The organism is Hyphomicrobiales bacterium, from assembly GCA_039989895.1.
Taxonomy (GTDB): domain Bacteria; phylum Pseudomonadota; class Alphaproteobacteria; order Rhizobiales; family JACESI01; genus JACESI01.
This window is the reverse complement of the sequence record JBDXGY010000005.1, coordinates 1-115,343: the sequence shown is the minus strand read 5'-3', so window position 1 is coordinate 115,343 and position 115,343 is coordinate 1. Positions and strand designations below refer to the sequence as shown.

General features: G+C 46.5%; 107 protein-coding genes, 2 tRNA genes and 1 pseudogene (1 of these 110 running past the window's edge). 68 read left to right on the top strand and 42 right to left on the bottom strand.

All coding sequences use genetic code 11. The features are described from left to right. Window positions 1-366, top strand: the final stretch of a protein-coding gene (locus ABJ081_05360) for an alcohol dehydrogenase catalytic domain-containing protein (GenBank protein ID MEP6356089.1). 636 nt of this gene lie to the left of the window's left edge; the window shows 366 of its 1,002 coding nt (coding positions 637-1,002); the start codon falls outside the window, past its left edge; its stop codon occupies window positions 364-366. Between the two features lie 36 nt (window positions 367-402). Here ABJ081_05360 and ABJ081_05355 read toward each other — a convergent pair whose 3' ends face one another. Continuing rightward, window positions 403-861, bottom strand: coding sequence for a DnaJ domain-containing protein (locus tag ABJ081_05355; protein ID MEP6356088.1), 459 nt, complete (start codon window positions 859-861; stop codon window positions 403-405). 268 nt (window positions 862-1,129) lie between these two features. Here ABJ081_05355 and ABJ081_05350 point away from each other — a divergent pair, with 268 nt between their 5' ends. From ABJ081_05350 to ABJ081_05340, 3 genes are read left to right on the top strand one after another with little or no spacing between them, the layout of a single operon-like run. After that, window positions 1,130-1,762 (top strand): DUF1285 domain-containing protein, encoded by a 633-nt coding sequence (locus ABJ081_05350; GenBank protein ID MEP6356087.1) that lies wholly within the window; start codon window positions 1,130-1,132, stop codon window positions 1,760-1,762. 5 nt (window positions 1,763-1,767) lie between these two features. Continuing rightward, entirely contained in the window at window positions 1,768-2,424 is a 657-nt protein-coding gene (locus ABJ081_05345) for a CoA pyrophosphatase (protein ID MEP6356086.1), read from the top strand. Between the two features lie 36 nt (window positions 2,425-2,460). After that, on the top strand, window positions 2,461-3,687 hold the full coding sequence (locus ABJ081_05340; protein ID MEP6356085.1) for a CCA tRNA nucleotidyltransferase: 1,227 nt from the start codon (window positions 2,461-2,463) through the stop codon (window positions 3,685-3,687). Here ABJ081_05340 and hemF read toward each other — a convergent pair whose 3' ends face one another. The 6 genes from hemF to ABJ081_05310 all read right to left on the bottom strand — a co-directional run bounded on the left by hemF (window position 3,688) and on the right by ABJ081_05310 (window position 9,155). Continuing rightward, window positions 3,688-4,584: an oxygen-dependent coproporphyrinogen oxidase gene (hemF, locus tag ABJ081_05335; GenBank protein MEP6356084.1), complete on the bottom strand. Its 897-nt coding sequence runs from the start codon at window positions 4,582-4,584 to the stop codon at window positions 3,688-3,690. Window positions 4,585-4,676: 92 nt separating this feature from the next. Beyond that, a complete protein-coding gene (gene pqqE / locus ABJ081_05330) occupies window positions 4,677-5,774 on the bottom strand; it encodes a pyrroloquinoline quinone biosynthesis protein PqqE (protein ID MEP6356083.1) in 1,098 nt (365 codons plus the stop codon). Further along, window positions 5,771-6,076 carry a pyrroloquinoline quinone biosynthesis peptide chaperone PqqD gene (gene pqqD / locus ABJ081_05325; GenBank protein ID MEP6356082.1) on the bottom strand — a complete coding sequence of 102 codons (306 nt, stop codon included), beginning with the start codon at window positions 6,074-6,076 and terminating at the stop codon, window positions 5,771-5,773. Before pqqD ends, pqqE begins: the two co-directional genes overlap by 4 nt. Before the next feature lie 4 nt (window positions 6,077-6,080). Beyond that, on the bottom strand, window positions 6,081-6,845 hold the full coding sequence (gene pqqC / locus ABJ081_05320; protein MEP6356081.1) for a pyrroloquinoline-quinone synthase PqqC: 765 nt from the start codon (window positions 6,843-6,845) through the stop codon (window positions 6,081-6,083). Next, window positions 6,842-7,780 carry a pyrroloquinoline quinone biosynthesis protein PqqB gene (pqqB, locus tag ABJ081_05315; protein MEP6356080.1) on the bottom strand — a complete coding sequence of 313 codons (939 nt, stop codon included), beginning with the start codon at window positions 7,778-7,780 and terminating at the stop codon, window positions 6,842-6,844. The genes pqqC and pqqB overlap by 4 nt, the downstream gene beginning before the upstream one ends. Window positions 7,781-8,156: 376 nt before the next feature. Continuing rightward, window positions 8,157-9,155, bottom strand: coding sequence for an HD domain-containing phosphohydrolase (locus ABJ081_05310; GenBank protein ID MEP6356079.1), 999 nt, complete (start codon window positions 9,153-9,155; stop codon window positions 8,157-8,159). Between the two features lie 181 nt (window positions 9,156-9,336). Between ABJ081_05310 and ABJ081_05305 the strand changes: the two genes are divergently transcribed. Then, entirely contained in the window at window positions 9,337-10,452 is a 1,116-nt protein-coding gene (locus tag ABJ081_05305) for a hybrid sensor histidine kinase/response regulator (protein MEP6356078.1), read from the top strand. A gap of 19 nt (window positions 10,453-10,471) precedes the next feature. Here ABJ081_05305 and ABJ081_05300 read toward each other — a convergent pair whose 3' ends face one another. Further along, window positions 10,472-11,479 carry a response regulator gene (locus ABJ081_05300; protein ID MEP6356077.1) on the bottom strand — a complete coding sequence of 336 codons (1,008 nt, stop codon included), beginning with the start codon at window positions 11,477-11,479 and terminating at the stop codon, window positions 10,472-10,474. 232 nt (window positions 11,480-11,711) lie between these two features. Here ABJ081_05300 and ABJ081_05295 point away from each other — a divergent pair, with 232 nt between their 5' ends. The 15 genes from ABJ081_05295 to ABJ081_05225 all read left to right on the top strand — a co-directional run bounded on the left by ABJ081_05295 (window position 11,712) and on the right by ABJ081_05225 (window position 27,145). After that, window positions 11,712-13,544, top strand: a complete 1,833-nt coding sequence (locus ABJ081_05295; protein ID MEP6356076.1) for a sugar phosphorylase — start codon at window positions 11,712-11,714, stop codon at window positions 13,542-13,544. 3 nt (window positions 13,545-13,547) lie between these two features. Continuing rightward, window positions 13,548-14,336 (top strand): HAD-IIB family hydrolase, encoded by a 789-nt coding sequence (locus ABJ081_05290; GenBank protein ID MEP6356075.1) that lies wholly within the window; start codon window positions 13,548-13,550, stop codon window positions 14,334-14,336. 24 nt (window positions 14,337-14,360) lie between these two features. Next, window positions 14,361-15,569, top strand: coding sequence for a glycosyl transferase (locus ABJ081_05285; GenBank protein MEP6356074.1), 1,209 nt, complete (start codon window positions 14,361-14,363; stop codon window positions 15,567-15,569). A gap of 155 nt (window positions 15,570-15,724) precedes the next feature. Next, a complete protein-coding gene (locus ABJ081_05280; protein MEP6356073.1) occupies window positions 15,725-16,579 on the top strand; it encodes a xanthine dehydrogenase family protein subunit M in 855 nt (284 codons plus the stop codon). Window positions 16,580-16,599: 20 nt separating this feature from the next. Continuing rightward, window positions 16,600-17,091, top strand: coding sequence for a (2Fe-2S)-binding protein (locus ABJ081_05275; protein MEP6356072.1), 492 nt, complete (start codon window positions 16,600-16,602; stop codon window positions 17,089-17,091). Then, window positions 17,088-19,508 (top strand): aerobic carbon-monoxide dehydrogenase large subunit, encoded by a 2,421-nt coding sequence (locus ABJ081_05270; protein MEP6356071.1) that lies wholly within the window; start codon window positions 17,088-17,090, stop codon window positions 19,506-19,508. The genes ABJ081_05275 and ABJ081_05270 overlap by 4 nt, the downstream gene beginning before the upstream one ends. A 55-nt stretch (window positions 19,509-19,563) precedes the next feature. Then, on the top strand, window positions 19,564-20,436 hold the full coding sequence (locus tag ABJ081_05265) for a MoxR family ATPase (protein ID MEP6356070.1): 873 nt from the start codon (window positions 19,564-19,566) through the stop codon (window positions 20,434-20,436). Beyond that, entirely contained in the window at window positions 20,436-21,623 is a 1,188-nt protein-coding gene (locus ABJ081_05260) for a VWA domain-containing protein (protein MEP6356069.1), read from the top strand. Before ABJ081_05265 ends, ABJ081_05260 begins: the two co-directional genes overlap by 1 nt. After that, entirely contained in the window at window positions 21,620-22,576 is a 957-nt protein-coding gene (locus tag ABJ081_05255) for an XdhC family protein (protein MEP6356068.1), read from the top strand. The genes ABJ081_05260 and ABJ081_05255 overlap by 4 nt, the downstream gene beginning before the upstream one ends. A gap of 28 nt (window positions 22,577-22,604) precedes the next feature. Further along, the gene (locus ABJ081_05250) at window positions 22,605-23,102 is read left to right on the top strand and encodes a carbon monoxide dehydrogenase subunit G (GenBank protein ID MEP6356067.1); all 498 of its coding nucleotides are present in this window, start codon (window positions 22,605-22,607) and stop codon (window positions 23,100-23,102) included. Between the two features lie 300 nt (window positions 23,103-23,402). Then, entirely contained in the window at window positions 23,403-24,131 is a 729-nt protein-coding gene (locus tag ABJ081_05245; protein ID MEP6356066.1) for a hypothetical protein, read from the top strand. 373 nt (window positions 24,132-24,504) lie between these two features. Further along, entirely contained in the window at window positions 24,505-25,797 is a 1,293-nt protein-coding gene (locus ABJ081_05240) for an integrase arm-type DNA-binding domain-containing protein (protein MEP6356065.1), read from the top strand. Continuing rightward, complete coding sequence (locus ABJ081_05235) at window positions 25,794-26,357, top strand: hypothetical protein (protein ID MEP6356064.1); 564 nt, start codon at window positions 25,794-25,796, stop codon at window positions 26,355-26,357. The genes ABJ081_05240 and ABJ081_05235 overlap by 4 nt, the downstream gene beginning before the upstream one ends. An 80-nt stretch (window positions 26,358-26,437) precedes the next feature. Further along, entirely contained in the window at window positions 26,438-26,644 is a 207-nt protein-coding gene (locus ABJ081_05230; GenBank protein MEP6356063.1) for a hypothetical protein, read from the top strand. A 6-nt stretch (window positions 26,645-26,650) separates the two neighbouring features. After that, the gene (locus tag ABJ081_05225; protein MEP6356062.1) at window positions 26,651-27,145 is read left to right on the top strand and encodes a hypothetical protein; all 495 of its coding nucleotides are present in this window, start codon (window positions 26,651-26,653) and stop codon (window positions 27,143-27,145) included. Between the two features lie 699 nt (window positions 27,146-27,844). Here ABJ081_05225 and ABJ081_05220 read toward each other — a convergent pair. Next, window positions 27,845-29,620, bottom strand: coding sequence for a hypothetical protein (locus tag ABJ081_05220; protein ID MEP6356061.1), 1,776 nt, complete (start codon window positions 29,618-29,620; stop codon window positions 27,845-27,847). A 343-nt stretch (window positions 29,621-29,963) separates the two neighbouring features. Then, window positions 29,964-30,695 carry a hypothetical protein gene (locus ABJ081_05215; GenBank protein ID MEP6356060.1) on the bottom strand — a complete coding sequence of 244 codons (732 nt, stop codon included), beginning with the start codon at window positions 30,693-30,695 and terminating at the stop codon, window positions 29,964-29,966. 99 nt (window positions 30,696-30,794) lie between these two features. Here ABJ081_05215 and ABJ081_05210 point away from each other — a divergent pair, with 99 nt between their 5' ends. After that, the gene (locus tag ABJ081_05210) at window positions 30,795-32,039 is read left to right on the top strand and encodes a CBASS cGAMP synthase (GenBank protein MEP6356059.1); all 1,245 of its coding nucleotides are present in this window, start codon (window positions 30,795-30,797) and stop codon (window positions 32,037-32,039) included. Window positions 32,040-32,065: 26 nt separating this feature from the next. On the opposite strand, the gene ABJ081_05205 is transcribed toward ABJ081_05210, so the two are convergent. Continuing rightward, on the bottom strand, window positions 32,066-32,263 hold the full coding sequence (locus ABJ081_05205) for a hypothetical protein (GenBank protein MEP6356058.1): 198 nt from the start codon (window positions 32,261-32,263) through the stop codon (window positions 32,066-32,068). Between the two features lie 473 nt (window positions 32,264-32,736). On the opposite strand from ABJ081_05205, the gene ABJ081_05200 reads away from it, so the two are divergent. Both ABJ081_05200 and ABJ081_05195 read left to right on the top strand, forming a co-directional pair. Then, window positions 32,737-33,840, top strand: coding sequence for a ThiF family adenylyltransferase (locus ABJ081_05200; GenBank protein MEP6356057.1), 1,104 nt, complete (start codon window positions 32,737-32,739; stop codon window positions 33,838-33,840). Then, the gene (locus ABJ081_05195; protein ID MEP6356056.1) at window positions 33,837-34,316 is read left to right on the top strand and encodes a Mov34/MPN/PAD-1 family protein; all 480 of its coding nucleotides are present in this window, start codon (window positions 33,837-33,839) and stop codon (window positions 34,314-34,316) included. Before ABJ081_05200 ends, ABJ081_05195 begins: the two co-directional genes overlap by 4 nt. 121 nt (window positions 34,317-34,437) lie before the next feature. Here ABJ081_05195 and ABJ081_05190 read toward each other — a convergent pair whose 3' ends face one another. Beyond that, window positions 34,438-34,578, bottom strand: a complete 141-nt coding sequence (locus ABJ081_05190) for a hypothetical protein (protein MEP6356055.1) — start codon at window positions 34,576-34,578, stop codon at window positions 34,438-34,440. Between the two features lie 399 nt (window positions 34,579-34,977). Between ABJ081_05190 and ABJ081_05185 the strand changes: the two genes are divergently transcribed. The 4 genes from ABJ081_05185 to ABJ081_05170 all read left to right on the top strand — a co-directional run bounded on the left by ABJ081_05185 (window position 34,978) and on the right by ABJ081_05170 (window position 39,534). Further along, complete coding sequence (locus tag ABJ081_05185) at window positions 34,978-35,724, top strand: hypothetical protein (protein ID MEP6356054.1); 747 nt, start codon at window positions 34,978-34,980, stop codon at window positions 35,722-35,724. Between the two features lie 82 nt (window positions 35,725-35,806). Further along, window positions 35,807-36,409, top strand: coding sequence for a hypothetical protein (locus ABJ081_05180; GenBank protein MEP6356053.1), 603 nt, complete (start codon window positions 35,807-35,809; stop codon window positions 36,407-36,409). A 67-nt stretch (window positions 36,410-36,476) separates the two neighbouring features. Then, window positions 36,477-38,258, top strand: a complete 1,782-nt coding sequence (locus tag ABJ081_05175; GenBank protein ID MEP6356052.1) for a peroxidase family protein — start codon at window positions 36,477-36,479, stop codon at window positions 38,256-38,258. Between the two features lie 1,015 nt (window positions 38,259-39,273). Further along, complete coding sequence (locus tag ABJ081_05170; protein ID MEP6356051.1) at window positions 39,274-39,534, top strand: hypothetical protein; 261 nt, start codon at window positions 39,274-39,276, stop codon at window positions 39,532-39,534. Window positions 39,535-39,676: 142 nt separating this feature from the next. Here ABJ081_05170 and ABJ081_05165 read toward each other — a convergent pair whose 3' ends face one another. Both ABJ081_05165 and ABJ081_05160 read right to left on the bottom strand, forming a co-directional pair. Then, a complete protein-coding gene (locus ABJ081_05165) occupies window positions 39,677-40,138 on the bottom strand; it encodes a hypothetical protein (GenBank protein MEP6356050.1) in 462 nt (153 codons plus the stop codon). Window positions 40,139-40,366: 228 nt separating this feature from the next. Beyond that, window positions 40,367-40,456 (bottom strand) — tRNA-Ser (locus tag ABJ081_05160). 311 nt (window positions 40,457-40,767) lie between these two features. Between ABJ081_05160 and ABJ081_05155 the strand changes: the two genes are divergently transcribed. Together ABJ081_05155 and msrA are read left to right on the top strand one after the other, a co-directional pair. After that, window positions 40,768-41,088, top strand: a complete 321-nt coding sequence (locus ABJ081_05155; GenBank protein ID MEP6356049.1) for a hypothetical protein — start codon at window positions 40,768-40,770, stop codon at window positions 41,086-41,088. Between the two features lie 129 nt (window positions 41,089-41,217). Next, the gene (msrA, locus tag ABJ081_05150; protein ID MEP6356048.1) at window positions 41,218-41,874 is read left to right on the top strand and encodes a peptide-methionine (S)-S-oxide reductase MsrA; all 657 of its coding nucleotides are present in this window, start codon (window positions 41,218-41,220) and stop codon (window positions 41,872-41,874) included. A 17-nt stretch (window positions 41,875-41,891) separates the two neighbouring features. Here msrA and mepA read toward each other — a convergent pair whose 3' ends face one another. After that, window positions 41,892-42,836, bottom strand: coding sequence for a penicillin-insensitive murein endopeptidase (gene mepA / locus ABJ081_05145; GenBank protein MEP6356047.1), 945 nt, complete (start codon window positions 42,834-42,836; stop codon window positions 41,892-41,894). A 174-nt stretch (window positions 42,837-43,010) separates the two neighbouring features. On the opposite strand from mepA, the gene ABJ081_05140 reads away from it, so the two are divergent. Further along, window positions 43,011-43,598, top strand: coding sequence for a DUF2799 domain-containing protein (locus ABJ081_05140; protein ID MEP6356046.1), 588 nt, complete (start codon window positions 43,011-43,013; stop codon window positions 43,596-43,598). Window positions 43,599-43,703: 105 nt separating this feature from the next. Then, window positions 43,704-44,174 carry a YtoQ family protein gene (locus ABJ081_05135; GenBank protein MEP6356045.1) on the top strand — a complete coding sequence of 157 codons (471 nt, stop codon included), beginning with the start codon at window positions 43,704-43,706 and terminating at the stop codon, window positions 44,172-44,174. A 21-nt stretch (window positions 44,175-44,195) separates the two neighbouring features. On the opposite strand, the gene ABJ081_05130 is transcribed toward ABJ081_05135, so the two are convergent. Continuing rightward, a complete protein-coding gene (locus ABJ081_05130) occupies window positions 44,196-44,885 on the bottom strand; it encodes a sugar transferase (GenBank protein ID MEP6356044.1) in 690 nt (229 codons plus the stop codon). Between the two features lie 385 nt (window positions 44,886-45,270). Then, window positions 45,271-47,439, bottom strand: coding sequence for a malate synthase G (locus ABJ081_05125; GenBank protein ID MEP6356043.1), 2,169 nt, complete (start codon window positions 47,437-47,439; stop codon window positions 45,271-45,273). A 224-nt stretch (window positions 47,440-47,663) separates the two neighbouring features. On the opposite strand from ABJ081_05125, the gene ABJ081_05120 reads away from it, so the two are divergent. Then, a complete protein-coding gene (locus ABJ081_05120; protein ID MEP6356042.1) occupies window positions 47,664-48,476 on the top strand; it encodes a tellurium resistance protein TerC in 813 nt (270 codons plus the stop codon). A gap of 85 nt (window positions 48,477-48,561) precedes the next feature. On the opposite strand, the gene ABJ081_05115 is transcribed toward ABJ081_05120, so the two are convergent. The 3 genes from ABJ081_05115 to ABJ081_05105 all read right to left on the bottom strand — a co-directional run bounded on the left by ABJ081_05115 (window position 48,562) and on the right by ABJ081_05105 (window position 50,720). Further along, the gene (locus tag ABJ081_05115; protein ID MEP6356041.1) at window positions 48,562-49,524 is read right to left on the bottom strand and encodes a diguanylate cyclase; all 963 of its coding nucleotides are present in this window, start codon (window positions 49,522-49,524) and stop codon (window positions 48,562-48,564) included. A gap of 273 nt (window positions 49,525-49,797) precedes the next feature. Next, window positions 49,798-50,343: a translation initiation factor IF-3 gene (infC, locus tag ABJ081_05110; GenBank protein MEP6356040.1), complete on the bottom strand. Its 546-nt coding sequence runs from the start codon at window positions 50,341-50,343 to the stop codon at window positions 49,798-49,800. Window positions 50,344-50,591: 248 nt separating this feature from the next. Beyond that, window positions 50,592-50,720, bottom strand: a complete 129-nt coding sequence (locus ABJ081_05105) for a hypothetical protein (GenBank protein MEP6356039.1) — start codon at window positions 50,718-50,720, stop codon at window positions 50,592-50,594. 27 nt (window positions 50,721-50,747) lie between these two features. On the opposite strand from ABJ081_05105, the gene ABJ081_05100 reads away from it, so the two are divergent. After that, window positions 50,748-51,533: an alpha/beta hydrolase gene (locus tag ABJ081_05100; protein MEP6356038.1), complete on the top strand. Its 786-nt coding sequence runs from the start codon at window positions 50,748-50,750 to the stop codon at window positions 51,531-51,533. Window positions 51,534-51,539: 6 nt separating this feature from the next. On the opposite strand, the gene ABJ081_05095 is transcribed toward ABJ081_05100, so the two are convergent. From ABJ081_05095 to ABJ081_05085, 3 genes are read right to left on the bottom strand one after another with little or no spacing between them, the layout of a single operon-like run. After that, entirely contained in the window at window positions 51,540-52,448 is a 909-nt protein-coding gene (locus ABJ081_05095; GenBank protein ID MEP6356037.1) for an SDR family oxidoreductase, read from the bottom strand. Next, window positions 52,445-53,671 (bottom strand): tRNA epoxyqueuosine(34) reductase QueG, encoded by a 1,227-nt coding sequence (queG, locus tag ABJ081_05090; protein MEP6356036.1) that lies wholly within the window; start codon window positions 53,669-53,671, stop codon window positions 52,445-52,447. Before queG ends, ABJ081_05095 begins: the two co-directional genes overlap by 4 nt. Next, window positions 53,569-54,255, bottom strand: a complete 687-nt coding sequence (locus ABJ081_05085; protein MEP6356035.1) for a glutathione S-transferase family protein — start codon at window positions 54,253-54,255, stop codon at window positions 53,569-53,571. Before ABJ081_05085 ends, queG begins: the two co-directional genes overlap by 103 nt. Before the next feature lie 151 nt (window positions 54,256-54,406). On the opposite strand from ABJ081_05085, the pseudogene ABJ081_05080 reads away from it, so the two are divergent. After that, window positions 54,407-55,210, top strand: a pseudogene (locus ABJ081_05080) (undecaprenyl-diphosphate phosphatase). Window positions 55,211-55,411: 201 nt separating this feature from the next. Here the strand turns inward: ABJ081_05080 and ABJ081_05075 are convergent. Then, window positions 55,412-56,386, bottom strand: a complete 975-nt coding sequence (locus tag ABJ081_05075; protein MEP6356034.1) for a complex I NDUFA9 subunit family protein — start codon at window positions 56,384-56,386, stop codon at window positions 55,412-55,414. A 234-nt stretch (window positions 56,387-56,620) separates the two neighbouring features. Here ABJ081_05075 and ABJ081_05070 point away from each other — a divergent pair. After that, a tRNA-Leu gene (locus tag ABJ081_05070) sits at window positions 56,621-56,708 on the top strand. 63 nt (window positions 56,709-56,771) lie between these two features. Here ABJ081_05070 and ABJ081_05065 read toward each other — a convergent pair. Both ABJ081_05065 and ABJ081_05060 read right to left on the bottom strand, forming a co-directional pair. Then, complete coding sequence (locus ABJ081_05065) at window positions 56,772-57,815, bottom strand: GNAT family N-acetyltransferase (GenBank protein ID MEP6356033.1); 1,044 nt, start codon at window positions 57,813-57,815, stop codon at window positions 56,772-56,774. Between the two features lie 603 nt (window positions 57,816-58,418). Further along, window positions 58,419-59,027 carry an antibiotic biosynthesis monooxygenase gene (locus ABJ081_05060; protein ID MEP6356032.1) on the bottom strand — a complete coding sequence of 203 codons (609 nt, stop codon included), beginning with the start codon at window positions 59,025-59,027 and terminating at the stop codon, window positions 58,419-58,421. Window positions 59,028-59,289: 262 nt separating this feature from the next. On the opposite strand from ABJ081_05060, the gene ABJ081_05055 reads away from it, so the two are divergent. The 15 genes from ABJ081_05055 to ABJ081_04985 all read left to right on the top strand — a co-directional run bounded on the left by ABJ081_05055 (window position 59,290) and on the right by ABJ081_04985 (window position 76,654). Further along, window positions 59,290-60,384 (top strand): TRAP transporter substrate-binding protein, encoded by a 1,095-nt coding sequence (locus ABJ081_05055; protein MEP6356031.1) that lies wholly within the window; start codon window positions 59,290-59,292, stop codon window positions 60,382-60,384. Window positions 60,385-60,508: 124 nt separating this feature from the next. Continuing rightward, window positions 60,509-61,492, top strand: coding sequence for a TRAP transporter small permease subunit (locus ABJ081_05050; protein ID MEP6356030.1), 984 nt, complete (start codon window positions 60,509-60,511; stop codon window positions 61,490-61,492). Window positions 61,493-61,529: 37 nt separating this feature from the next. Next, window positions 61,530-64,181 (top strand): TRAP transporter large permease subunit, encoded by a 2,652-nt coding sequence (locus ABJ081_05045; GenBank protein MEP6356029.1) that lies wholly within the window; start codon window positions 61,530-61,532, stop codon window positions 64,179-64,181. 217 nt (window positions 64,182-64,398) lie between these two features. Further along, window positions 64,399-65,718, top strand: a complete 1,320-nt coding sequence (gene phaZ, locus ABJ081_05040) for a polyhydroxyalkanoate depolymerase (protein ID MEP6356028.1) — start codon at window positions 64,399-64,401, stop codon at window positions 65,716-65,718. A gap of 269 nt (window positions 65,719-65,987) precedes the next feature. Further along, window positions 65,988-66,416 (top strand): DUF2852 domain-containing protein, encoded by a 429-nt coding sequence (locus ABJ081_05035; protein ID MEP6356027.1) that lies wholly within the window; start codon window positions 65,988-65,990, stop codon window positions 66,414-66,416. A gap of 140 nt (window positions 66,417-66,556) precedes the next feature. After that, window positions 66,557-67,312 carry a SprT family zinc-dependent metalloprotease gene (locus tag ABJ081_05030; GenBank protein MEP6356026.1) on the top strand — a complete coding sequence of 252 codons (756 nt, stop codon included), beginning with the start codon at window positions 66,557-66,559 and terminating at the stop codon, window positions 67,310-67,312. A 363-nt stretch (window positions 67,313-67,675) separates the two neighbouring features. Next, complete coding sequence (locus ABJ081_05025) at window positions 67,676-67,855, top strand: Flp family type IVb pilin (protein MEP6356025.1); 180 nt, start codon at window positions 67,676-67,678, stop codon at window positions 67,853-67,855. Window positions 67,856-67,991: 136 nt separating this feature from the next. Next, the gene (locus ABJ081_05020) at window positions 67,992-68,489 is read left to right on the top strand and encodes a prepilin peptidase (protein MEP6356024.1); all 498 of its coding nucleotides are present in this window, start codon (window positions 67,992-67,994) and stop codon (window positions 68,487-68,489) included. 136 nt (window positions 68,490-68,625) lie between these two features. After that, the gene (cpaB, locus tag ABJ081_05015; GenBank protein ID MEP6356023.1) at window positions 68,626-69,450 is read left to right on the top strand and encodes a Flp pilus assembly protein CpaB; all 825 of its coding nucleotides are present in this window, start codon (window positions 68,626-68,628) and stop codon (window positions 69,448-69,450) included. 70 nt (window positions 69,451-69,520) lie between these two features. Then, on the top strand, window positions 69,521-71,014 hold the full coding sequence (locus ABJ081_05010; protein ID MEP6356022.1) for a type II and III secretion system protein family protein: 1,494 nt from the start codon (window positions 69,521-69,523) through the stop codon (window positions 71,012-71,014). A 67-nt stretch (window positions 71,015-71,081) separates the two neighbouring features. Further along, entirely contained in the window at window positions 71,082-71,810 is a 729-nt protein-coding gene (locus ABJ081_05005) for a CpaD family pilus assembly protein (GenBank protein ID MEP6356021.1), read from the top strand. A gap of 9 nt (window positions 71,811-71,819) precedes the next feature. Continuing rightward, window positions 71,820-73,079 (top strand): AAA family ATPase, encoded by a 1,260-nt coding sequence (locus ABJ081_05000; GenBank protein ID MEP6356020.1) that lies wholly within the window; start codon window positions 71,820-71,822, stop codon window positions 73,077-73,079. Window positions 73,080-73,118: 39 nt separating this feature from the next. After that, on the top strand, window positions 73,119-74,567 hold the full coding sequence (locus ABJ081_04995) for a CpaF family protein (protein MEP6356019.1): 1,449 nt from the start codon (window positions 73,119-73,121) through the stop codon (window positions 74,565-74,567). A gap of 84 nt (window positions 74,568-74,651) precedes the next feature. Then, window positions 74,652-75,638 carry a type II secretion system F family protein gene (locus tag ABJ081_04990; GenBank protein ID MEP6356018.1) on the top strand — a complete coding sequence of 329 codons (987 nt, stop codon included), beginning with the start codon at window positions 74,652-74,654 and terminating at the stop codon, window positions 75,636-75,638. A 17-nt stretch (window positions 75,639-75,655) separates the two neighbouring features. After that, entirely contained in the window at window positions 75,656-76,654 is a 999-nt protein-coding gene (locus ABJ081_04985) for a type II secretion system F family protein (GenBank protein ID MEP6356017.1), read from the top strand. Between the two features lie 113 nt (window positions 76,655-76,767). On the opposite strand, the gene ABJ081_04980 is transcribed toward ABJ081_04985, so the two are convergent. Continuing rightward, the gene (locus tag ABJ081_04980) at window positions 76,768-77,577 is read right to left on the bottom strand and encodes a tetratricopeptide repeat protein (GenBank protein MEP6356016.1); all 810 of its coding nucleotides are present in this window, start codon (window positions 77,575-77,577) and stop codon (window positions 76,768-76,770) included. Between the two features lie 176 nt (window positions 77,578-77,753). Here ABJ081_04980 and ABJ081_04975 point away from each other — a divergent pair, with 176 nt between their 5' ends. The 3 genes from ABJ081_04975 to ABJ081_04965 all read left to right on the top strand — a co-directional run bounded on the left by ABJ081_04975 (window position 77,754) and on the right by ABJ081_04965 (window position 80,564). Further along, the gene (locus tag ABJ081_04975; GenBank protein ID MEP6356015.1) at window positions 77,754-79,154 is read left to right on the top strand and encodes a leucyl aminopeptidase family protein; all 1,401 of its coding nucleotides are present in this window, start codon (window positions 77,754-77,756) and stop codon (window positions 79,152-79,154) included. 114 nt (window positions 79,155-79,268) lie between these two features. After that, window positions 79,269-79,619, top strand: a complete 351-nt coding sequence (locus tag ABJ081_04970) for a MarR family transcriptional regulator (GenBank protein MEP6356014.1) — start codon at window positions 79,269-79,271, stop codon at window positions 79,617-79,619. Window positions 79,620-79,661: 42 nt separating this feature from the next. Continuing rightward, on the top strand, window positions 79,662-80,564 hold the full coding sequence (locus tag ABJ081_04965; GenBank protein MEP6356013.1) for an NlpC/P60 family protein: 903 nt from the start codon (window positions 79,662-79,664) through the stop codon (window positions 80,562-80,564). A gap of 80 nt (window positions 80,565-80,644) precedes the next feature. Here the strand turns inward: ABJ081_04965 and rpmE are convergent, their stop codons facing one another. Further along, complete coding sequence (gene rpmE / locus ABJ081_04960; protein ID MEP6356012.1) at window positions 80,645-80,869, bottom strand: 50S ribosomal protein L31; 225 nt, start codon at window positions 80,867-80,869, stop codon at window positions 80,645-80,647. Between the two features lie 191 nt (window positions 80,870-81,060). On the opposite strand from rpmE, the gene ABJ081_04955 reads away from it, so the two are divergent. Together ABJ081_04955 and pyrC are read left to right on the top strand one after the other, a co-directional pair. Beyond that, on the top strand, window positions 81,061-82,878 hold the full coding sequence (locus ABJ081_04955) for an ABC transporter transmembrane domain-containing protein (GenBank protein ID MEP6356011.1): 1,818 nt from the start codon (window positions 81,061-81,063) through the stop codon (window positions 82,876-82,878). A gap of 9 nt (window positions 82,879-82,887) precedes the next feature. Beyond that, window positions 82,888-83,928, top strand: a complete 1,041-nt coding sequence (pyrC, locus tag ABJ081_04950; protein ID MEP6356010.1) for a dihydroorotase — start codon at window positions 82,888-82,890, stop codon at window positions 83,926-83,928. Between the two features lie 16 nt (window positions 83,929-83,944). Here pyrC and ABJ081_04945 read toward each other — a convergent pair whose 3' ends face one another. From ABJ081_04945 to mutM, 10 genes are all read right to left on the bottom strand, one after another. Then, the gene (locus ABJ081_04945) at window positions 83,945-84,934 is read right to left on the bottom strand and encodes an MBL fold metallo-hydrolase (protein MEP6356009.1); all 990 of its coding nucleotides are present in this window, start codon (window positions 84,932-84,934) and stop codon (window positions 83,945-83,947) included. A gap of 105 nt (window positions 84,935-85,039) precedes the next feature. Beyond that, a complete protein-coding gene (gene glpQ, locus ABJ081_04940; protein MEP6356008.1) occupies window positions 85,040-86,056 on the bottom strand; it encodes a glycerophosphodiester phosphodiesterase in 1,017 nt (338 codons plus the stop codon). Window positions 86,057-86,121: 65 nt separating this feature from the next. Continuing rightward, window positions 86,122-88,545, bottom strand: a complete 2,424-nt coding sequence (gene gyrB, locus ABJ081_04935) for a DNA topoisomerase (ATP-hydrolyzing) subunit B (GenBank protein MEP6356007.1) — start codon at window positions 88,543-88,545, stop codon at window positions 86,122-86,124. A 199-nt stretch (window positions 88,546-88,744) separates the two neighbouring features. Further along, window positions 88,745-89,899 carry a DNA replication/repair protein RecF gene (gene recF, locus ABJ081_04930; GenBank protein MEP6356006.1) on the bottom strand — a complete coding sequence of 385 codons (1,155 nt, stop codon included), beginning with the start codon at window positions 89,897-89,899 and terminating at the stop codon, window positions 88,745-88,747. Window positions 89,900-89,917: 18 nt separating this feature from the next. Beyond that, on the bottom strand, window positions 89,918-91,036 hold the full coding sequence (gene dnaN / locus ABJ081_04925) for a DNA polymerase III subunit beta (GenBank protein ID MEP6356005.1): 1,119 nt from the start codon (window positions 91,034-91,036) through the stop codon (window positions 89,918-89,920). Between the two features lie 293 nt (window positions 91,037-91,329). Continuing rightward, window positions 91,330-92,934: a chromosomal replication initiator protein DnaA gene (gene dnaA, locus ABJ081_04920; GenBank protein ID MEP6356004.1), complete on the bottom strand. Its 1,605-nt coding sequence runs from the start codon at window positions 92,932-92,934 to the stop codon at window positions 91,330-91,332. 47 nt (window positions 92,935-92,981) lie between these two features. Further along, a complete protein-coding gene (locus ABJ081_04915) occupies window positions 92,982-93,413 on the bottom strand; it encodes a rhodanese-like domain-containing protein (protein MEP6356003.1) in 432 nt (143 codons plus the stop codon). 596 nt (window positions 93,414-94,009) lie between these two features. Then, entirely contained in the window at window positions 94,010-94,276 is a 267-nt protein-coding gene (gene rpsT, locus ABJ081_04910) for a 30S ribosomal protein S20 (protein ID MEP6356002.1), read from the bottom strand. Between the two features lie 177 nt (window positions 94,277-94,453). Next, the gene (locus tag ABJ081_04905; GenBank protein ID MEP6356001.1) at window positions 94,454-95,227 is read right to left on the bottom strand and encodes an enoyl-CoA hydratase; all 774 of its coding nucleotides are present in this window, start codon (window positions 95,225-95,227) and stop codon (window positions 94,454-94,456) included. Window positions 95,228-95,352: 125 nt separating this feature from the next. Beyond that, window positions 95,353-96,234, bottom strand: coding sequence for a bifunctional DNA-formamidopyrimidine glycosylase/DNA-(apurinic or apyrimidinic site) lyase (gene mutM, locus ABJ081_04900; protein ID MEP6356000.1), 882 nt, complete (start codon window positions 96,232-96,234; stop codon window positions 95,353-95,355). Window positions 96,235-96,333: 99 nt separating this feature from the next. Here mutM and ubiE point away from each other — a divergent pair, with 99 nt between their 5' ends. The 5 genes from ubiE to ABJ081_04875 are packed head-to-tail and all read left to right on the top strand — an operon-like array spanning window position 96,334 to window position 101,099. After that, entirely contained in the window at window positions 96,334-97,089 is a 756-nt protein-coding gene (gene ubiE / locus ABJ081_04895) for a bifunctional demethylmenaquinone methyltransferase/2-methoxy-6-polyprenyl-1,4-benzoquinol methylase UbiE (protein MEP6355999.1), read from the top strand. Between the two features lie 21 nt (window positions 97,090-97,110). Then, window positions 97,111-98,637, top strand: coding sequence for a 2-polyprenylphenol 6-hydroxylase (ubiB, locus tag ABJ081_04890; GenBank protein ID MEP6355998.1), 1,527 nt, complete (start codon window positions 97,111-97,113; stop codon window positions 98,635-98,637). Window positions 98,638-98,645: 8 nt separating this feature from the next. After that, window positions 98,646-99,869 carry a bifunctional phosphopantothenoylcysteine decarboxylase/phosphopantothenate--cysteine ligase CoaBC gene (gene coaBC / locus ABJ081_04885; protein MEP6355997.1) on the top strand — a complete coding sequence of 408 codons (1,224 nt, stop codon included), beginning with the start codon at window positions 98,646-98,648 and terminating at the stop codon, window positions 99,867-99,869. Window position 99,870: 1 nt separating this feature from the next. Beyond that, the gene (gene dut, locus ABJ081_04880; GenBank protein MEP6355996.1) at window positions 99,871-100,323 is read left to right on the top strand and encodes a dUTP diphosphatase; all 453 of its coding nucleotides are present in this window, start codon (window positions 99,871-99,873) and stop codon (window positions 100,321-100,323) included. After that, entirely contained in the window at window positions 100,320-101,099 is a 780-nt protein-coding gene (locus ABJ081_04875; protein ID MEP6355995.1) for a molybdopterin-synthase adenylyltransferase MoeB, read from the top strand. The genes dut and ABJ081_04875 overlap by 4 nt, the downstream gene beginning before the upstream one ends. Window positions 101,100-101,115: 16 nt before the next feature. Here the strand turns inward: ABJ081_04875 and ABJ081_04870 are convergent, their stop codons facing one another. Then, window positions 101,116-101,853 (bottom strand): SDR family oxidoreductase, encoded by a 738-nt coding sequence (locus ABJ081_04870; GenBank protein MEP6355994.1) that lies wholly within the window; start codon window positions 101,851-101,853, stop codon window positions 101,116-101,118. Next, window positions 101,846-102,886, bottom strand: a complete 1,041-nt coding sequence (locus ABJ081_04865; GenBank protein MEP6355993.1) for a D-glycerate dehydrogenase — start codon at window positions 102,884-102,886, stop codon at window positions 101,846-101,848. Before ABJ081_04865 ends, ABJ081_04870 begins: the two co-directional genes overlap by 8 nt. A 299-nt stretch (window positions 102,887-103,185) precedes the next feature. Between ABJ081_04865 and ABJ081_04860 the strand changes: the two genes are divergently transcribed. Further along, a complete protein-coding gene (locus tag ABJ081_04860) occupies window positions 103,186-103,602 on the top strand; it encodes an SH3 domain-containing protein (protein MEP6355992.1) in 417 nt (138 codons plus the stop codon). Between the two features lie 50 nt (window positions 103,603-103,652). Here the strand turns inward: ABJ081_04860 and irrA are convergent, their stop codons facing one another. Then, window positions 103,653-104,138 carry an iron response transcriptional regulator IrrA gene (gene irrA, locus ABJ081_04855; protein ID MEP6355991.1) on the bottom strand — a complete coding sequence of 162 codons (486 nt, stop codon included), beginning with the start codon at window positions 104,136-104,138 and terminating at the stop codon, window positions 103,653-103,655. A 288-nt stretch (window positions 104,139-104,426) separates the two neighbouring features. Here irrA and fabA point away from each other — a divergent pair, with 288 nt between their 5' ends. The 7 genes from fabA (at window position 104,427) to ABJ081_04820 (ending at window position 111,771) form a co-directional block, all read left to right on the top strand. Further along, window positions 104,427-104,942, top strand: a complete 516-nt coding sequence (gene fabA / locus ABJ081_04850; GenBank protein ID MEP6355990.1) for a 3-hydroxyacyl-[acyl-carrier-protein] dehydratase FabA — start codon at window positions 104,427-104,429, stop codon at window positions 104,940-104,942. Between the two features lie 37 nt (window positions 104,943-104,979). After that, window positions 104,980-106,203: a beta-ketoacyl-ACP synthase I gene (gene fabB / locus ABJ081_04845; GenBank protein MEP6355989.1), complete on the top strand. Its 1,224-nt coding sequence runs from the start codon at window positions 104,980-104,982 to the stop codon at window positions 106,201-106,203. A 13-nt stretch (window positions 106,204-106,216) separates the two neighbouring features. Next, a complete protein-coding gene (fabI, locus tag ABJ081_04840; GenBank protein MEP6355988.1) occupies window positions 106,217-107,014 on the top strand; it encodes an enoyl-ACP reductase FabI in 798 nt (265 codons plus the stop codon). A 181-nt stretch (window positions 107,015-107,195) separates the two neighbouring features. Beyond that, window positions 107,196-108,671 (top strand): PAS domain-containing methyl-accepting chemotaxis protein, encoded by a 1,476-nt coding sequence (locus tag ABJ081_04835; protein ID MEP6355987.1) that lies wholly within the window; start codon window positions 107,196-107,198, stop codon window positions 108,669-108,671. Between the two features lie 292 nt (window positions 108,672-108,963). Then, window positions 108,964-110,091, top strand: coding sequence for an aminotransferase class V-fold PLP-dependent enzyme (locus tag ABJ081_04830; protein ID MEP6355986.1), 1,128 nt, complete (start codon window positions 108,964-108,966; stop codon window positions 110,089-110,091). Window positions 110,092-110,137: 46 nt separating this feature from the next. Beyond that, window positions 110,138-111,073, top strand: a complete 936-nt coding sequence (locus ABJ081_04825) for a rhodanese-related sulfurtransferase (protein MEP6355985.1) — start codon at window positions 110,138-110,140, stop codon at window positions 111,071-111,073. 11 nt (window positions 111,074-111,084) lie between these two features. Further along, a complete protein-coding gene (locus ABJ081_04820) occupies window positions 111,085-111,771 on the top strand; it encodes a glutathione S-transferase (protein MEP6355984.1) in 687 nt (228 codons plus the stop codon). 52 nt (window positions 111,772-111,823) lie between these two features. Here ABJ081_04820 and ABJ081_04815 read toward each other — a convergent pair. Next, on the bottom strand, window positions 111,824-115,343 hold a 3,520-nt coding region (locus ABJ081_04815; protein MEP6355983.1), incomplete at its 5' end, for a cadherin domain-containing protein.

Genomic DNA, 115,343 nt, shown 5'->3' with positions numbered 1-115,343 from the left:
ATAGGGCCTGAGATGCTCAAACCTGATGAGACCTTTGATCTGATTGTTGATGGGGTTGGTTACAAAGCAACCCGCGAGACCGCATCAGCGCGCGCCACCCCGGGCGGTGTGATTGCTCATATCGGTTTGGGTGAGGCTTCCGGCGGTATTGATGTTCGACGGCTTACCCTGCATGAGATTACTTTTATTGGCACATACACTTATACAATGGCCGATTTTAAGGACACAGCAGAGGCAATCTTTGATGGTAGATTGGGTTCTTTAGATTGGCTAGATTTGCGCCCGCTTGATGCCGGAGCCACAGCTTTCGAGGACTTGAAAGCGGGTCGTGTGATGGCGCCAAAAATTATATTGAAGCCACATTAAAACTTGCTGAGTATCATTGCGCCCAACTGATTGTTGTTAAGCTGCTACGTGCTTTTTTGTACTGACGTCTTCAAAGGCGCTGATTACTTGGCGCAACATATTCGACATGTACTGTTCAACTTCTGGAGGCAATGTTTGACCAGCCAACGAGTCTGGGTGATAGGTCTTGACGAGTGCGTGATAGGCCGCTTTTGCTTCATCAAATGTACAATCCTGCGCGACACCTAATATCTTATATGCATCGGCGTCATTCGTATTTATTGGATTGGTAAGAACAGGCTTCTTCAGAGGCTTTTTCGGATTGATACTAACGATTTTACTCTTAGCAACGAATTGACGCTCACCGTTGTTCATCGCAATTTCAAGAAAAGCGGTGTCTTTGGATAAAATACCTTCTAGTGAGGTGCTTTGCCCCATAATTATATCGCCGATGATTATTTCTTCATCAAACATTCGGAGGGAAACCTTTGCCGTTTTCTCAGCATTACCGAACATCAATTACTCCAATCGCGCACTCTTATATCCAATACAGTATTGGCAATGATTAAATTTATCCGCCGCCTTAATGTAAGGGCGTGTGAGTTTAATATAGAGAAATTCTCGTTGCGCTGCTGCGAAATCTTAACTTTGGGTTAATGCTGGTTTGGGCCGTTTTAGTAGAAAGTAACCCGTGTGAGAACAAAAGTGCGCTGATCAAAGGCAGTCCTAGCGTCAAAAATAATCCATTGTTTGCGCATCGCAAAAGACAGGCTACATAGTAGGTATGACTGATGACACTAAACCAGTAGCCTCAATTGATGGCGGTGAGATTTCTGGCGGCTTAGAGGCTTTGCTTTCGCGTGCTAAATATGCGGGCTCTGGTATGCCACCCGTGGAGAAGTGGAACCCACCGTTCTGTGGTGATCTTGATATGCGTATCGCGCGCGATGGGCTTTGGTATTATATGGGGACACCAATTGGCCGCGAAGCACTGGTGCGTTTGTTTTCAACAGTGTTGCGCAAAGATGAAGACGGTAAGACCTATCTGGTAACGCCGGTAGAAAAAATCGGTATTCAAGTCGATGACGCGCCATTTGTCGCCGTTGAAATGACGGTGCATGAAGAAGCGGGCGTGCAGGCTTTGACCCTACGCACGAATGTTGGTGATGTGGTGGAAGTGGGTGACGGTCACCCTTTGCGCTTTGATGATGAAGATAAGACGGAAGGTGTGAAACCTTATGTGCATGTGCGCGGACGGCTCGATGCGCTGCTTGCGCGGCCACTACTCTATCAACTTGTTGATTTGGGCGAAACACGCACTGTTGACGGCGTTGATATGTTTGGCGTCACAAGTCGCAACATTTTCTTTGCTATCATGCGCCAAGACGAACTCGATCGCTTGAGTGAGGCGGATTAAGTCTAATGTTTTCCCATGATGATGATTTTATTGAGCGCACTAAGCGTCATTTACATCAAAGGCCGGAAGGCCTTCAAGATAAAGGCGACCTTATCCTCAATCCTGATGTACGAAATCATTATGACTCTTTCCGTGAGGCAGCGGTTTTGTTCTCCGTGATAGAACGCCCTGAAGGGCTGACAACCTTACTCAACATGCGTCCAAAACATTTGAAAAACCATGGCGGTCAGATCGGATTTCCTGGCGGTAAGGTTGAGGCCGTGGACGAGGGGCCCATCTCAACGGCCTCGCGTGAGGCGATGGAAGAAATTGGTTTGCCCGTTGAAAACATCACACCTTTGGGGTTTTTGGATGCCTATATCACAGGATCTGGCTTCCGCGTGGTACCCGTTATCGCCAAAGTAACGCCGCCTGCCTCTTTCACTCTGGATGCAAATGAGGTAGAGGCTGCTTTTGAAGTACCGTTTTCTTTTTTGATGAACCCTGAAAATCACGCTCATGATTTTATTCTTTGGAAAGGTAGTTCCCGGTTTTATTACGAGATGCCCTATAATGACGGTGAAACTGATTGGCGTATTTGGGGGGTAACAGCGGGGATTATTCGATTGCTTTATGAAACTCTCTATCCTGAATTTCCTGTTCAAAAACATTATGAAAGATAAGGCGACAAGCCTGAGTGAGATATTATGGACGAATTAATGGAACCCCATCTTGTGAACCGTTCTTGGCTTGATGAGCCAGCGCTCAAAACTTTACTTACGGTACTTAATGCTGAGGGCGAGGAAACACGCATAATTGGCGGTGCGGTGCGCGATGCACTGCTGGGTGAAGAGATTGGTGACATTGATTGTGCGACGACAGCAACGCCGGATAAAGTGACCAAAATGGCAGAAGCTTCTGGCTTTAAAGTTGTGCCAACAGGGATTGATCATGGCACAGTCACCGTGATTGTTGAGAGCAAGCCTTTTGAGGTGACAACGCTTCGAGAAGACATCAAAACAGACGGTCGCCATGCGATTGTAGAATTTGGCCGCGATTGGGTTAAAGATGCCGAGCGGCGTGATTTTACAATGAATGCCTTGTCGATTGACATAAATGGCGATGTGCATGATCCAATTGGTGGTTATGCCGATTTAGTGCACCGTGAAATACGATTCATTGGCGACGCGGAAATCCGCATTACTGAGGATTATCTCCGTGCTTTGCGCTTTTTTCGTTTCTTCGCATGGTATGGCGCAGGTCGACCAAACCGCGATGGAATGCGCGCCGTTGTGCGCACGAAAGCGGGGCTTGAAGGGCTTTCTGTTGAGCGAGTTTGGAGTGAGCTTAAAAAAATCTTGCGTGCCCGCGATCCTGAGCGTGCCATTTTATGGATGCGGACGACAGAAGTGCTGAATGTCATATTATCTGAAAACTGGGGTCTTGATCAGTTTCACTGGATGCTGGCCGCAGAACGCGACCAAGATTGGGAGATTGATCCCATGCGCCGCCTTCAGGCCATGCTGCGTCCGGCAGATGACGTAGTGCATGGTGTTGCAGATCGATTGAAACTATCCAATGCCGAACGGGCACAGCTTGTTGATTGGACACAAGAAAGCGCGCTCGCGAAAACCTATGTTGATTTAAGCGATTCAGAATTTTCTAAAGTGTTATATCGCGGCAAGCCATCGGCCATCGTGGATGCTTTAGCACACGAATATGCTAAGCGGCTTACCAAAGAAGAAGAGGGAGCAGAGCGCATCCTCGCCCTGATAGCAGTTGCAGGATCATGGACGAGGCCGCAATTACCCGTTGCGGGTGCTGACCTCAAGAAAAAGGGTATGGCCGCAGGACCAGAAATAGGCGCCAAGTTGGCTGAACTCGAAACTCTATGGATTGAGAGTGATTTTACGCTGACCAAGAAAGCGCTGCTTGATTTGCTTTAGCTATGGCCATTTCACTTCTGGTGGCAGCGAGGAGAGGATGGAGGCTACATTGCCGCCCGTCTTCAGGCCAAAAATAGTGCCCCGGTCATAAAGTAGATTATACTCAACATAGCGTCCGCGCCGGATAAGTTGTTCCTCGCGGTCGGCATCGCTCCAAGGCGTGTTCATGTTGCGGGTAACGAGCTTTGGATAGATATCAAGAAAACCGCGGCCAACATCCTGCGTCATGGCAAAATCTTTATCCCAGTCACCAGAATTGTGACGGTCATAAAAAATGCCGCCAACCCCGCGCGGTTCATCGCGATGGGGTAGATAAAAATATTCTTCACACCATTCTTTGATGCGCGGGTAAGAGATGATGTTTTGATGCGCTTCGACACTCTTTTCCATGGCGGCGTGAAAGTCTTTTGTGTCTGGGTCTTCTTGTGTGCGACGTCGATCTAAAACGGGAGTTAGATCAGCGCCTCCACCAAACCATTGTTTGGTCGTCACCACCATGCGGGTGTTCATGTGAACGGCTGGAATATTTGGATTCCACGGATGGGCGATCAACGAAATACCAGATGCCCAAAACCGCGGGTCTTCTGAAGCGCCTGGTATTTGGTCGCGAAATTCTGGAGAAAATTCGCCGTGGACACTCGAGCAATGAACGCCGACTTTTTCAAACAAGCGACCATGCATCATCGACATAACGCCGCCACCGCCCTTAGCGCCTGTGTGGTCTGTGCGCTCCCATGGCGTCCGCTCAAAGCGTCCTGCTGCAATGTCATCTTGGCCTAAATCGACACTGTCTTCCAGCGTTTCTAAGCTTGCGCAAATTTGATCGCGCAATGTTTGAAACCAAGTTTCGGCTTGTTTTTTTTTGTCTTCAATATCAATAGGTAAAGTGTCGGTCATCGCGCGCCATCAAAACAGAAGAAGGGGTCTTTTTTCATCACAATAGCTCTTTCATAAATCCAGTTGCGGCTCACTAACATAAAAGAAGTTGGTTATGATATGCGTCGATAGACAAATTCTGTGTTGATCTGTGTTGCATTGGTAACGGCCAGCTCTCCCATTTTATCGTGATGCGATGACAACATGCAAGCGGGGTCCGTGGCGCTTGCATCGCCCACCAGTGCCATTGCTTGACAGCGACAGCCGCCAAAATCAAGTTCTTTGCGCGGGCAAGATCGACAAGGCTCTTGCATCCAGTCTGTGCCCCGATAGGCGTTGAATGCAGACGATGTGGTCCATATTTTCTGCAAAGATTTATCCTTCACATTATCAAAGCTCAAGTTAGGAATCGTTTCTGCGGCATGACACGGCAAGACCTTGCCTTGTGGAGTGACAACCAATGCATCCGACCCCCAGCCACCCATGCAAGGTTTGGGATAATCGGCATAATAGTCGGGTGTCACGAAATCGATGGTTAAAATGCCACGTAAGGCTTTGCGGGCTTTTTCAACAATCTCAACTTGTCTTTCAATCTTGTCGCGCTCCGGCATCAGGGCTGGGCGGTTGAGATAAGCCCAGCCGTAATATTGCACATTGGCGATCTCTATACGCTCTGCGTCAAGGTCCAGCGCCAATTGAATAAAGTCTTCCACCTGATCGATATTATGGCGGTGGATCGGTGCGTTGATGGTGAGCGGCAATCCGAGCGCACGGGTATGTTTGGCGGTTTCAAGTTTTTGTTCAAAGCCACCTTTAAAGTTGCCAATCAACTCGGTGGTCTCAGCATTGGCCCCTTGAATGGACAGTTGCACATGTTCCAATCCAGCATCAGCGAGACTTGAAAGCCTGTCCTTACCAACCATGACGCCCGCCGTAATCAGATTGGTATAAACGCCGCGGTTTGAAAGCGTTTTGATGAGGCGCTCTAAGTCGCGGCGCAAGGTTGGTTCACCACCGGAAAGATGCATTTGCAAAACCCCAAGATCAGCGGCTTCCTCAAACACACGACACCAGTCTTGTTCTGAAAGTTCTAAATTGGCTTTAAGAAGTTTTGCTGGATTAGAACAATAGGGGCATTGTAAAGGACAGCGATGCGTAAGCTCAGCCAACATCCCGATGGGTAGCCCAATGGTGACATCTGGCTCGCTCATGATAGCACCTCGGTTATCAGCCGTTCATCTGCCCAAGTTTGTAAAAATTCCCGTATATCCGCACCAACCGCATCAACGGGCGCGGCATAATCGCTGGCAAGTTCGTCAATGATTGTTGCGACGTCTCGCACGCCATCCAGTTTTTTTAAAATTGCAACGCTGATGTCATCGGGCCAATAAACATGTTCAGGTGCGAGAACAGCATGGGCCTCGCGCAATTCATTATAGTGCATGTGAACATGGCCTCGCAACACAGGGCGCGTGGTATTTTGAATGAGTATACGGGTGCGCGTTGTCTGCATGACTCTATGCTTCTGCCGGCACAAAAGCCCCCGGCGGTATATGGCCGGGTGAAACATAGGCATGATAGAGAGCGTCCAACATGGCCCAGAGGATATCACATTTTGCGATAAGCGCATCAATAGCTTCACTTTGCGCTTCAGGTGTTGTGGCCCAATCTTTGACAAGCTCCAGTGTGAATTCTGCATCACGTGGCGCTTGTTTCAAGCGCGGTGTGAAATAGGCCAAAGTATTTTCGTTGATATAATCATAGCGTGCCAGCATGGCAGGTACCCGTTCGCCAATTGCGATGGGCGAGAAAAGCTCAGTCAACGACGAAGCGACCGCAATGAGCATTGAATTTTCTGATACAAGGTCGATGTAGTTCCCAGTCGCAAACCGCGTTGCAGGAAGAGCTTGAGAGCGAGAGATCACCAAATCCGCATCAAGATTGACGCCTTCTGCAAGCTTAATCCAGCGGTTAAGACCACCTTGATTGTCGCTTCCTTCTTCACCATCGTGGTCAATCATGCGTTTCCGCCATTCACGTCGAAAGAGTGGATCGTCTGAACGAGAGAGAATGATCGCGTCTTTTTTCGGAATAATATATTGATAACAATAGCGGTTCAGCGCCCAAGCCTGCATCTGACCAAGGGTAAGTTCGCCTGCATTCATCAATTTATGAAACGGATGAAGATTGTGATATCGTTCTGTTAGAACACCGCGAAGTGCTGCATCAAATTCATCACGGGTGAGGGGGCGTTCGAGTTTTGTATGACGCTGAAGGGTCATAGATATATCTCCATACCATCAAAAGAGATTTCCCAGCCCTGTTTCAACACTTCAATTTCGGCGTCGCTTCCCTCTTGAAGGATGGGGTTCGTGTTGTTGATGTGAACATAAACGCGCCGCGCAATATTGAGAGATGCCAGCTCAGCCATAGAACCTCCTGCGCCAGAGATATACATATGCCCCATGCGGCTACCAGTTTTTGCGCCGACGCCCGTCTCATGCATCTCAGTGTCAGTAAAAACGGTGCCGTCAAATAAAAGACAATTGCTGTCGGTGAGACGAGAGCGAAGCGGGGCATCAATGGCGGCGCAGCCAGGAATATAGAAAAAACTTGAGTCTTCCTTATTGGAATCAAACACCCGAAGGCCAATTGTGTCGCCTTCCTCCGTTCCAAAGTTTTTCTCCGCCGCTCCTTCATTTTCCATGAAGAGGGCGACTTTGCCCGGGACCGCAAATGTTTCAATGGAAATACCAATGGGACCATCTGGTCCCTCCAGACTAATGGTCTCATTAAGCGCTAATAACCTGCGTTCGACATAGTCGGGATTGAGAACCCGAAAGATTGGATTTGCATCCAAAACGTCCATGACCCGTTTGGTTGCATAAAGCACGAAAGGCTCGCGCTCGCGCAGGGTCAAGAGGCCTGCAATGTGATCAACGTCCGCATTGGTTAAAACCACACAGGCAATCGGTGTAGAACGTAAAGGTGCGTCTGGAGCAGGGGACAGGGCGGGATATGCTGCTATTTGTTCGCGAATATCAGGCGAGGCATTAAATAGCGCCCATTTTTTGGAATCATGCGTGACGGCAATGCTTGATTGTGTTCGTTTGAGGAATCCAGCCTGACCCGCACGAACAGCCTTGCTAAGCGGGGCGTTGCAATTCCACTGCGGAAATCCGCCACCTGCAGCAGAGCCGATTATACCAATACGCATAGAACAAACTCATTGTTTGAACGATCAAAAAAGAGCGGTCAGCCAAATGAAAAGCAAGGCAATACTTTGCGTATCACCTCACCTAATAAACTTAAAATTCAAAGTGTTATGATTATTTTTTAGTTTTGCAGGACCCGAGTTCTGCAGGCAAGTAACGAGAAATTTCGAAACCGGCATTGACACTATTCATAACTGGTTTTGTCCATGTTTTCATTGTCGTTCTCCTCCAAATATTGCACATCATAAAGCAGACATTCTTTGCTTATTTGTCCACTTAAAGTAGCAGATAAGACAGTGTAGTCAAAAAAATAATTAGTTCCAAGAAAATTATTCAACTGTCTGTCTGTGTGTCTGTAAGTTTAAGTGATTATTATAATCACCCCGTTGCCGCAGTTTCTTTCTCTGTATGAGACGAAAATGCCTCATCGTCATGCAGAACTTTCTCGATTGTTTTGAGAATTTTAGGATCATAGCGCTCTTCGTGTTTTTTTAAGCGTGCGAAGGCTATATCGAATGATGGATTGTCGGGAACGGTTAGATCGGACAAGGTAAGTAAAGCGTTTAATATACGCGATGTTATGGGCAAATCTTCCCCCCATCTGTTTTCATAGGGATACCCAGTGCCATCAAAGCCCTTGCGGCTATAATAAACGATCTCCGAGACGGCTTCCATTTTAGGAATATTTTGAATGAAACCGCGTGCAACTCCGGGTGCCTCGCGGATGAGCTTTTGTTCGTCTTCTTCAAGGGGCGCAAGAAACAGGTGCTTACGAATAAGATGATCTGGTATTGTGACATAACCTAGATAGCTGAACATGGCGGCAAGGTCCAATTCCCATGTTTTGTTGATTTCTAAATGATCAGCCACTTTTTCCGCCCATCGGCGTATGTCTGATGAACGATGAAATATATCGGGTTTTGCCAGTGCTAACATATCGGTTAACGCCTTGATGCAACCAGCCAATGTATGCTGGAGAAGGCGCTTTTCGGCCATCAGCAAATGATGGTGGTTCACGCCGTCATTGATGGCTGCGGCAAGTGTTTTTTGTTCACAAGGCTTGGTTAGAAAGCGAAAAATTTTACCAGTGTTAATGGCTGAAGCGGCCGTATCTTGATCGTTGTTACCAGTCAGCATGATGCGCACGACTGAGGGCCATTTTTTTTCAACCTCATTCAAAAAGTCGACACCCTTCATGTCAGGCATATTCTGGTCGCTGACCACAACCTCAAAGGGTTTGCTTGTTTTTAAAATTTTGAGGGCTTCTTGTGCGCCAAGGGCTACGGTTAAATCAAAATCTTTCCGCAGCGTACGCTTGATAGCATTCAACAAACGCTCATCATCATCGACTATAAGCACGCGTGCATTTTCACTCATCGTACTAATCCTGCCTCGTCAAAAATCAAAGAATAAATTCGGCGTTATTTTATATCTATTTATATTTAATTTTCATTACAGCCAAACAGTGCCGGAAAATCAATCAAGAGTATATCCCAATTTGAGGATATCCGATTTTTTTAAAAAGAATATTATTGAGAGAAATATGGAGGTAATATTTATGAATATGAAATTAGAAAAAACAGATATTTTACCAAATAATAAAAATAACGATAAAGTTTTAATTGTAGATGACGAGCTTCCTGTGGTGCTGGGGATTAAGCGTGCATTACGAGGTGGGCGTGACATTGATGTCGCCGTCGGCGCTAGTCAGGCTCTTCAATATATCCATCGGCATGGGCCTTATGCTGTTATTGTAAGTGATTTGAGAATGCCGGGTATCGACGGGATTGGTTTCTTAAGCGAGGTTAAGCGGTGTTGGCCGGATACTGTACGAATTTTACTAACCGGTGATGCAACATCTCAATCGACGATTGAAGCTATAAACAAAGCAGGCGTTTTTCGTTTTCTACAAAAACCATTTAAGATCGACAAGCTACGCGATGTTATCACACAAGCCATCGATGAATATGAATGTCGCATTAAACCAAAGAAATTCGATAAGGATATATGGACGCATTTTAACAATGATATGAAAGACCCTTTGCGTTGTTTGATGGAGTTCGCGGATTTTGTGAAGCAAGAAGCAACCGCGCCAGTTGAGCTGCATGCCTATGCAGATTATGTTTCTAAAAGTGGAGGCGAGTTTGTCGCAATGAGCGAGGCTGCAGCAACGCTGAGCGCAATAGAAACTGGTGAGCGTCGGCTGAGACGCAAGAAAATTTCTCTAAAATCAATGCTGCGTAATACAATTAAAACGCTTGAAGAAGGCTATGAGAAAGCCACGTTTATCGTGGACTATGATGGCGAAATTCCTGACCTGAGAATTGATCCGCATTTGTGTGATGTCGCCGTGCGCGCGCTTGTCGAAGACGCTATGCAATTCAACGAGGATGCAACAACAATCACACTAAGAGCGTCTTTCGAAGAGGATGATGATGAGTCGTTGGTTCTTGAGCTGGATGATAAAGGCCCGCAGTTTGATGTAGAGCAAAGCACTTACTTTACAACAAATGATGTTTTGTTGCGCACACCATTTTATCGCAACAGGGGCGTTGGTTTAAGGTTATCATTGGCAAGAAATATTGCCGAATTACATGGTGGAACATTGGAACTCTTCAACAGAGAGGAGAAAAATTATACAACGATACTCAAGTTGCCAAATTCGGCTTGGTAAGAGATCATGCTAATATCTATCAGGCAACATTCACATCGGATGGTTGCCTGATAAGCGGCGCAGGTGTTGTCAAAATGAGCTGGACCAGGTCAGGTTGACGGCAAACGCCTGTTTTTGAGAATATCCGTTTTAAATAAGTGCGTGCACTTGAAATTGTGATCCTGCTCGCTGCTGCGGCATCTTCAATGCTGCCGCCATTGGCAAGGGTATGGGCGATCAGCGCCTCGGATTTTGTCAGCTCAAAAAGAGACAGCAAGCATTCTGGCGACAACACAGTTGTACGTTCTGGGTCTGTTATCAGCAAAGCCACACGAGCGTTGCGACTTGGCAGAACCACGAGCATTAAATTTCTATAATGTGATTGTCTCGGTATGCTGAAAAATTGTGCTGGTGCATCTTGATTGCTGCTCGCATGAGATATGGCATCGGTTATCTTTTTTGATATGTCAGACTTGGCAGCGCGAACAATGCCTGCGGCATCAAGGAATAAACCGTCTTTCAATGCGAATATGTCAGTTGCGCTTTCATTCACATAGACGCTAGCGGCCTTGCTATCGACAATCGCAATTGCCGGTGAGAGCAAAGATAAAGCCGCCTCCTTCATATCAGCATCGTCGGCATTGTTTTCTATATCTTTGAGCTGAAATTCGTTCAGTGCATCTTCTATCATATAAATGAGTTCATCTGCGGGGCAGGGTTTTGTCAAAAATCTGAAAACCTGCGCATCATTGATAGCTCCAATTGCGGATGCCATGTCGCCATTTCCTGTTAGCAACATAAAGATTGCAGGCGAGGACATGACCTGCCGCATCTCGCCGATCATTTCGATCCCTGACATCTGAGGCATTCTCAAATCACTGACAATAACCTGCGGACAATCCGACTTTGTGAGTGCAATCGCCTCATCAATGTCAGATGTAAAAGTCATCTTCCATTGGTCGCTTTTGTATTGCAAAGCGCGCTTGAGCGAAGCCAAGATATTGGCTTCATCATCTACAAACAACACATGGTATCTCTCGCTCGTCATATCTTGGTACTACAAGATAAATGTAAAGATTCAATTGTAGGTCAGTTCGACTCTTAGTTTAGGTGGTCAAAAACCTCAAAATAGTGAGTTTGTTGATAGTTATCGTTTGGATAGTCAGTTCATTTTTGCGTGCACATTATTCAATGTTGCACTGCACGCATTTTGGCGCTAGCCTACAAGAAAACGTAACGACAATGACAGATAGACCGTTGCTTTTATTTAAGAAAATAGCATGGATATTTTTGTCATCAGCGGCAGGGATTTAAATAAATACTTCATGGAGCCAATAATTCAATCATCAAAAAGTTGGGAGTCAAAGCATAGGGATATATCTGCCCGCTTGCGCGAAAGTCTCGAATTGCTTGTAGGTTCGATCTACCCTGATCATGAAAAAGATGTGTTGGCCAAGGAAATGATCTCGGCATTTTGGCCGGCTCAAGAGGCGCCGCGCAGACGCGGAAGGGCGCCAGGAAGCACAATCTGGAATGAAAAGGACAGCTTTGTCATTACCTATGGCAACAGCTTTGTTGATGGTGAGCACAAGCCCCTAGACCTACTCCACGATTTTATGGAAAAGCGGCTTAAAGATGAAGTGAGCGGTATCCATATCCTTCCTTATTTTCCCTATACGTCAGATGATGGCTTCGCGATAACCGATTATCGGTCCGTCAACAGCACCCTTGGTGCATGGGAAGATATCAGCCGTATCGGAAAAGATTTCAGGCTGATGTCTGACCTTGTGATCAATCATTGTTCCAGCCAAAGCGAAATGTTCAACGCCTATCTGCAAGGCCACGAACCTTATGATAAGTTCTTCTTTGAAGCCTCTCCTGATGACGATATCTCTAAAGTTGTTCGTCCGCGCGCGCATTCTCTCTTACGTGAAGTGGAAACAGCAGGCGGAACAAAGCATATCTGGTGTACCTTCAGTCACGATCAGGTGGATTTTGATTTTCGCAACCCTGATGTTCTCATAGAATTTCTGCGCATTTTACGTTTCCACATTGATCGGGGTGTTCGTGTGCTACGGCTCGATGCGGTCGCTTTTTTATGGAAGCAAGCGGGCACTACTTCAATTCACCTTCAACAAACGCACGACATCATTCGTCTTATCCGTCTGCTCGCCGATTACAATGAACAAGCGCTCGTTCTGATTTCAGAAACCAATGTGCCTAATTTTGAAAATCTGAGTTACTTCGGCAATCGTAACGAGGCTCATGTTGTCTATAATTTTTCCTTGCCGCCGCTGCTCTTGCACGCCCTTTTAAATGGCACATCAAAGCATCTCAATGCTTGGCAAATGAGTATGCCGCCAGCGCAAATGGGCTGCACATATTTCAACTTCACCGCCTCCCATGACGGCATAGGCATGCGCCCAGCTGAAGGGCTCTTAAGCCCACAAAGTATTACCCAGATGATTGACACTGTTAAAGAGTTTGGCGGCTTGGTCAGCATGCGTGAGGGCAATGACGGCGTGATGCATCCCTACGAGATTAATGTGGCGCTTTATGATGCTCTTCAAGGAACAGTGGAAGGGCGGGATGAATGGAATATACAACGCTTTTTGTGTAGCCAGATCATTGCTATGGGTCTTGAAGGTATTCCAGCCTTTTATATTCATTCTCTGCTCGGCACACAAAACGATCATGATGGTGTTGAAAAAGCCGGGCATAGTCGTGCCATCAATCGCCGGCGCTGGCATTATCCAGAAATCACTGAGCTCTTAGACGATAATGATACGCACCACGCGCGCGTATTCTCTGCCATGAAACGGTTGATCGGGATCAGGATCTCACAACCAGCCTTCCATCCAAATGCAACCCAGTTCACACTTCAATTGGGTGAAGGTCTGTTTGGGTTCTGGCGCCAAAGCATGGATAGAACACAAAGCATATTTGCGATACATAATCTGACCAACAAACCAATTTCAATTTCAGGCCTTTCTCTAAACCTGATCGGCGGTGAAAGCTGGAGCGACCTTCTTTCTGGTGAGGGCATCATGGAGTTTGATGGTGACATCGAATTTGAACCCTACCAGTGCCGCTGGATAACTAATCGTGATTGATGCATGAACAATAAGTTGGACCGCCCATTTATTCTCTTCAGCGACCTTGATGGCACTTTGCTTGACCATCAAACCTATTCCCATGCACCAGCGCGTGAAGCACTTGATGCATTGCGCGCTAATCACATAGAGCTGATTTTGGCATCGAGTAAAACAGCAGCGGAAATTGCTCCTTTAAGGCGCGACATTGGTTTTGAGCACTGCGAGGCTATCGTTGAAAATGGGGCAGGGCTTCTTTTATCAGGCAGTTTAGAAAAAAGTTCGAATGAATACTATCAGCGTCTACTGGATGTATTGACGGAATTACCAGCAATTTATCGTGGGCATTTCACGGGGTTTTCTCAATGGGAGGCGGAAGAGATATCGCAGCTTACCGGTCTTACCCTCAATGCCGCTAAGCTTTCTAAAGCGCGACAATTTTCTGAGCCAGGATTATGGTCAGGTAGCGATGATGAATTGGAAGGGTTTCGTTCATTTTTGCAAAATGAAGGTATTATTGCACAACGGGGAGGGCGGTTTTTAACGCTCTCATTTGGGGGGCGTAAGGTCGATCAGATGCAGAAGATTATCGATCGACATCGTGCAAATGGGGTCGATCCATTTTGTGTGGCACTTGGTGATGCCCCCAATGACATTGCCATGCTGGAGGCGGCTGATCTTGGTATTATTATTCCAAATTCTTCGCATTCAGGAATTAATGAATTACCAGGTGAGGCGACGGGAAAAATAATCCGAGCGACTTTTGCTGGACCCGAAGGGTGGAATGATGCTGTACTTAATGTATTACGATAAGCGCATATATTAGAGGGGATTGAATTGGCAGATTTTCATCAAAATGGCAGCGTTGCAACACTGCATAATTTGACGCAGGTTTCATTGGTTGAATTGGAGCGCGAACTGCGCACCTTCTCTGCAACTCGGAAAATCACTCTCATTCTTCCTTCCTTGTTTTCCGAGCTTGAAAGGCCAGCTCTTTCCACGATCCTTGATGAACTTTCAGGGGCTGATTATATAAATCATATTATTATAGGTCTCGATCGCGCTGATGAAGAACAATACAAATATGCAAAGAACTACTTCTCACGCCTTCCTCAAAAACATGACGTTTTGTGGAATGATGGCCCACGCTTAAAGGCACTTCACAAGCAACTCGCTGATGCCGGTCTTGCCCCCAAAGAGCCGGGTAAGGGGCGCAATGTTTGGTATTGTATCGGTTATGCTTTGGCCTCGCAAAATTCTGATGTGGTGGCTTTGCATGATTGTGATATTTTGACCTATTCGCGCGAAATGCTGGCAAGGCTGGTCTATCCAGTTTCTAATCCGGCATTCCCCTACCAGTTTTGCAAGGGATATTATCCCCGTATAGCGGGCGGAAAATTAAATGGCCGAGCCTCTCGCCTCTTGGTTTCTCCGCTTTTGATGGCGATACAAAAAACATGCGGGCATCATGATTACATTGAATATTTGCAAGGCTTCCGTTACCCGCTAGCCGGTGAGTTCGCCATGCGAACAAGCATATTGCCAGACATCCGTATTCCTTCCGACTGGGGATTGGAAATAGGCGTTTTGTCAGAGGTGTGGCGCAATCTTTCACCACGTTCCGTTTGTCAGGTAGATGTTGCTGATGTTTATGACCACAAACACCAAGACCTTTCGAAGGCAGATGCCTCAACAGGTCTTTCGCGTATGTCGATTGATATTGCAAAAGCGTTGTTTAGAAAGCTAGCAAATAACGGATATGTTTTCTCACATGAAACCTTCCGTACCATCAAAGCGACCTATTATCGATGTGCATTGGATTTGATCGAGATGTACCACCATGATGCGCTCATGAACGGGCTTTACACAGACCGCCACCAAGAAGAAGAAGCGGTTGAGCTTTTCGCGGCAAATATTGTTGAGGCGGGTCATACCTTCTTGGAAAACCCAATGGAGACACCCTTCATTCCAAACTGGAGTCGCATACAATCTGCTTACCCTGATTTTTTACGAAATATGCATGAGGCTGTTCAGGCTGATAAGTGATATCCGAATTAATTGACGCATCATTAGCGTCCAGTATTCGCATTTCATGAAAGATGTTCGCATTTCGTGCAGCAAATACCGCATTTCGCAGATATGTGAATGCCAGATAGAAAATCCTCCTCTTAGATAGATTCATCAATTAGATGGAGGAACTAATGATACCAGCAGCATTTGAATACCACCGGCCAGATACTATCGATGATGCAATTCGAATTATCGGTGAGCACGGTGACGAAGCCAGAGTTCTTGCGGGCGGGCATAGTCTGATTCCGATGATGAAATTACGGATGACAGATCTTTCTCATCTTGTTGACTTGCAAGCGATCAGTGAGTTGAGAGGCATAAGCGTTGACAGCAACACCATAACAATTGGTGCGATGACAACGCAGCACGAACTCATAGCAAGTGAAAGTCTGGCAAAGGCCGCACCAATCGTTGCAGAAGCGGCACTTCAAATAGCTGATCCTCAGGTTCGATATGTAGGTACAATCGGCGGAAATGTTGCAAACGGCGATCCAAGTAATGACATGCCGGGTCTGATGCAATGTTTGAATGCTACTTATACGCTCGTTGGGCCGAACGGTTCGAGAACCGTCGCGGCGCGTGATTTTTACGAGGCAGCGTACTTTACAGCCCGTGAAGATGAAGAGGTTTTAACATCTATATCCTTCGCAGTGTCTTCTGGCGGATATGCCTATGAAAAACAAAAGCGCAAAATTGGTGATTATGCGACGGCCGCCGCTGGCGTGTTGATCACAAAAGAAGGTGCAACATGCGCTCATGCATCCATTGCCCTTACCAATCTTGCAGATACACCCATTTATTGTGAGGAAGCGGTATCAATCCTCAATGACTCAAATTTAAATGCGGATGATATCGAAGCTGCAACTGTTGCAGCAGTGAACGCCACTGATCCCGGTGAAGATAATCGTGGTCCAATTGAATTTAAAAAACATGCTGCAAAAATCGTCATTCGCCGTGCTATCGAGCGCGCGATTGAACGCGCTTAGATAGCGGCGGGAGGATAGTTATGGGAAAAATGCATATTAAAATGAAGGTCAATGGTGAAGATGTTGAAACGCTCGCCGAACCTCGCGAACTGCTTATTCATGTCTTGCGTGAAAGGCTAAACATCACAGGCCCTCACATTGGTTGCGAAACATCGCATTGCGGTGCGTGCACTGTTGATATGGGTGGGAAGTCAGTTAAATCTTGCACTGTGTTTGCGGCTCAAGCAAATGGTGCAGACATCACCACAATCGAAGGCCTGGGCAATCCAGATTCACTACATGTTTTGCAGGAAATGTTTAAAGAACATCACGGTCTGCAGTGTGGTTTTTGCACTCCAGGCATGATCACCAGAGCGCATAGGCTTTTGCAAGAAATTCCTGATCCAACGGAAGAAGAAATCAGGTTTGGAATGGCAGGAAATCTCTGCCGGTGTACGGGGTATCAGAATATCATCAAAGCGATTTTGGCAGCCGTCGCTGAATTAAATGCCGTTAAGGAGGCAGCACAATGAACGAGATGACACCTCCAAAAGAAGAACGCTCCGCCGCATTAAAAGGTCTCGGCTGCTCACGCAAACGGGTTGAAGATGCACGCTTTACGCAAGGCAAGGGTAATTATGTCGATGACATTAAGCTGCCAGGAATGCTCTTTGGCGACTTTGTGCGTTCACCCTATCCCCATGCCTATGTGAAAAGTATAAACACGGATGCTGCAATGGCTGTGCCCGGTGTGGTAGCCGTCCTAACAGCCGATGACCTTAGACCGCTTAACCTTCACTGGATGCCAACGCTTGCTGGCGACAAACAAATGGTGCTTGCAGACGGAAAAGTTCTTTTTCAAGGACAAGAAGTTGCCTTTGTTGTGGCAAATGATCGCTATGCGGCAGCTGATGCGGTTGAACTCGTTGAAGTTGAATATGAAGAATTGCCCGTACTGGTTGATCCCTTTAAAGCGGAGATTGAAGGCGCACCCATTTTACGTGAAGATATCGCGGATCAAAAAACAGGTGCCCATGGGCCGCGTCGCCATCCTAATCATATTTTCACTTGGGAAGCTGGTGAGAAAGAAGCAACTAAAAGTGTCATCGATAATGCTGAGGTTACGGCCGAAGAAACAATGTATTATCACCGTACGCACCCATGCCCACTTGAGACATGTGGCTCTGTGGCCAGCATGGATAAAGTGAATGGCAAACTGACTTTATATGGCACCTTTCAAGCACCTCATGTGGTGCGAACAGTTGCATCGCTCTTATCGGGCATCGCTGAAAGCAATATCAGGGTAATCTCGCCTGATATTGGGGGCGGTTTTGGAAATAAGGTGGGTGTTTATTCAGGCTATGTCTGCTCAATTGTTGCTTCTATTGTAACAGGTAAGCCAGTTAAATGGGTTGAAGATAGGATCGAAAATTTAACCTCAACGGCCTTTGCCAGAGACTATTGGATGAAAGGCAAGATAAGCGCGACCAAGGAAGGTAAAATCACAGGCCTTGATGTTCACGTGACGGCTGACCACGGTGCTTTTGATGCCTGTGCGGATCCCACGAAGTTTCCTGCCGGTTTCATGAGTATTTGTACTGGTTCATATGATATTCCAACCGCGTATCTGGCAGTGGATGGCATTTACACGAACAAAGCGCCAGGTGGCGTGTCTTATCGGTGTTCTTTTCGCGTGACAGAGGCGGTCTATCTCATTGAGCGCATGATTGAAATCTTGGCGATTGAGTTGGATATGGACGCTGCCGATTTGCGCCGGATCAATTTTATCAAGAAAGAACAGTTTCCTTATCAGTCCGCTTTGGGCTGGGAGTACGATTCAGGCGATTATCACACCGCATGGGATAAAGCCCTTGAAGCTGTGGATTATAAAGCACTTCGCGCAGAACAAGCCGAACGCGTCGCGTCATTCAAACGCGGGGAAACGCGCAAGCTGATGGGTGTCGGACTTTCTTTCTTCACGGAAATTGTTGGGGCAGGTCCAGTTAAGAACTGCGATATTTTAGGTATGGGCATGTTCGATTCTTGTGAGATTAGAATTCATCCAACAGGCTCAGCAATTGCAAGGCTTGGCACAATTTCTCAAGGTCAGGGACATGCAACAACTTTTGCGCAAATCCTTGCCAGTGAAATAGGCCTATCCGCAGATGATATTACCCTTGAAGAAGGGGATACAGACACAGCGCCTTATGGTCTTGGAACCTATGGTTCTCGTTCAACGCCGGTTGCCGGGGCTGCCGCTGCTATGGCTGGCCGCAAAATTCGGGCGAAGGCACAGATGATAGCCGCCTATATGCTGGAAGTTCATGATGGTGATCTTGAATGGGATGTTGATCGCTTTGTTGTCAAAGGGGCGCCTGAGCGCTTTAAAACAATGAAAGAGATTGCATATGCCTCTTACAACCAAGTCATTCCTGGTCTTGAGCCAGGTTTAGAAGCTGTAAGCTATTATGATCCGCCAAACATGACATATCCCTTTGGTGCTTATGTTTGTGTCATGGACATCGATGTGGACACGGGTGTTACAGATGTTCGACGCTTTTATGCGTTGGATGATTGCGGAACGCGCATCAATCCAATGATCATCGAAGGACAAGTTCATGGTGGCTTGACCGAGGCTCTAGCGGTCGCTCTGGGGCAGGAAATAGCTTATGATGAAATGGGTAACGTGAAGACTGGATCATTGATGGACTTTTTCTTGCCGACGGCATGGGAAACGCCAAATTACGAGACCGATCACACAGTAACACCTAGTCCTCACCACCCGATTGGAGCCAAAGGAGTAGGCGAAAGCCCGCATGTTGGCGGCGTGCCTTGTTTCTCGAACGCGGTTCAAGACGCCTTCCGTGCCTTTGGGCTTCGGCATACAAATATGCCGCATGATCATTGGCGCATTTGGCAAACAGCTAATAAATTAGGTTTGCATGATTAGAAAATAAGACGGCTTGTAAGATGTTCTTCGAGCCGTCAAATTTCAAAGTGATAATATGACCTGGACCCAATTAAAAACAGAGTTGGCTGACAATAGCTATGTGGCTTCAGACGCGCTGGCTATGGCACTTCACCTTGCCATGCAGCTCGGGCGTCCGCTCTTGCTTGAAGGTGCAGCGGGTGTTGGCAAAACCCAAATTGCCAAAACACTCGCTGACATAAAAGAAACAAACCTCATCAGACTCCAATGTTATGAGGGATTGGATTCTGCTTCAGCCATCTACGAATGGAATTATCAGCGACAATTACTCGCCATTCGTGCTGATGCTAGCAGTGATAGCCACGGTAATATCGAAGACCGTATTTTTTCTGAAAAATACCTCCTACGACGCCCCTTGCTAGAAGCAATTTCGCAAGACAAACCACCAGTCCTTCTTATCGATGAGGTGGACCGTGCCGATGAAGAGTTTGAAGCCTATCTGCTGGAGATTCTTTCAGATTTTCAAGTTTCAATACCGGAGCTTGGAACCATCAAGGCAACCTGTAGGCCCTTTGTGGTTTTGACCGCAAATGGCGCGCGGGATTTATCTGATGCTCTACGCCGGCGCTGTATTTATTCATTTGTTGAATGCCCAGATTTGAAGACAGAATTAGCCATTTTGGAGAAACGTAACCCAGAATTAAATACGCTGCTCGCACAGCAAATTGTGGGTTTTGTTCAAGCTATTAGGAAAGAGGAACTTGAGAAGAAGCCGGGCGTGGCTGAGATGCTTGATTGGGCCGCAGCCATTTCAGGCTTGGGTATTAATGATCTATCCGACGATCCAGTTACTCTGCAAGCAACCCTTGTCTGTTTGTTAAAAACACAATCCGATCAGGCCGCTATTCCAACGGAAATCACTCAGCGTCTCTTAGGGAAGGTCGCATAATGCCGATCACTCAGTTTCCTGAAAGTACACGCAATGTGTCGGAGCGAATGACCGGCTTTATGGAACATCTGCGCTATAACGGTATCAATGTTGGCGTTGCAGAAACAGAAGCCGCGCTTCTTTCTATGCGCCACATTAATCTCGCAAACATCAATGAGACTCGGCTCGCGCTCAAATCAGTCTGCGCAAATGATGCGGATCGTTTTGATAGATTTGACGAACTTTTCAAAGCTTACTGGATGAATAAGGGGCGTGATCGCAGGCGCGATCAACATACGATGAAGGCGGTTGAAAAAAAGAGCCGTCGGACCAACAAAAGCTTGTTTGAGCAAGCCAGCGATACGCGTTCGACTGGGGAACAAGATCTGCCCGACGATAACCGGGAAGGTGAGTCTGCTCAATCTGGTGAAGGCAAACTGATCGCATCCAAAATTGACAACATCAATAAAACTGACCTTCGAGAATTTATGAAGCCAGAAGATCTAAGTCGTGCCGAAAAGGTGGCAGAAGATCTTGCCAAAGCAATACGGTATCGCCGTTCGCGGCGTAGGCGGGCTGCACGGAAAGGGGCTCAACTCGACCTACGCAAAATCACGCGAAAAAGTGTGTCCACTGGCGGCGAACCTTTGCGTTTGCTGCGGCGTCACAAGCCCAACAAACCTCAAAATATTATTGCGCTTTTGGATGTGTCAGGCTCTATGACGGTTTATTCACGTATCTTTTTAGCGTTTTTGAAGGGGCTGATGAGTGCCGACCAAAACACAGATGCGTATTTATTTCATACTCAGCTTGTCCGTATTTCAGATGCTCTGCGTGATGGTGATACGTTCCGTGCTGTCAATCGTTTGTCTATGATGGCTCAAGGCTTTGGTGGGGGCACAAAAATAGGAACAAACTTGGGCCATTTTAACCGGCAATACGCGGCTCAGCAGGTCAATGGAAGATCAGTAGTGATCATTCTATCTGACGGCTACGATAACGATCCACCTGAAAAGATAGCCAATGAATTGGCTCGCCTGAAAAAGCGTGGATGCAAAGTTATTTGGCTAAACCCGCTAAAAGGCTGGAAGGATTACGAACCAGTCGCTAAAGGCATGGCCGCCGCGCTGCCACATCTCGATTTATTTGCAGCAGCGACAACACTCAATGACCTTGCTGCACTAGAACCAGAATTGGGGAGAATATGACGAAGGCAACAAACGCCCACACGGATATTCTAGATATGATTTCAGAACTCAAATTCAAAGGTGAACCTTTTGCAATGGCTACCGTTGTCAGGACTGTTTCGGTCACATCGGCCAAAGCAGGCGCCAAAGCGATTATTATGGATGATGGTTCAATTTCGGAAGGTTGGATCGGCGGCGGCTGTGCTCGTTCTGCGGTTTTAAAAGCCGCTCGCGAAGCGCTGAAAGACGGAAATCCTCGTCTTGTGTCAGTGCAACCGGAAGACCTTCTCACCGAGCAAGGGATTGCATCAGGTGAGACGAAGGACGGTGTGAAATTTGCGACTAATATGTGCCCAAGCCAAGGCACGATGGATATATTTGTGGAAGCCGTTCGCCCTAAGCCAGAATTGGTAATATATGGTTCCAGCCCCGTTGCAATTGCGCTAACAGTTTTGGCAAAGCCCTTGGGGTTCACGTGTACAGTTTGCGCAAAACAAAAGGATCACCACGCATTTCTAGATGTCGATAATCTCATCAGTGGTTTTGACCTTCCTCTTCGCGATGGATTGAGATTCATTGTTGTCTCTACACAAGGCAGTGGAGACGAGGCGGCATTGAAATCTGCTTTGGCTAATTCCGCTGACTATATTTCCTTCGTTGGTAGCCATAAAAAAGCCGCACGATTGCAGGAAAAGCTTGTTGCCGCTGGAATGGATGAGAGTGATTTCACTGAGCTAAAAGCGCCGGCTGGGCTCGATATTAAAGCGGTGACGCCGGAAGAGATCGCGCTCTCAATATTAGCTGAGATTATTTATAAAAAACGGTCTAAAACTGCGACGTCTTCAACTGAGTTAGAACGTGATGGGACGAAGCATTCTAAAACATCCGATACTGGGCAATTATCATCTGCCAAAAACAAAACATCTAAATCTACAAATCAACGACATCAGGAAGAGATTAATTCTTTTTGCTGATGCATGGACTTTATTGTTAGAGGAAAAAATGGAACTACAAGACGAAATTTTTATCAATGCTCCCCAAGATGTGGTTTATGCCGCGCTCAACGATCCTGAGATTTTGAAACAGTGTATCCCTGGTTGCGAAGAACTCATCAAAGTTTCTGACACAGAACTGACAGCAAAAGTTGTTCTTAAAGTTGGCCCTGTGAAAGCTAAATTTGGAGGAGAAGTAACCCTTGATACACAAGGCGCGCCGAATAAATTCTCTCTCGCCGGTCAAGGCAATGGGGGCGTTGCGGGCTATGCAAAAGGAGGTGCTGATGTCGAGCTTGTCGAGCAAGATGGTGGCACCATGCTAAACTATGTTGCAAAAGCGGAAATCGGTGGCAAGCTTGCACAACTTGGCAGCAGGCTGGTGGTGAGTACGGCAAAAAAATTATCAAAAAACTTCTTCGAAAACTTTGAAAAAGTTGTTTGTGGTGAGCCGGATTCTGACCCGGATGAGAAGAAAAGCTTATGGGGTAAATTGGTTGGCTCTTAGCAAAAGTATCACCACAGGCTTTAATCACTGAACCATTCTCATTGGCATGCTTTAAAATACGTAATTTACGTTGAATTTCGTGATGATTAAGGTTCTTGAATAGAAGCTATTCGGTGAAGAAGAGACCAACGTCTAAAATAGATATCACACACGAAAGGCAAAGATCTTTCTATGCAGACGAAATTGGTAACGGAAAACAGGATATCTTATTGAGAAGGCTGAAGTTCACGCCGCATTCAGCTTAAATGATCTATCGTCTGGGCACCCTAAAGTGGCTATCAAGAAATCAAGAGGTAAGACATGCGGCCTTACGACGAGAGCGGCGAAGTTGCAGAGTTTCATCGATTGAATGCTGAAGTACGGGGAAAATATAATATTAATGCATGCTTTGGCTTGGGTCGTTTCTACAAAGAGGGTCGAGGTGGCTTGCGAAGGGATGGCCTCAAAGCAAAAAGTTGGTTTACAAGATGTCTCTCAGTTTCTACCGACAAGCCATATAAATACATCCATGAGTTTTTAGAAAACAAAGAAATAACTTATTTAGGAACAGAGAGTGAAGCCAGGAAAATACTTCCTAAAAATTACAATGAGCATCAGGTTAGCGCTCTTGTAGAACTCTATTGGATCGACAAAAATACAAGAGATTTGGATGAAATTTTTGACATAGCTTTTAGAGCAAAAGGTGGTGATGCAGAAGCTCAATACGAGCTTGGCGACTTGTTCATGCATGCTAGCGATCAATATTTCATACCTGTCATAGTTAGACAGAGAGATGGTTGCGAATGGATGAAAAAAGCCGCTGAACAGGGATATAGCAAGGCGTATATGCCTCTTGCTCTTTATTACAGCGGTGCTGACCTACCAAGATATGCTCACGACAAGTTCCTGGATAAAGACGCTGCTTTATATTGGGCTGAGCGTGCTGCTAAATATTTTTCTCAAGCCGACGACAAATACAATAGAAAAGAAGCTGAGCGGATCATTGAAGAATGTTACAAATCCAATTTAAAGGTTCTAAAATTCTCTTAGATGAGAAAGGTCATTGTCGATTGCTTTTCTGCTTTATGAATAACGCTCGTTAAATCATTGTAATAATCTCGAGAAAAAAGTTGGAATGAATTGTCAAAATGACATGGTTTTCGGAGTTCACAGGAATCGACGTTGAAACACTGCAGAGTAAGGCTGAAAAGCCTTAGATAATAAAGGTTTCTGATACAGCAAAAAATATTGAAAAACTGGGTAATGGCGGACAGACAGGCCGCCAAGGATAACACTCTAATTGTCTCAATTTGTCGCTTTAGGTACTAAAATCATTGGGTTTTATGAATTTCATTTGCGCATGCTGTTGCATTGAGTTGCATCCGTGTTTATATTTTTTGGCGGGTTAGATAGAGGGTAATATATGCCACGCATCGCCAAAGAACTTTCTGCTCTTGAAGTTAAGCGGTTAACGCACACCGGTAAGAACGGCAATTCAATCTTTGCAGTTGGAGGAGTCGCAGGGTTGTTGCTGCAAGTTACTCCCAACGGTGGACGTTCTTGGATTGTTAGAACCCAAGTAGGCAATCATAGACGTGAGATTGGTTTGGGCGGTTATCCTGAGGTTACGTTAGCTCAAGCACGCGATAAAGCTCGTGAGATAAAAAACAAAATCCGCAATGGTATTGATCCAGTAGAGGAGCGTAAGGCGGCCAGAGCCTCATTAATTGCCACTCAGCGACGAGGGTTAGTGTTTTCGGATGCTATTGATCGGTATCTCAGTAGTAAGCTGGATGCTTTTAAAAATGGAAAACACCGTCAGCAATGGCGTAACACGCTGGAGACCTATGCGAAGCCCGAGTTGGGTTCAATGCTGGTGCAAGACATTACTGTTCAGGATGTGTTGCGTGTTCTAAAACCTATTTGGAGTGATAAAACTGAAACCGCTTCTCGTCTGAGAGGGCGGATAGAAGCTGTTTTGTCGTGGGCAACAGTGTCCGGTCATCGTAGCGGTGATAATCCAGCTCGTTGGTCGGGCAATCTCAAAGAGCTGTTGCCGGCTCCTGAAAAAATTAAAGTCTCTCGCAATCATCCAGCATTACAAATTGAAGATGCCTCACGCTGGCTTGCAGGCCTTAAAGAGCGTTCTGGCATGGGTTGTCGTGCGTTAGAGTTTTCAGCACTAACAGCAGTACGCTCTAAGGAGGTTCGTGGAGCCACCTGGGAAGAGATAAATCTGGAGAATGCTCTTTGGATTATCCCTGCTAGCCGCACCAAGATGAGTAAAGAGCATAGGGTACCACTTTCAAAAACTTGTATTGAGCTGTTAGAGGTGCTTCCAAGGTTTAGTGACAGCCCACTTGTGTTTACAGCTTCCAGAGGCGGCATGCTCTCTGACATGACGCTCAGCGCTACTATGAAACGCATTCACAAAGCAGATTTAGCCGAGGGTGGTTCCGGTTATGTCGATAGAGTGAGTAAACGACCAGCCGTACCGCATGGCTTGCGTTCCACATTTCGGGACTGGGTATCTGAAAAAACACAATTTCCCGGTGACATGGCAGAAATTGCCTTGGGGCACAAAGTTTCAAATGCCGTTGAGGCCGCTTATCGGCGAGGGGATATGATCAACAAACGCCGCTTTATGATGGATGCTTGGGCCGATCATTTAACCGGCGGAGAACTTATTACTGACAGTGTGGTTTACCTAAAATGAGGCCGCCTATTGGATATGAGGAGGCAGTTAAGAAAGTTTATGATCGAATTGAAGATCATAGAAATGCAAACCAAGGGTGGTTATGGGGCGATGCCACGAATGATGCATCTATTCTAAGGCGCATTTTGCGTGTGGAAGGGCGTCGGTATTTGGAACGCGACCGTGAAACATTGTTTGAGAGATCATTATCTGATCGCAATTATTACGACATGTTACGTTTTGCGATAGCCGAAAAAATCTATTGCTCTGTTGAGCTTGATGCTGAGGAAGCAGCTTGGACAGCAAAGGCTTTAGCTGGGGAGCATGACGTTCCACAATACAAGTCTCGTGCCTATACTGCCCACGAGGATGTAAGGAAGCTAGGTCTTCATCGCCTTGTTGTTGGATGTGTGCATGTTCTAAGGCAGAGGGGTTTAAAGCATAAACTTGCATGCGAGGCCGTCGCAGAGGCGTGCAGCAAACACAACCTCGACATCCGCTCTGCCACTACGGTTTCAGATATATGGAAGAAGAACATGCCAAAGTTTTATCGACGCAGGCCTAAGAATAAGGGGTCGTAAGCCCCTTGCTTGCTACCCAGCGACGTCCGTTCAGCTGCGCTATAGGTTGCATCCGATGACAATCAACCGGAGTGCATAGCATGGCTGAGACATATCTTTCTGACATTCAAGTAGCTTCTCGTTACGGCGTCCACCGATCCACACCGTGGCGCTGGGCAAAGTCTGAGCCAGGCTTCCCCGCACCAGTGACTCTATCGTCAGGTTGCACGAGATGGCCATTATCTGCCTTGCTGGCTTGGGAGATTTCTAAAGCCAATTCGTCGCCACAGCAAAATTGGACGACGTGATATGTCATGGGTAGGAACAAAAGTAACGAAGACCGCGAACCCCAATGGACTAAATGGATTTTGCACCATCGCGCACTTCCTGCATGGAAAGCTCTCTCTTTTGCGGCAAGAGAAATATATTTTCACCTGCAAGTCAGATGCTTTGCTGAAACCGCTCAAAAACACAGGAAGGTGACCAACAATAATGGACAGGTATTTCGTTCTCCGCGTGATTTGGCTTTAGATATGGGCTGCTCCCAAAAAACTGTCATGGCTGGATTAGCTGACTTGCAGGCCAAAGGATGGATCGTTGCGACTGAACTGGCAAGCCTTGGTGTCGATGGAAAGGGAAAGACGGCGAAGTACCGATTGACCATGATGCCTATGGGAAGCGGTGGCTCCTTCAAAGCGGCTACACAAGAACCCAAAGAATGGCGTGAAGGCCAAAACTACCCAGTTTTGGTTCATAAGCCATATATGCCTAAGCCGCGAAAAGGACGTGCAAAGAATTTCAAAAAATAAAATCCCGCACCCTATTCGGATGCGTGTGCATACCCGAATAGGGTGCAATAACCGCATGATAGAACATCAGGTGAACCCGAATAGGATGCGGTTTAAGCGGTGTTGTGGAATGTTCCTGCGTCCAAGTTGGGCGCATATTTAATAGCCATGCTATGGTGTTTAATTAGGATATCTAACCGATTAGCCTAGCTGGCCTTAAAGAAATTATAGCCAGTTCAAACTGTTTGCGAGAAATCCAAGTCCAAAAAACATCGTTGAGACTATGATATTTCGAACAAGCTGCAATTTTATATTGCTCTCACTTTTGTGAAAATCGTGATTTGAGAGCTCACGAAAATCTTCATTGGGCGCGTTTTGGCTCTCAAAAAAAATTGCTCGGACATAATCAAGTGCAAAGGCTGCAATTAGCCAAACCTTGCCCAATAAGTCAGCTCCGCTTGCGAACGCTAATGCCTTTGGTATGATAAATAAGAATAGTCTGGTCATTCCGTACTCCTAGTTGGAAAGCAGTTTTTTGACACAAGCAAGCGTGGTTACTTTGCTGAATGTATTTTAAAACGGGTAGAGCTAAAAGCAACATGCCTGAATAAATTGTCGTGTGAAAAGAACACCTAAAAGCCTTCTCAAAGATACTGTCGCTCGCAATATGAGACTTTTGCGTGCAGAAAAAGGTTGGTCATAATCAGTTGCAGCAAACAGTCAGCCGAACAAAAAGGCGGTAATACCCGTTGCAGCAGCAGCATTTGCAGCTGTTTGAATTGTATTTTTTCCAGCGGCAGGAATAGTGGTTTTTCCATCCAAAAGTTTAAGTGCTTCAAACCCAGCAGCGATCAGTCCAGCGTATTCACCAGATTCAAAAACTCTATCGGGTATGGTGTTGCCTGAAAGGTTTTCTGATGTGCTTGCTACATCACGAGTTAAATCTTCATTGGTGTGGTCACTAGCTTGCACGCCATCCATTTTATCCGCAACTTCATCTGTCACGATAATCTCTATATCACTATACCTATCCTGATGTTCAGCCACATAGCTTTTACTATTCGTAGCCTTAAGCTGGTATTCATATTGTATTTCATCAGTGTCTGTTGAACGAATAACAACATCAGACTCCTCATGGTTCGTGGAACCATGTACTTCGGCGTATGTGTCAGTATGACTAGCGTTATATTCTTCAACCCATCGAAGTTCGTGATAAATTCCCTTCACATTATTGGCGACACCTCTCAATCGCTCAGGTGTTAATCCGCTTAAATATTCAGAAATTTCAACTTCATCAGCGGCGTTTAATTCCGTTTTAGACCTGCGAATAGCGTCTAGCACTAAATCTTGCTCTAGAGAGCCGTCAAGAGCTGTTTGTGTAAGTAAACTATAGAATACACCCGCCACTAACCCAGCAGGGCTTAAAGGTGATTTAGCAGCATAAAATTGGAAGCCATCCAAAACAGCAGGCTTAAAATCTGTCAGTATGTGTTGGTTATATTTTAGTGAATTTATTCCATCTAAATTGGCGCTGATGCTGTCAGCATTTTCTTCAAGATGCTCATGTAGTTTTTGCAGTGAATCGCAAAATTGCAATGCTTCATCAGAATATAAGTGAAGAGGTCTTTCTTCGAGCTTGCTCTCAATGCTTGCGGCTAATAATCCGCAAGTTTCAACTATTCGTTTTTCTTCATCAGACAGGTCGTCGTAATTACGAGATTTTGATGAAAGTGCAAATTTGTAAGTTGCGAAACCTATGACCAACCCGAAACCTGATAGCACCAATGCACCTGCGGCCATTCCACCGCCGAAACCAAGCGCCGCAAGTGTTGAATTTGTTAGAGCTGCACCGTGCAGCGTTGCTATTGCGGTTCCAGTACCCGCCGTCCCAAAAGTGCTGACTAGTCCAAATAATGAAGTTGTACCTACTAGTCCTGCTAATTTGGCTGAAACAACTTTGCCAAATCCTTCCATCCATCCAGCAGCTTCTTTGTCGCTAACTTGAAGAATGCATGCCGTGATTTTGGTGAGTTGTTTCTTTGTATTCGTGAGAAGCTCAATTGTATCCTCGGGAGCGAAGTATGGCTTTATGAGTTCCCTGATATTCCCGTATGTTTCTTGAGATTTGTCTACAGCACGGTCAACTTTTTCTGTTACTCCAGATTTGGCCAAAAATTCTTTCGTTGGAGTAACCGTTGTTCCAATTAGCATATCACGGGCAGCCCCTAGCTTTTTACCAGCTCCTGCAGCCTCATCCACTCTTTGAATCGCTTCTTTTCCGGCCTCAATGGCACCTTTCGTCGTTCCTGCAACGGGTTTAAGGTGTTCTTTAATTCCACTTGATTCAACAAATTCGGAGGCTTGCGCTCCAAGCTTTTCCACGCCTTCCACAATCGTCTTTTTTGTCTTACTGGATTCCACATTCCTTTTTATCTTCCGAGTGAAATCTCTCGCCTTTCTTTGTCCTTTTCTGATACTATTCTCTTCACGAGACATATTATCCAAACCTCATAATTTCGGTTAAATTAGTGGGTGAGCGGCTAACGATTGCAACCTTAATTACACATACTGTTCTGGAAGCCGGTAGAAGTAAAGAAATTATACGGCCCCGAGTTTGTCAGAAATGTCACTACCTTAACTTGATGGTTGCTGGCGGGGCGACCTGAACCAATTGCTAATTGATGTGCCCTAGAACGGCAGACGCCTTGCAAGGTAAAACTGGACCACAAACCGACGTTATGAGAAAGGGGACTTTTGGGGAAAGCGGAAGTTCGCTGCGTAAGCACAAGACATATTTTCTGCCAAGAAAAGCGGACATTTGTAGTTCTGTTATAGCCAGCTACTTGGTGGATCTTCTCATTGTGATTAGCCCAGCGGCGTTCAAGCCGAGGTTCCAAGAGCGGTTTTGCCAGTACTGCCCCTTTAGTTCGGACGCATCCTCGTTCACATTGAGTACGGCAGATCCATAAAACTTGGGTTGGTCGGTTACCGCAAGGGGATGAGAATTGTCTTGCTTGTTAGTCTGCTCGTAAACCAATGCAACCGACTTATTCCCGTTCTCTGACTTGAAAAATTCCACGGAAATTGTTTCGGAACTTAGCAATGGAGTTTGTTCGTTGGGTAGGAAGACAAGGTCGGTCCGAAACCACGTCTGTTTGATTTTCACATTAAAGCGCGCTTCTAGGAGTTCGGGACGTTCGTCATCGAAGGGGGAAAATGTTATTTCTTCACTGGCGGCGGCGGTTTTCAGGCGTTCTACAATCGACCAATTGGACTGGATCGTAACAACCCACTCGCCGTTCAGGTCAGGAAAGTAGCGGTTTGCGAGCCATGGCCCCACCAAATGTAGTTTCCAAAGTAAACGCCAGCCAGGAAGGATGATGAACAGAGCTATGCTTCCCCAGATAATACCTGCGACAACTCTAGAGGTCAGCAGGTTGGCAGTTGTAGCTCCCAGCACAGGCACGTTTTCCATAAACCATGTCTCAATCCAACCAATGGCGAGAGGTGAGGCTAAGGCTAGATAGACCGCCAAGGTAATCCAGAACGAAAGCGAAACAAATTTTGCCATTTTACTCAACCTCTAGTATTGAAGACTCGGCTTTGCACACCCAAGTATATGGGGGTGTAGCGTCGCCGCCACAAGATTAAAACGAAAAGGGACCGATTAATGCCTATTAATGCACATAAAGCCTTTGTGTCCCGTCCTTCGGGTTACAAGTTTCTATTGGACCTCTCAGAGAAGCAGGAACAGACACTGCGGAACGCTCGTGATGACATTCGCATCGAACTCTCCGCTCAATTTGAGAAATTTGCGAAATCGTTGGGTGATCAAAATCTGTTCGAAGATCACTCCGCTGTATTAGAGCGGAGCTTCCAAAAACCGAAGTTTAGGATGCAAGGCAGCTTCTCGTACCACACATGCAACCAACCCGCGCATGTGCCGCCTCAGGAGATTGACTTGGACGATGGGATATTCATGCCCGTCTCCTATTTTCAAAAGGGTGAAGACAGGTCCCCTGTAATCCAAAGCGCCGCCTACTTTTTAATAATCGAACGCATTCTAGCGCCACTGTGCGACAAGAAAGGTTGGCAACTCGTAACGGACAAGGCTTCGTGCATCCGTGTCAAGATCGACGGCACCATGCACACCGATCTTGCACTGTATTCGGTGCCGGACGGGGACTTCCAGCGCATCTCAAAAGATGCACAAAACCGTGGCGCCGATTTCGCGACAGAACTCATGATGGAGGACACCGCCTATCGGATGCTGTCGCATGATGAGATCATGTTGGCACATCGAGATGATGGTTGGAGGAAGTCCGACCCGCGCAAACTCGAAGACTGGTTTCTTGGTGCAGTGAAAGAGTACGGCGGCCAAGTACGAACGGTCAGTCGTTTTCTCAAGGGGTGGAGAGATTTTCAATGGCCTGAAGGAAGACTGGCATCGATTGCTCTCATGGCAGCGGTGGTGTCGGTCTTTGGGAAGGCGTCGGCAGCAATTGCGAGTGACCGGGACGACCTAGCGTTGTTGCGCGTTGCAGAAGATTTGCCGGACTTCCTCTCCAATGACATTCCAAATCCTGTCGTAGAGGGTGAGCGTTTGGATCAAGGTTGGTCCGCTCAGGAGCGCGGTGATTTCGTTGCGAAGGCTAGAGTGCTTGCTGAGCGTCTAGCAGATGCGCTCACGCAAACGTCTGACCGAGCAGTAGCATATGAGGCCCTGCAAGAACAATTTGGCGGACGTATCCCAGACGATCTTACCCTTTACGTGCCGGACACGGGTCTTGAGACAAAGGCAAGCGAGTTGGCTGCACCTGCAGCCCTTACGATGGGGATGGTCAACAAGCTAGACGCAGAGCGCAGCAATGACCTCGCCGCTGTGAACAAGCAGGGCGGGGGGCGTTACGGGTAATCGAGCATTGACCGGGCCGTCTGAACCTACCGACCTCCAGCTAGCAGAGTTGTCACGGTGGGTGCACGCTCAATGTCCAAATGCGAGAGACCTTTCACCGGTTGAGTTGTCTCGATATGAGGCCAAAGAGCCAATCCACGGTTGGGTTGTCCCGTTTGAGCATCAAGATGACCACTTTGATCTGCATGTGTTACTCTTGCTGGGCTTCCCATGGTCGAAGCCACTTGTTTATTGCCCTGAACAATTTCAGTTCATGCAGTTTCCGCACATTGAAAGCGATGGTGTATTTTGCCTTTACCCAACGGGGACAGAGCACGATCCTCTGAATCCCAAAGGATTAATATGGGATGCCATAAAAGAAGCTGTACGATTGATCGTCGCTTCATACGACGAGGCGTTTCTCAATGATTTCGCCGATGAGTTCTATTCTTATTGGGGCAAAACAGAGGGGGGCAAAAACATCGTCAGCCTCCTGTCACCCGGCGGCGCCTCCCGCAGGGTGTCCCTATGGTGCAGCATAGGTGACTTCTATCTTGCGGATGACAACACCGCCTTGGAAAGTTGGCTTCGCAACCGCTTTCCGGGAAACAAGAAGGACTACAATTTCAGTACTGCAACACATATTACCCTCAGTAGGCCTATTCTGCCTTCGGAATACCCGAGCTCGGGTGCGGCGATTCTGCACTTCTTGCGGGAGTTGGCACCCGAATCCATAGAATTGCTGGAAGATGCTGCCGCAACCTCTGATGGCAAGTTTATGATTTCCTTCGAGGGGTGCACAGATGATGGACCGGTATTTTTCGCCGTCGAAGTTCTGCCCCCCGTCAAACAAGGTATGGAAGCCGGGCGACGACCAGACATGTTGCAAAAGGGCTTTCGGCCTGGAAAAGTGCCGCCCCACATCCGAATGCAGCGGCTTTTCGGGGGCAATCATGTTGAACGTCACGTGGTTATGCGTGCGGACCCATCTTGGATACATGGGCGTGACACCCCTACAGTCGCGCCTCTATTTGACAAGCGGGTTCTGATGATCGGCGCGGGGTCATTGGGAAGCGAGGTTGCTCTGCTGCTGGCCAAGACGGGTGTTGGCTCGATCACATTGGTCGACCCAGGACTTCTAGACTATCCCAATGTTGGACGTCATATGCTCGGGGTCTCGCAAGTCAGGAAATTTAAAGCCAAGTCTCTTGCAGAAAAGTTGGCTGGTGACTTCCCGCATATGCGCTCGATCAAGTACTTCTCTGAGGATTTGCAATCGCTCTACGGCAAACATCCTGAGGTTTTTCACAACACCGATTTGATCGTTTCCACGGCTGGAAGTTGGGTGGCTGAAGGCTGGCTTAACCAATTAGCTAGGAACGAAGCGGATCTCTCCCCTGTAATTTACGGTTGGGCAGAGCCTTTTTCTGTCGCAGGACACGCAGTATTGATCGACTCCAACGGTCCATGTCTTGCCTGCGGAATGGATAAATTCGGGGCAGCAATACAAACAGTTTGTGAGTGGGACACCGAGACGACGCGGAAACAGCCCCATTGTGGGGCCAGTTTTCAACCATATGGGCCAGCATCATTATCAGGTGTAGCGGCTTTGGTGGCGAAGACCACAATGAAAGCATTGCTTGGTGGGATGCATCCCGGGACCGAGGCCGTTTACTGGGCCTCGAAGGAAGAAATTGCAGAACAAGGAGGGCGTTTCACCCCGGACTTCCTTAATGGGTTTCCTGACATTCCTGAGTTCGGCGGATCGCGACAATTCGAGTGGAGGCAAAAAGAAGATTGTGCTTTTTGCGGAGAAGCATGAGTATTTGCTACCCCATTGGAGAAAGTGGGCAATTCCTGATCCTAGAACAGAATGTTCTTGATCACTTTGTTAAATACCGACAGTTGGACCCGAAAATGTCTGAAGCTGGTGGGCAACTATTTGGTGTGGTTGAAGGTCAGTCTGTAAAGCTTATGCGTGCGACTGGTCCAAGAAATTCTGATCGACGTGGAAGGTTCTTTTTTATCGCGGATCGTTTTGCAGAACGCCGAGAAATCAGCACGCTACATAAGTCCGGGTTGCACTACCTCGGGGATTGGCACACGCACCCTCAAGTAGTTCCAGCCCCGTCGGGCACTGACCTCTCATCAATGACCGACCTTTTTGTTCGTTCAAAGCATGACTTGACTGCATTCTTAATGGTGATCGTTGGCACAGCAGAGTTTCCAAAGGGATTGCATGTGTCACTTCATGAGACCAATGCATGGTCTGCCCTGAACGCAATACGCGAAACCTAGCACTCCAATCGACTTAGTGGGTACAGCGAAAGTCCGGTCTGGCAGGCCGCACCGCAGCATGTTGAGGCCAGGTTGTGTGATCGCAATGGGCTGCCAATGTTAGAGATCACGGCCTATTGAGTTAGGTCTCAACGTCTTGCAGGATTTCCAATGCGGCTTCCAAATCCACACCAAGATATCTGACCGTACTGTCCATTTTCGTGTGACCCAGCAATAGTTGACCGGCTCGCAGATTGTCGGGTAGATATATGGAGATGGTCATTGAAACGGCCTGGCTAGAGGTGTTCTGATTTAACAGCGGCTGGATGTTCAATCCATGTGTACAGTGACTTTCTTGTACCTTCTGTTATTTCAACCTGCACAGGTTGTTTGCTTTTACTCTCCAGAATTGAAGTTCGTTCACGCACTCTCCCAGCGACAAATACATCGGCAACTTTCAGGCAAACCAAATTACAACCGCGCAACTTACTATCGACAGAGATTTTAAATATGTAGTCAGCACCTAAGGAGAAGTTGTCTTACATTTTTCAGTGAGTATAAAATCTCTTATATACACTTGGATAGAATATTTGTTGTTTTATTATGGGTAGTAATTATTTTTATAGTTGGCTATAATTGGTTTTTTTAGCGCTTTATTTATTGCAAAAGGTTAGATGCAGAAATGAATATTATGCGACTGATTTTTATTTTCCTCATGTTGATTCTTGGCTCAAATGCGTATGCGCAAGAGAGGCAAGTGAGTGTTGATTCCTGTCCTGCTGGGTTTGATAGATCAACCGCTATGGATGGTGGCCTGTATCTGCTGGCGAACATGGATGTACCGTTGAACTCGCCGACAGCACTTGCCCCGCAATTTCCTGAAAATGTTAGCATCAATCGGGCGGACGCGAGATCATATTTTTATTTCATGAAACGGGGAACGCAGTTGCCGAGCGGTGCTATTGCGGTCAGGCGGGTTTATTCGGTTGTTAATTCTTCAATACCGAAAGACGTCGTCATATTGACGAACAATCAAGATTGGATTGGTACAGAAAAGCAGAGACGCTTTGGAGAATATTTCGCTTATCACCAAAACCCGTTGGGTAATAACAATCGTTTCAGACAAAGCTTTCATTTCAAGTATGAAAATTCCCAAGTTAGGACTGATGACCGTCAGGACAAAGTAACGGCGCTTCAAATGGATCAGTCAAATTTCATAAATTCTAATATTAACAAGATGATGCTTCTGCGCTATCTTGGTATTCGCGCAGATGGGACTTGCATCAGGTTCAATCTGTTTTCAGAGCGCTCACAGCACTCAAGGGGTTTACTCTCCATCACGCGGTCCTTTTTTCTCGAAGTTCAAGAACTTGAAGGCGTCGGTGGAAGAGCGCTACCTCGTGTTCGTCTAAATATTAGTATCTTATAGTATCCAGATGCCTTGGTTTCTCGACATACTGTTTAATAAAGCAACCTTTTTGCGAATTATAGATCAGATCTTTAGGAACGACGTGTATGACCTGCGCAAAGAAGACGAAAGTTTCTCCTTTTTAAGCACCGTTGGCCTTATCGTTTTGTTTCTCACGATCTTTGCTACGGGATATGTGGGGGAATGGGAAGCAACTAACAATTGTTCCATAGAGAATATAATTTTTAGTTTGATTGATTGCACGAACACATGGCTCGCTTTGGTTAAGCTACTCTCTGTCATTGCGGTGTCCTATCTTATAGCCATGATGGTCAGTGACTGTTTCAACCTGTTGCGGCCAGCAAATGCCATTATTGAGAACTGCTGCTCTCTATTCTTACTCGGCTGCCTTATTCTAATGGCGTTTCAAACCGTGAAGAATGGTGCCGCATTTAATTGGGTGTCAGATATTCCCAGAAATTGGTTGGGCACCAATGATACGATCAACAACTTTATCGGGATGCTTTCGGTGGCTGCGGTTGCCCTTTTGCTCAGCACGATGGTGTCGTTGGTGCGCCGTTATATAAGTTTTGGTGCTATCACGTGGGATGGCCTGGAACCCATTATTTTGGCGTTATTCTATTTCGTCTTTGTTGGGTCCGCGCTGTCATTCACGTTCCTCGAATTCAGAGAAAATAGCCCGTAGCTGTCAAGCCTGTTTATAAACGATCATCGCAATATCGGTAATTAGATACAACAATGGTTCAATTGATATGACAATTACTCAACGAATTTTGGGAATCTTAAAAAAGTCATTACGTTATGTTTGGTTGAGCATTCTTGCAATACTCGAAATTCCGCTTGTCCTTATTTTAGAGGTCTGGCCTGTAACCACCATTGGCTTTTTCATCAAAGACAATTTTAAAGGTCTTTGGGATTGGTTAATGTCGAAGAAGTTCATCCGAAATGTCATCAGTAAAGGGATCTTTCGTCGCTTTGGCAATGTAACCAAAGCTCGCCCGCATCAGATGACAATGATCGAAAATTATACGAGCTGGAAAAGTATAACTGATTTGACGATTACAGGCCGTCATCTGCCTGAAGACGAGAATTTTGATACGCGTATCCGTCCGCCATCTGAACAAGTCGTAGATCTTTTTTTGCGTCAAAATGATGGTTCGCAAGGCGGTATCATGACACCAGACATTCGCTCGTCGCTTCTCTTTGCATCCTTTGCTCAATGGTTCACCGATAGCTTCTTACGCACATCACATGCATTTGAGTTCGACCCCAAGAAAAAATTTGCTGTGAAAACAGACAATAACGGTGTCCCAATTCGTAAAGAGGGCCGTGAAAAATACAATAACTCCACCCATGAAATTGATTTATGTCAGATCTACGGCCTCAATAAAAAAATGACCGATAAACTTCGATGTCCCGACAACAAAGGATGCTTGAGGTCACAACACATCAATGGGGAAGAATATCCCGAGACCCTATTAGCCTCGGCAGATGTAGTGAATGGCGAGCCGTTGCCTATAAAGAAGCATTTCGAAGATTTGCACCACGAGCCGATCCTGCGCCACATATTTGGATCAACTGAACAAGGTCGCTACGAAACTCTCTTTGCTACTGGTTTGGAACATTCGAACTCTACAATTGGTAATGCTCTTCTTAATACCGTATTTTTAAGACTCCACAATAAAATAGCTCGTAAAACAGCAGAGCAGAACAAAGACTGGGACAGCGATCAAGTTTTTGAAAGCGCACGTAATACAGCAATTGTGATCTTACTCAACATCGTCATTTCGGACTACATCGCCCATATTTCCCCGCTCAACCTACCGCTGAAATTTCAGCCTGGCTTGGCTGAAGAACAGACATGGTATCGCCGTAATCGCATCCACATAGAATTCAACATTCTCTACCGTTGGCATGGTCTTGTCCCGAGTAAATTCTCATTTCTGCCAGATGATGACAATGCTTCAAACTTCCGTCACAACAACAACTGGCTCATCGAACAAGGTCTTTCAAAGGCTGTCACCCTTTTTTCAAATGAACCTGTCGGTAAGATGATTATGGGCAACACGCCTCGCTTTTTAGAGGGTGTGAAGTATGACACCATGACGATCATGCGCGCTTCAAAATTACAAAATTACAACTCGTATCGAAACCGGTTCAATCTGCCAGAGGCGGAAGATTTTACAGATGTCAGCGATGATCCAGATATGGTGAAGACGCTGAGCGAGATGTATGGCGCGAAAATTGAAAATCTCGAATGGTATGTCGGCATGTGCGCGGAAAGCCACAATCGCGGAATGATCATGGGTGATCTCATGCTCAACATGGTCGCTCACGATGCCTTCACCCATGCTCTGACCAATCCACTCCTCTCCAACGAAATCTTCGTTGAGAAGACGTTTGGTCAAGTTGGTTGGGATTATGTGAATAGGGTCACAACGCTTAAACAGGTCATCGCAGAAGTTGTCGAAACTCCAGGAACAATTTGCGAATTTGCAATCAACGGAGAACACTTAGATCGCGCACCCATATAAACAACTATCGGCAGGATACCGAGATAGAGCATGAAATCCCAGATCAGTTAATAAGGGAAGGCGAAGAAATTTTCTTTGTGGTTGATGGTCGGAATTCGGTTGTGAACATGTGGCGTAAAAATGGAATCACATGCCTACAGTGTACAGAAGGTGATTTTTAAATAGAGATGCCTTATTGACTGCTAAGTTATTTGAATATGGCCTAGCATATCTGACATTGCATCTTGCCCTGCGCCTGCAAGCAGGGAGAACATCAAGGGACTCGATGTTGCGGAATGTCAATTTCTGCTTTCGAAAATTTACGCTGCTGCATAGGTAAGTCGCACCAAAGGCAGCAATGGGCCGCTTCCAATAATTAAATTCTCATTAAATGCTAAAAGCACAGTTTCAAATCTTCAGGTGTTTTTACGACAATTCCAAGTTCTTGATACAGCCGTTCCGGAGCATTTAGTATGTCTGTGTCTTCAGTAACAAAAATATCTCTTTCATTTATGTAGTGATGGAATAATTGTCTGCAATCCCTTCGGTGTGCGGGGCCTATGATTGACGCGATGACTTTGAATAGCTCCTCATGTTCTGACGTTATCCAATAGGACTGTGGACTTTTCTCCGAGTCGTTTCCGAACCCGCTTATCCCGTCGTGACATTCACAATCGAGATTACTACACGAAAAGCCAAATGGAAGTGAATTACGTTTAGTAATCTTGGAACCGCCTTGTGGCAACTCCATATCGTTTATGTACAATTCAATGTGTCCGGCACGCTCCAACTTCCTTAAAATTTTTTCATTGGCGCATACATCTTTGGTTATCTTTGGAACGTTTTGGATATTCATATTGGATGTCCGCTTCTGGAAATTGGTCTTATTCTACCAATGATAACATGAACGGCAAGTATGGGCCGATCACGACCTTCAGGCACAGAGCAAAGAGATATTGCAAGAATTTTTGTTAGGATATATCAAGGCTGTATGAATTTGATTTACCCAATAAATTTTGTAGGCCACGATCAGTGGATGGAAAACGGATACGCGCTCAATCTAGCCAATGGTGATGTCGTTACCCGCGATGGCGAAGTTCTTGGAAAATGGCGTGCCGTGGCATATGACCCAGATGCCGACGTCGGGGGCGGACAGTATGAGTTCATCAGAGACGGACATGATGGTGTTTTGTTTTCAGAAAATTTTGCGCTTCTGGATTCTAGGATCAGTCGGGGATTAGCATTGTCAAATCTGACTCGAACAATCAAAGAATGGCAGGAAGCTGAACTTTTATAACTTTACTGTCCTGTGTATGAGCAACTCGTCTGAAAACCTCCGAGTCTTTTGCCTTAACCAGATGCCAAAAATTTATCGATGCCCGCTTCTGGGAAGAAGTAGTGCAGCTTAGACAATCATTGTCAATTTCAACTATGGGCGGTTAATGGTTTTCGAAATTATTGTACGGCGTTTCTAGTGCTATGCAGGCGTATGCTTCCAGCATAGATTGCCTTGTCGGGTCCGCTTCTTCAACATAGCGGTAATCCATTGCAAGAACCCTTTCCTTCGCTTTGAAGAACTCAGCTGCGAGGATGGGGTTTTTTAAACGCTCGGATTGTCCATCCCCTTTTTTGTAAGTAGGGGATGGTATGTTGCATTTTTCACAAGCTAACTTATAGGCAAAGCTAGCCTGGTTGTGCGGTGAGCCTCGGTTAGTATGTTGCTTGTACCGCTTGCGCATTGTGTTGGATCTACCAACGTATAGGTGGGCCCCATTTTCGCTGAAAAGGTACACGCCTCGTTTCGGCATATCCAAAGGCGGTTCAAAAACCGATTCCATTGCAAGTAATCGTTCAAAGGTTGGGTGAAGACCTTCTATTAAGGCTTTAAAAGTTTTGTCCATAAATGTCTGCTTTCGGGCATAGAATGTTTTCCAGGCTTGATTCTGTCAACGTCCACTATGGGCTGAAGTTTTATTTTACATAATGTCTCTTAAATAGCGAAAAGTGATAACTTAAGTCACATTTTTGATGATTTCTAATTCGCATAATCAATCAAGCTAAATTATGGTGGGTTGTTTGGCGGATAATATATTATAAGATAGGCAATAACCAATAAAAACAATGGTAAATGGCGGACAGACAGGGATTCGAACCCTGGAGACGGTCACCCGCCTACACACTTTCCAGGCGTGCGCCTTCGACCACTCGGCCACCTGTCCTTATATACGCACGGGATGGAAAACCCGTGGGGTCTAAGATAAGCGCACGGCTCACTTAAATGGACTGCTTTGTTTTACAAAGCATTGGCGCCTTCGACCACTCGGCCACCTGTCCGCATTAGTATTCAATTGCACACTTTCTGCAGTGGCGCACTATACTGATCACGAATGGTAAGGCAAGCAGCATTTTACCTTATATCAGTGCCCTCTCGTATGTTGAAAACAAGGGTCAAAGGGCTGACTGTATTTGCATTTATTTAGATATACCCTATCTAGATTGTGCATGTGTCATCTTACCAGTGAAGATAGTAATGGTCCGCTCCCTTTTTAGACTGATCGGTTATATGCTTTTGGCTGTTGCCTTTGTTGCGCTCGTTCTTGATGGCGTGGCATATCTTGCAACGGGCGAGATAAAGTTTGCAGCTGCAGGGCAGTCGTGGACAGATATTGCGCCGGCAAGCCTTAATCAGGTGCAATATGCGATTCAAGAAAAGCTGGGTCTTGTCCGATTCTGGGACAATGTTATGCAGTGGCTTCTGCTTCAACCGACTGCCGCTGTCATAGCTGGGTTAGGCCTTGTCTTTTGTTTTCTTGGGCGACGTCGTAAAAAACAAGATAAATTTGCAACTTAATCAACGCGATTGCGATGTATCGTGCTTGTGAGTTGCCGTGTGCCTTGATCTCATCCATATTATAAAAAGCGCGTGCCAGTGTGGCTTTGTGCGCTCTAGCTTTCGTTATAATAAGTAGGAGTTGTCTTCATGTTCCTTTTTGATGTTTTAAAAAATAAAATTTCAGTGCCACAGCCACACGAGGCTTTGCCCGGGCGGGATGAAGAAATAGCCGTGCCGGATGTCCATTATGTAAATGGCAATCCGATCAAAGGACCGTTTCCGGAGCATTTGGAGCAAATTGTTATTGGTCTTGGATGTTTCTGGGGGGCTGAGCGTGTCTTTTGGAAAATGGAAGGTGTTTATAGCACGGCTGTTGGTTACGCCGCAGGCCATACGCCTAACCCAACCTACCGCGAAGTATGCACGGGCAAAACTGGCCACAATGAAGTTGTGCTAGTCGTCTTTGATCCTGCAATTGTGTCGCGAAGAAAAATTATCGCGAAGTTTTTTGAAAGCCATAATCCGACAGAAGGCATGCGGCAGGGTAATGATGTGGGCACGCAATATCGTTCCGGCATATATTTTAATTCTGAAGAACAGCGCGAGACTGCCGAGGCCGTGAAAGAAGCCTATCAGGTTGAACTTTCAAAGAAGGGCTTTTCGTCGATCACAACAGAAATCAAACAAGCGACACCATTTTATTATGCAGAAGAAGCCCATCAGCAATATCTTGCGAAAAATCCAGGCGGATATTGTGGTCTGGGTGGCGTGGGGCTGACCTGTCCTGTTGGCGTTGATGCTTAGCGTTGGATAGTGAGCGCTCAGCGTACAGGATTGAAACGAGGCTGCGGTGTCGTTGCAGTTGGTCTCGACGGTAGGCGAACGGTTGCGGTATTCAGGACCGTTTCACAATAATTGGGTAAACTGCTAAGAGTGACGGGTGGTCTAGGCTTGCGCGGTTTGCTTGGTGTTGTGGAAGGTTTGGGCGGCGCGAGCCAGCTTGCCAATTCAGCGCCGCAGCCATCGCCCGCAGGCGGACGTGATTGGTTTTTGCATCCTTGAGACCCAGGAGGGCATGATAGCCTGACATGCATATGGAAATGATGGCCGGCCCAAGGGCGCACCTTGCTCAGCCATTTGCGATCACTGCCAGCAACGCGGCAAAGTTCTTTTTTGATAATGGGGTTGACGAAAATGCGAGCCACTTCGCGGTAGGACGCCGCTCGCTTGATTAGCTTTACGTGCTTGGGCGTCCATACTTTGCGATTGACTTCTTTGGTATTGAAGTTGACCGTTGACACAGCGCTAAGCTTTTCGCGCTCTTTTCGTGACAAGCGATGGTTTGGCATTTCATTCAGCCATATATCAGCATCAAGGCCAATTTGATGAGATCTGTGCCCCGTGAGCATAGGGCCGCCGCGTGGCTGTGCTAGATCTCCAACCATAAGGCCGTTCCAGTCGCCAGATTCGCCTGCGTCTTCCGCTAGCTGCTTAACATACCGGATCAGGGAAGGGTGCCCCCAGTTGCGATTGCGAGAAAGCCGCATGACTTGCCAGTAGCGACCATCGATATTTATTTCTTGACCACCAGCAAGGCATCCACGCGCATAAGAGCCAATTGAGCGTGCTTTAAGGGGTGCGGCAGTGGACTTAAAACCAAACAATCGTTTTGCTGGAATAGCGTCTTGAGCAAATACTTGATGAGAAGGTGACATCATAGCAAGGGACATAATGATGCCCCCAATGATTGGCTTTAGATAAGTCATGGCACTCCCTTAATCGCAAATCCCTTGAATCGTGCATCAAACATAGGCCAATAATCAATCAATCGGCAAGCTTGCGCTTTTTAGTGCCTAATATTGCAGGCAAACCCTAAAAGAGTTTATTCTTAAAACAGTAAGCTTTTGGATCGGGGATGGATTGGGGAATCGGGGCCAAAGATGATCAAGCTAACAGCATTTTTAGGGTTTTTTGTGGGGCTGCTCGCATTGAGCGCTTGCGCTACGTTGAATGAAGATGAGTGTAAAACTGTTGATTGGAAACAACTAGGGGATATTGATGGATCCCAAGGACATCCATCATCTCGCATCGCACAGCATAGCAAGGCTTGTGAAAAACACGGCCTTCCGGTGAATGTTGCTGCTTATAACCAAGGTTGGAAGGTTGCTATCGCGCGCTATTGCACAGCCCAAAACGGTTTTAATTTGGGCAAGCGTGGTGCGACTTATCGCGGTTCGTGTCCATCAGAATTTGCCGCCGCTTTTGAGAGTGCTTATCGCCCAACCAAAAACCTTCATGATGCGGTCAAGAGGCTGCAAAGTGCAGAACAAGCTATCGAACAGGATATTGATGAAATATCGCGATTGTCTCACTCCAAAGATCCCAAAAAGCTAAAAAACCTAAAATATGTGAGTGAGCGTCTGAAGACAAACCAGGGGGATATTCATAGATTGCGGGCAAATGTTGCCTCAGCCCGGCGCCGCGTGCAGGATTATTTGAGAGAAAATCCAGATATAAGGGCATCATAGAGGTATAGGCATAGTTTCTATCGCTATGTTGCGATATTCTTTTGGATGTGTCTTTGACTTGAGCTAAAAAGCTTAAATCGTTGTCGAGTATAGGAAGGCTATCCAATGACGTGGAACGTATATCTATCAGGTGAAATTCATAGCAATTGGCGTGAAGAGATTGAGGCTGCAACGCAGGCTGCCAATCTCCCTGTCACCTTCTCAGCCCCCGTCACCCACCATGAGGCATCAGATGATTGTGGTGTAACAATCCTTGGTGCGGAGCCAAATAAGTTTTGGCATGACAATAAAGGTGCGAAAGTCAATGCAATTCGCACCCGCACATTAATCGAGAAAGCGGATATTGTTGTTGTGCGCTTTGGTGAGAAATACAAACAATGGAATGCAGCTTTTGATGCCGGTTATGCCTCGGCCCTTGGAAAATCATTGATCGTTATACACGGCGCAGAACATCAACACGCGCTCAAAGAAGTAGATGGCGCTGCATTAGCTGTGACAGACACACCAACGGATGTTGCCGATATACTGGCCTATGTCATCAATGGCACTTTAAAGGGCTATACAGATCAGTCATAAGCGGCTGAATAAGGCTTAACCCTAATAAGCATCATGGGTTAGTAGGCTGACGACGGTCATCGCTAAAATGCGAATATCAAACGACATGCTACGGTTGCGAACATAATAGATATCGCGACATAACCGGCCTATCATTTGCTGCATTTTTTCTGTGTTTCCACGGAAACCTTTACACTGAGCAAGGCCTGTGATTCCCGGCTTCATTAAAAAGCGGCGGTTATAACCAAAGATTTTGCGGGCATAGTCATCATCCATTGCGATCGCATGAGGACGAGGGCCTACGAGCGACATATCACCACGTACAACATTCCAAAGCTGTGGCAGTTCATCAAGGCTGGTGCGACGCAAAAAAGCACCAAGTTTTGTGATCCGTGGATCGTGCTTTCGTGCTTGAGTGAAATTGTCGCCGCTTTCCATGACGCTCATGGTGCGGAATTTGAAAATTGTGAACTGCATTTTAAATCGGCCATAGCGGCGTTGCTGAAACAGCACGGGGCCTTCTGATGTCAGTTTGATGGCGATGGCAATAAGAATCAGGACGGGTGCAAGAAAAACAAGCAAGAAGCTTGCTAATAAGAAATCGAAAATTCTCTTGCGGCGTTCTTGGAGAATCCCAACCATACCCAATTTAGGTAGTCTTTTGATACTGTTTGCTCGGAAGTTTAATCCCGCACCGCAACGCTCAGTAATAGCACTCGAAACAATTAACATTTAGCCCACTCTTCAGATCTGCTTTTAAACCCTTACGTATCCTGTGCGTTAATGGATCATTAACGATAGAATTTTTGTATGTTCAGCAGATGCTTTTAACCATACGCCTTGCATATGGTTAATGTGGGTTAACTTTTCAATTAAACAATGACGAAGTAGACAATGCTACCCCATATTGTAAGGCAAAATGCGATGATCGTGATAATAGCCAAGGGTCTCGCAGGGATGGCTATTTTTGTGCCATGATCCGTAATGTCAGACTGCAATATATTATCTGTTTTTGAATTCATCACTTACCTACCACGATTCAGTTTGTACTTTATCACGGTAGGTAGCGAAAGTTAATAATAGTCTAAACACACTTTAATAACGATTGATTGCCTATTCAGGTCGCTGCTTTCACTTCGAGGCGACGAGCATGTAAAATTGGCTCGGTATAGCCTGCTGGTTGCTCTGCACCCTTAAACACCAAGTCACATGCGGCAGAAAAAGCGATTGAGGCATCAAAGTTTTTCGCCATTGGTTGATACAGTTTATCACTTGCGTTTTGACTGTCCACGATGGCGGCCATTTTTTTCATGGCGGTCATCACTTGATCTTCGGTGCAAACCCCATGATGCAACCAGTTTGCAATATGTTGAGAAGAAATCCGCAATGTGGCGCGATCTTCCATGAGGCCAACATTATTGATATCGGGCACTTTAGAGCAGCCAACACCTTGATCAACCCAACGCACAACATAGCCAAGGATGCCTTGGGCATTGTTTTCAAGCTCGGCACGAATGTCATCTTCTGCCCAGTTCGGTCGCTCAGCCACCGGAATAGACAAGATGTCATCAAGGCTGGCTCTGTCACGAGAATTGATTTCTTTTTGGCGGTCTTTCACATTGATTTTGTGATAATGCGTTGCGTGAAGCGTGGCAGCCGTGGGGGAGGGCACCCACGCTGTATTGGCGCCGGCCATGGGGTGTCCGGCTTTCTGCTCAAGCATGGCAGCCATCAAGTCCGGCATGGCCCACATGCCTTTACCGATCTGCGCATGACCAGCAAGACCGCATTCAAGACCAATGTCCACATTCCAGTCTTCATAAGCCGAAATCCAAGGTGACTGTTTCATATCAGCCTTGCGGATCATCGGTCCTGCTTCCATGGAGGTATGAATTTCGTCTCCCGTACGATCAAGGAAGCCTGTATTAATAAAGGCAACGCGTGATTTTGCAGCGCGAATACATTCTTTGAGATTCACCGTGGTGCGGCGTTCTTCATCCATGATGCCCATTTTAATGGTGTTTGGTGCCATGCCAACAATCTTCTCGACTCGGCCAAACAGCGTATCTGCAAAGGCAACTTCTTCTGGTCCGTGCATTTTGGGTTTCACCACATACATGGAGCCTTTAATCGAATTGGCACGCCGACCATTGGGGCCAACATCATGAAGCGCAATCAGCGCTGTCATAGCGGCATCCATAATACCTTCCGGTATTTCATTGCCATCTTTGTCATGGATGGCTGGGTTGGTCATCAAATGTCCAACATTGCGTACGAGCATTAAGGAGCGGGCTTTGAGTGTAATGCTGGAACCATCAGGGCTTGTAAATTCAAGGTCATCATTGAGTTTGCGGACAATTGTCTTGCCGCCTTTTTCCATCGTTTCTTCCAGATCACCTTTCATCAGACCAAGCCAGTTGCGATAGGCAAGAATTTTATCTTCTGCATCAACGGCGGCGACACTGTCTTCGCAATCCATTATTGTGCTCATGGCTGATTCAAGCCACATATCGGATATATGTGCGGGATCATCTTTGCCGATTTGATGATCAGCATTGATGTGGACACCGATATGCAGGCCGTTTTTAGCAAACATCAAGGCGCTTGGTGCGTTCGCCGCACCTTTGTAGCCGACAAATTGCGAGGCGTCTTTTAGACCCGTTGTGCTTCCGTCTTTCAAGGTGATTGTGCACGAACCATTTTCCACAGCAAAACTAGTGGCGTCATTCCAGTCACCGTTGAGTGGTACGCTTTCATTGATATGTTTACGCGCCCAAGCAATCACCTTAGCGCCGCGTACTGGATTGTAGCCGCCAGATTTTTCTGCGCCATCCTCCTCAGAAATAGCATCTGTTCCATAAAGAGCATCATAGAGTGAGCCCCATCGAGCATTGGCAGCATTGAGGGCGTAGCGGGCGTTCATAATAGGCACCACGAGCTGAGCGCCGGCAACGTCAGAAATCTCAGGATCCACATTGCTTGTATCAACTGAGAAGGCTTTGCCTTCTTCAACCAGATAGCCAGTCTTTTTTAAAAAGGCCTTATAGTCATTCATGTTGAAATGACCGGCGCGGTTTTCTTTATGCCATGCGTTGATTGTTTCTTGGAGCGCTTCACGCTTTTCCAAGAGGGCGCGGTTTGTGGGAGCAAGCTCATGGACCAGATTAGCAAACCCATCCCAAAATGTCTGACTATCTACGCCGGTACCAAGTATAGCTTCGTTGTTGATGAAGTCATACAATGCTTGATCGATCTTTAGGCCGTCATGTTCAACTGTATTAGACATTTCCGATATTCCCCGGGTGTTTCATTGTGCTTGAAGCTTACGAATAACGTATAGATAGTATCCGTCAATCAAACTATAGGCATAACATTTATGAAAATTTGGAATAAACGAGATCTTTTGGCAACAACATAATGGCAATATCTCGCTTAAAAATTTGATGTGTGTTGAACGTTGCCTCATGTTCGAGTAAATGAGAAGAAATAATATAATTTAGAGGGTTGAATATGTTGGAGCTGCTCACGCTAGATAATCTTTTCACGCTTGCCATGTTGATATTGCTGCAAGCTGTTTTGGGTTTTGACAACTTGCTTTACATATCGATCGAATCGAAGCGGGTACCGTTGCACCAGCAGGCGGCTACGCGCCGTTTGGGTATTGGTATCGCCATTATACTGCGTCTTGTTTTGTTGTTTGTGCTTGTAAAAGCGATAGCTCTGTTTCAAGACACGCTGTTTTCATTCAACTATCCAGGTATCGTAGAAGGCGCCTTCACGGGCCATTCACTGATCGTATTGGTCGGTGGTGTGTTCTTGCTTTACACGGCAATCAAAGAAATCAGTCACATGATGTCCATAGAAGATCTGGACCATGAAGGCGAAAGCGGCGCTAAACGCTCCATGTGGTCTGCCGTCGCATATATTGTTGCCATGAATCTCGTCTTTTCATTCGATTCCATTTTAGGCGCTATGGCCCTCACAGATACTTTTGCGCTCATGGCAATAGCTGTGATCATTTCAGGCATCATGATGATTTTGCTGGCTGATCATGTTGCGGAATTTTTGAAGAAAAATCGCATGTATGAGGTTTTAGGTCTTTTCATTCTATTCATAGTTGGTATTTTATTGCTGTCAGAAGGTGGACATCTGGCGCATTTGAAACTTGCAGGTTTTGCGGTTGAGCCGATGGCTAAAAGCACATTCTATTTTGTGATTGGTGTGCTGATTGTCGTGGACATCGTACAGGGGCGCTATCAGAAGAAATTGAGCGTCGAGCGAAAAATGCAAACCGCAGGTGATCATACCCCTGATCTAGGATAAAGATGGATCAAGAAGTCTTATCGATGAATTCAAATAGATTGGATTGGATAGGCTCCTAGGCTGCGGCATAAAATAAGAAACTCAATTAGGCGGCAGATGAGTTGTCTTTAATTTTATCTTCGTGCTCAAGGATAAATTGAACAACATTGCGGCCAGAATTTTTTGCTTCGTAGAGATAATTGTCCGCGCGATTAAGAGTGCTATCGATCTTAGTCTCATGTGCTACCCACATGGTTCCACCGACACTTGTTGTGAAGTGAATCGGGTCTCCATTGACCATCACTGTAGCCTTCTCAATCCGTTGCCGAACGCGTTCAGCAATGTTTCGGGCTGCACCTTCCGGTGTATCAGGTAGCAATAGACAAAATTCCTCACCTCCAAGACGGGCAAAAATATCTGATGTGCGGCAGCAGTCGCTTACAACTTTGGTAAAGCGCAAGAGGACTTCGTCACCGATAGCATGGCCATAGGTATCGTTTAGGTCTTTGAATTTATCGAGATCAAACATCAGCACGCCAACATCAAGGTCGCCAACTTTTGCGTAATCGATAATCTCTTTTGCTTGATCATAAAAAGCTCGGCGATTGTATATGCCGGTGAGCGGGTCAAGCGAAGCAAGTTCCTTCAACTTCCCTTGCTGGGAGCGTAACTCACGGTGCTTTTCTTCCAGTTCTTTTTCATACTGAACGAACTGGCTGATATCGTTCATGATACACATGATACATTGGCCGTATTCTGGAATTGTTACTAAGCGTTTTTTAGCTTGAATAATAAGTTCAGATTTATCTTTTTTAAGATGCGTCATGACATAGTCATTGTTCTTCGCATCTTTTTTTAAGGCCATATCCGTGGTTTTTGATTTAAACGCTGTCTGTGTATTGGCGAAATCTTCAACACGTTTGCCAATAATACGGCTTTTTGGCATTTCAATAAGTTCGAAAAAAGCTGGATTAGCATAAATAAAAATGCCTCCACCGTCTTTCAAATAGACAGGGCAAGGCATTTCGTCCAACAACATTCTTGTTATGACGTTATTTATGTCAAGCACTGTAACACTCCTCGTCACCCATTTATTTCTTATGATGTGAAACCATATCGTTGGTTTTGGCCCTTGCGGGAAAAATGGATACTAATACTTTATGGTATACGCAAAACGTTACGTTAGGGTAAAAATAGAACGTAGTTGTACGCTATCCTTCATGCTTTACCTTTATTGAGTTAACGTATTATTTTAAATATTACACTTGCGCCTTTTGAACCACCGGGTCAGCCTCGGTGATTGCACGGATAGAGAATTTTAAATAATCTAAATTGCCAAGTGCTACTTTGAGTTTGTTGGTGCCAATACCATAATCATCTGGCGTCCTTCGAGCTTAGGCTCGAATTCGACTTTAGAAATGCTAGCAGTATCTGATTTTACTTTTTGTAAAAGTTGCATACCAAGCTCTTGGTGCGCCATTTCGCGACCACGAAAACGCAGCGTTACCTTCACTTTGTCACCTTGATCGAAAAATTTAACCATCGATCGCATCTTCACGTCATAATCATGAGTGTCGATGTTTGGGCGCATTTTAATTTCTTTGATATCGACCGTTTTTTGCTTCTTGCGGGCTTCTGCGGCTTTTTTCTGATTTTTAAATTTCAGCTTGCCGTAATCCAGTATTTTACACACTGGCATGCCTTGGCCAGCGTTAATTTCCACAAGGTCGAGCCCTGAGTCGGCGGCCATTTCTAGCGCCTTTTCTATCGGTGTTTCGCCGTGGTTTTCACCTTCAGCATCGATAAGTTGCACAGCTGGAACGCGAATGTCTTCATTTGTGCGTGGGCCTTCTTTTTTGGGCTCTTGCCCTCTCGTTGGTCTGCGAATTGTCCTGGTCTCCTAATTTATTGATGATAAGCGCCAAAATTGACGCAAAGCCAAGTTTACACCTTTTCGCATAAAGTCAACAGATATCCTTTGTTTAAGCCCTTGAAAGGCCCAGAACTCGTTCATAAACGCTGATCATCTTAGAAATCGTCTGTTCTTTGGAAAAATACTTCAAAATTCTCGCTCGCCCAATTTCATCCATACGACATCGTTTTGCAGGTGCCATCGTTATGATTTAGTCAATAGCGTTAGTCAGTGCGCACACATTTCTCAAGAGTATGCGCAGCCCCGTCGGCTTCCAGTGTCGGGATAACTTGCAAAACAGTCTTGCCATTCATGACAGCCATGTCAGTCTGTGCGTCTTGTATATCTTTCATCTGCACACCCATAAACGAGCCTGTCTTTTGAGCGAAGAGATTTTAGCCCAACTGAACATTGAATACCTGAGCGTCGGTAATGACGATGAGGCGCGCAATATTGCTTATATCGCAGGTGAAGGCAGTAATACAAAGTCCGGTTTATTCTGGCTAAGTGGTTTTAAATCCTCGATGCGTGGCTTAAAGGCAGAAGCGCTGGCACAGTGGGCACATGCCAACGACCACGTCTGCACCCGTATGGATTATTCGGGGCACGGTGCATCTCATGGTGACTTTCTCGATGGTACAATCACTCGGTGGTTGGAAGAAGCGCTTGCCGTCTTTAAAACCGTAACAAAAGGCCCGCAAATTATCATTGGTTCATCAATGGGTGGTTGGCTGGCTCTTCTTTTGGCGCATAGTCTTGCCCGTGAAAACCGAGTTGTCGGTATTATACTGATTGCTCCAGCATGGGATATGACAGAGCGTTTGATGATGAAGAAGTTTTCAGATGACGCCAGAGACGCATTAGAAAAGGACGGGTTTTATAAGCGTCCCTCTGAATATCAAGATGATGATTACATCATCACAAAAAAACTCATAGATGACGGTCAACATCATCTTATTGGTGATAAAAAAATGTATCTAAATTGCCCGTTGCATATTTTGCATGGTCAAAAAGATGTTGATGTGCCGTGGCAACATGGCCAAGAGCTAATGACACTTTTACCTCGCGATGATGTCACATTCACGCTTGTTCCAGACGGAGATCATCGCTTATCTCGCGATGAAGATTTAGACCGCCTATTAAAAATCATAGCAGCAATAGTCTAGCGCGCTTTAGCGGAGTTTTTTCAACAAAGGCAAGTCACGCCAAGTATTGCTCTGCCAAAGAGCGTCAAAGGCATCGCGATAAGTCGGATATTTCAATTCAATATCAAGGTCGCTGAGAAGTCTCTTGTTCGAGACGCGTTTTGTTTCGCCATAAAAAGAGCGGCCCATGGGCGACATATTGGCCGTATCATAATCAATGTCAGGCGGCACCGGCACATCCATCAGCTGAGCTGCATATTCCACCACGTCTTGGGGCGGCGCGGGTTCATTGTCTGCGCCATTAAATACACCACTCGCTTTGCGCAGTGCCATGGCTTCACTGATGCGACCAATGTCGCTGACATGGATGCGATTGAAAACCTGCCCTGGCTTAACAATGCGCCGGGCTTTGCCGGCCTCTAAATTGACGAAACCATTACGACCTGGTCCGTAAATGCCAGCAAGCCGCAAGAGCGCAATGGGAACATCGCACTCCTTTGCAAGCGTGCACCATGCTTCTTCGGCAGCCACGCGTTCTATGGAGCGGCGCGAGACCGGGCGCAGGTCGCCGGCCTCATCAACCCATGCACCTTGATGATCGCCATAAACCCCCACCGTTGAATAATAGCCAATCCATTGAAGAGCCTTACTCGCCTTTATATCTTCCGCGTGATGGGCCAACACGGGATCGTTTTCCCCTGGGCTGATGGAAATGATGATATGGGTTGCGGATGTAATATCTTGGCGCAATCGCTCATCGCCAGGTTTTTCACCACTAAAAACATGTGCCCGCAGGCCTGAGTCGCTAAGCTTCTCAGCTTTTTGCGCACTGCGTGTCGTTGCCGAAACCCAGCCGCCTTGCGCGATGCAATGAGGAGCTAATTGGTTGACCGCGCTGGTGGCGGAATAGCCTAGTCCAAAGACGAAAAGTTTCATGTTAAAGTCCATTCCTCAAGCACCATGGGATCATCTTCTTGTGGTGTATATTCCTTTTTTAGGTTTTCAAATGGGTGAGAATCAATAAGTTGCCTTAATGCCCATACCGCCATAGCGCGAACGAGAGACGATTCATCGCGCAGGCGAGGCATAAGACAGTCTACCAGATTTGGGTCATCGCTATTGCCAATGGCGATCATCACATTGGAGATAAATTTTGCTCGCCCGATCCGCTTCACCGGTGAGCCTGAAAAAAATGTTCTAAACTCACTGTCATCCAATGCGGCAAGCATTTGCAATGCTGGCGTTTGGAATTTTTCACGTGGTTGCAGTTTTATCTCAGACGCAGTTTGGGCAAATTTATTCCAAGGACAAACTGCAAGACAATCATCGCAGCCATAAATACGATTTCCCATCAATGGTCTGAGCGCCCGATCAATAGCCCCTTTGTGCTCAATCGTAAGGTAAGAAATGCAAAGCCGCGCATCAAGCTGATAGGGGGCGGGGAATGCATTGGTTGGGCAGATGTCGAGGCAGGAACGACAATTACCACAATGGTCCGCTTCGCTCTCATCTGGTGGCAAAGAAAAATCTGTAAAAATTGACCCCAGAAATGTCCATGACCCAAAGGAGCGCGAGACCAAATTGGTGTGCTTGCCTTGCCACCCGAGGCCCGCTTTTGCAGCCAGAGGTTTTTCCATCACGGGTGCAGTATCAACGAACACTTTGACATTGGCTTTATTAGCAGCGGCAAAACGTCCTGCGATCTGCTTCAACTTTCCTTTGATAAGGTCATGATAATCGCGGTTGGCCGCATAAACTGACAAGAGGCCTTTATCGCTTTTAGACAGATCATCGAGTGGATTATGTTGTGGTCCATAGTTCATCGCCAGCATGATGATGGATTTGGTGTCGGGCCATAGAATGTGAGGGTTCGCGCGCCAATCTGATCGCTCGCTCATCCATGACATGGTGCCGTGGCGGGCATGCTCTAAGAAAGCGGATAATTTTTTCGGTGCATCAGGAATCCCGTCAGGCGTTGTTATGCCGACAAGAGAAAACCCTTCTGCTAACGCATCTTCTATAAGACGCGCTTTTGACTTATGTTTAAGGTCCGTACTCAGAAGTCGAGATCCGCATAATGAGAGACAGGCGGCAGTCCACGTAGGCGTTCGGTTAATAATGTACGAAACGCGGGGCGCGATTTGACACGGGCATACCATGTCTTCGCCGCTTCTTCCTCTTCCCATGGCACATCGCCAGTATAATCCAGCACAGAAATAGCGGCCGCGGCTGCTAAGTCCGCATATGACAAACGCAAACCGCCCAGATAATTTCGAGTGCTTGCCAGATAAGATATATATTTCAGGTGTGGACGTATGTTCGCGCGTGCAGCGCGAATAACTTTACTGTCTGGTGCGCTATTATCGGTGCTTATTTCTATTTTATATAGTTTTTCATGAATAATATAATTGGTGGCTTCCGCTTCCATTTTAATCAGGAACCAATGGATAAGCCGTCGAATTTCAGAACGCTCAATAGGGTTCTCTGGCATCAAGCGGTGTTCGCGTCTCATCGGGCCGCGTGTTTCATCTAGATACTCTGCAATCACATCATGACCGCAAATGGCAGGTCCATCTCCATCAATCAAAATTGGAATGGTTCCAGCAGGGTTGATTTGCAGTAATGCTTCGCTCCGTTCCCATGGCTTCGCCTCAGTGAAGGAGGCTTCTTCGCCATACTCAGCTAAACATAACCTGACAAACCTACTTTGCGCAGAAAACGGATAATGGACCAATTTCAACATTTGTGATTTGTGCTTTCTCAAGTTTTGCCTCGTTACCTTCTGGCAACGCATTTGTGTCATTGTAACGATTAGTTAACGCTAAAAAGCCTACTTGTAACGCTGTAACGGCCTTTTTTGCCTGTGTCGACCCATCATTTATGAGTGAATACACATGGAATATGACTCAATTATTTCAGCATTGATTTTAGGTGTTGTGGAAGGGCTTACCGAGTTCATTCCCGTTTCATCCACGGGTCATATTCTGCTTCTAGGGCATTTTTTAGGCTTTGAAAGTACGGGTAAAACATTTGAAGTGCTGATTCAGCTGGGTGCTATTCTTGCCATCTTGACGATCTATTTTCATCGCCTTTTATCCATTGCTAAAGCGCTGCCAACAAGTGCGAGCGCCCGTAAGTTTGTATTGGGCGTCGTTATTGCTTTTTTGCCAGCTGCCTTTGCTGGCGTTTATCTGCATAAAATCATCAAAACGGTGCTATTTGAAAGCCCGATGTTGATTTGTATCATGTTGATTTTGGGCGGTTTTGCCCTGTTATGGGTTGACCGTAAAGCGTCCAAAATGACTCCAAAATTCACAGATATTGAAAAATATCCACTTTGGCTTTGCCTAGTGGTCGGCCTTTTCCAATGTCTGGCACTGGTTCCCGGCGTATCGCGCAGTGGTGCAACAATCGCTGGTTCACTGTTACTGGGTACTGACAAGCGCTCTGCTGCCGAGTTCACGTTTTTCCTCGCGATGCCAACAATGGGCGGCGCCTTTGCCTATGATCTATATAAAAACATCGATTACGTCACAGCCGATGATTTATTGCTTGTAGCTGTGGGTTTCGCGGCAGCTTTTGTGATGGGCGCGATTGTTGTCAAATATTTGCTCGATTTTGTCTCCAAACACGGCTTTGCTCCCTTCGCCTATTGGCGTATTTTTATCGGCGTGGTGGGTCTGATTGGATTATTCGTCTATACGCCGCTCACACAGAAAACAGCGGCGGCAGAGCGGGGCGATTCATTTCTAGTCGAGGCCCATATTGATCAGATAGCAACGGGGTCAATTCCGGCGACAAAACCGGCTATCACTATAATTTCTAAGAAGCGCCGCGATCCGGCATGGCACATCGGCGTCAAAAGTGACCGTTATGAGCGCTGATGCTCTGACGTTTTATTAAACTGATTTTGGTGCAAACTGACCATAAGCCCGATGTCGCTCAAGGTAGCTTGGCAATATAGCTTCCATGCTTTGCGGATTAATCCCTATACCTTCAAGCGTGCGGCGTTGTTTGATCGCTTGTTTGGAGACCACATTATCCACTTCAAGCATACGCACCTGATCCACCGTCAACAATGGTTTTGGTAAAAGTCCGAGGACGGCGCCTTGTAAACGTGCCAAGGCGAAAGGAATGGAAATGAGTGGTTTTTTACGCTGAATAACGCTCAGCATAAGCTCCAAACATTCTTTGAAGCTGGCAACGCGAGGGCCGCCTAACTCATAGGTCGCGCCCCCTTTCAAATCACCATCAATGCCGCGTGCTATAACCTCTGCCACATCACCAACGTAGACGGGCTGAAATCTCGTAGTCCCGCCACCAATTAAGGGGAGAGCTGGAGCCATTTTTGCCATATCAGCAAATCGGTTGAAGAAGTCATCTTCCGGTCCAAAAATGATGGAAGGGCGGACAATCACGCACTTGGGATTGTTTTGCAAAGCAGCGGCTTCGCCCTCGGCTTTTGTGCGTTGATAATCAACCTCACTTGCTGCATCAGCGCCGATTGCGGACATATGTACATAGGTCGAAATGCCAGCCTGTTTTGCAGCCTTAGCGACCACCCGCGCGCCGCGCGCTTGAACGGCATCAAAATTTTGTTTGCCTGAATTATATAAAATACCGACCAAATTGATCACGGCGTATGAGCCATCTAAAGCCCGCTCCACAGATTCAGGATAGCGTAAATTTGCCTGTATAGGCTGTATCTGACCAACACTACCAAGTGGACGCAAATATCCGGCAAGGTCGGGTCGTCTGCAAGCCACGCGGATGCGATAACCTCGCTCAGCTAGCGCTTTCACAACATAGCGTCCGATAAAACCGGAGCCGCCGAATATAGTTACCAATTTTTGATTGTTCGCACTCGAAGCCATAGCGGTGACGCACCTTTATTGTTGATTTGTCTTTTACTGTCTTAACTGTTTGCGCTACCACAAGACAAGAGCCCAAATGATCGTTTTGCGCTCTTTTCGCACCTTTCCGTATCAATCTTGCTTTATTGGTGTTGGATGTTTCAAGGGCAAGGGGTATGATTTTCTATAAGTCATTGACAGGCAAGCAAGGGCGGCCTTAGTCGTCTCTTCTCTCAGGCGCAATGCTGCTTGATTGCCCAGATGGGTGGAATTGGTGGAAGCGCCAGCTTCAGGTGCTGGTACTGGCAACGGTGTGGAGGTTCGAGCCCTCTTCTGGGTACCAAATTGTTTCACGACAGTTTCGCGCCGCTCAACGCCTGTAAATCGAATAATGAATTCTGCCTTTTTAGTGCAATTTAGGATTGAGTTTTTTTAAAAAATTTTTCAACGGTTTAGCGTGTGCGTAAGTGTGTGACACCAAATATCCAGCTAAAGTGCTCGTATAGACGGCGTTATGTATATTGATTTGGTCGGTTCCAAAATCATTTTTATAGCTTTCATCTCCAAGGGCGAAATCAAAGACTTTGAAACGATGATCGATCCTGTCCGCAATTGTAGCGTTAATCGCCAGGATGCCGACGGAATATTTACTGTATTTTTCATGCAGAAAGCCTCCAAGAATATAGCAGTGTGTTCCATCTAAGTTCAAGCCGAAGAACGCTGCGACAATCTCGCCATTCAGGTGTATTACCGAAGTTTGCACGCACCCGTCTTGCGCATGATCAAGAGCAAGAGATAGATAAAAGTTATAGAATGCTGGCTGATTGAGTATATCAGCTTTATAACGCGCACTTCTTTGCTTGCGGATAAATTCCATCGCCGCTCGAATCTGTTCCGCATCTTTAGCGATGCTGAATTGAAATTCTCCGTGATCTGCAATCAGGTTCTTCATTCGCCGGCGGTTGGACGACCTGAATTTGGCAGTCAGTTTGTCCAATGCCCAACTGTCAAAGGATGAAGACAGAGTAACTTCATGGGCATGAAAGTCGGCTTTCGACAAAGTGGCGCCACCCAAAATGTCTTCGATTTTTGGTTTATCTGAACGTTGTTTGCGAAAGAAGAAAACATCAAACGGATTGAGGGCTTTTAAAATACATCGTTGAAGCTCTTGGTTTTCACTAATCATTGCCAGCGTTTCCTCTCGCGCAATGATGCAATTATAATCAGAAACCCCCATATCGGCAGATTGCACAATCTTTAAACCTGCAGAATGTTGGCGGACACAAGGCAACAGGAATAGCAGTAAACCATCGCCATCACGGATTGTAATGATGATGGGCGTGAGAGAGTATGGATCTATGAGATTGGCATAAAACGCGTTGAGCCAGAATGGCGCTTGAAACACCGTGGCGCAAGACGCCTCGAAAAGCGCTTTATATTCTGCACTCAAGAAATCAAAATCATCCTCAACGGTGACAACCCATGATTGAATTGGGGATGTGTTGTTCGTTTTTATTTGAGTTTGGTGAGGAGGCAAAAAACTCATCTCATTCTCCGTTTAGGCTTTGTAATTTTGATCTTTTAAGATTCATAGATGTATGCCTTTGTTCTAGTTGAGTTAGCTTTAAGGCAACTTAATTAGATGTATGAGAATTTGCGCTCAATGCGATATAAAATATTAATATTAACATTAATATTAATCTTGAGTTTTTCACAAAGCACCCCTTTCTTAGAAGGGGGGAAATTTGTAGTTCAGCGTTTGCCAGATCTTTGTTTGATGCCAATCCATCGACATTCATTCCAAACAGATCAGTGAATAGGCCAAGCGGCAAGAATATTGCGGTTACATCGGCGAGAAGCAGTATATTGTTATTCATTGTGTCAGCACGTAGGGCGGCCAATACCTCTTGCGCAACGATAGCTCGCTCTCAGATGGCATCCAATGTTTCAGCCAAGCGAATGGTGCGCTCGACGACCTTTTCCAGACGTTGCTGATCACGAGGCAAGAGCCCAAATGATCGTTTTACGCACTTTCCGCACCTTTGGTGATCATTTAGTTCGCTGGCTTGAAATATTGTGGAGCCTCGTCGCGATCAAACATGCCGTAGTCACGCGAAACACTGCTTATAATGACGCGGGTTACACTCGTATCTTGTTTTGCAGCTTGTGCCAGCCTAGTTGCTTCTTGTGTGGATGCGGCGGTTTCAATTGTTAAATAAGTGTCTTGATGGTTGACGCTGGTGAACAATTCACCGGACCCTTTGTACGGCTCGCCCTTGCTGGCCGTGATAACCAATAATCTTGTATCAGCAGCGTCAGCGGAGCGGTAAGATCCTTCAGCACTCCATGTGCTTGGGTTTTCATCGCGATTATCGACCTCCAAAGCATGGGAAATGCGAATGCGATAGTCGACAAAATGTTGATAACGGCCCGCGGCTTGTGACTGATGGTGAGTGGCATCCGTGCGCCATTTTGAGATAGCAGCTTCATCTTTCCATAGGGAGTGAGACAAAATGATCTTGGGGCGCGAAAGTGATTTAAACCGATCGATAAACAGTAACCCTTCATGTTTAGCCAAGAGTGGACGCAGTTTTTCAACATGACTGAAATAATGCGCCTCATGCCCATCGCGCGGCTCCATTTCGAACAAAAGAACTTGCATTGCTTTTCCTTTTACTGCGTGTGGATAGCAGTCGTTTATGCCAGTCTATAGTAATTAGTTTGGTCGTAAATACCTGTGACCGATATGATATTCGTGCAGTCATGAATGCGTTCCGCTTAAACCTGTGATGTCTAAAGTTTGTATAATCTAAAGTACAATTGTCAGTTTTATTCATTTGCATAATCTAAAAATGTAATACAAAATAGTAAGATACGTTTTGGAAGGTCTCGAACGTATAATGAATTAACTTGGGAGAGTTTATATGGATCGTCGTTTATTTTTGAAAAGCGCAGGCGTTGCCGCTGGTGCCACCACAGTTGCTACAGCGCTAAGCGCCCCTGCTATTGCGCAGAGCTCTGTGGAAATGGCTATTGTTTCAACATGGCCTAGGGATTTCCCGGGCTTGGGTGTTAGTGCGCAGCGTCTTGCTGCACGCATTGGTGAGCTGACCGAAGGCGAAATTAACGTTCAATATTTTGCGGCAGGTGAGCGTGTGGGTGCCTTTGACAGTTTTGATGAAGTTGCCTCAGGTAACTCGCAAGCCTATATCGCTGCTGATTACTACTGGAAGGGCAAGCACCCAGCTTGGGCGGCCTTTACAGCTATTCCTTTTGGTTTGACCTATACTGAAATGGATGCCTGGATTAAATATGCTGGCGGACAACAGCTTTGGGACAAGCTTGCTGGTGAATTTGGCCTGAAAAATTTCGCATGTGGTAACACAGGCGTTCAGATGGGTGGTTGGTTCAACAAAGAGATCGAATCCGCAGACGACCTCAAAGGTTTGAAAATGCGTATCCCTGGTCTTGGTGGCGATGTAATGGCGAAACTCGGTGTTTCTCCTGTGTCACTGCCAGGTGGTCAAATTTATGAAAACCTCGTATCAGGCGCAATCGATGCAACAGAGTGGGTTGGTCCTTACAATGACTTCTTCATGAAGTTTTATGAGGCTGCTAAATACTACTACTGGCCAGGTATGCATGAGCCAGGCACACAGCTTGCGCTAGGTATGAATGAGAAATTCTGGTCCTCACTTACCAAGACGCAACAGGCAATCATTGAGGCTGCATGTAACGAAGAAAATGCACGCCAGATGGCTGAAACTAATGCCAACAATGGTTCATTCCTGACCAAACTACAGACCGAACACGGCGTTAAACTGCGTGAATTCAACGATGATGTTTATGACTCATTCGGTGAAGCCGCTGTAGAAGTTCTTGAAGAGGCGCGCGAGCACAGCCCGCTTGCCAAAGAAGTCTTCGATAGCGTCATTGCTGCTCGTAAAGACATCGGTTCATGGACTGCGATTTCTGACGCTGCTTACGTTCAAAAACGTAACCGCGTTTTGGATATCTAAATCTATAAAGATAATAGTATTATCTTGGGAACGAGGGTTTTCACCCCCGTTCCCAACTTTGTTATTTTGCAAATGCTCTGTGTTGTATAATTTGGCTGCACGGTCAGCTGGGGATTTTCAATAGATGTCACCGAATTTTTCTATTCGCTGTTTTGGCTGGATGATGTTCGCTCTGATGGTGGCTTATATTATCAATGTCGTTCTCACATTCTGGGTAGGTTTACCCGGTGTTGGGCAATTGTTTGGTTGGGACACAAATGGAAGTGGCTCATCAACAGCATCTGCTTTTCAACTAGCGCTTTATGTAGCTGCTGGTTTGCTTGCTATTTTCTTTGTGCTGAAAACGAGCGCAAGAGGTCTGAAAAGCGATGCGCAACTTATGTCTGATTTTAACGCAGCCTTTATTCGTGCTGCATTTTGGGTTGTCTTTTTAGTTGGCCTTGCAGACGGCGCGATTTCTTTTTTACGTGTTGAAGACCTTCTTGGCGCTATGGTTGGCGATGATTTAGCCAGCAATCTTGGGCGTTCAGAATATCGTGGGCTTTATGTGCATATGCCGATTGTGATACTCGGCATCGTGATTGCGGCCTTTACGCGAACGCTCGGCTTCATGTGGCTTGCCTTGCTCGTCGTTTTGGCTGAGTTGATTATTGTTTTCTCAAGATTTGTGTTTTCTTACGAGCAAGCCTTCATGGCTGATCTGGTGCGCTTTTGGTATGGGGCTTTGTTCTTGTTTGCCTCAGCCTATACCTTGCTTGATGATGGTCACGTAAGGGTGGATTTGCTTTATGCAAGCATGCGCCGTCAGGCTAAAGGTAGGGTCAATGGATGGGGGGCAATCCTGCTTGGCATCCCTTTGTGCTGGACCATTTTATGGGTGGGCATGTGGTCAAAAACCAGTGTCATTGTGACGCCGATATTAGTGTTTGAAGTCACTCAATCCGGCTTCGGTATGTACGTCAAATATTTCATGGCTGGGTTTTTAGGTGTGTTTGCCATTTCAATGATGATGCAATTTATTAGTCAGTTGTTCACGGCATTCGATGACCAAAACAGAACACAGATTGAAGCTGATATAGATAGTGATGCTAAGCCAGTAATAGCGTAACGGCCCCAAAGCCGCAAAAGACCAAGGTTAAAATAATATGGAACTCTTCTTTCTGCTCTTGCTGGTTGTTATCATGGCCACCGCTCTTGGTTCGGGGTATCCAGTAGCTTTTGCTTTGCCTGGCGCGGCAATTTTGACTATCGCGGCGGCTGGGGTTTCGGGATATTTATTTGCAGGAGATTCGAGCGCGTTCTTTGCGCAAGATGGGCCAGTTCAGTGGTTGAGTGCTGGTGTTACCAACCTTCGAGGGGTTTATTGGGAGCCTGAACGAGATACGTTGATTGCGATCCCGCTGTTTATCTTTATGGGCATCATGTTGCAACGCTCACAGATTGCAGAAGATCTTCTTGTGACGATGGCGCAGCTCTTTGGTCCAGTGCCGGGTGGGCTTGGTATATCTGTTGTTCTTGTTGGTGCTCTCTTGGCCGCAACCACGGGTATCGTCGGCGCGACGGTTGTAGCAATGGGCCTTATTTCTCTGCCTGCCATGCTCAAGCAGAATTACTCGCAACCCCTGGCAACGGGCACGATTGCAGCCTCCGGCACATTGGGTCAAATCATTCCACCATCCATTGTCCTCATCATTCTAGCGGACCAATTGTCAAGCGCAGTAGATCAGGCTGATACAGCCCGTAAGGCTCTATACAAAACGGCGACGGGCGAAATCAGCATGCCATCAGAATTTGGCGTTGTTTCAACCTCTGCAGGCGATATGTTCCTTGGCGCTCTGATCCCTGGTTTAGTGCTTGTTGGTCTTTATATTCTATACATATTGTGCTTTGCTTTATGGAAACCAAAACTCGCACCGGCGGTTCCCTTTGAGGGGAAAATGGACTTGGCGTTTGCGGGTAATGTTGCGCTTATTCTTATCCCACCGCTTACGCTCATTTTTCTTGTTTTGGGTTCAATCATCGGCGGTATTGCAACAGTAAACCAAGCCGGTGCTATTGGTGCAGCTGGCGCGCTCATTATGGCGGGTTATCGTCTTTTCCCAGATCGTAAAACCACCTTCATTCCAGCCATTATCGCTGTGTTATCACTTGCTGGCCTCGCGTTCTTACTCAAGGCTTATAATGTGAACGTCAAAAACATCTCCACGATGGAAGATGAATTTGCGCTCGCAATGGCGATTGTTTTGGTGGCTGGTATAGGTTTATCACTTATCTGGAGTGGCCTGCGCACGCTGAAAATCAATGAAACGCTACAAGGCGTGATGATAGAAACGGCGAAAACGACGTCTTTGGTTTTCATTATTCTACTTGGCGCTGCAATGCTAACAGCCGCTTTCCGTGCCTTTGGTGGAGAGGAATTGGTGAAGCATTTCCTTGAAGGCTTGCCTGGCGGATTTTGGACCAAATTCATCATCGTGATGGCTGTAATTTTCGTCCTCGGGTTCTTCCTCGATTTCATTGAAATTGCTGTGGTCGTGGTGCCGATTGTGACGCCGATCTTGTTAGCCGACCCCTCTGCTAATGTGACAGCAGTTTGGCTTGGTGTGATGATTGGTCTCAACATTCAAACATCATTCCTGACGCCACCCTTTGGCTTTGCTTTATTTTATCTGCGCGGCGTGGCGCCAGCGGTGGTAAAGACTATTGCCATGTATAAGGGTGTTTGCGCCTTTATCGGGCTCCAACTGATCGCGCTTGTTATTGTTGGTTTTAACCCTTCACTTGTGAACTATCTGCCCAACCGCTCGTCCTTGACCTCAGACACGGCGCCTCCGCCGCTTAATCCAAAGTTGCAATATTGCATGGAAGATTATGTCTATGATCAATTCCAGACTAATGGTGACACGATCCGTGCCTCTATCAAAAAAGCACAGGGCTTTGATCTTAGCTATTTGCCCGTGAAATTTGGCGAGGAGCTGAGTGGTGCGATTGGCGAGGCTGAATCTGTATTTGGATTAATGGATGAGATTAAAAAGACAGAAAACGCTGTTATGGATGCCTCCGATGGTTTCCGGCCAATCCACACAACGGTTCGCACGTTGGAGCGTGAAATGGCTGTTTTTGCCAAAGAGAAGAAAAAGCAGGAACAAAGATTAAACCGCGCCAGGGGCAATGAAAAGGTCATCGAATTGGCGACCTCCAAAATTGCTGAATTGGATGAAGAAATTGCAACGCTACAAGCGCAAGTTCCCCAAGAATGGGATGCAGCCCAGAAAGCTTACAGTACATTGACCAAAGCGGAGCGAGCCGCTCGCAGTCAATATCGCCGTGCGGTTGATCAGGCATCGAAACCAGTAGTCGAGGCCTTGGTCGTGCTTTCCAGCAATGAAGCATATATTGGATTGCGGGCTGAGCTAGATAAGTTGAAGGCCGATTTGCAAAGCCTAGACAATAATGCGGCGATTGAACGGATTAAAAGCTCTGAGGCGATTATCAAGGCAGTTGCAGGTACGGGAGAGATTCGTAAAAGGCTCAGTAAAGGCCGGCGCGCGATGAAAGGCAAAAGGGCTGATCGCGATAAGGGTGATGCGCTTATAGCAGAAGCCTTTGTTGAATATGAAAACGGACTTGGCTGGCGTGAGCGTGCGGCGAATGAATTGCTGGAACCACTCAAAGCTTATGAAGCATCAGTTGCTGATACTATTGGCTTACGTGCCCAAAAGCGCCTACCGCGCGCACAAGCGCTATATGTGGCCAAATGCAACTCAGGACACCGTGATATTGGCCTCAGTTTCTAGGGCTTAGCCCTAAGGGTGAGTGTTGATTAATTGGAGTAGCTTGCTCAAGTCAGCTTATTGCGTAGACTGAATAGGATGATTTGTTTAGCAAACAAATTGTCAAAATAGACACCTTTGTAGATTATATCCGTTCATTAATCATGATGGTTAGTTGTGATGTGTGATTTATGTGCTATTGTGCAGTGCACAACTATACATTCAAAGGGAATCTAGTCGCATGTCTTTTTACTTAATGCACGAAATGACTCATGCAGCGCTTAATCCCTTGCGTGCTGTCGCGGACATGACCAAGCTTTATTATAAAAACCCATTTAATCCATTAAGCTCGACCCCCATGGGCAAATCTTTGGCAGCGGGTTGCGAAGTGTTTGAACGCGCTACACGCCAATATGGAAAACCAGAATTCGGCATTAAAGAAACGGTCATTGATGGCCAAACTCTGCCTGTACTTGAGGAAGAAGTCTGGTCCGATACATTTTGCAAATTGCTTCACTTCAAACGCATGGTTCCAGCTGGAACTAGCATTGATATGACCAGTAAAACGTCCAAGGTTGTACTTGTCGCGCCGATGTCCGGCCACTACGCCACCTTGCTACGTGGTACGGTTGAGGGGCTTTTGCCGCATCATGATGTTTATATTACAGATTGGGTTGATGCTCGTCAGGTTCCTGTATCACAGGGTAAGTTCGATCTGGGCGACTACATTGATTACATTATATCAATGGCCCAATTCTTTGAAGGCGATGTCCATTTCGTGGCCGTTTGTCAGCCGTCAGTGCCTGTTTTGGCAGCTGTTGCACGCATGGAAGAAGATGGTGACCCTTCTGCACCGAAGTCTATGACCTTGATGGGTGGACCGATAGATACGCGGGTCAATCCGACAGCTGTTAATGATCTTGCAAGTAAGAATGATCTGTCTTGGTTTGAAAATAATGTCATCATGACGGTACCGTTTCCTAATCCGGGTTGCATGAGACGCGTCTATCCTGGCTTTTTGCAGCTGACGGGTTTCATGAGCATGAACATGGACCGCCACATGACGGCGCAGAGGGAATTTTATAACCATCTTGTCGAAGGTGACGGCGATTCAGCTGAAAAACACCGTGAATTTTACGATGAATATTTAGCGGTCATGGATTTGACGGAGGAGTTTTACCTTCAAACTGTTGAAGCAGTATTCATTGAGCACGCTTTGCCAATGCGCAGCTTAATGCATCATGACAAACACGTTGATACGAGTGCCATTAAAAAGGTCGCGCTGTTGACTGTTGAGGGTGAGAAAGACGACATTTCAGGTTTGGGTCAAACAAAAGCAGCCCATGATTTATGTGAAAATTTACCCGACTCCATGAAGGTTCATTATATGCAGCCATCAGTTGGGCATTATGGCGTCTTTAACGGGTCTAAATTTCGCAAAGGCATCCGCCCCCGCATAACTGACTTCGTTAATAGTTTTGACAAGCAAGATGCAGCACCTGTTAGCGCCAAGGCCAAAGCAAAAACGAAGAAGGTCAGAACCACAAGCACGGTGAGCTAGATAAGCTGCCATTGAAAAACCCTGACGGCAAAGCAAAGCCTTGGCTGGCTAATTATCTCATTATATCTGAGAGATAAATAACGTAGTGCCTTCAATGAACTCAGCATCCTATTTCAAAATAATGCCCGAATTTTCTTGAAACAAATTTCTACCATCACCACATAGTGTACGAGACGTGACCAGTGCTTGCTTCTAGTAAAGGGCGTTTGTCACGGTTGCCTTGCCGATGAACGGCGAAGCAATTTGGTGCATTATTTACGAGGTAGAAAATGATCCAACAACAAACCGCATATGCCACTGGTAAGGATAACGCAGGTCCTTTTTTGAAGCCTGGCTGGAGTCCATTTAACATCATGCTGATGATTTTAGGGTTCGTGTTTTTCTGGCCCCTTGGTCTGGCGATGCTTTGTTACAACATTTGGGGGCATAAATTGAGTGATCTGATACAAGACATCAAACGTCAGTTCGAAGATTTATTTGATTGGTCAACGACCAGCCGTCCAGTGCGTCCAATGGGCAATACAGCTTTTGATACTTATCGCGCTGAGGAATTGGCACGATTAGAGCAAGAGCGCGCTAAAATTGACGCCATGCGTCAAGAGTTTGACGACCACTTGAACAGTTTACGTCAGGCACGCGACCAAGAAGAGTTCGATGAGTTTATGGCGAGCCGCAATAAAGCCGCCAAAAAGCGTTGATACTCAGGTTATTCTATGACGAAGGATAAGTAGCCTTCTCATCATCATTGAGTGAAAGCGGAGCCTTAGGGCTCCGTTTTTCGTTGCGACTTATTGAAAACAAGGATGGCGTGATCAAGCGAGTCATTTATAGTATACTGATGTTGAGATCATTTTTTGCACCCACTCGGGCGAGTAATAAATACAATCAAACACTCACTTTGGAAATTGCTGGTGAGCAGGTGGATTTATCAATACGCCACAATGCGCGAGCAAAACGCTATACATTGCGTATGCCACAAAAAGGCAATGCGCCAGTTTTGACCATCCCTAAGCATGGCACATATGATGAAGCCCATGATTTTGCGTTGCGAAATATCGACTGGCTAGCGGATCGCATATCAAATAAATCTCCCGTTACAGCATTTGAAGCGGATGCGATTATACCGTTTCGCGGTGAGAAGTACCGATTACAATCAAGCGGCGCATTGCGTGGGCGGGTTCAAAGCGTTGTAGATGATGATCATATGAATACGCTCCTTGTCCCAGGTGATAGTCAGCATTTTGAACGCAGGCTAACCGATTGGCTTAAAAAACAGGCGCGAGAGGATATCACCAAGGCATGTATCCATCATGCCAATAATCTTGGATTGCATTATCGCTCGATCACTATACGCGACCAACGGACACGCTGGGGGTCATGCTCCTCTGGTGGTAGACTTAATTTTTCATGGCGGCTCATTTTAGCGCCGATGGAAGTTCTTGATTATGTTGCAGCTCACGAGGTCGCTCATCTGGAAGAAATGAACCATCAGCCGCAGTTTTGGCGTCTGGTAGAGAAAACCTGCCCTAACATGCAAGAACACCGCAACTGGCTGCGAAACAATGGCCATGAATTACATCAATATGGTTCTTGAGGAGTAGGCTCTTGCTTGAAGCGGGATTTGTATTTTTATTTTGATTGTCAGAAGGGTTTTTATTTAAAATATAAAGGCCAATATTATTCATAGTTAATATGAAGTAAAATTATGATAGTATATATCTTGTATATTTCCTCCGATAAAATTTGTAACTCATTGTTTTATATATATAATTATAAAATCGAATGGAAAATATATGATTGATTAATCATAAGTATATCGGTTTTTTCTTATAATTTTATTTAGTCGAATTAACTGAGATGAAATAACTATCCCCTATGTTCAAGTCATCGCTGGCTCCTATAAGTATAAGAGGGCCACGGTATTTGTTTAACAGATGTGAACACACAGGAGCTCACAATGAAACTTTTGAAAAAATTCCGTAAAGATGAAAAAGGCGCAACAGCTATTGAATATGGTCTGATTGCTGCTCTTATTAGCGTTATTATCATTACTGCGCTAACTACACTTGGTACTTCTTTGAGCACCAACTTTGATGAAGTAGAACAAGCTATTTCTGGTACAGCAGCAGGTGGCTAAACTTATATTGACATCCTAACCATTGGGTTAGATGTTGAGTGAAAGCGGGAGTTTTACTCCCGCTTTTTTTATTCTTTAATGGTTTTTCATCATTTTTTTCTAATCTATTGTTAAAAATAACACCTTGGTGGGCGGCATGATCCAGAATTTAATATTCGCATTATTTTCCATATTGATGATTTACGCGGCATTGTCTGATCTGCGGTCATATACACTGCCAAACTTTATCTCGATCATACTTGTCGTCGGTGTTTTAGCCATTTTTGCAGTCATCCAGCCGCCATTAGAGTTGTTCGCTTGGCATGTGGGTGTGGCAGCCGTTGTATTTGTTATTGGCTTTATTATGTTTATGACCGGAATTTTTGGGGGAGGTGATGTGAAAGTCATTTCAGCCCTAGCTTTATGGTTTGGGCCAGGCAATTTTATTACCTTTTTTACATATATGGCAATTTTCGGCGGTGTACTTGCACTCTGTTTGCTTATTTTTAGACGTATTCCACTATCAGAAGAATTTAAAAAAAATAAAACTATAAATGGACTGCACGACAAAAATGAGGGCATTCCTTATGGCGTAGCCATTGCAATTGCTGCCCTTATAGAGTTTCCGAAGACCTATATATATCAAGCGTTTTAAACATTATTGCCAGCTTATATAAGTAAGATTTGATTAACTAAACAAAATTATCGTTTGTTAACCATAATTATACGACTTGCATGTCATTTTGCCTCACAAGCTTCGCAAGAGTTGCGATTTTTAATGAGGGAATGAGATGAGTCCTACACGTCTATTAATACTTGGAATAGGTTTTGTCGCTGCCATCGTTGCAGCTGTCATGGTCGTGAACTTAACGTCATCGGCGGGACCAGAAACCATCCGTCAAGTTGTCAAAGTTCCAACGATTGAGACAACGAAAATACTAATCGCTAACAAACGATTAAATCGCGGTGATGCAATAAAAAGTGGTTCATTAAGATGGGCTGAATGGCCATCAAGCAGTGTGACAAAAACGCATATCACCCAATCTGCAAATCCAGACGCACTTGAAAAATTCACAGGTGATACCGTTCGTCTCACGATGGAGCAAGGTGATCCTGCACAAAGCAGCAAGTTTGTGAAACAAGGACAGGGCTTCATGGCATCTGTGCTTGAAGAAGGTAAGCGGGCTGTTTCAACGAATGTTTCACCAGGTACAGCGGCTGGCGGATTTATTCTTCCTGATGACCGTGTGGATGTGATGATGACACGGGCTGTTGATAACGGTGTGGAGGGTAGTGCACAGAGTTTTGACACTGTTCCTGTCCTGCGCAACGTGCGGGTGTTGGCGATTGACCAACAAATACAAGAAAAAGATGGTGAACCTGTCGTTGTTGGTAAAACGGCGACGCTTGAACTGACAGATGAACAGGTTCGAATCTTGACTGTAACTCAACAGGTTGCTGATTCCATCACTCTGGCATTGCGCTCTATCCGAGATTCTGATGAGCCAGTTTCCGCTGATGGTGCCTACCTCATAAGTGGTTCTGATGGCAGTCAGAAAAATAAAATTTCCATAGTGCGTCATGGCAAAGTTTCCGCCGTGAAAACCGATAAGTAGGATTGTTATGAAAAATTCTCCGTTTTTTGGCCAAGCTATTATAAGCAATCGTTTTTTAGCAACGGCGTTCATGTCTGCGGTATTAATTTTGGTCGCTTTCTGCGCCACTATTATGCCAGTACATTCAAAGGACCGTGTTAATTCTGGTCTTGAAGTCTTACGTACGACTGAGGTCGGAGCGGTAAGACGTGTGGCGCTTGGACTTGATAAGTCTCTGGTTGTCGAATTGCCAAGAGATGTTCGCGATGTCCTTGTTGCAAACCCTGAGATTGCGGATGCGATTGTTCGTACAGCACGCAAAATTTTCCTGATAGGCAACAGTGTTGGTCAGACAAATATTTTCCTTTTCGATGGTGCAGGCAACACGGTATTGAGTCTTGACCTAAAGGTTGAACGAGATATCGGTCCGCTTGAAGAATTGATTGAAAAATATGTGCCAGGTTCAGATGTTACTGTTGAAATAGCGAATGATAACGTTATTTTGACGGGTACTGTACCAAACCCTCTCGCGGCGGGTCGTGCAGCTGATCTGGCTCAGGCCTTTGTAACTGGCGGTGAAGCAACAACCGGTCAATTTACGCAAACAGCAACAAGTGGCCAAAACGGTGGTGACTCTGCAATCAGCAATCCCGATGATGAACGCGCAGTTAGCCAGGTGATCAATCTCCTACAAATTGAAGGAGAGGATCAAGTTCACCTTAAAGTTGTTATTGCTGAAATTAGACGCAGTGTCTTGAAGCAGCTCGGGGTTAATTTAACAGCAACCGTAAGCGGCCAAACAACAGCGGCAGCGCTTAGCAGTGCCGCTATATCTGGAGCAGTAGGCTTTTCTCAACCAGGTGGTCTTGGAGCTACTATTAGTCGAAATTTTGGCGGAGCAAACGTTACTTCGGTAATAGATGCTTTGGAACGGGCGAATGCTATTCGCACACTAGCAGAACCTACATTAACAGCACAGTCAGGCCGTGAAGCTTCGTTTCTTGCCGGTGGTGAAATACCAGTCCCTGCGGCTTCTACTGCTGATGACGATGGCGAGGTAACAGTCACGACAGAATTTCGTCCATTGGGTGTCTCACTCAGCTTCACACCAGTCGTGCAATCTCCTGAACGCATAAGCATTACGGTGAATACTGAGGTTAGTGAGATTGATCCAACACGCGCTCTCACCTTTGTTGGTCCGACACAAATACCGTCTATTTCAGTGCGGCGTGCCTCCTCAACGCTTGAGTTACCATCTGGTGGCACGATGGTTTTGGGTGGATTGTTGCGTGACGATATTCGTCAGTCATCGCAAGGCCTCCCTTATTTGAAAAACCTGCCAGTGCTTGGTCCACTATTTGGAAGCAATAATTTCATTCGCAATGAAACCGAGCTGGTGATTATGGTCACACCCTATTTGGTGCGCCCAACGTCAGCGAAGAAACTGACACGTCCAGATAAGAATTATGCCCTCAATGACGATGCAAAGAACTTCCTGATGAATAGTCTGAATAGACTGTACGGCGGTAAGGGCGATGGCGCGAAGGGTAAATATCACGGAAACGTCGGGTTTATTTATAAGTAATCGTAATCAAAGGCTTATCGGTCAGTCGATCATTTGATCAACACCTTAGGCCGCAGAGGATGACAAAATGAGTATCGCTTTTAACAAGAAGGCTAGTGAAATGACTAATAGAAACATCGGAAACGCAATCAGATACGCCGGCTCCGCTTGTGCCTTTATGGTTTTGCTTGCTGGCTGTGCATCTCAAGCTCCGTCAAATTACAATGTTGCTCCTGTTTCTTATCAACAGAAGCATCCGATTGTAGTTGATGCATCACCAACCACACTGGATTTGCCAGTTGGAAATGAGCGCACGCATCTAACAGTTGGTATGAAAAGTGCTATCACTGGCTTCGCTAAAGATTACCGCCAATCAGGTGCAAAGGGCTTGCAAATTTTAGTGCCGTCAGGCTCATCAAATGAAATAAGTGCCAGTCATATAGCGGGTCATGCTCGTGAAATACTAGAACAGGGTGGTGTACATCACCGACATATCGCCTTGAGACCTTACACAGCTCATAGTGGGCAAGCGCCTGGCCATGTTCGTCTTTCTTTCACTGCTATACAAGCGCGTGTTGCGAGTGAATGTGGTGTTTGGCCAACTGATATTGGCACCGATTTTGAGAACAGAAATTACGAAAATTTTGGTTGTGCCACACAAAGTAATCTAGCAGCTATAGTCGCTGACCCTAATGATATCATCGAGCCGCGTGGCCAAGGCGCAATTAATGCTGAACGTACAGCAGTGGTTGTCGGCGATTTCGAAGCAAACACAGCGCCAACTGTAGCACCCGTCGCTGTTTCAGACTTATTTTAGGATAGAATTATGGATACAAATACTCCAGGTCATACGGCGTCAGAATCAGATTTGCGCCCAATTCCAAGAATTTCCATTCAAGCCTTTTGCGAAACGGAATCTCTACATCAGTCTATTGGAACATTTGCGGCTGATCGGCGTATTGCCCGTGCACATGTGAAAACCCATATGGGCGGCACGCGCGCAGCCATTGAGTTTTATCAAAGCGCACCAACGCCAAATGTTGTCATCGTAGAAAGTGATCTAGATAGCGATGCGCTCATTAATGAACTTAATCTCCTTGCGAATGTCTGTGATGCAGATACGAAGGTGATCGTGATTGGTAATAGAAATGATGTCGAACTTTATCGCCGTTTGATGAAATTTGGTGTTTCAGAATATTTGGTTGCACCGCTGTCAACCATAGATTTGATCAGCTCGTTAGGTGACATGTTTACAGCACCTGATGCAGAGCCTTTGGGGCGTACAATTGCTTTTGTTGGCGCTAAGGGAGGAAGCGGTTCTTCGTCGATTGCTCAAAACACAGCTTGGTCGATCTCAGAATTGTTCGAGAATGATGTGATCATAGCTGACTTTGATTTCGCCGGTGGAACTGTTGGTTTGAACTTCAATCAAGACCCGGCACAGACAATAGCTGATGCTTTAGTGTCGAGTGAAAAGCTTGATGGCACATATTTGGACCGTATTCTTACCAAGTGCACAGACCATCTCAACCTTTTGACAGCGCCAGCCATTTTGGACCGCATGTATGAGTATACCGAAGAAGAGATAGACGGCTTGGTGGAAGTAGCACAAAGCTCGGTACCGTATTTTGTAATGGATTTGCCATACTTATGGAATGATTGGATGGCTGCAACACTCACATCAGCGGATGAAGTTGTCATCACGACAACACCGGATTTGGCTGGATTGCGTAATGCAAAAAATTTGTTTGATACTCTTAAGCAAAAGCGCAAAACCGACCCTAAGCCGCATATCATTTTAAATCAGGTTGATCGCAGCAAAGAGACCGAGATTAAGGTTGGAGCATTTGAAGATGCTCTTGAAACCAAAGTTACTCTCAGTATCCCGTTTGAGCCAGTTGTTTTCGGTACAGCAATGAACAACGGACAGATGATCGCAGAGAGCAATCCAAGATCGCCAACTGTAGCCAAATTTAAGGCACTGGCAGCAAACTTAACAGGACGCACAGAAGCCGCATCTATGGAAAAAAGCGGCATGAAAGTGCCATTCCTAGATAAATTTCGCGGAAAGAAGCAGGCTTCCTAAAGTTTCAGGACTCTAGGCGCAAAAGTTGAAGGGTATTAAATGTTTGGAAAACGTGGTTCAGGTGGCAGTGAAGATATTCCTGTAGCGCCAATAAGTGAAGCTAATGAGAGCGCTGTACCAGTTGTACAAGATACTGCGGTACAAGCCCCAATGGCTGCACCTAAAAAGGCACCTAAAGATAAATTTGTAGAGCATTCAGAAGAATATTACGATATTAAGACATCTGTTTTTGCCGCATTGATTGATACAATCGATCTGTCGCAATTGGCTGTGCTCGACCAAGAAAGCGCGCGAGAAGAAATTCGCGATATAGTCAATGATATTGTCGCTTTAAAAAATCTAGCGTTGTCGATTTCCAAACAAGAAGAATTGCTAACGGACATTTGTAATGATGTCTTGGGCTATGGTCCTTTGGAGCCTTTGCTAAGCCGTGATGATATTGCTGATATCATGGTCAATGGTGCTGGCACTACCTTCATCGAGGTGGAAGGTAAAGTTGAGGAAACTGGCCTCAAATTCCGCGATAATTCTCAATTGATGAATATCTGCCAGCGCATCGTGAGCCAGGTTGGCCGTCGTGTTGATGAAGCAAGTCCTATATGTGATGCGCGTCTTCCTGATGGTTCACGGGTTAATGTGATTGCGCCGCCATTGGCATTGGATGGTCCAACACTGACCATTCGTAAATTTAAAAAAGACAAGCTGACCCTCGATCAGCTTGAGGGTTTTGGATCTATTTCTGCTGAAGGCGCGGAGATATTGAAAATTATCGGCCGTGTGCGTTGTAATGTTGTCATCTCTGGCGGTACAGGTTCTGGTAAAACGACCCTCTTGAATTGTTTGACGCGCTATATTGATACGGATGAACGTATCATCACGTGCGAAGATTCCGCCGAGCTACAATTGCAGCAGCCACACGTTGTGCGCCTTGAAACGCGTCCTCCCAATTTGGAAGGTGAGGGTGAGATCACCATGCGTGATCTTGTTAAAAACTGTCTGCGGATGCGTCCTGAACGTATTATCGTTGGTGAGGTGCGCGGACCAGAAGTTTTCGATCTGTTGCAAGCAATGAACACGGGTCACGATGGTTCAATGGGCACAATCCACTCCAACTCACCGAGAGAATGTCTGGCACGTATGGAAGCCATGATTGCGATGGGGGGCTACACATTGCCCGCTCGTACGGTGCGTGAAATGATTTCAGGATCGATTGATGTGGTCGTACAGGCAACACGCCTGCGCGATGGATCACGTCGCATCACGCATATCACCGAGGTGGTTGGTATGGAGGGTGATGTGATTACGACACAGGATCTCTTCCTCTATGACATCAAGGGCGAGGATAGTAATGGGAAAATTCTCGGTCAGTTCCGTTCAACAGGTATTGGCCAACCAAACTTCTGGGATCGCGCTCGCTACTACAATGAAGAAGAGCGCCTTGGAAAAGCATTGGATGCTGCGAATGTTTCTGAAGAAAACGGATTTTAATATAGTTTACCTGAGTATCTCTCATCGATGAAATGAGGATACAGGCGAGAATAAAGATAGTTACAAAGTCAGAAGGAATCTGAAGTGCCTCTCAATGTTATCATTATCGCCGCGCTGATTGCTGTCGGTGTTATGCTTATCGCAGTTGCTATTTTTTTGCCAAAATTAAACACAGAAAAGCGCACAAATAATCGGCTGCAAAATATTAGCAAGAACTCAAAAGACCCTACAGCAAGAAATCGAGGTGTTGAGTCTGCAAAGCGCCGTAAAACTGTACAGGCGTCGCTCTCAGAAATAGATGAAAAGGCTAAAAGTAAGGCCAAGAAAAAGGCATCATTGGCTTTGCGACTTAATCAGGCTGGGTTGAGCATATCCAAACCTACTTTCTTTATTTTGAGTGCTGTTGCTGCTGTAATTTTTGCCTTAGGTGCTTTTGTCTCTCAATTGCCACCTTTGTTCATTTTTGGCGCTGCATTTGTTGGTGGGTTTGGTCTTCCTCGATTTGTGATCAATTTTTTGAAAAACCGTAGGGTGAAGGCATTCACCAATGATTTGCCGGAAGCCATTGATATCATGGTGCGCGGCATTAAGGCTGGTTTGCCTTTGTTAGATGGTATGCGTTTGGTTTCATCAGAAGCAAGAGAACCACTGGCTTCAGAATTTCGTGGTGTGGTCGAAGCTCAACAGTTGGGTCTACCCTTGGGTCAGGCTATCCAAAGAATTAATGAAAATATCCCAACGCCCGAAACAAGTTTTTTGGCGACGGTTATCACTATTCAGCAAAGTTCGGGTGGTTCGCTGTCTGAAGCTTTGTCCAACCTTGGTAAAATTCTTCGCGAACGCAAGAAAATGCGGATGAAAGTCAAAGCGATTAGTTCAGAAGCTAAGGCGTCTGCAGGTATTATTGGATCACTTCCTATTGTTGTTGCTGGCGTTGTTGCTGTTGTTTCACCTGATTATATAGCGAGGCTTTTTGAGACCTCTACGGGACATATCGTTCTGGCTTGTGCTGCGGGCATGATGCTGACGGGCATAGCGGTTATGCGCAAGATGATTAATTTTCAGATTTAGGCAAAGCGAGATACAGAATGTTTGATGCATTTTTTGAAACATTGACAGGACCGCAAGGCATTGCTGCAACGGCTACGGCTACGGCGGTCTTTATTACTATCTTGGTGCTTGCACGCCCTATTTTTGTCCGCGATGACTTAAGTAAACGGATGCGCAGCGTGTCTACAGAACGTGAACGGATCAGAGCGCGTGAGAGAGCCCGTTTGGTGGACAAGAACGAACAAAGCGGTTCATTGCGTCAGGGGGGCGTTCAAAAAGAATCAATAATGACCAGTGTCGTTAAAAAGTTTAATCTTAGAGAGGCGCTTGATGACGGCTCGATATCCACAAAGCTTGCTATGGCGGGTTATCGTGGCCCAAAGCCTGTTATTGTTTTTCTCTTTGCACGCGTCGTTTTGCCTTTAGTGTTTTTTGTGCTGGCATTGATTTACGTCTTTACTTTTAACCTCTTGAGCGATCACGTTATTACCATTCGCATAGTGGCTTGCCTTTGTGTCGCTTATATTGGTTTTGTTTTGCCGAATTTGTTGCTTTCTAGCCAGACAAGTAAAAGGCAGCTATCCATACAACAAGCCTTTCCAGATGCGCTCGATCTGCTTCTTATTTGTGTTGAATCCGGCATGTCTGTAGAGGCGGCGTTTAAACGAGTTTCGCAAGAAATGGCAGAATCATCACCAGCCTTGGCAGAAGAGTTTGCTATAACAACAGCAGAATTATCCTTCTTGCAGGTGCGCACAGATGCTTATGACAATCTTGCAGCACGAACAGGTCTTGATGGTGTCAAAGCATGTGCCCTTGCTCTTACACAGGCTGAAAAAGTTGGTACTCCCGTGGGGGCCTCTCTTCGGGTTATGGCGCAAGAAAACCGTGATTTACGCATGAATGCCGCCGAACATAAAGCGGCGTCTTTGCCTCCTAAATTGACGGTGCCTATGATTATCTTTTTCTTACCAGTGCTCTTCATGATTATTATCGCACCGGCGATTATCCAGCTCTATGAAAGAGATATTTGGTAAGATGCATACTTTGGGTAATTAAGGCCCAAACTAGATTAATAAAAAAAGGCGCTCCTCATATTGGGAGCGCCTTTTTTAATGTGTAATACGTAAAGGGTGTACTGGTTAAAAGATTAACCCGTTCTACCTTCGTCTTTCAGTTTGTCCCAAGTGTTTTCTTGCGTGAGAAGGCTACGAAGATATGCAATGTTTGCTGCGGCTTTTTCGGGTGGCAAGTCTGCGCGCGCTATATTTTCAGCTTCTTCAAAACGCCCCTGAAGCCCTACAATAAGCGACAGGTTCTGACGAACTCTATCATCAGCATTAGGACGGGATAAAGCTTGTTTGAGGAGTTTTTCCGCCGATAGTAAATCACCAGTCAGTACATGAGACATGCCTATATTACTTAAGATACTTGGCTCCGCTGGGGCAAGGCTCAAAGCATATTGATATCTTTCCCTTGCAACATCGTGGTTGCCTATTTGATCAAGAATAGCACCTTCTGCGGAGACAAGCTTCCAATCGGGTAGGTCAGGACGTTGGGCTGCGCGAATGACACCGAGAGCATTCTCGAATTGTCCTTCTGCAGCCAAAGCTTTGCCATAAGCGGATTGAACACCGGTATCATTTGTATGTCGTATGGATGCTTGTCTCAACACAGCGACGGCTTGCTGTGCTTTGCCGGTCCGTCGCAGAGCGGATGCAAAATTTAGAGCTGCTGTGCGATCTGCTGGATTTTTTTGATATTTATCACCCCAAAACTGTACACCTTTAGCAGCGTCACTGCTTGAGACAATGCTGCCGGTTGTTTGCGGCGAGGTTGTTGAAGCGCAGGCACCCAATAATAGAGCTGCCGTAATAGGTAAAACAACGCTGCCACGCAAAAGTTGTTTCGACCAGCTATGGCTCTTATTTGTCTGATTGTTCAATGAAGATCGTATCATAAGCAATATCCAATTAAGGGAGATTGGCATCTGATTATTCAGATAATTTGCACGCCAATAACCGACTTTATGCTTACTAATTGGTAAATGGTTATCCCTAATCTTTGGTTAACAAGGACATGATGTGTCTATAGTTTAGCTGTATGATTCGTAATCAAATTGGAGTGTCTTTCCCTATGCCTGTTGAATTATTAAGCCAAGCAGATGAGCCCAAAGATGCGATCGAAATTATAGTAACAACCCCAGAAACTATGAATGAAGCATGTTCGTCGATGAGTGAGGGCGACCGCGAGTGGCTGGCTACCGTTGATTTTAGTGCAAAATCTGGTCAGGTTTGTCTGCTTCCCTCTAACAGTGGAGGAATAGCAAAGGTCTTTTTTGGTGCTCCAAAAGCGGGAAGTGAACGCTCAGCCCTTCAATTTGGCAAACTCACGAAAGCCTTACCCGCTGGCACGTATCGTTTTTCGACAACACCGAATGTAGAAAAAATTGTCGCTTTATCCTGGTTATTGGACGCCTATCAATTCAACCGTTATCAGGGAGATGGCACAGGGGCTAATGATGGGAAAGTCATCAAGCTTATTGTTGCAGATGAGCAGGCTCTTGAAGAAGCTAATCGTATGGGCAAGGCAGCAACCTTGACCCGTGATCTCATAAATACACCAACCAATGATATGGGGCCGGAACAACTTTCTGACGCCATGCGCGACCTTGCTGATCAATATGGAGCAAGCTTCAGTGAAATCATTGGTGATGATTTGATTGAGCAAAATTTCCCATTGGTTCATGCTGTTGGCCGCGCTAGCGAAAGCGAGCCGCGGCTCCTTGATATGCGATGGGGTAGCGAGCGAATGCCGAAGATAACATTGGTCGGCAAAGGTGTGTGCTTTGATACTGGCGGCCTCAATATAAAGACCGGCAACTTTATGACCTTGATGAAAAAGGATATGGGGGGAGCAGCTAATGTGTTGGGCTTAGCGCAGATGATAATGGACGCCGAATTGCCTGTGCGCTTGCGGGTCCTTATTCCAGCTGTTGAAAATTCCATTGCAGGCAATGCCTTTCGCCCTGGTGATATTCTTTCCTCGCGGCTTGGTTTAAGCGTTGAGATCGCGAATACAGATGCAGAGGGTCGTCTAGTTCTGGCAGATGCGCTTGCCTATGCAGATGAGGAAGCACCGGATTTGCTGATTGATATGGCGACCTTGACGGGTGCCGCGCGTGTGGCACTGGGGCCGGATGTGCCGCCGTTTTACACCCATGATGACGGATTTGCTGAGGAACTATCTGTTCGTGCTCGCGACATGGAAGATCCAGTGTGGCGCATGCCTTTGTGGGAGCCATATCAAGCAATGTTGGATACGCCAATTGCTGACGTCAATCATGCACCAACAGGTGGTTTTGCCGGATCAATCACAGCTGCTCTTTTTCTTGATCGCTTTGTTAAATCAGCCGCCATCTGGGGGCATTTCGATATTTATGGTTGGACACCAACCGCTCACTCTGCACGCCCCAAGGGGGGAGAGGCACAAGCAATTCGTGCACTCTATGCATTCATTAAAACGCGATATAATTAGGCTCCTATCCTTAAACAAAAAGAATGCAGCAGGTCTTTGTGCGTCTCGCCTTGCTTGTTGTCTGTGATCGCGCTATTTTTTGATACGGTAGCGTAATGAGTTAAGAGTATAGATATGGCAGTTGATCTGCGGGCAAGTCAGGCTTTACGGCTTTGGCATCAAGTCAATCTTGATTTGGTGTTAGAGGGTGATATTGATTTATCCTATCGTCAACTCACAATTTTATTGACAATCTATTTGGACTTACCGCCCCACACTGTGCGCGGTCTTGCGCAACAATTGAATGTTACTAAGCCGGTTATTACTCGCGCTCTAGATACACTGGGTAAACAAGGCCTCGTGTCTCGTGTTCGAGATGAGAGTGATCGGCGCAATGTTATTATTGAGCGCACTGTAGAAGGTGCGCTATATGTGGAAAAGCTTGGTGATATCGTCATCCAAAAAGCAAGTTTACTTTCCCTTTAAATTCATTCAGCCTCTTATATAGTTTATACGAGGAGTATTTTGATGGATGTGCGCTATTTAGAAATACCTGAGAACTTGGCCGATAATCCGCGACTAAGGCCCATGCGGGATGGCACGGCTGCGCGCTCGTTAAAAGATATAGTGTCGGCAGACCATTTCGTTGATGAAAAAATATATAATGTCAGCGTAGCTGTTTGTATTTTAAGGTCTGAGCCGGAAGAAGAAGCAGGGGCTGATACCCAATTACTCCATGGTGAAAATTTTGCGGTTTATGGCGAGCGCGGTGATTGGTTTTGGGGGCAATCGTCCCATGATGATTATGTCGGCTGGGTGAAGAAAACGCATCTGCGCGCAGGGTCAGCCGAGGCGACACATCATGTCATGTCGCGGGGCACATTTCTTTATTCAAAGGCAGATTTAAAATCACGACCTGTCATGAAAATACCAATGGCGGCGTACGTAAAGGTGATAGGGGAACAAGAAATAAGAGGGACGAAATATCTCCAAACAAACCAGGGATGGTTGATCGCCCGTCATATGCGTAACCTTGATGAATATGCTAGTGATTTTGTGATGGTTGCTGAAAGCGTTATGGGATTGGCCTATCTCTGGGCTGGGCGTTCGACCTTTGGCATTGATTGCTCTGGTCTTATTCAATTGTCCATGGGCATGGCAGGCATTGCTGTCATGCGTGACACAGATATGCAGGAGCAAACGATTGGCGAAGAAATATCGCTGAGCGATGATTTGAGTGGATTAAAACGCGGCGATCTTATTTTTTGGCCCGGCCATGTTGGCATGATGCGTGATGAGGAAAATTTTCTTCATGCTAATGGTCATACAATGACAGTATTTTCTGAGCCGCTGAAAGATGCGATTGAGCGCATTTCCTATCTCTATGGAAAACCACGCACGGTTAGGCGGCCTTTCGCGCTTTCTGCATGAAATGAGATGATTTAACTCAATCAAAATAAAAAGCCCAGTCGCAAAACCGGGCTTTTGAATGAATACAAAGATGTTTCAGCTTAGTTGCCGAGAATGCCTTTATAGCGGTCTTTAAAGCGAGACACGCGACCACCACGGTCAACAAGGTGTGTGTTACCACCGGTCCATGCAGGGTGCGTTGTTGGGTCGATATCAAGCGTCATTGTGTCGCCTTCAGAACCCCATGTAGAATATGTTTGATAGGTTGTTCCATCATTCATCACGACATTAATTACATGATAATCGGGATGCAGATCTTTTTTCATTGTGTTTGCTTTCTTATAAACCGTAAACTGACGGGGCAGGCCACATTCAGACCGGTTTGGTTTTGACTGCGTTATTAGATGCGGTTCTATAATCCGAACTTGATGCGGACACAAGTCCTATTGCTATTTTCAGTGTCAGTCCTTTAAAAGAAATAAGGCTTAAGCCTCAATTTTCTCGTAAAAAGTATCATATGACCGCGAAACATAAAAATACCCCTACCAGCCTGACCGCGAACGATAACTCAAAGCGCCCTGTACTCACGCCTTTGCGGATGCTTATTCCTTATATTTTTCAGGATAAAAGGCTTGTTGTTGCAGCTCTTATCTCTCTGCTTGTGGCTTCTGCCGCAACCTTAACGGTGCCAGTGGCGCTGCGTCGGGTGGTGGCCAATGGCTTTTCAGGCGAGAACGTGGACACAATTGATTATTATTTTATAGCAATGATCGGCGTGGTTGCGGTTTTGGCTCTTGCCAGTGCTGCACGTTATTATTTTGTCACGCAAATCGGTGAGCGTACGGTTGCGGATATTCGCAAGGACGTCTTTGCTGCCGTGTTGAAATTCGATGCAGCCTATTTTGATAGCGCTCGCACAGGTGAGGTAATCTCACGACTGACGGCAGACACAACGCAAATTAAATCGGCGGTCGGCTCCACAGCATCTGTCGCGCTTCGCAATATTCTTCTTTTCATTGGTGCCATCATTATGATGGTCTATACCTCCCCACAATTGTCGGGTCTGATTGTTTTCGCCATTCCCTTAATTGTGCTGCCTCTTATTGCCTTTGGCCGTCTTGTGCGCCGCCGCTCGCGTGCAGCTCAAGACAAGCTTGCCGATGCATCGGCCTATGCCACTGAGATGGCAGGCTCGGTGCACACGATTCAAAGTTTAAGCGCAGGAGAGGGCGTTCAATCAGTTTTTTCATCGACTGTCGATGCTTCTTACCAAGCGGCAAGAAATGCAATTAAAACACGGGCATTTTTGACTCTGATTTTGATCTTTCTGATCTTTGCCAGCATTGTTTCAATTCTTTGGGCGGGTGCCCGCTCGGTCATTGAGGGTGATATGGCACCGGGCATGTTGGTGCAATTTCTGCTTTATGCAGTTTTTGCCGCTGGTGCTATGGGTTCCTTGTCTGAGGTGTGGGGTGAAATGCAACAGACGGCAGGTGCCACAGAGCGTTTGATGGAATTGGTTGCCGAGGAGCCACAAATCACAGTGCCGGAAAATCCAGTGCCGATAAGCGCTGGCGCAATCAATGTGGATGGAGTTCAATTTGCCTATCCTGGTGTGCCTGACAAAACCATTGTCTCCGATCTCTCCTTTACTGTGGAGCCGGGCGAAACGGTTGCCATTGTCGGCCCATCGGGGGCCGGTAAAAGCACGATCTTCCAGCTTTTGACGCGATTTTACGACCCGACCAATGGTGCTGTGCATTTAGGGGGCAGTGATATCAAACAGGCTGATCCAGACGCCTTGCGTTCTCTTTTCGCGGTGGTCCCACAAGACCCGGTTATCTTCAACGGTGATATTGCCGGCAATATTAGTTTTGGCGCAAAAGGTCACGTTGATGATGCGACCATCGTAAAAGCGGCAAAAGCCGCGCGTGCCGATATCTTCATTGATGAAATGAAGGGCGGTTATCATGCGCGCGTTGGTGAACGTGGTATCACGCTGTCGGGCGGACAAAAACAACGCCTTGCCATTGCTCGTGCGATTTTGCGTGATGCGCCAATCCTTCTCTTGGATGAAGCAACAAGTGCGCTTGATGCCGAAAGCGAAGCCCATGTGCAGGCAGCTTTGGAAGATTTGATGAAGGGGCGAACAACCCTTATCATCGCGCACCGTCTTGCTACCATATTGAAGGCGGACCGTATTTTGGTGATGGATGAAGGTCGCATTGTTGAGCAAGGCACCCATGCATCCTTAGTAAAAAAAGGTGGCCTTTATGCGCGGCTTGCTAAATTACAATTTGAAAGCGATGTATTGGTGCGCCCTGCGGCTGAATAGGAAATTTGGATGACGAGTGAAATCACCATAAAGCGACCGGATGACTGGCATTTGCACCTGCGTGATGGGGCGATGCTCGAAGGTATTTTGCCGCATTCAGCGCGCGATTTTGCCCGCGCGATTATCATGCCCAATCTTGTGCCACCTGTGATCACCAGCGCTGATGCGAACGCATACCGTGAGCGCATTATGAAGGCCTTGCCTGAGGGGATGGCGTTTCAACCTCTTATGACGCTTTATCTGACCGAGGAAACAGATCCGGATGATGTGATTGCTGCTTATGATGCGGGTCTTATTCGCTCTGTTAAATTATATCCGGCGGGGGCCACAACAAATTCGCAATCAGGTGTGCGCGATTTTGATAAGGTGAGACCTGTGCTGGAGCGCATGGCAGAAGCTGGCGTGATCATGTGTGTGCATGGCGAGGTGACGGACAGCGAGGTTGATATTTTCGACCGCGAAGCTGTTTTCATCGATCGTGTGCTTGATCCTTTGCGGCGGCGGGTGCCAGGCCTTAAAGTTATTATGGAACATGTCACCACAAAGGATGGCGTGGATTATGTGATGTCTAATGCGACGGACCTTGCCTGCACGATCACAACCCATCACCTCATCATCAATCGTAACCACATTTTGGCCGGTGGCATTAAGCCCCATTATTATTGCCTGCCTGTTGCAAAACGCGAGAGCCATCGTTTGGCTTTGCGCAAAGCGGCAACCAGCGGCGATGCGCGCTTTTTTCTGGGAACAGATTCCGCCCCTCATACGGATGACCTAAAAGAACATGCTTGCGGCTGTGCGGGTATTTTTACGGCCATAAACACCATGTCCTGTCTTGCTCATGTGTTCGAGGAAGAGGGCGCATTGGATAAGCTCGAAGCGTTTTCTTCGCTCAATGGACCAGCCTTTTATGGGCTGCCAGCGAATGAAGAAATGATGACGCTCGTCAAGCAGGATGAAGCCGTGGCTTTTCCCGAAAAGATTGAAACGGGGGGCGGGCCTGTCACTGTCTTCGATCCCGGCTTCCCGCTTCATTGGCGTGTGGCTTAGGCCTGTGGCCTAAGCTTTATAGATGGAGCTGATAGCTTGCCGCTTCATAGCGGAAGCCTTGCCCTTTGGCTTCAAGATAACCAACGGCAGGGAAAGGCATGTGATAGCCGATGAACGGTATTTTGTCGGCCGCAATCATTCCGAGTAAATTTTTGCGGGCTTGAACGGCTTTTTCCTTGTCCATATCAAAGCGCACATGCCAGTCTGGACGTTGCAGCGAGACGACATAATGATTGGCGGCATCGCCAATCAGTAGCACGCGCTCACCACCATCTTCGATATGAAACGCCATGTGGCCCGGTGTATGGCCTGATGCATCAACGGCGGTAATGCCCGGGATGATGCTATCGCCCGGTTTCACGAAACTGAATTTTTCAGCCAATGGTTTGACATTGCTTTGAACCAGTTTAGCAACTCGTTCTGTGCCACCAGTGAGGCGGTCTTCAAGCGACCAGAAGTCATATTCTGCGGCACCAGTCACATAAGCCGCATTAGGAAATACCGGCTTGCCGCCTTCTATCAACCCGCCAATATGGTCAGGATGCATATGGGTGATGACAACATGGGTGACGTCTTCCGGCTTCATGCCGATAAGTTTCATATTGGCAACCAGATTGCCCGCATTGGGGCGACGGCCTGTTGCTTCGCCATTACCAGTATCAAAGAGGATTGTGTTTTTACCTGCTTTCACGATAGTCGGCGTGAAGCCGATTTCCATTTTATCGGCAGGCAGAAAATTACCCTCTACTAAGGCTTTTACATCAGCAGCTTCGACGTTTTGACCGAAGATGGGGTGAGGGCCAGGAAGTTGAACGGCGCCATCAAAAAGCGTGGTCACTTCACAATTGCCTACCATGAATTGGTTTGCGATCGGGCGGGCGGGAATTGCAGAATGCCCATCAGCAAAAACAGGTTGAACAAAACCGGATGATGCCGTTGCACCAACGGCTGCGGCAAGACCTGCCCCTTTGAAGACTGAGCGACGATTGATGTTGAATTCCGACATGCTAATTCTCCTGAATAAATGAAGTTATACTAGAAGCTGCCTAAACAAAAAGATCAAGTAAAGACAGTTCCGCTTACACAAATGTGAAGGGCCGTTAGTGTCATTTTATTGGCGTGCTTGCAGATGATTTACGGCTAAATCAGGGAAATCAGTGAAGAGACCATCAGCGCCCGCTTTGAATAAAATAGCGCTCATCGCCTCATCAAATGTTTTGGCCCAATTGGGCAAAGCATCCGCCCGCAAGGTATAGGGATGAAGCTCCAGCCCTGCTGCGTGAGCGTTCGTCACAAGATCGGTTGGGGTGCCGCTATCATCGACAATATGCGCAATCCATGGCCCGATACCATCAGCGATTTTGGCTATGCTGATAAGACCTTCTTTTTGGCGCAAGGTATCAAAATCCACACTGGGAGATTCGTCCCATGAATTTTCGGCAATCAATTGGATAAGCTTGCCTTGATACCCAAGCTCGGTGCGAATGCGCTGGGTTTCATTCCAGTCAAAACACTGCACATAAACGGCATCGTCTTTGCCTGCATAGCCATGTTTTTTCAACACTTTGAGGACGATTTTAGAAATATCCTGCCCCTCACTTTGATGAAAGGCAGGCGCTTTGATTTCAGGATAAATGCCAATAGCTTTGCCGCTTGACGCGTTAAGGCCCTTGATCAGTTCCAACTCTTCTTCAAGGGTTGGCACCGTGAAGGATGACAGGCCACTTGGAAAGCGATCTGGGAAAACCTGTTTGCCAGTCTTCAAATCAATGCGCTCAAAAACCTTCAGCGTTTTGATTTCTGCCAGTGTAAAATCAATCGCATAATAGCGGCCATCATCGCGCTTGCGGGCGGTAAATTTTTGGGCGACATCTGTGACCGTATCGAGGAAATGATCGTGCAGGACAACTGGCACACCGTCTTTTGTCAGCACAACATCTTGTTCGATGTAATCAGGGTTCATGCCATGGGCGAGCGCTTTGGCAGCCAATGTGTGTTCAGGCAAATAACCCGATGCGCCACGGTGTGCGATAATCAATTTGTCGGCAGCCAGCGCCGCATGAGGAGTAGTCAAGGTCATGGCTACCATTATGGCTGAAACGGCAAAGGATAAAAGAGTAATTTTCATAAGGCCAGTTTCCTAAGGCTTTTCGAAAAACTCTAGTCTTGCTTTATGACGCCTCTACGACATCGCTACACATCCAAATTGGCTACGCTCAGCGCATTTTTCTGAATGAAGTCACGGCGTGGTTCTACGTCGTCACCCATCAACTTCGAGAAAATATCATCGGCGGCCGTGGCTTCTTTGACTTTCACCTGAAGCAATGTGCGCACATTGGGGTCAAGCGTGGTTTCCCAAAGCTGATCGGGGTTCATCTCGCCAAGTCCTTTGTAGCGCTGCAGGGATAAGCCCTTGCGACCGACAGCAAAGACGCTTTCAAGTAGGGTGCGTGGGCCTGTGATCTCGGTCTCAACATCACGACGTTTTAACATACCTGGTTTTTCATAAACTTCCTGCATGGAGGCAGCATAGCTATCGAGTTTGATGGCATCAGCAGAGGCAAGCAATGGCATATCCAAACGGGCAATTTCTTTCACGCCGCGCACTGTGCGTTCAAACATATAGCCGCCTTCAGCCGTGAATGAGCCGTTCCAACCGCGTTCAAATTCATCGGAAATCGTATCAAGACGTTTGGCAACATAAGCCGCAGCCTCATTGGCTTTGGTATTATCTTGCACCATTTCGATATTCAAAGCACCGGCGATGGCGGCTTGTTCAAGAACAGAGCGATCATAGCGTGTATGAACTCCTTCGAGATAGGTTTTGACCGCGCGTGCTTCTTCGATGATCGCACGAAGGTCTGCACCGGCCCGCTCTTCGCCTGAACCGAGCTTGAGGATTGTTTCGCTCAAGCCATTTTCAATCAGATAGTCCTGATGCGCTGGTTCGTCTTTCAAATATTGCTCGGACTTACCACGCGAGACCTTATAAAGAGGGGGTTGGGCAATATAGACATGGCCAGCTTCCACTAGCTCTGGCATTTGACGGAAGAAGAAGGTGAGAAGCAGCGTTCTAATATGGGCGCCATCGACATCGGCATCGGTCATGATGATGATCTTATGGTAGCGCAATTTTTCAAGGTTGAATTCTTCGCGCCCAATGCCGGTGCCAAGCGCCGTAATCAAGGTGCCGATTTCATTTGAGGATAGCATTTTGTCAAAGCGCGCGCGTTCGACGTTGAGGATTTTACCGCGCAACGGAAGAACCGCCTGATTGGAACGGTCGCGCCCTTGTTTGGCAGAACCGCCCGCGCTGTCCCCCTCAACGAGGAAGATTTCAGATTTTGATGGGTCGCGTTCCTGACAATCGGCAAGCTTGCCCGGCAGGGAAGCAATATCGAGCGCGCCTTTGCGGCGTGTGAGTTCACGTGCTTTGCGCGCGGCTTCGCGTGCAGCGGCCGCTTCGACCACTTTTGAGACGATGATTTTGGCAAGCGACGGGTTTTCCTCAAACCAGTCTTTCAATGCTTCATTGACGAAACTTTCCACTACGGGGCGGACTTCAGAGGAGACAAGCTTGTCTTTCGTCTGTGACGAGAATTTTGGATCCGGCACTTTAACGGATAAGACGCAGGTCATGCCTTCGCGGCAATCATCGCCTGTTGGCGACACTTTTTCCTTCTTTGTGATGCCAGATGCATCGGCATAGCCGGTAACTTGACGGGTAAGCGCACCACGCAGACCAGCAAGGTGTGTACCGCCGTCGCGCTGTGGAATATTATTGGTGAAGCATAAAACGTGCTCTTGATAGCTTTCATTCCACCACGCGGCCACTTCAACCACGATACCATCCCGCTCGCCTTTCAGCGTAATCGGCGCTTCAATCAATGGCTTGCGATTGCGATCGAGATATTTGACGAATTCTTCAAGCCCGCCTTCATAATACATTTCTTCGCTACGCTCTTCCGCGTCGCGCTTATCTGTCAAAATGATGCGAGCACCAGAATTCAAAAAGGCCAGTTCGCGCAAGCGATTTTCCAGCGTTTCATAGCTGAACTCAACCTGCGTAAAGGTTTCTTTTGAGGGAAGGAAGGTAACTTCTGTTCCTGTTTCATCGCCGCAATCACCAATTACCGCCAAAGGCGCATCAGAAACACCATGAGTGAAAAACATCTCATGATGTTTACCGTCGCGTTTGATCCGCAGGATTAGCTTTTCAGAAAGAGCGTTCACAACCGAAACGCCAACCCCGTGCAGACCACCGGAAACCTTGTAGGAGTTCTGGTCAAATTTACCGCCGGCATGTAGCTGGGTCATGATGACTTCGGCAGCAGAAATGCCTTCTTCCGTATGGATATCGGTTGGAATACCACGCCCATTATCTGTGACAGTAACGCTACCATCGGCGTTCAAAGTAACGGTGACGCGGTCAGCATGGCCGGCGAGTGCTTCATCAACACCGTTATCCACCACCTCATAGACCATGTGATGTAGGCCTGAGCCATCGTCAGTGTCGCCAATATACATACCTGGGCGTTTGCGTACGGCATCGAGGCCCTTGAGAACCTTAATGGAATCGGCGCCATAATCGGCTGTGTTTTCTACTGGATCAGTCATTCAAATACCGTCTTCACCTTGCGGGGCAGCGCTATTTACAGAGCGCATTCCTGGGAGAATTTTTGTGTTGTGACTGAGCTGTAGAACCATTCTTCAAGTAGTTTTATCATGAGAGAAGCTCAGTCAGAGAATCATCTTAAATTTATAGCACTGAATACATGGAAAGGCGCGAAAAAACTGTGGATTCTTGTCTTTTAACTCAGCATGGTTTTATGGCGCCGCTTTCAACATGAAAGGTGTGCGCTCTGTGCCCCAATGCCTCGAATAAACTGTGGTCTGTGCCGGTCATCCAAGCCTGACAATTAAGGCTCTCTAGAACATCAAAAAGAGCCGCGCGGCGCATTTCATCTAGGTGGGCTGCAACCTCATCTAACAAAATAATTGGCGTCATATTAGCCATATGCGCCACAAGGCGAGCATGGGCGAGAATGATGCCGATGAGAAGGGCTTTCTGTTCTCCCGTTGAGCAAAGCCGCGCAGGCATCTCTTTGCCGAGATGGCGAACCACCAGATCGGCTCGATGCGGTCCATCCAATGTGCGGCCTGCTGCGCGGTCGCGGACACGGGTTTGACCAAGCAATCGGCGGTATTGGTCTTCGGCATCGGTGGCGGATTGGCTTGCTACTAATTCGTCAACCACACCTTCGAGCGCAAGTGTTGCTTGGGGAAAGTGATCGGTTTGTTGTTGCGTCGTATCGATCTCGGCAATCAGCATGGCAACTGTCTCGAGTCTTGCTGCTGTAATGGCTACTCCTAGTTCAGCCACTTGAATTTCTACCGCATCAAGCCAAGCCGTATTGTGAAAAGCTTCGTCTAAAATACGGTTGCGGCCTCTCACCGCCTTATCGAAGGCGTTCACCCGTCGCCCATGAGCAGGATCAACCGCTAAGACTAAGCGATCTAAAAAACGCCGCCTATCCCCTGCTGAGCCTGTAAAAAGCCCATCCATAGAAGGTGTCAGCCATAACAGGCGGACATATTCTGTCATCGCGTCAGCATTTTTGGCTGGCTCACGGTCAATGCGAATTTTACGGTTCTTTTCATTAAGGCCCTCGTTGGGCGAGAGACCGGTGCCTATGTCCACATCACCATGGGGCGTATCAATAAGCGCTGAAACGGCCCATAAGCGATTGCCACCTTTGGCCTCTTCAAGAGCAACATCATGATATTGTGCGCGTCGTAGTCCTCGTCCGGGAGACAAAAAGGATAAAGCTTCTAGTAGGTTGGTTTTGCCGGCTCCATTGGGGCCGACCAAGACGACAGAGGATGTTTCAAAGGAAGCATTCAGATGCTGATAATTGCGAAAATTTGTAAGCTTGAGAGCGCGGATGCGGGTTGGAAATATATCAGCCATGCCCGTTCAATACAGCACTCACACGCGCATTGGCATTAAGACATACAAGGCATCGCTTGTGCCATTGTCTTCGATTAATGTGGGGGAACCAGCATCAGCAAGTTTGAAGATGGCGGTCTCAGATTCAAGCTGATTGGCAATATCAAGTAGATATTTGGCATTAAAACCAATTTCAATGGAGTCTGAGTCATAATCGACGGCGATCTCTTCTTGCGCGGTGCCTGAATCTGGGTTCACAACAGATAAAATCATTTGCCCGCTGGCGAGCGACAGTTTTACGGCCCGCCCACGTTCAGATGAAATAGTCGAAACACGGTCCACAGCCTGAGTAAAGACGCCACGATCGACGGTGAGTTCTTTGTCGTTGCCTTGTGGAATAACCCGGCTGTAATCAGGGAATGTTCCATCAATCAGTTTCGATGTGAGAACAATATTACCAACAGTGAAACGGATTTTGCTCTCTGAGAGATCAATCACTACATTTTGCTCCGCATCATCGAGCAGCTTTTGTACTTCGCTAACAGTTTTGCGCGGAATGATAATTCCGGGCATTCCGTCTATTCCATCAGGAGCAGGAAGTTGCATTTGTGCAAGGCGGTGGCCATCTGTTGCAACACCACGCAGCAGGCGCGCACCGTCGACCTCAATGGCATGAAGATAAATGCCGTTTAGATAATAGCGTGTTTCTTCGGTAGAAATGGCAAATTGTGTGCGGTCAATGATTTTTCGAAAATCGCCTGCAGCTAGATTGAATTGATGTGTAAATTCATCGGCCGCAAGTTCTGGAAAATCATCTTCTGGCAGAATTTGCAGATTGAAATGCGATTTGCCAGCCTGAACGCGCATGGTTGCATCGTTCTCGTCGGTTTCAAGTAGGATCTCAGAACCATCAGGCAGCTTGCGCACAATATCAAACAGAATATGGGCTGGTACAGTTGTTCCACCAGGGGCCTCCACCATCGCTGGAATGCGCTCCACCACCTCGAGATCAAGGTCGGTTGCCTTAAGCATCAGTTCGCCATCTGCTGTGCGCAAAAGAGCATTGGACAGGATCGGAATAGTGTTACGTTTTTCAACCACACGGTGAACATGGTTGAGTGATTTCAGTAATGTGGAACGTTCAATTGTAATACGCATGATCGACAACCTGATTGGGCGAATAAATAATACCGAAATATATGTTCAGATGCATTCCGGGACCAAATGTTTGAACGTTGCAGCTCAAAAACGCAAGTCCAGACCAGTCAAGCCATAGGCTCGTCCTCAATATTTCCCCGTCATTTGTTGATGAAACTGAAATATAGTCGAGAAATGACAGATATCTGTTGTGATAAATTTAGCCCCTCTCTCTAAAAATAGTAGTTTTCAAAGAGAAAGGGGCCTTTTGGTCCGCCGCTTGGACCTTCGGGAGTTTATTTTAGAACGATACCTTAGTCGTCGAGTAGTCTTTGCAGCAACTCAACATCGTCTGAAAAATTGTGATCTTCACTCATCAGCTGTTCAACCTTTTGAACGGCATGAATAACCGTTGTGTGGTCTCGTCCACCAAAACGTTTGCCGATTTCAGGTAGTGATCGCGGTGTCATGGTTTTGCATAAATACATCGCAATTTGACGAGGTCGCACGATGGCTCGTGTTCGGCGTTGTGACACCAGATCAGATTTTGAAATATTGAAATGGCTGGAAACCATGCGTTGAATGTCTTCAATCAACACTTTGCGCGGTTCATCTGAGCGCACCAAATCGCGTAAAACCAGCTGGGCAGATTCAAGGGTGACGGGCGCATGGGTAAAGCATTGTTGCGCTACCAACCTGTTCAATGCACCTTCCAGATCCCGTCCGTTGGTCTTAACGGCTTGTGAGACATAGTCGAGAATAGTGTCTGATATGTTGATTGAAGGATCGGTAGTCCGTAGCGCATTGAGACGGGAGACTAGAATTTTGCGACGCAAGTCCGCATCAGGGCTTTCCAGTTGAAATGCAATGCCGCCACGCAGACGAGACAAAACACGCTCGTCAAGAGTTTTCAATTCGGCAGCCGGTCTGTCCGCAGAGATCACCACCTGTTTATTCGCATCGATCAATGCATTGAGAAGATGGCTGAACTCCAGTTGGAATTTATCACCCGCAAGGAATTGAATATCATCAATGATCATCAAGTCCACATCGCGCAAACGCTCTTTAAGCTCGGCAATTGTTTTTTTGGCAAAGCCTTCGCGCATTTTATGCATAAAGCGTTCTGAGGTATAATAGAGCACTCGGCGCGGCAAACGGCAGCGGTGGCTTTCCCATGCAATCGCTTGCAGCAGATGCGTTTTACCTAGTCCGACCTTTGCATGAATAAACAATGGATTAAATGATACAGACCTATCACCGGTCGCAATCGCTTTTGTGGCTGTAAAGGCCATATTGTTACCTTGGCCTTCGCAAAAACTTGAAAAGGTATAGCGCGGGTCCAAAGGAGCGCCACCATATGGTCCTTCAACATCATTCAAATGTTGCGCTTTCGAACCAGGCCCTCGCCCATTGTTCGACGAGAGTCCTTGCGTGGGGTTTTCTTGTTCTTTGAGCTTCTTTTGTTTGCTATTTGTGCGCGTGGCGCTGCGTACAGCGACAGAGATATCTGTGATGTCATCTTGCTCTTCTTGCAAAAGCGAAAGAATGAGTTCGCCGTAGTTGTTCTTAATCCACTGCTGCAAGAAACGCGTTGGAACAGATAAAGAGACAACACCATCTTTAACGCTCTCAATTGCAAGCCCATTGAACCAGCTTGTGTAAATATCTTCTCCCAGTTGCACCCGGAGTTTTTTCTTAACGCGTACCCACATAGCTTTATTTTCTTCTATCTCTTGGTCTGTTTTAATTTGAGCTTCTTTATCAGTCAGTTGACTATTTACTAACCCCGCATGGATCATTGCTCTCTTTTCTGCCGATGGTTGCCCCTTTGATACATCTTCTCCCTCAGAATCAGTGAGATTAGAAATGAAGGCCGATTTAGTATTTGTCGCTAGCTTCTTTAGTGGCTTAGCTTGCATCCCCATTCTCCTGTTAGACGAGCCTATTGTATAGGCCGATTGTTATCTTATTTTTGTACCCAAGGCAGTGAGGCGGCTTTCCAGCCATCAACATTCCCACGATGTTGATCATTATCAGGCGGCCCCTCAAAACCGCCGACAACATTAAAGCAATTCTTAAAACCTAACGCAGTAAGAGCATCTGCAGCGGCCATGCTGCGAACGCCAGAACGACATAAAAAATAAACCTCGGTGGATTTGTCGCCATTACTTTTAGTTATGATATTCGATACTTTTTCCGCAAAATCAGGGTTGATACCCATGTGAGGGTATTGCTGCCATTCTTCTAAAATTATTGTCTTATTGAGCGAGCCTAAATCAGGTATGCCGACAAAAGCCCATTCAGCAGTTGTTCTTACATCAACAAGAACGCTGTTCGAGTTTTCATTCAAACGTTCCCATGTTTTGGCTGCATCTACATCCGCAGCATAGTTTGCCATGATCAATCCAACTCCTGTATTCCTTCAGCACAAATTTATTACTTCAATATCTTCTGTGCATAGGCAAAAAGGTATTGATCCGCAAATTGAGTATTAGCCCAAAATGAAGTAGAGAAAGACTGCACTTTCTCATTTAATTCGTCATTTTTTGATTTATGTGAAGTCACTCCCCATGACCTCACTGTCGTGTGATGAACCTAGCAATATGGTTCGAATTTATCAATGTCTAAAACTTGAATTTTGGCGAAAATTTTATAAAAAAATCGCTTGACTCGCTTTCATCTCAGGCGGCCAGAATAAAAGTTTAAGAAACTCAATTAGTTACCAAAAAGCGAGTAAGTACGTTCTGATTTTTATTTATGTCTAACGTCCATACGATCACTATGATTATTTATAATGAATTGGTCTGAATTTTCGTGGTTTTGCAGTTTTTAGTATAAGTCATTGTTATTATTGAGTTTTTATAATTGAAAATTTAGGGTATAATAATAACAACAAAAAAAGATGTATGATTTCAAGGCCTTCATATTTTGTTGAGGCAATAAAAAAGGCGCTCAATGAGCACCTTAATTAAATTTAGCTGGTTCTTAAAAAATTTAAGCAGAGATTGCTTTCACACGCTTGGAAAGGCGTGAAATTTTTCGAGATGCTGTATTTTTGTGCAGAATGCCTTTTTGTGCAGCACGCATCAGCTCTGGCTCGGCGGCTTTAAGGGCGTCTTGAGCAACATTTTTGTCACCGCTTGCAATTGCTTCTTCAACGCTGCGCAGATGAGAGCGCATGCGTGTGCGGCGTGTTTTGTTGACTTGTGTGCGGCGAGCAATTTTCCGCGTTGCTTTTTTTGCTGAAGGCGTATTCGCCATCCGTATATTCCTTCACGTTCGGTGTGATAAACTGCGAATGCCTAGCGTATGAAGCTAAAATACTATCGCAATGTCAAAATAGATTTGGGCGCTTATAGTATTAAGTCGGTTAGTCGTCAATTGCCTTATGTCAGAAATCGACCAAAACTGACAGGCATATAGTCTAGAGACACAGAATTAATTGTTTTTGAACTGAGCAGCCCGTTTATCAATAAACGCTTGCATACCCTCTTTTTGGTCTTTTGTCGCAAAGAGGGATTGGAACGTGCGCCTTTCAAACAGCAGGCCATCGGATAGGCTTGTCTGAAACGCCTGATTAACAGCTTCTTTTAGCATCATGGAGGCTGCCAAGGATTGATCTGCAATTTTATCGGCTGCTTTCATGGTTTCTTCTATCAAATCGACCGCAGGTACAATACGTGAGACCAGTCCTGCGCTTTCAGCTTCAACAACATCCATCATGCGGCCTGTAAGGCACATGTCCATTGCTTTTGCTTTACCAATGGCGCGCGTGAGCCGCTGTGTTCCGCCAATGCCTGGAATCACACCAAGATTGATCTCAGGCTGCCCAAACTTTGCAGTGTCGGCTGCAATAATAAAATCGCACATCATCGCCAACTCACAGCCGCCGCCAAGTGCATAGCCTGAAACCGCTGCAATGATTGGTTTGCGACAGGCCGCGATGCGATCTGATTCAGAAAAAATATTGTCGATATATGAATCAGGGAAGTTCTGTTCTTGCATTTCTTTGATATCTGCGCCTGCGGCAAAAGCTTTTTCAGAGCCCGTAATAACTATACACCCAATTTTAGCGTCTTTTTCAAATGAAGCGACCGCATCAACCAATTCTACAATGAGTTTGGCATTTAAAGCGTTGAGCGCATCGGGACGATCAAGCGTAATAACCCCAACCTTGCCCTTAGTCTCTTTGCGTATCGTGTCATATGACATAGTGCACTCCTGCGACGTTGTTAAATGTGTTTCTGTTCGTACGCCAGCTAAGCTGCCTGTTCAATACAAACCATATATTAAATGTATGCGCTACCAAATGGCCACACCTAATGCGTGGGTTGATCTTACCGTTGGCACTTTGGGCAATGAAAAGTTGAGCGCCCGCTTTGGTTGAAGCGTTCGATTGTTCCTGTGCATTGTTCAGTGCGGCATGGTTCTCCCTCGCGGTCATAGGTGGCGAAGGAATGCTGAAAATAACCAAGTGAACCGTCCGTGTGGACATAATCGCGCAAGGACGAGCCACCAGCCTCGATAGCATCTGCAATGACTTGTCGAATGGCAGCGGTCAATCGTTCACAGGAAGCCGTCGGTTTGCCGGACTTTGTAGTAAGCGTGCCGGCTGCGCGTTTTGGCGATAAATGTGAGCGCCATAAAGCCTCGCACACATATATATTGCCAAGACCCGCAATCAGCCGCTGATCGAGAAGGGCAGCTTTGAGATTTGTCTTCTTGTTTTTAAAAACACCAGCCACATAGTCAGATGATAAGCTGTTGCCGGTTGGCTCCACCCCCATTTTTTCAAAATGCTTGCATGTTGAAAGCTCAGCGCGTGTTGTCAGATCCATAAACCCGAAGCGGCGCGGGTCATTATATATAAGACGCCCCCCATCAGACATATGAAAGACAACGTGGTCGTGAGTTGCCGACTTGCCGTGTTCATGATGAAAATTGCCCGGAGTGTCGTTTTTGCTCTCTTTTTCTATGCGAAAAGAGCCAGACATGCCCAAATGCATGATAAGCACCGTCCCATCATCCATGTCGGCGACCAGATATTTAGCCCGCCTGCCCATAGATATAAGTGTGTGCCCTTCAAGTCGCGCGGCGAAATTATCGGGGAAGGGATATCGAAGATTGGGCCTGCGCTGTTCAACCCGCTCAATCACCAGTCCTTCTGTATGGGGCGCAAGGCCACGGCGGACCGTTTCTACTTCTGGAAGTTCGGGCATTTCGCTATATTAATCTCAACGGGCAAATCTGGGTGACATACAAGCTTGCATATAATAGTGTCGGCGCAATAAGTACAACTGAGTGACAGGTTTCATACGATGGCGATTGATAATGCCACATCTTTCGGGTTCACCCCCGTTAACGAGGGTGAAAAACAAGGCATGGTGGATGATGTTTTCCACTCTGTTGCCCAAAAATATGACGTGATGAATGACGTCATGTCGGCTGGTATGCACCGCATATGGAAAGATGCGATGGTCTCATCGCTTAATCCGCCGAAAAAGGGATCAGCCTTCAAGCATCTCGATGTTGCGGGCGGCACAGGCGATATTGCTTTTCGCGTGGCGGAGCGCTCAAACAATCATGTTCAATCTACGGTCTTTGACATTAATGCTTCCATGTTGGGGGTGGGCGCTGAGCGGGCTGAGAAAAAAGGTCTTTCTCATATTGAATTTATTGAGGGGAATGCTGAGGAGCTTCCTTTTGAGGCGAACTCCTTTGATGCCTACACGATAGCCTTTGGCATTCGCAATGTACCCTTGATTGATAAAGCCATATCGGAAGCGCATCGTGTTTTGAAACGCGGTGGCCGCTTTATGTGTCTTGAGTTTTCATCTGTCGACGTGCCAGGTCTTGATAAAATCTATGAGGCTTATTCTTTCAATATCATCCCACGCATGGGACAGATGATCACTGGTGACCGAGATTCCTATCAATATCTGGTCGAATCGATCCGCAAATTCCCTAATCCAGAGCGCTTTGAAGCGATGATCCGCCGTGGTGGTTTTGATCAGGTGGGCCACCGCAGCTTTACGGGCGGCGTTGTGCGCCTGCATTCCGGTTGGAAATTGTAAAAGGGCTGCATGATGTCATTGATGTCTTATTTTCGGTTGGCCCGTGCGGGTTGGATCTTGATGCGTGAAGGTGTCACGCGTCTCGTTGATCCATCAACCTTGCCGCCGTCAGGAAAATTTGCAGTTAAAACCTTGCGCATATTTGAAAAAGGCTCTGTGAAACGCGCTGACAATGCAGAACGCTTGACGCAGGCATTAAACCGTCTGGGACCTACCTATATCAAAATAGGTCAGTTCCTTGCCACAAGACCCGATATTGTCGGCAAAACCGTGGCTGGTAATTTATCGCTATTGCAAGATAGCTTGCCGCCTTTTGATACACAGATTGCCAAGCGCGAAATAGAAAATGCCTTTGGCCAACCGTGCGACGAGCTCTTTGACGATTTTTCCGAACCAATAGCCGCCGCCTCCATTGCACAGGTGCATAAAGCCAAATGGCGCGACAGTAATGGTGTTCTTCGCGATGTCGCCGTGAAGGTACTGCGGCCAAATATTCGCAAACGCTTCAAAAATGATCTCGATGCTTTTGCAACCGCAGCCCGCTGGGCTGAGCGCCTCATTCCGTCCATGCGCCGGTTGCGTCCTGTCGTGGCGATTGAAACTCATGCGCGCTCGGCAGAGCTTGAGCTTGATTTGAGATTGGAAGCCGCCGCCCTGTCTGAGCTTAACGAGAACATGCAAAGCGACCCGCTTTATCGCACGCCCGATGTCATATGGGAGCATATGTCGCGCGATATCTTGGTGACAGAGTGGATTGATGGCATCAAATTGTCTGATCTGGATGGCTTGCGCGAGGCCGGATATGATCTGAACAAATTGGCCGACGAAGTTATCCAATCCTTTTTGACACAAGCCGTGCGCGATGGATTTTTCCATGCGGATCCTCATCAAGGTAATATGTTTGTCGAAGAGGGTGGTAAAATAGTTGCAATTGATTGCGGTATCATGGGCCGTATCAATGAAGGTGAAAGCCGCTTTCTCGCTGAAATCTTATGGGGCTTCATCAAACGCGACTATCAGCGCATTGCGGAGGTGCACTTTGATGCTGGCTATGTGCCCGCCCGTCATAAGGTTGCCGATTTTGCGCAAGCGCTGCGCGGTATTGGCGAGCCGATCCACGGTGTGCAGGCAGATGATATCTCTATGGCAAGGCTTCTCCAGCAGTTGCTTGATGTCACCGATCTTTTTGATATGCCGATGCAGCCGGAATTGATCTTCCTACAGCGCACCATGGTGGTGGCGGAAGGCGTGTCACGTTCACTTAATCCAAATTTCAATATGTGGATTGCCTCAGAGCCTGTTTTAAAAGAATGGGTGTCTGGTCATGTTGGCCCTAAAGCACATCTCAAACGCGCGGCTGATGGGGTTGATGCATTTGGTAAGCTCATCGGCGAATTACCTCGATTGGCTGAGCGTGCAGAAAAATTGTCAGCCGATTTTGCAACAGCAGGTGAAAGCGAAAAAGAACGATCAAATGGCATCTCTTATGGCCTTTTGATGGTGGCTCTTTCTGTGGTTTTACTTGCAGCTAGCCTTTGGTGGGGTTAGAAATTGATATGCTCAATCAAAAACACATTCTTCTTATCCTAACCGGCGGTATCGCGGCCTATAAATGCCTCGATTTTATTCGCCGTCTGCGTGAGCGCGGGGCAACAGTGCGTTGTGTGATGACGAAGTCGGCGGCAGAATTTGTGACCCCGCTTTCCGTGCAGGCCCTATCGGAAAATCCGGTTTATGATGATCTTTTCGATCTCACACAAGAAGATGAGATTGGCCATATCAAATTATCACGCGAGGCGGACCTTGTGGTTGTTGCGCCTGCAAGCGCTGATTTTTTGGCGAAAATGGCCAATGGCTTAGCCGGTGATTTAGCCGGTGCCGTTCTTTTGGCAACAGACAAGCCAGTGCTTGTCGCGCCTGCCATGAACCCCTTCATGTGGAACCATGCAGCGACGCAACGCAATGTGGCGCAATTGAAAGAGGATGGGATTCGCTTCATCGGCCCTGAAACGGGCGAAATGGCGGAGAAAAACGAGGCGGGTCGTGGGCGTTTATCCGATCCGCTTGAAATCGTTGCCGCGATAGAAGACATATTTTCAACGGACATATTGGCCAGTAAACTGACAGGCAAAAAAGTGCTGATTACGGCAGGTCCAACTCACGAGCCGATTGATCCTGTGCGCTATATCGCCAACCGATCATCGGGCAAACAGGGCTATGCGATAGCCGAGGCATTTTTGAATGCGGGTGCGAGTGTTACGCTTGTTTCCGGTCCGGTCAATCTCACAGCCCCGCAGGGTGTCACCTTGATGCCTGTGGAAACGGCGCAGCAAATGCAAGATGCGGTGAAAGCGGCTTTGCCTGCCGATATCGCCATTATGGCGGCGGCTGTTGCTGATTGGCGCGTGGATGGTGCATCGGTTGAGAAAATAAAGAAAGACGGGTCGGGTGATATACCACCTCTCTCTTTCACAGAAAATCCGGATATTTTGCGAGAGCTAAGCCTTTCGGATAGGCGCCCCGCTTTGGTGGTTGGATTTGCCGCTGAAACGCAAAAAGTAATTGAGCACGCAACCGCAAAACTGGACCGTAAAGGCGCGGATATGATCGTCGCTAATGATGTCTCAAGCGAGAGCGCTGGTGGCATTGGTGTTATGGGCGGGGATGAAAACATCATTCATCTCATCACTAAAGATGGCCATGAGACATGGGATAAAATGTCGAAATACGATGTCGCCCGCCGTCTTGTTGACGTGATTGCGGCAGAGGTGAATAAATAAAATGGCAGTCGATGTAATACTCAGGCCTTTGCCTCATTTTGACGGGTTGGAGATGCCTGCATATGAAAGCGATGCGGCGGCGGGTGTTGATCTTCGCGCTGCTGTTGAAGAAGGCGGACCTATAGTCTTGAACCCCGGCGAGCGCGGTTTGGTGCCAACCGGTCTTGCGATGGAATTGCCCGATAATTTTGAGGCACAAATTCGTCCGCGTTCTGGCCTTGCAATAAAGAACGGCATTACCGCGCTCAATTCACCAGGCACCATTGATGCGGATTATCGCGGTGAAGTAAAAATCATTCTGATTAATCACGGCCAAGAGACATTCACTATTGAACGCGGAATGCGCATTGCCCAGATGGTGATTGCGCCGATTGTGCAAGCACGTTTTCATGTGAGCAATGAGTTGAGCGAAACAAAACGCGGGACAGGGGGCTTTGGCTCCACGGGAGTTTGAGCGTGCTGTCACCAGAAGAAATAGAGCGTTATGCCCGCCATATTGTCTTGGCTGAAGTGGGCGGCGCAGGGCAACAAAAACTAAAAGCAGCGAAAGTGTTGGTGATTGGTGCAGGCGGTCTTGGTGCGCCGCTTTTGCAATATCTGGCAGCCGCCGGTGTTGGTACATTAGGCGTTGTTGATGATGATCATGTCAGCCTTTCAAACCTGCAACGCCAAGTCATTCATGATACAGATAGCGTGGGTGAACCAAAAGTTGAAAGCGCTGCAAATGCCATTAAACGCATTAATCCGCATGTGGTGGTGCAGGCGCATAACATGCGCCTTAACAAAGACAATGCGGCTGACTTGCTCAAAGGCTATGACATTATTGCAGATGGTTGCGATAATTTTGAAACCCGCTATCTGGTATCAGATGCTTGTTTCCATGGGAGTAAACCATTGGTCTCTGCCGCCGTTGGTCGTTTTGATGGCACGCTGACAACCTTTAAGCCGCATGAAAGCAATAAAGATGGTGAGAAAAATCCAACATATCGCTGTCTTTTCCCAAATGTGCCAACTGAGGGAAGCGTGCCCGCCTGCGCTGAGGCGGGTGTTCTTGGGGCTTTGACAGGTGTGCTTGGCTCTCTTCAAGCGCTGGAAGTTGTTAAAGAGATCACGGGCATTGGCGAAGGCATGGTCGGGCGGTTGTTATTGGTCGATAGTCTGTCGATGCGATTTGAAACCATCCGCTATAAACGCGACCCGAAAAATCCCCTGAATGGAACTGATAAGTAGCTAGGGTTTTTGATTTTTATAATTTCAACTTCTTAAAAATACTCTCTGGGATCGAGCGAATAATCATCATGATGCAAAACCAGACATGCCGATAGTAAATGACGTTTTTCTTGCGGCGAACGGCTTTATATAAATAATCAGCCAACTCTTTTGGATCAGCGGTAAGCTTTTTCGGTAAATCCATATCTTGTGTCATCTTCGTCGCGACAAAACCGGGCAGCACAGTCATGACGTGAACACCACGCTTCGCCAGTCGATTACGTAAGCCAGATAAAAAGGCCGTAAATCCAGCTTTGGCCGAGCCATAAATATAATTAGTTGCACGTCCACGATCTCCGGCAACTGAACTGATACCAACAAGGACGCCAGACCCTCTACTTTCAAATCGATTGGCAAGTTCGCTCATGATGCTCGCAGGACCTTCGAAATTACTACGCATAACGAGAGCTGCAGCATCCATATCTTTTTCGCTTTCTGTCTGGTCGCCCATTAAACCCACGGCGCATATTGCGATAGTGGGCAGTTCAGAAAGACCATCAAGGAAGTCGGCATGGGAAGTCGTATCCAAAGCGTCAAACTCATGCACACTCGCTTTGACAGAATAAAGACGTTCTATGTCAGCGCGATCAGTATCAAGTGTGTCAGCCGCTCTCGCTGCAAGTTGAATCGGGTATCCCTCTTGAGCAAATCGATGGGCGATCGCCATTCCAATGTCGCTTCTAGCTCCGAGCATAAGAACTGGTGCTTTATTCATAATCCTCGTCTCCATTTTGAGTTGTTTGATTAATCATCTCAAACTGAGGAGGTAGCACTCGATCAGGTGGTCGGTGATTATCTATATAAGTTTGTATATTGATAATAACCTTCTCTCCCATATCGAAACGGCCTTCCAGTGTAGCGGAGGCAAGATGAGGGATGAGAACGGCTTTATGGTCACGTACGAGTTTTAAAAAACGAGGATCAATGCCGGGTTCACTTTCTAAAACATCAAGAGCTGCACCGGCGATTTCGCCCTGTTCAAGTCTTTCAATCAAAGCATCTTGATCGATTACCTGACCACGAGATGTATTGACGATATAGGCGTGTGGCTGGATCAGGCCAAGTGTACGTTTAGACAGAAGATGAAAGGTGGCCGGTGTATAGGGGCAGTTGACGGATATGATATCCATATGGGCCAACATCCGGTCTAGACTGTCCCAAAAAGTTGCGCCCAATTCTTTTTCAACTTCGGCGGCTATTGGGCGGCGGGAATTATAATGGATTGAAAGACCAAAGCCACGTGCGCGTTTGGCAACAGCTTGACCAATGCGACCCATACCAACAATACCCAGCTTTTTGCCCTTTAGTCTGCGTCCGAGCATCCATGTTGGTGACCAGCCCGGCCAATCGCCTGATTGCATAAGAGCCGCTCCTTCAGCAAGGCGGCGTGGCACGGCAAGAATAAGAGCCATCGCCATATCTGCGGTATCATCTGTGGTGACACCCGGCGTCGAGGTAACGATGATGCCTTTGTTATGAGCCGCAGTAATGTCTATATGGTCATGGCCTGTACCAAAACTCGCGATCATTTTTAGTTGTGGTCCCGCCATCTCGATGAGTGAGGTGTCAATTTTATCTGTAACGGTAGGAACAAGAATATCGTAGGTTTTAACAGCCTCTTCTAATACCTCGCGGCTGGGAGCATTTGTTGTTCCGCTGAAGTGCACATCAAACAGTTCACGCATGCGTGCTTCAACTTCATCGGGAAGTTGTTGCGTGACGAATATGCTGGCTTTCTTCTTATTCATTTATATACCGTTTACCTTGAGTGTTGAGGCGATATTAACTCCCGCGCGATATTTTGTAACCAGATGATCAACCATATTGTCTAAGGTCTTAGTCTCTCGTTTTAAAACTCAATTTGAAAGTTCAAGTGTCAGTAATCGTGTTTTATATTTTTCGCTCATTTTCTATATCGTTAGTTTTCGTTTTATCGGTTTTTATATTCCTGTCCAATGACATTTCAGTTTCTCAAGCTAATGACATTAAAAGCGGGATCGATAGTTTGATCACGGGGGCTATAAAAGGCAAGGAAACAGGGCTGCCATTGCCGCGTTTTGTTAGCCTTAAAGGCAAGCGCTCAAATATGCGAATTGGCCCAAGTTTCGATCATCGCATTTCATGGGTTTACGTGAAACGCGGTGTGCCAGTTGAAGTGATACAGGAATTTGAAGTTTGGCGGAAAATTCGCGACTCAGACGGTCAAGAGGGTTGGGTGCATAAAGCGCTATTGTCCAGTCGACGCGGAGTTATTGTTGCGCCGTGGGAAAAGGGCAAATATTTTTCCCTTTTCAACAATCCAGCTCCCAAAGCATCAAAGGCCGCACGACTAGAAGCGGGCGTTTATTCAGATATTGAGGAGTGCGACAAAGATTGGTGCAAAATCAGTGGCGCTAATTATAGTGGCTGGGTGAAGAGCGAATACTTGTGGGGGGTTTACCCCGGAGAAGTAGTCGATCAATAGATGACCTGTGGGAAATCTCCACATTCAACATTTTGCAACATTTGGATAATTTAAGTGTTATTCGTCTTCTTGCGAAGCCGTACAACGACATCCACCCGCACAACTTCCATATTTTCCGGCACATTTGGAATATCTTCAGCACTTATTTGCAGGTCATTTGCGTCAAACACTTCATTGGTATCTTCTAGGAAGAAGTGCTGATGATCGTGTGTATTGGTATCGAAATAATTTTTTGCGCCATCAACACCCACTTCACGCAACAGACCTACATCGGTGAATTGGTGCAAGGTGTTATAGACCGTTGCCAATGATATTTGCATACCAGAGCGCCCAATTTCAGAGTAGAGATCCTCGGCTGATACATGTTTGTGCCCATCCTTGAAAAGAATGTCGGCAATAGCAATCCGCTGGCGTGTAGGTTTAAGACCTGCCTCGCGCAGTTGCTCAACGGTCGTTTTATGAGCCAATGATGTCGATAATGATGTCATCTTATTTTGGTCTTCTTCCCGTAGCCGTGAATCTAATTCACCATTCAATTCTGCTCTTCATATAACATCTCAAATACATGAATGCAAAAAATCTTGAATATTCAGCTCTGACGCAAATCAGATTAGCCCAAAATAACAATGTCGCGGATTTCTCGGCATGGTTGAAACGGTCAATTTGATTTTTTTACTGGCTTTTTAACAAGAACAATACAATCCGCATTGGCATTGGTTATAAAACTCGTTAAGTACTGCCATATCATGATGGTGGATCATGTCTATAGTAGGCCTAACTCAAATTATTGAAATGGGCACCAATACATATGCCGGGAATATAAAATGAAAGAGCGTCAATCTAGCTTTAATTATGAGGAATTGCTCTCATGTGGTCGTAGCGAGTTATTCGGTGAAGGAAATGCGCAGTTGCCCGCACCACCTATGCTGATGTTTGATCGCATAACAGAAGTCTCTGAGACTGGTGGCGCATATGATAAAGGCTTTATTCGCGCTGAACTCGACGTAAAGCCTGATGCATGGTTTTTCCCATGCCATTTTATAGGCAATGAAATTATGCCAGGGTGTCTTGGTCTTGACGCATTATGGCAGTTAACTGGGTTTTACCTTGGTTGGTTGGGTGAACCTGGATACGGCATGGCTCTATCTACTGGAGAAGTAAAATTCAAAGGTATGGTTACACCGAAAACGAAGCTAGTTGAATATGGCGTAGACTTTAAGCGCGTCATGCGTGGCCGTCTTGTTCTTGGCATCGCGGATGGCTGGTTGAAAGCAGATGGCGAGCAAATTTACGCCGCAAAAGATTTAAAAGTAGGATTATCAAAAGAGAAAGCTGGTTAAAATTTTAACGTAGCACTCAATTTGGAAGGATCGCTCAATGAAGCGCGTTGTGGTCACAGGAATGGGGATTGTTTCCTCGATTGGAAATAACACTCAAGAAGTTTTGTCTAGTTTGCGTGAAGCAAAATCGGGACTTTCATTTGCGGAAGATTTTTCTGAGCATGGTTTTCGGTGTCATGTACAAGGCGCACCGACACTTGACCCGTTTGAAGTTTTGGACCGTCGTGTAACCCGTTTTATGGGTAAAGGATCTGCATGGAACTATGTTGCGATGGAACAGGCAGTTCAAGATTCTGGTCTTGAGACGAGCGATGTGAGCGAAAACCCTCGCACGGGTATCATCATGGGGTCTGGCGGGCCATCGACGCGGATCGTTTATGAATCAGCCCTACTCACCGAGAAAAACGGTTCACCAAAACGCATCGGCCCTTTTGCTGTGCCAAAGGCAATGTCCTCGACTGCATCTGCTACCCTTGCAACACCGTTTAAAATTCATGGTTTAAATTACACAATCTCATCGGCCTGCGCGACATCAAACCACTGTATCGGTAATGCTTATGAGGTCATCCAGATGGGCAAACAGGATATTGTTTTTGCTGGTGGCAGCGAAGATCTTGACTGGACAATGTCTAATCTTTTTGACGCCATGGGCGCAATGACATCGAAGCATAACGATACACCTGAAACGGCCTCGCGTGCCTATGATGCAACGCGCGATGGTTTTGTAATTGCTGGTGGTGCTGGTGTGCTGGTTCTTGAAGAACTCGAACATGCCAAAGCACGCGGTGCAAAAATCTATGCCGAGGTTGTTGGCTATGGCGCAACATCTGATGGCCACGATATGGTGGCACCATCAGGTGAGGGCGCTATTCGTTGTATGAATATGGCTTTATCAACCGTCAATGAAAGCGTGGACTATATCAACACACACGGCACATCGACCCCTGTTGGTGACAAGCAGGAGATAGCGGCGATCAAACAAGTGTTTGGTGACAACATTCCGCATATATCCGCAACCAAATCTCTCACCGGCCATTCGCTTGGCGCAACCGGTGTGCAAGAAGCCATTTATTCGCTGCTTATGATGAAAAATTCTTTTGTGTGCGAAAGCGCGCATATCACAGAACTTGACCCAGAGTTTGAAGGCGTTCCAATTGCCCGAAGCCGTATAGACGACATCGACATTAATGTGGCCCTATCCAATTCATTCGGCTTTGGCGGTACCAACGCAACTCTCGTCTTCCAGAAACATATTTCATAACAAGGATAAAGCCATGTCCGGCCTTATGACAGGAAAACGCGGCCTTATTATGGGCGTCGCAAACAATCACTCAATCGCTTGGGGTATTGCAAAAGCGCTCGCTGACCAAGGCGCAGAACTTGCCTTCACGTATCAAGGCGAAGCTTTCGGCAAACGTGTTCAGCCACTTGCGGAAAGTGTTGGCTCTAATCTGCTTATTCCTTGTGATGTTGAAGACATTGAAACGGTTGATGCTGTTTTTGATCGTTTGAAGGATGAATGGGGTTCAATTGATTTTCTGGTCCATGCCATTGCTTTTTCCGACAAGGATGAGCTGAAGGGTAAATACGCGGAAACGTCGCGTGAGAATTTCAGCCGCACCATGGTGATTTCTTGTTTCTCGTTTACTGAAATTGCAAAACGCGCCGCTGAAATGATGCCAGATGGCGGGTCTATGGTCACGCTAACCTATGGTGGCTCCACTCGCGTGATGCCGAATTATAATGTTATGGGTGTGGCGAAGGCGGCGTTAGAATCATCTGTACGCTATCTGGCCATGGACTATGGTCATGATAATATCCGCGTTAACGCGATTTCAGCGGGTCCCGTGCGTACGCTGGCTGGTGCGGGTGTTGCGGATGCACGGCTTATGTATAATTACCAAAAAGAAAATTCACCCCTTGGCAGAACCGTCGATATTTCTGAGGTGGGCGGTACTGGTTTGTACCTATTGTCTGATCTATCATCCGGCGTCACAGGCGAAATCCATTTCGTTGATTCGGGGTATAATATAGTTTCGATGCCAAAACTCAGCGTTTTGAAGGCCGATTGAGCCTTATCTCTGTTATTCAAAGAGCTTTCCGCTTCGCATGGCTGTCTTTTGACACGCTATTGCACCCTTGTGTCTTATTTTTCTTCAAATATTAATGCTATTTGAGCGATGATAACGAATTGCTAAGGATTTTCACGGCATTGTAAGACTTGGTTTACTTCGTTAGAGGGAATGAGCGGGAATGTTTGTCAAAAATAGCAATAGCGACGCAAAATTAGCATCATTAGATAGATCGCAAGCGATCATTGAGTTTAAGCTTGATGGGACAATTGTCGATGCAAATGAGAATTTTCTCTCAGCGCTTGGGTATAGCAAAGAGGAAGTTGTTGGCAAACATCACCGCATCTTTGTAGACCCAGAGGAAGCTAATCATCCAGACTATAAGAACTTTTGGGGTGACTTGAACTCTGGCGAGTTTAAATCCGCCGAATTTCGCCGTTTCACGAAAGACGGTACAGAAATATGGATTCAGGCAACTTATAACCCTCTACTCAATGCTAAGGGCAAGCCATACGGCGTCATAAAATTTGCAACTGATATTACGGAAGCTAAATTAAAAGCGGCCTATAACGACGGGCAGATAGCAGCTATTTCAAAATCACAGGCTGTTATTAGTTTTGATCTTGATGGCAACATTCAAGGTGCAAATAACAACTTTCTCGGTGCGGTCGGTTATGAGCGCGAGGAAATTGAGGGCCAGCATCACCGTATGTTTGTTGACCCCAGTGAAGCTGCATCGCCTGAATATGCCGAATTTTGGGCATCGCTGAAGCGCGGGGAATATAAGTCTGCTGAGTATAAACGCTATGGCAAAGGTGGAAAAGAAATATGGATTCAAGCATCATATAACCCAATTTATGATATGAATGGTAAGCCATTCAAGGTTGTGAAATTTGCAACAGATATCACTGATGCGGTTATTGACCGTGAAAAACGTAAAAAATCACAAGAAGTGATCACTGCTGGCGTTGCGGGTCTCATGGATTCTATATCCAAGACCAGTGAGCAGGCGTCCGCTGTAACAGTCGCCTCTGAAAATGCATCACACAATGTACAATCTGTTGCCTCAGGTACAGAACAATTGTCTGCCTCTGTTGGCGAGATTTCTGGTCAAGTTTCTATGGCTTTGGAAATTTCTGTTGAAGCTGTTAATCAAGCCAATCACACAAATAATATTGTGTCAGGCCTTGCGGATGCTGGCGATAAAATTGGTGAAGTTGTTGAGCTTATTAACTCAATCGCCGAGAAAACAAATCTCTTAGCATTGAATGCGACGATCGAAGCGGCCCGTGCTGGTGAAGCCGGTCGCGGATTTGCCGTTGTTGCTTCTGAGGTGAAGACGCTTGCCACGCAGACGTCGAATGCAACGGATGAAATAAGAACACAGATTGCTTCTGTTCAAACAACAACACAAGAAGCTGTTGGCGCCATTGAATCAATTACAGCAACGATTACGCAGATAAATGAAATTTCAACAACCATTGCAAGTTCTGTCGAGCAGCAGGCGGCAGTGACCAATGAGATTTCTTCGAATATGATGCAGGCATCTCAAGGGGTGGATGACATCAATACCAGCATCAGCGAGATTGCTGATTCTGCGCGTACAGCGACGGATGCAACACAACAAGTGGCAGAATCGTCGCGCGCTATAGGCTAAACCCGCAAAAATAAAATTGAGTTCTTTAAAGGGCGATATGGTTTATGAATGAAACCGTGTCGCCCTTTTTATATTCATCATTATATGACACGCGCAGTGATGTCTCTCGCGATCCCAAACAGCTCTATTACTCTGATACCCTAACATTCTTCGAATGAGCTAATAGAGCCGGTCTTGTTTGTTGTTGCGGCATGAGCGCAGTATATACATATTTATAATAGTCAAAATGTAATTGCGTCTTATTAGCCTATCGATTTGAAGGTGCATAACGCAAGACCAAAGGATTATACCAATGAACAAGCCAATCTCTCTCATTGATCCAGATGGTTTGCTGGAATATTCGGTCGTTTTTACTGATCGCTCGCTTAATCACATGTCGCAGGCGTTCCAAGGCGTTATGCGTGATATTCATGAGATACTTTGTGAAGCCTATAAGGCGGACACAGCAGTTGTTGTCCCGGGTGGTGGGACCTATGGCATGGAAGCTGTTGCTCGCCAGTTTGCAACAGACAAAAAATGCATGGTCATCCGCAATGGCTGGTTTTCCTATCGCTGGACGCAGATTTTTGAAGCCGGCAATATTCCAACCTCAAGCACCGTGTTAAAGGCGCGCCGGATAGCTGATGAGCATCAAGCTGCTTTCATTCCAGCACCAATTGAAGAAGTGATTGCGGCCATCAAATCTGAAAAGCCTGCCGTGGTTTTTGCGCCTCATGTAGAGACGTCATCAGGCATGATGTTGCCGGATGATTACATGAAAGCCGTGGCTGAAGCCGTGCACAACGTGGGAGGTCTTTTTGTACTTGATTGCATCGCGTCCGGCACTGTTTGGGTTGATATGCGTGAAATTGGTGTCGATATTTTGATTAGCGCACCCCAAAAAGGCTGGAGCGCATCGCCATCAAGCGGTCTTGTTATGATGAGCAAGCGGGCTTTGGAGGTTCTGCCAACCACTAAAAGCACAAGCTTTGCCGCTGATCTGGCTAAATGGCATCAGATCATGCAGGCCTATCTAAGCGGTGGCCATGCCTATCATTCGACAATGCCAACTGATGCTTTGCGCGGGTTTCGTGACGCGATGCTGGAAACAAGAGAACAAGGTTTTGATCTGATCAAGCAAAATCAGCTGGAGCTTGGGCGTCGTGTTCGCGATCTTTTAAAGGAAGCTGGCTTTAAAAGTGTTGCTGCAGAAGGCTTTGAAGCACCAGGTGTTGTGGTCAGCTATACAGATGAGACTGATATTCATAACGGTAAAAAATTTGCAACCAATGGAATGCAGGTCGCGGCAGGCGTTCCTTTGATGTGCGATGAGCCGGAAGATTATAAAACCTTCCGTCTTGGACTCTTCGGTCTCGACAAGCTTGGCAACATTGAACGCACGGTAAGTCGATTGAAAGATGTTCTGGGCTTCGTTCTTTAAGAACAAAACCTTTGAAATTTTGCTCAGATGGGATTAGACCGACGACATGGATAACTATGTCGTCGCCGCTCTTTATAAATTCACGTCCCTGCCGGATTTTGAAGTACATCAAAAACCGCTGCAATCAGTGTGCGATGATCATGACGTTATGGGGACGGTTCTACTCGCATCAGAAGGCCTGAATGGCACGATAGCTGGCTCACGCACAGGCATAGATGCAGTGCTGCATCACATACGTACTCAAATTCCAGGTTGTGTTGATCTTGACCACAAAGAATCTTTTGCCACTGATCGCCCATTTTATCGCATGAAAGTACGCCTCAAGCGTGAAATCGTGACCATGGGTGTCGAGGGCGTTGATCCTAATGAGACAGTGGGCGAATATGTAGACCCTGATGATTGGAATGATGTTATCAGCGATCCTGATGTGGTCGTGATTGATACACGCAATGATTATGAGGTCTCAATCGGCACGTTCAAAGGAGCGCTTGATCCTGAAACGACTTCCTTTCGAGAGTTTCCCGATTGGGTGCGCAATAATCCTGAACTGGCCAAGGGCAAGAAGGTGGCGATGTTTTGCACGGGTGGTATTCGCTGCGAAAAAGCCTCCTCTTTCATGAAGACTGAAGGCTTTGACACCGTTTATCATCTCAAGGGTGGTATTTTGAAATATCTCGAAAATGTGCCGGAAGAAGAAAGCTTGTGGGATGGCGAGTGTTTTGTTTTCGACCAGCGCGTTTCTGTCGGTCATGGCTTAAAGGTTGGCGATTATGATATGTGCCATGCTTGCCGCCATCCAATTGATGAGAGCGAAAAAGCCTCACCTCACTATATTCCCGGCGTTTCATGCCCTAGATGTCACGATGCACAAAGTAAATCCCAAAAGCGTCGTTTTGCTGAGCGCCAAAAACAGATTGAAATTGCAAAAAAACGTGGGGAAGAGCACCTCGGCCAGAAGAAGACGGGCAAAAGGGCAGGGTGATGGAGGGCTTATTGTCTGATCAACCGGTCCTTGATGCACATGACCACCCAGTGCTTTACTCCTTCCGCCGTTGCCCCTATGCCATGCGCGGGCGTATGGGCGTTTTTGCATCGGGCATTAAGGTCGAATATCGCGAGATTATCCTGCGCGATAAACCGGACCATATGGTTGCGATCTCACCAAAAGCGACGGTGCCTGTTTTACAACTGCCTGATGGCCGTGTGATTGATGAGAGTCTCGATATCATGTTGTGGGCATTGGACAAAAATGATCCCGATGATTGGTTGTTAAACGATGACCTTTTAGCTGTCATGAAAGCTGAGATTGAGGAAGCTGATAGTACTTTTAAGCGTCATCTCGATCATTATAAATATCCAAATAAATACCCAGATCAAGATGCCATAGAAAATCGCGAAGCGGGGCTTGCCTGTCTCAAAGTTTGGGATCAGCGCTTATCAAAACAGGCTCATCTTTTTGCGGATCAAGTGCGGCTTGCAGATGTTGCGCTTTTCCCTTTTGTGCGCCAATACGCCAATGTCGATCGCGAGTGGTTTGATGCGGCCCCCATCCCCAATGTGCAGCGCTGGCTGGCCTATCATCTGACTTCTGATATGTTCGCTGCGATCATGCCAAAACGAAAACCATGGGCGCCAAATCATGCGCTCACTCTATTTCCATTCATAGAGAACGTAACATAAAAACGGCGCCAGAAGGCGCCGTTTTTGTTTGGATATTCAATTTATTAAGGGCTTAGAACTGTATTTGTTCGATTTCTAAGAAGTCGATCGATGAACCATCATCAAAAGTAATTGTCCCTGCTGAATCATCAGATAATGTGAAGGAATTATCGGTCTGTGATTCAATGCTTCCCTCAGTAAGTGCTAATGTCCAGGAATCTCCAGCTGTTGAGTTTGGCGCGCTGCCAAGCTCGATTGTATCAACCCAGCCGCCACCAGCGCCACCCGAGATCGTATCATTGCCGTCGCCCGCATTAAAGGTGAAGAGGTCATCGCCGCTGCCGCCGTTGAGCGTATCATTGCCCAAGCCACCGGAAAGCGTATCGTCACCACCATTACCAATAATATTATCGTCTCCTGCTGAGCCAATAATAGTATCGTTAAATCCATCACCTCGGATTCCATCGACATCATTAAGTGTGACATCTGTAAAGTCATAATTGACTGCAGAACCATTTGAGCGAAGGGTCTCACCGCCAAGTTCTGAACCATCGATAACTTCAATACCTGAGGTTTCGTTTGAGAAGTCGGCCTGAATTTCAAACGTATTACCACCACCGCCTTCTAAGACAACAGTATCTGTACCGCTGGTTCCTGTATCATTCAGGGTGTTATTTTCGGTTGAGCTTCCAACAAGGGCATTCAACGAATAAGTATCGGACCCTTCTCCGCCATCAAGAGTGTCAACACCGGTGCCACTGGAGATGAAGTCATCCCCATCAGTACCCACCAAGATTTCACCGGCGTTAGTACCGTTGATTACAGTGCCAACATTAATAGTAATATCTTCGATGAGGCTTGCGCCTTCACTATCCGTTGTGCGAATAGAAAGTGTGTGCAAGGCATCGCTTTCAAAGTCGATATCAGCGCCATCTCTGACCACAATCTGATTATCCACAATCTCGAAATTCGCATCACTAACAACATTGCCGTCAGCATCAACTATTGCAAAAGAATGCGTATCGCCTGCATCGAGATCGCTGGCAGATAGATTGGCGACAACTGTTCCAGAAGCAGCATTATCAACAACACTGTTGGAAGAGGTCAGAACAGCCGTTGGGCCATCGTTTCTGCCCGTGACAGAAACAGTCAAAGAGGCTGTCGCTGTTTCACCATTACCATCAGATACGGTATAGGTGAGGGTATCGGTGCTAACTTCACCTTCGGCCAAAGCCAGAACGCTAGGAGCGCTTGGGTCGACTGCAAAAGTATAAGAACCATCAGCCTGAAGCGTTAGTGTTCCAAGATCACCAGTGATTTCTGTGCCGACACTTTGTGCTGAGCCTTCAAAATCAACCCCGACAATGGACAAGGTATCGCCGTCAACATCGCTGTCATTGTCCAGTACATTGCCACTGGCAAAGCCCGCACTTTCTGAAGCAGCCGCAAGGCCGATTGTAATAGATGAGCTATCGATAACATCGATAAAATTAACATCATCAGTTTGCGGGTCTATTTCGTATAGATTATTACCTGTATCGACGAGATAAAGGTTGCCGTCACCATTAGACGCTATAGCGAAAAGATCATCTGTGAATTCAAAATCTTCAGCAATTTGCGTTGTAGGAATATTGCCATCATCATCAATCTGATCAAATTCAATACGAACAAGGGTTTGATCTGTAGTGGCAAGAAACAGCTCACCATTAACTTCGGCAAAATCGCCACCTGAGTTGACGCCGGTGTTCCCGATGAGTGTTGAGGTGCCGTTCTCAGGATCAACAGTGAATAGCGCGTCACTATTAGCGACTGCCACAAATATACTGCCATCTGAACCAGCAACCAGCGCATTAGAGAAACGTGGCAAGTCAGGTGTTGCAATGGTTTCAAGCACATTACCTGTTTCAGGATCAAGCTGCACCAAAGAAGGGTTCGGGAAGGTGATGGCGAACAGGTCACCATCAGCGGTGACCGCAATATCAGCATAGGTTGCACCATTGGTGTCGCCAAGAACCGTAATGTCACCGTTCTCCACGTCAATTGTACCAAATTCGTTTAAGTTGGTGAAATAGAATGTGTCCTCTGGTAGAGCGACACTCACACTTTCACCAATAGCGACGGGCCCTTCATTGATATCACCAACATTAATGGTGACATCATTGGTTGTGCTCAGGCCATGTTCATCGGTTACTGTAACGGTAAGGTCAAAGCTTGGTGTTGTCTCATGATCGAGTGTGACGCCGTCTGCGACCACGATTTGATCGTTTACAATCGCAAAGTTCTCAGAGCCAGTGCCTGAGAGCGTAAGGGTGGTAGCATCGTCATCCGGATCGTTTGCAGCAAGATTGGCAACAACCGTGCCTGATGCAGAATCCTCGTCGACGGCGACAGTGTCAATATCTTCTTGCACAACGGAAATATTGTCCAAAATACCGTCATTGCGCGATGTGTTGTCAGACGTATCATCAAAAGTCAGTGTTGTTGAGGTTGAGTCAGCAACAAAGGTAAAGCTAAACTCCGTTAAACTATCAAAACCTGCATTGATATTCTCATCCAAAAGTGTTGTTGCACCTTCGGCTGTGATTGAAAGCTCCTGTGCATTGGTTTGATTGCCAATGGCTCCATAATCGAAAGTGAGTGTGTAGGTTTCGCCAACGACTGTCTCAATGGTTTGTTCAATGGCGCCGCCTTCTTGGTTGAGGTTACCAAACTGGGCTGTGTGGTCACTGTCGCCAGACAGAACAGTGCGTACAACAACTCGACCATCAGATGTTGTAAAACCAGTTAAGTCACCTGTTTCAAAGCCGCCATTTTCAACAATGTTTGCTGTTCCGATATTAACTGTCGGCGCTTCATTGATGTCACCGACATTAATGGTGACATCTGATGTCGTTGTAAGGCCACCAGCATCTGTTGCCGTCACTGTTAGGTCGAAGCTTGGTGTTGCCTCATGATCAAGGGTGACATCTTGTGCAACAAAGATTTGTCCGCCTGCAACGATAAAGTTCTCAGCGCCTTCGCCTGATAGCGTGAATGTATGGCTATCACCGGCATCAACGTCAGATACAGATAAAGTGGCAACGGGCGTGCCGGGAAGAACATTCTCATCAACTGAGGAACCATCGATGACAAGATCAGTTGGTGCTTCATTGACGTTTGTGACTGTTACTTCAAGCGGTGCGGTTGATGTCTCAGTGCCATCAGAGGCTGTGACGGTAAGATCAAAGCTTGGTGTTGTCTCAAAGTCGATTGTCACACCGTCAGCGATCACAACTTCACCGTTGTCATTAACGGAGAAGTTCTCAGAACCTTCGCCAGAAAGCGTAAAGGTGAGGGCATCGCCGTCCACATCGGAGGCTGCCAAGGTTGCGACCACAGTTCCTGGTGCAGAGTTCTCTGCTGTTGACTGATCGCCACCAATGGTAATCTCAGATGGGCCTTCATTGATATCACCAATAGTAATGGTGACGTCATTTGTTGTAGATAAAGCATCGCCATCAATACCGGCATCTGTTGCCGTCACTGTAAGATCGAAGCTTGGTGTTGCCTCATGATCGAGTGTCACACCTTCGGCGACGCGGATCTCATTGCCA

Bases quoted from the DNA above. Each gene is read 5' to 3' on its own strand.
- ABJ081_05355 (MEP6356088.1), bottom strand. From the start codon at position 861: ATGTTCGGTAATGCTGAGAAAACGGCAAAGGTTTCCCTCCGAATGTTT.
- ABJ081_05350 (MEP6356087.1), top strand. From the start codon at position 1,130: ATGACTGATGACACTAAACCAGTAGCCTCAATTGATGGCGGTGAGATT.
- ABJ081_05345 (MEP6356086.1), top strand. From the start codon at position 1,768: ATGTTTTCCCATGATGATGATTTTATTGAGCGCACTAAGCGTCATTTA.
- ABJ081_05340 (MEP6356085.1), top strand. From the start codon at position 2,461: ATGGAACCCCATCTTGTGAACCGTTCTTGGCTTGATGAGCCAGCGCTC.
- hemF (MEP6356084.1), bottom strand. From the start codon at position 4,584: ATGACCGACACTTTACCTATTGATATTGAAGACAAAAAAAAACAAGCC.
- pqqE (MEP6356083.1), bottom strand. From the start codon at position 5,774: ATGAGCGAGCCAGATGTCACCATTGGGCTACCCATCGGGATGTTGGCT.
- pqqD (MEP6356082.1), bottom strand. From the start codon at position 6,076: ATGCAGACAACGCGCACCCGTATACTCATTCAAAATACCACGCGCCCT.
- pqqC (MEP6356081.1), bottom strand. From the start codon at position 6,845: ATGACCCTTCAGCGTCATACAAAACTCGAACGCCCCCTCACCCGTGAT.
- pqqB (MEP6356080.1), bottom strand. From the start codon at position 7,780: ATGCGTATTGGTATAATCGGCTCTGCTGCAGGTGGCGGATTTCCGCAG.
- ABJ081_05310 (MEP6356079.1), bottom strand. From the start codon at position 9,155: ATGAGTGAAAATGCACGCGTGCTTATAGTCGATGATGATGAGCGTTTG.
- ABJ081_05305 (MEP6356078.1), top strand. From the start codon at position 9,337: ATGAATATGAAATTAGAAAAAACAGATATTTTACCAAATAATAAAAAT.
- ABJ081_05300 (MEP6356077.1), bottom strand. From the start codon at position 11,479: ATGACGAGCGAGAGATACCATGTGTTGTTTGTAGATGATGAAGCCAAT.
- ABJ081_05295 (MEP6356076.1), top strand. From the start codon at position 11,712: ATGGATATTTTTGTCATCAGCGGCAGGGATTTAAATAAATACTTCATG.
- ABJ081_05290 (MEP6356075.1), top strand. From the start codon at position 13,548: ATGAACAATAAGTTGGACCGCCCATTTATTCTCTTCAGCGACCTTGAT.
- ABJ081_05280 (MEP6356073.1), top strand. From the start codon at position 15,725: ATGATACCAGCAGCATTTGAATACCACCGGCCAGATACTATCGATGAT.
- ABJ081_05275 (MEP6356072.1), top strand. From the start codon at position 16,600: ATGGGAAAAATGCATATTAAAATGAAGGTCAATGGTGAAGATGTTGAA.
- ABJ081_05270 (MEP6356071.1), top strand. From the start codon at position 17,088: ATGAACGAGATGACACCTCCAAAAGAAGAACGCTCCGCCGCATTAAAA.
- ABJ081_05265 (MEP6356070.1), top strand. From the start codon at position 19,564: ATGACCTGGACCCAATTAAAAACAGAGTTGGCTGACAATAGCTATGTG.
- ABJ081_05260 (MEP6356069.1), top strand. From the start codon at position 20,436: ATGCCGATCACTCAGTTTCCTGAAAGTACACGCAATGTGTCGGAGCGA.
- ABJ081_05255 (MEP6356068.1), top strand. From the start codon at position 21,620: ATGACGAAGGCAACAAACGCCCACACGGATATTCTAGATATGATTTCA.
- ABJ081_05250 (MEP6356067.1), top strand. From the start codon at position 22,605: ATGGAACTACAAGACGAAATTTTTATCAATGCTCCCCAAGATGTGGTT.
- ABJ081_05245 (MEP6356066.1), top strand. From the start codon at position 23,403: ATGCGGCCTTACGACGAGAGCGGCGAAGTTGCAGAGTTTCATCGATTG.
- ABJ081_05240 (MEP6356065.1), top strand. From the start codon at position 24,505: ATGCCACGCATCGCCAAAGAACTTTCTGCTCTTGAAGTTAAGCGGTTA.
- ABJ081_05235 (MEP6356064.1), top strand. From the start codon at position 25,794: ATGAGGCCGCCTATTGGATATGAGGAGGCAGTTAAGAAAGTTTATGAT.
- ABJ081_05230 (MEP6356063.1), top strand. From the start codon at position 26,438: ATGGCTGAGACATATCTTTCTGACATTCAAGTAGCTTCTCGTTACGGC.
- ABJ081_05225 (MEP6356062.1), top strand. From the start codon at position 26,651: ATGGGTAGGAACAAAAGTAACGAAGACCGCGAACCCCAATGGACTAAA.
- ABJ081_05220 (MEP6356061.1), bottom strand. From the start codon at position 29,620: ATGTCTCGTGAAGAGAATAGTATCAGAAAAGGACAAAGAAAGGCGAGA.
- ABJ081_05215 (MEP6356060.1), bottom strand. From the start codon at position 30,695: ATGGCAAAATTTGTTTCGCTTTCGTTCTGGATTACCTTGGCGGTCTAT.
- ABJ081_05210 (MEP6356059.1), top strand. From the start codon at position 30,795: ATGCCTATTAATGCACATAAAGCCTTTGTGTCCCGTCCTTCGGGTTAC.
- ABJ081_05195 (MEP6356056.1), top strand. From the start codon at position 33,837: ATGAGTATTTGCTACCCCATTGGAGAAAGTGGGCAATTCCTGATCCTA.
- ABJ081_05190 (MEP6356055.1), bottom strand. From the start codon at position 34,578: ATGACCATCTCCATATATCTACCCGACAATCTGCGAGCCGGTCAACTA.
- ABJ081_05185 (MEP6356054.1), top strand. From the start codon at position 34,978: ATGAATATTATGCGACTGATTTTTATTTTCCTCATGTTGATTCTTGGC.
- ABJ081_05175 (MEP6356052.1), top strand. From the start codon at position 36,477: ATGACAATTACTCAACGAATTTTGGGAATCTTAAAAAAGTCATTACGT.
- ABJ081_05170 (MEP6356051.1), top strand. From the start codon at position 39,274: ATGGAAAACGGATACGCGCTCAATCTAGCCAATGGTGATGTCGTTACC.
- ABJ081_05165 (MEP6356050.1), bottom strand. From the start codon at position 40,138: ATGGACAAAACTTTTAAAGCCTTAATAGAAGGTCTTCACCCAACCTTT.
- ABJ081_05155 (MEP6356049.1), top strand. From the start codon at position 40,768: ATGGTCCGCTCCCTTTTTAGACTGATCGGTTATATGCTTTTGGCTGTT.
- msrA (MEP6356048.1), top strand. From the start codon at position 41,218: ATGTTCCTTTTTGATGTTTTAAAAAATAAAATTTCAGTGCCACAGCCA.
- mepA (MEP6356047.1), bottom strand. From the start codon at position 42,836: ATGACTTATCTAAAGCCAATCATTGGGGGCATCATTATGTCCCTTGCT.
- ABJ081_05140 (MEP6356046.1), top strand. From the start codon at position 43,011: ATGATCAAGCTAACAGCATTTTTAGGGTTTTTTGTGGGGCTGCTCGCA.
- ABJ081_05135 (MEP6356045.1), top strand. From the start codon at position 43,704: ATGACGTGGAACGTATATCTATCAGGTGAAATTCATAGCAATTGGCGT.
- ABJ081_05130 (MEP6356044.1), bottom strand. From the start codon at position 44,885: ATGTTAATTGTTTCGAGTGCTATTACTGAGCGTTGCGGTGCGGGATTA.
- ABJ081_05125 (MEP6356043.1), bottom strand. From the start codon at position 47,439: ATGTCTAATACAGTTGAACATGACGGCCTAAAGATCGATCAAGCATTG.
- ABJ081_05120 (MEP6356042.1), top strand. From the start codon at position 47,664: ATGTTGGAGCTGCTCACGCTAGATAATCTTTTCACGCTTGCCATGTTG.
- ABJ081_05105 (MEP6356039.1), bottom strand. From the start codon at position 50,720: ATGAAAGATATACAAGACGCACAGACTGACATGGCTGTCATGAATGGC.
- ABJ081_05095 (MEP6356037.1), bottom strand. From the start codon at position 52,448: ATGAAACTTTTCGTCTTTGGACTAGGCTATTCCGCCACCAGCGCGGTC.
- queG (MEP6356036.1), bottom strand. From the start codon at position 53,671: ATGGTATGCCCGTGTCAAATCGCGCCCCGCGTTTCGTACATTATTAAC.
- ABJ081_05085 (MEP6356035.1), bottom strand. From the start codon at position 54,255: ATGTTGAAATTGGTCCATTATCCGTTTTCTGCGCAAAGTAGGTTTGTC.
- ABJ081_05075 (MEP6356034.1), bottom strand. From the start codon at position 56,386: ATGGCTTCGAGTGCGAACAATCAAAAATTGGTAACTATATTCGGCGGC.
- ABJ081_05060 (MEP6356032.1), bottom strand. From the start codon at position 59,027: ATGCAAGTTCTTTTGTTCGAAATGGAGCCGCGCGATGGGCATGAGGCG.
- ABJ081_05055 (MEP6356031.1), top strand. From the start codon at position 59,290: ATGGATCGTCGTTTATTTTTGAAAAGCGCAGGCGTTGCCGCTGGTGCC.
- ABJ081_05050 (MEP6356030.1), top strand. From the start codon at position 60,509: ATGTCACCGAATTTTTCTATTCGCTGTTTTGGCTGGATGATGTTCGCT.
- ABJ081_05045 (MEP6356029.1), top strand. From the start codon at position 61,530: ATGGAACTCTTCTTTCTGCTCTTGCTGGTTGTTATCATGGCCACCGCT.
- phaZ (MEP6356028.1), top strand. From the start codon at position 64,399: ATGTCTTTTTACTTAATGCACGAAATGACTCATGCAGCGCTTAATCCC.
- ABJ081_05035 (MEP6356027.1), top strand. From the start codon at position 65,988: ATGATCCAACAACAAACCGCATATGCCACTGGTAAGGATAACGCAGGT.
- ABJ081_05030 (MEP6356026.1), top strand. From the start codon at position 66,557: ATGTTGAGATCATTTTTTGCACCCACTCGGGCGAGTAATAAATACAAT.
- ABJ081_05025 (MEP6356025.1), top strand. From the start codon at position 67,676: ATGAAACTTTTGAAAAAATTCCGTAAAGATGAAAAAGGCGCAACAGCT.
- ABJ081_05020 (MEP6356024.1), top strand. From the start codon at position 67,992: ATGATCCAGAATTTAATATTCGCATTATTTTCCATATTGATGATTTAC.
- cpaB (MEP6356023.1), top strand. From the start codon at position 68,626: ATGAGTCCTACACGTCTATTAATACTTGGAATAGGTTTTGTCGCTGCC.
- ABJ081_05010 (MEP6356022.1), top strand. From the start codon at position 69,521: ATGTCTGCGGTATTAATTTTGGTCGCTTTCTGCGCCACTATTATGCCA.
- ABJ081_05005 (MEP6356021.1), top strand. From the start codon at position 71,082: ATGAGTATCGCTTTTAACAAGAAGGCTAGTGAAATGACTAATAGAAAC.
- ABJ081_05000 (MEP6356020.1), top strand. From the start codon at position 71,820: ATGGATACAAATACTCCAGGTCATACGGCGTCAGAATCAGATTTGCGC.
- ABJ081_04995 (MEP6356019.1), top strand. From the start codon at position 73,119: ATGTTTGGAAAACGTGGTTCAGGTGGCAGTGAAGATATTCCTGTAGCG.
- ABJ081_04985 (MEP6356017.1), top strand. From the start codon at position 75,656: ATGTTTGATGCATTTTTTGAAACATTGACAGGACCGCAAGGCATTGCT.
- ABJ081_04980 (MEP6356016.1), bottom strand. From the start codon at position 77,577: ATGATACGATCTTCATTGAACAATCAGACAAATAAGAGCCATAGCTGG.
- ABJ081_04975 (MEP6356015.1), top strand. From the start codon at position 77,754: ATGCCTGTTGAATTATTAAGCCAAGCAGATGAGCCCAAAGATGCGATC.
- ABJ081_04970 (MEP6356014.1), top strand. From the start codon at position 79,269: ATGGCAGTTGATCTGCGGGCAAGTCAGGCTTTACGGCTTTGGCATCAA.
- ABJ081_04965 (MEP6356013.1), top strand. From the start codon at position 79,662: ATGGATGTGCGCTATTTAGAAATACCTGAGAACTTGGCCGATAATCCG.
- rpmE (MEP6356012.1), bottom strand. From the start codon at position 80,869: ATGAAAAAAGATCTGCATCCCGATTATCATGTAATTAATGTCGTGATG.
- ABJ081_04955 (MEP6356011.1), top strand. From the start codon at position 81,061: ATGACCGCGAAACATAAAAATACCCCTACCAGCCTGACCGCGAACGAT.
- pyrC (MEP6356010.1), top strand. From the start codon at position 82,888: ATGACGAGTGAAATCACCATAAAGCGACCGGATGACTGGCATTTGCAC.
- ABJ081_04945 (MEP6356009.1), bottom strand. From the start codon at position 84,934: ATGTCGGAATTCAACATCAATCGTCGCTCAGTCTTCAAAGGGGCAGGT.
- glpQ (MEP6356008.1), bottom strand. From the start codon at position 86,056: ATGAAAATTACTCTTTTATCCTTTGCCGTTTCAGCCATAATGGTAGCC.
- gyrB (MEP6356007.1), bottom strand. From the start codon at position 88,545: ATGACTGATCCAGTAGAAAACACAGCCGATTATGGCGCCGATTCCATT.
- recF (MEP6356006.1), bottom strand. From the start codon at position 89,899: ATGGCTGATATATTTCCAACCCGCATCCGCGCTCTCAAGCTTACAAAT.
- dnaN (MEP6356005.1), bottom strand. From the start codon at position 91,036: ATGCGTATTACAATTGAACGTTCCACATTACTGAAATCACTCAACCAT.
- dnaA (MEP6356004.1), bottom strand. From the start codon at position 92,934: ATGCAAGCTAAGCCACTAAAGAAGCTAGCGACAAATACTAAATCGGCC.
- ABJ081_04915 (MEP6356003.1), bottom strand. From the start codon at position 93,413: ATGGCAAACTATGCTGCGGATGTAGATGCAGCCAAAACATGGGAACGT.
- rpsT (MEP6356002.1), bottom strand. From the start codon at position 94,276: ATGGCGAATACGCCTTCAGCAAAAAAAGCAACGCGGAAAATTGCTCGC.
- ABJ081_04905 (MEP6356001.1), bottom strand. From the start codon at position 95,227: ATGTCATATGACACGATACGCAAAGAGACTAAGGGCAAGGTTGGGGTT.
- mutM (MEP6356000.1), bottom strand. From the start codon at position 96,234: ATGCCCGAACTTCCAGAAGTAGAAACGGTCCGCCGTGGCCTTGCGCCC.
- ubiE (MEP6355999.1), top strand. From the start codon at position 96,334: ATGGCGATTGATAATGCCACATCTTTCGGGTTCACCCCCGTTAACGAG.
- ubiB (MEP6355998.1), top strand. From the start codon at position 97,111: ATGTCTTATTTTCGGTTGGCCCGTGCGGGTTGGATCTTGATGCGTGAA.
- coaBC (MEP6355997.1), top strand. From the start codon at position 98,646: ATGCTCAATCAAAAACACATTCTTCTTATCCTAACCGGCGGTATCGCG.
- dut (MEP6355996.1), top strand. From the start codon at position 99,871: ATGGCAGTCGATGTAATACTCAGGCCTTTGCCTCATTTTGACGGGTTG.
- ABJ081_04870 (MEP6355994.1), bottom strand. From the start codon at position 101,853: ATGAATAAAGCACCAGTTCTTATGCTCGGAGCTAGAAGCGACATTGGA.
- ABJ081_04865 (MEP6355993.1), bottom strand. From the start codon at position 102,886: ATGAATAAGAAGAAAGCCAGCATATTCGTCACGCAACAACTTCCCGAT.
- fabA (MEP6355990.1), top strand. From the start codon at position 104,427: ATGAAAGAGCGTCAATCTAGCTTTAATTATGAGGAATTGCTCTCATGT.
- fabB (MEP6355989.1), top strand. From the start codon at position 104,980: ATGAAGCGCGTTGTGGTCACAGGAATGGGGATTGTTTCCTCGATTGGA.
- fabI (MEP6355988.1), top strand. From the start codon at position 106,217: ATGTCCGGCCTTATGACAGGAAAACGCGGCCTTATTATGGGCGTCGCA.
- ABJ081_04835 (MEP6355987.1), top strand. From the start codon at position 107,196: ATGTTTGTCAAAAATAGCAATAGCGACGCAAAATTAGCATCATTAGAT.
- ABJ081_04830 (MEP6355986.1), top strand. From the start codon at position 108,964: ATGAACAAGCCAATCTCTCTCATTGATCCAGATGGTTTGCTGGAATAT.
- ABJ081_04825 (MEP6355985.1), top strand. From the start codon at position 110,138: ATGGATAACTATGTCGTCGCCGCTCTTTATAAATTCACGTCCCTGCCG.